127 protein-coding genes, 3 tRNA genes and 2 pseudogenes (1 of these 132 running past the window's edge) are annotated in these 115,343 nt (G+C 33.7%); 24 read left to right on the forward strand and 108 right to left on the reverse strand.

What is annotated here, in order from left to right; all coding sequences use genetic code 11:
• The 24 genes from CCY98_RS04770 to CCY98_RS04885 form a co-directional block, all read right to left on the reverse strand.
• Positions 1-1,131, reverse strand: a complete 1,131-nt coding sequence (locus CCY98_RS04770; protein WP_112057450.1) for a glycosyltransferase — start codon at positions 1,129-1,131, stop codon at positions 1-3.
• Positions 1,132-2,247: an N-acetyl sugar amidotransferase gene (locus tag CCY98_RS04775; RefSeq protein WP_112057451.1), complete on the reverse strand. Its 1,116-nt coding sequence runs from the start codon at positions 2,245-2,247 to the stop codon at positions 1,132-1,134.
• Positions 2,248-2,265: 18 nt separating this feature from the next.
• Positions 2,266-3,315: a radical SAM protein gene (locus tag CCY98_RS04780; RefSeq protein ID WP_112057452.1), complete on the reverse strand. Its 1,050-nt coding sequence runs from the start codon at positions 3,313-3,315 to the stop codon at positions 2,266-2,268.
• 41 nt (positions 3,316-3,356) lie between these two features.
• A complete protein-coding gene (locus tag CCY98_RS04785; RefSeq protein ID WP_112057453.1) occupies positions 3,357-4,487 on the reverse strand; it encodes a capsular biosynthesis protein in 1,131 nt (376 codons plus the stop codon).
• Positions 4,484-6,262: an asparagine synthase (glutamine-hydrolyzing) gene (asnB, locus tag CCY98_RS04790; protein WP_112057454.1), complete on the reverse strand. Its 1,779-nt coding sequence runs from the start codon at positions 6,260-6,262 to the stop codon at positions 4,484-4,486. The genes CCY98_RS04785 and asnB overlap by 4 nt, the downstream gene beginning before the upstream one ends.
• A gap of 24 nt (positions 6,263-6,286) precedes the next feature.
• On the reverse strand, positions 6,287-7,699 hold the full coding sequence (locus CCY98_RS04795; RefSeq protein ID WP_112057455.1) for a hypothetical protein: 1,413 nt from the start codon (positions 7,697-7,699) through the stop codon (positions 6,287-6,289).
• Positions 7,696-8,946, reverse strand: coding sequence for a glycosyltransferase family 2 protein (locus CCY98_RS04800; RefSeq protein ID WP_112057456.1), 1,251 nt, complete (start codon positions 8,944-8,946; stop codon positions 7,696-7,698). The genes CCY98_RS04795 and CCY98_RS04800 overlap by 4 nt, the downstream gene beginning before the upstream one ends.
• A 139-nt stretch (positions 8,947-9,085) precedes the next feature.
• On the reverse strand, positions 9,086-10,036 hold the full coding sequence (locus tag CCY98_RS04805; protein ID WP_112057457.1) for a glycosyltransferase family 9 protein: 951 nt from the start codon (positions 10,034-10,036) through the stop codon (positions 9,086-9,088).
• Positions 10,037-11,494 (reverse strand): hypothetical protein, encoded by a 1,458-nt coding sequence (locus CCY98_RS04810; RefSeq protein WP_112057458.1) that lies wholly within the window; start codon positions 11,492-11,494, stop codon positions 10,037-10,039.
• Complete coding sequence (locus CCY98_RS04815) at positions 11,495-12,580, reverse strand: DegT/DnrJ/EryC1/StrS family aminotransferase (protein WP_112057459.1); 1,086 nt, start codon at positions 12,578-12,580, stop codon at positions 11,495-11,497. It abuts the gene before it with no gap.
• Positions 12,567-14,168, reverse strand: coding sequence for a class I SAM-dependent methyltransferase (locus tag CCY98_RS04820; protein WP_112057460.1), 1,602 nt, complete (start codon positions 14,166-14,168; stop codon positions 12,567-12,569). The genes CCY98_RS04815 and CCY98_RS04820 overlap by 14 nt, the downstream gene beginning before the upstream one ends.
• Positions 14,165-14,581 carry a hypothetical protein gene (locus CCY98_RS04825; protein WP_112057461.1) on the reverse strand — a complete coding sequence of 139 codons (417 nt, stop codon included), beginning with the start codon at positions 14,579-14,581 and terminating at the stop codon, positions 14,165-14,167. Before CCY98_RS04825 ends, CCY98_RS04820 begins: the two co-directional genes overlap by 4 nt.
• A gap of 3 nt (positions 14,582-14,584) precedes the next feature.
• On the reverse strand, positions 14,585-15,724 hold the full coding sequence (locus CCY98_RS04830) for a class I SAM-dependent methyltransferase (protein ID WP_112057462.1): 1,140 nt from the start codon (positions 15,722-15,724) through the stop codon (positions 14,585-14,587).
• The gene (locus tag CCY98_RS04835) at positions 15,717-16,847 is read right to left on the reverse strand and encodes a methyltransferase domain-containing protein (RefSeq protein ID WP_112057463.1); all 1,131 of its coding nucleotides are present in this window, start codon (positions 16,845-16,847) and stop codon (positions 15,717-15,719) included. Before CCY98_RS04835 ends, CCY98_RS04830 begins: the two co-directional genes overlap by 8 nt.
• An 11-nt stretch (positions 16,848-16,858) precedes the next feature.
• Positions 16,859-17,923: a radical SAM protein gene (locus CCY98_RS04840; RefSeq protein ID WP_112057464.1), complete on the reverse strand. Its 1,065-nt coding sequence runs from the start codon at positions 17,921-17,923 to the stop codon at positions 16,859-16,861.
• An 8-nt stretch (positions 17,924-17,931) separates the two neighbouring features.
• The gene (locus CCY98_RS04845; protein WP_112057465.1) at positions 17,932-18,594 is read right to left on the reverse strand and encodes a class I SAM-dependent methyltransferase; all 663 of its coding nucleotides are present in this window, start codon (positions 18,592-18,594) and stop codon (positions 17,932-17,934) included.
• Positions 18,594-19,469: a transketolase gene (locus CCY98_RS04850; RefSeq protein WP_112057466.1), complete on the reverse strand. Its 876-nt coding sequence runs from the start codon at positions 19,467-19,469 to the stop codon at positions 18,594-18,596. Before CCY98_RS04850 ends, CCY98_RS04845 begins: the two co-directional genes overlap by 1 nt.
• A complete protein-coding gene (locus CCY98_RS04855; protein ID WP_112057467.1) occupies positions 19,466-20,245 on the reverse strand; it encodes a transketolase in 780 nt (259 codons plus the stop codon). Before CCY98_RS04855 ends, CCY98_RS04850 begins: the two co-directional genes overlap by 4 nt.
• A gap of 12 nt (positions 20,246-20,257) precedes the next feature.
• Positions 20,258-20,941, reverse strand: coding sequence for a class I SAM-dependent methyltransferase (locus CCY98_RS04860; RefSeq protein ID WP_112057468.1), 684 nt, complete (start codon positions 20,939-20,941; stop codon positions 20,258-20,260).
• 15 nt (positions 20,942-20,956) lie between these two features.
• Complete coding sequence (locus CCY98_RS04865) at positions 20,957-21,571, reverse strand: SPASM domain-containing protein (RefSeq protein ID WP_112057469.1); 615 nt, start codon at positions 21,569-21,571, stop codon at positions 20,957-20,959.
• Positions 21,564-22,070, reverse strand: a complete 507-nt coding sequence (locus CCY98_RS04870) for a radical SAM protein (protein ID WP_112057470.1) — start codon at positions 22,068-22,070, stop codon at positions 21,564-21,566. The genes CCY98_RS04865 and CCY98_RS04870 overlap by 8 nt, the downstream gene beginning before the upstream one ends.
• Before the next feature lie 10 nt (positions 22,071-22,080).
• Positions 22,081-23,175 (reverse strand): radical SAM protein, encoded by a 1,095-nt coding sequence (locus CCY98_RS04875; protein WP_112057471.1) that lies wholly within the window; start codon positions 23,173-23,175, stop codon positions 22,081-22,083.
• A complete protein-coding gene (locus CCY98_RS04880; protein WP_258438921.1) occupies positions 23,172-24,116 on the reverse strand; it encodes a radical SAM protein in 945 nt (314 codons plus the stop codon). The genes CCY98_RS04875 and CCY98_RS04880 overlap by 4 nt, the downstream gene beginning before the upstream one ends.
• 1 nt (position 24,117) lies before the next feature.
• A complete protein-coding gene (locus CCY98_RS04885; RefSeq protein WP_258438923.1) occupies positions 24,118-26,463 on the reverse strand; it encodes a hypothetical protein in 2,346 nt (781 codons plus the stop codon).
• 147 nt (positions 26,464-26,610) lie between these two features.
• On the opposite strand from CCY98_RS04885, the gene CCY98_RS04890 reads away from it, so the two are divergent.
• The 3 genes from CCY98_RS04890 to CCY98_RS04905 all read left to right on the forward strand — a co-directional run bounded on the left by CCY98_RS04890 (position 26,611) and on the right by CCY98_RS04905 (position 30,803).
• The gene (locus CCY98_RS04890; protein ID WP_112057472.1) at positions 26,611-28,194 is read left to right on the forward strand and encodes a flagellin B; all 1,584 of its coding nucleotides are present in this window, start codon (positions 26,611-26,613) and stop codon (positions 28,192-28,194) included.
• A gap of 54 nt (positions 28,195-28,248) precedes the next feature.
• On the forward strand, positions 28,249-30,177 hold the full coding sequence (locus CCY98_RS04895; RefSeq protein ID WP_112057473.1) for a motility associated factor glycosyltransferase family protein: 1,929 nt from the start codon (positions 28,249-28,251) through the stop codon (positions 30,175-30,177).
• Between the two features lie 368 nt (positions 30,178-30,545).
• Positions 30,546-30,803, forward strand: a complete 258-nt coding sequence (locus CCY98_RS04905) for a helix-turn-helix transcriptional regulator (RefSeq protein ID WP_112057474.1) — start codon at positions 30,546-30,548, stop codon at positions 30,801-30,803.
• Positions 30,804-31,018: 215 nt separating this feature from the next.
• Here CCY98_RS04905 and CCY98_RS04910 read toward each other — a convergent pair whose 3' ends face one another.
• The 9 genes from CCY98_RS04910 to pheS form a co-directional block, all read right to left on the reverse strand.
• A complete protein-coding gene (locus tag CCY98_RS04910) occupies positions 31,019-33,133 on the reverse strand; it encodes a carbon starvation CstA family protein (protein WP_112057475.1) in 2,115 nt (704 codons plus the stop codon).
• Between the two features lie 301 nt (positions 33,134-33,434).
• Positions 33,435-33,521, reverse strand: a tRNA-Leu gene (locus tag CCY98_RS04915).
• A 71-nt stretch (positions 33,522-33,592) separates the two neighbouring features.
• Positions 33,593-35,176: a phosphoglycerate dehydrogenase gene (serA, locus tag CCY98_RS04920; RefSeq protein WP_112057476.1), complete on the reverse strand. Its 1,584-nt coding sequence runs from the start codon at positions 35,174-35,176 to the stop codon at positions 33,593-33,595.
• A gap of 12 nt (positions 35,177-35,188) precedes the next feature.
• Positions 35,189-35,677: a hypothetical protein gene (locus tag CCY98_RS04925; RefSeq protein ID WP_112057477.1), complete on the reverse strand. Its 489-nt coding sequence runs from the start codon at positions 35,675-35,677 to the stop codon at positions 35,189-35,191.
• A gap of 11 nt (positions 35,678-35,688) precedes the next feature.
• Positions 35,689-37,365, reverse strand: coding sequence for a 30S ribosomal protein S1 (locus CCY98_RS04930; protein ID WP_112057478.1), 1,677 nt, complete (start codon positions 37,363-37,365; stop codon positions 35,689-35,691).
• Between the two features lie 69 nt (positions 37,366-37,434).
• Positions 37,435-38,259: a 4-hydroxy-3-methylbut-2-enyl diphosphate reductase gene (locus CCY98_RS04935; protein ID WP_112057479.1), complete on the reverse strand. Its 825-nt coding sequence runs from the start codon at positions 38,257-38,259 to the stop codon at positions 37,435-37,437.
• Positions 38,250-39,560 carry a 3-phosphoshikimate 1-carboxyvinyltransferase gene (gene aroA, locus CCY98_RS04940; protein ID WP_112057480.1) on the reverse strand — a complete coding sequence of 437 codons (1,311 nt, stop codon included), beginning with the start codon at positions 39,558-39,560 and terminating at the stop codon, positions 38,250-38,252. Before aroA ends, CCY98_RS04935 begins: the two co-directional genes overlap by 10 nt.
• Positions 39,557-41,932: a phenylalanine--tRNA ligase subunit beta gene (gene pheT / locus CCY98_RS04945; RefSeq protein ID WP_112057481.1), complete on the reverse strand. Its 2,376-nt coding sequence runs from the start codon at positions 41,930-41,932 to the stop codon at positions 39,557-39,559. Before pheT ends, aroA begins: the two co-directional genes overlap by 4 nt.
• Positions 41,929-42,924 carry a phenylalanine--tRNA ligase subunit alpha gene (pheS, locus tag CCY98_RS04950; RefSeq protein WP_112057482.1) on the reverse strand — a complete coding sequence of 332 codons (996 nt, stop codon included), beginning with the start codon at positions 42,922-42,924 and terminating at the stop codon, positions 41,929-41,931. The genes pheT and pheS overlap by 4 nt, the downstream gene beginning before the upstream one ends.
• Before the next feature lie 137 nt (positions 42,925-43,061).
• Between pheS and CCY98_RS04955 the strand changes: the two genes are divergently transcribed.
• Entirely contained in the window at positions 43,062-43,442 is a 381-nt protein-coding gene (locus tag CCY98_RS04955; protein WP_112057483.1) for a histidine triad nucleotide-binding protein, read from the forward strand.
• Positions 43,443-43,472: 30 nt separating this feature from the next.
• Here the strand turns inward: CCY98_RS04955 and CCY98_RS04960 are convergent, their stop codons facing one another.
• The 8 genes from CCY98_RS04960 to tatB are packed head-to-tail and all read right to left on the reverse strand — an operon-like array spanning position 43,473 to position 48,848.
• The gene (locus CCY98_RS04960) at positions 43,473-44,831 is read right to left on the reverse strand and encodes a type IV pili methyl-accepting chemotaxis transducer N-terminal domain-containing protein (RefSeq protein WP_112057484.1); all 1,359 of its coding nucleotides are present in this window, start codon (positions 44,829-44,831) and stop codon (positions 43,473-43,475) included.
• A complete protein-coding gene (locus CCY98_RS04965) occupies positions 44,828-45,478 on the reverse strand; it encodes a Crp/Fnr family transcriptional regulator (protein ID WP_112057485.1) in 651 nt (216 codons plus the stop codon). The genes CCY98_RS04960 and CCY98_RS04965 overlap by 4 nt, the downstream gene beginning before the upstream one ends.
• Complete coding sequence (locus CCY98_RS04970; RefSeq protein WP_112057486.1) at positions 45,466-45,834, reverse strand: hypothetical protein; 369 nt, start codon at positions 45,832-45,834, stop codon at positions 45,466-45,468. The genes CCY98_RS04965 and CCY98_RS04970 overlap by 13 nt, the downstream gene beginning before the upstream one ends.
• Complete coding sequence (locus CCY98_RS04975) at positions 45,835-46,053, reverse strand: PP0621 family protein (protein ID WP_112057487.1); 219 nt, start codon at positions 46,051-46,053, stop codon at positions 45,835-45,837.
• The gene (rsmG, locus tag CCY98_RS04980; protein WP_112057488.1) at positions 46,050-46,619 is read right to left on the reverse strand and encodes a 16S rRNA (guanine(527)-N(7))-methyltransferase RsmG; all 570 of its coding nucleotides are present in this window, start codon (positions 46,617-46,619) and stop codon (positions 46,050-46,052) included. The genes CCY98_RS04975 and rsmG overlap by 4 nt, the downstream gene beginning before the upstream one ends.
• The gene (gene queA / locus CCY98_RS04985) at positions 46,616-47,656 is read right to left on the reverse strand and encodes a tRNA preQ1(34) S-adenosylmethionine ribosyltransferase-isomerase QueA (RefSeq protein WP_181566550.1); all 1,041 of its coding nucleotides are present in this window, start codon (positions 47,654-47,656) and stop codon (positions 46,616-46,618) included. The genes rsmG and queA overlap by 4 nt, the downstream gene beginning before the upstream one ends.
• Positions 47,649-48,383, reverse strand: a complete 735-nt coding sequence (gene tatC, locus CCY98_RS04990) for a twin-arginine translocase subunit TatC (protein WP_112057490.1) — start codon at positions 48,381-48,383, stop codon at positions 47,649-47,651. The genes queA and tatC overlap by 8 nt, the downstream gene beginning before the upstream one ends.
• A gap of 18 nt (positions 48,384-48,401) precedes the next feature.
• Positions 48,402-48,848, reverse strand: a complete 447-nt coding sequence (tatB, locus tag CCY98_RS04995; protein ID WP_112057491.1) for a Sec-independent protein translocase protein TatB — start codon at positions 48,846-48,848, stop codon at positions 48,402-48,404.
• 119 nt (positions 48,849-48,967) lie between these two features.
• On the opposite strand from tatB, the gene CCY98_RS05000 reads away from it, so the two are divergent.
• On the forward strand, positions 48,968-49,261 hold the full coding sequence (locus CCY98_RS05000) for a hypothetical protein (RefSeq protein ID WP_112057492.1): 294 nt from the start codon (positions 48,968-48,970) through the stop codon (positions 49,259-49,261).
• On the opposite strand, the gene CCY98_RS05005 is transcribed toward CCY98_RS05000, so the two are convergent.
• Positions 49,258-49,554 carry a YciI family protein gene (locus CCY98_RS05005; RefSeq protein WP_112057493.1) on the reverse strand — a complete coding sequence of 99 codons (297 nt, stop codon included), beginning with the start codon at positions 49,552-49,554 and terminating at the stop codon, positions 49,258-49,260. The two genes, CCY98_RS05000 and CCY98_RS05005, sit on opposite strands and share 4 nt — an antisense overlap.
• Positions 49,555-49,592: 38 nt before the next feature.
• Positions 49,593-50,210, reverse strand: a complete 618-nt coding sequence (locus CCY98_RS05010; RefSeq protein WP_112057494.1) for a thiamine phosphate synthase — start codon at positions 50,208-50,210, stop codon at positions 49,593-49,595.
• Positions 50,211-50,295: 85 nt separating this feature from the next.
• Here CCY98_RS05010 and hypF point away from each other — a divergent pair, with 85 nt between their 5' ends.
• Complete coding sequence (hypF, locus tag CCY98_RS05015) at positions 50,296-52,611, forward strand: carbamoyltransferase HypF (RefSeq protein ID WP_258438948.1); 2,316 nt, start codon at positions 50,296-50,298, stop codon at positions 52,609-52,611.
• A 23-nt stretch (positions 52,612-52,634) separates the two neighbouring features.
• Here hypF and CCY98_RS05020 read toward each other — a convergent pair whose 3' ends face one another.
• From CCY98_RS05020 to rpsJ, 32 genes are all read right to left on the reverse strand, one after another.
• Complete coding sequence (locus CCY98_RS05020) at positions 52,635-53,477, reverse strand: c-type cytochrome (protein ID WP_112057496.1); 843 nt, start codon at positions 53,475-53,477, stop codon at positions 52,635-52,637.
• 9 nt (positions 53,478-53,486) lie between these two features.
• Positions 53,487-54,716: a cytochrome bc complex cytochrome b subunit gene (locus CCY98_RS05025; protein ID WP_112057497.1), complete on the reverse strand. Its 1,230-nt coding sequence runs from the start codon at positions 54,714-54,716 to the stop codon at positions 53,487-53,489.
• Between the two features lie 9 nt (positions 54,717-54,725).
• On the reverse strand, positions 54,726-55,229 hold the full coding sequence (locus tag CCY98_RS05030; protein ID WP_112057498.1) for a Rieske 2Fe-2S domain-containing protein: 504 nt from the start codon (positions 55,227-55,229) through the stop codon (positions 54,726-54,728).
• Between the two features lie 186 nt (positions 55,230-55,415).
• Entirely contained in the window at positions 55,416-55,766 is a 351-nt protein-coding gene (gene rplQ / locus CCY98_RS05035) for a 50S ribosomal protein L17 (protein WP_112057499.1), read from the reverse strand.
• Positions 55,767-55,783: 17 nt separating this feature from the next.
• Positions 55,784-56,773 carry a DNA-directed RNA polymerase subunit alpha gene (locus tag CCY98_RS05040; RefSeq protein WP_112057500.1) on the reverse strand — a complete coding sequence of 330 codons (990 nt, stop codon included), beginning with the start codon at positions 56,771-56,773 and terminating at the stop codon, positions 55,784-55,786.
• 17 nt (positions 56,774-56,790) lie between these two features.
• Entirely contained in the window at positions 56,791-57,417 is a 627-nt protein-coding gene (gene rpsD / locus CCY98_RS05045; RefSeq protein WP_112057501.1) for a 30S ribosomal protein S4, read from the reverse strand.
• 9 nt (positions 57,418-57,426) lie between these two features.
• Positions 57,427-57,819 carry a 30S ribosomal protein S11 gene (gene rpsK, locus CCY98_RS05050; RefSeq protein ID WP_005022301.1) on the reverse strand — a complete coding sequence of 131 codons (393 nt, stop codon included), beginning with the start codon at positions 57,817-57,819 and terminating at the stop codon, positions 57,427-57,429.
• Between the two features lie 10 nt (positions 57,820-57,829).
• Positions 57,830-58,198, reverse strand: coding sequence for a 30S ribosomal protein S13 (gene rpsM, locus CCY98_RS05055; protein ID WP_005022300.1), 369 nt, complete (start codon positions 58,196-58,198; stop codon positions 57,830-57,832).
• A 12-nt stretch (positions 58,199-58,210) separates the two neighbouring features.
• A complete protein-coding gene (gene rpmJ, locus CCY98_RS05060; RefSeq protein WP_005022299.1) occupies positions 58,211-58,324 on the reverse strand; it encodes a 50S ribosomal protein L36 in 114 nt (37 codons plus the stop codon).
• Positions 58,325-58,564: 240 nt separating this feature from the next.
• Positions 58,565-58,783: a translation initiation factor IF-1 gene (infA, locus tag CCY98_RS05065; protein WP_006655290.1), complete on the reverse strand. Its 219-nt coding sequence runs from the start codon at positions 58,781-58,783 to the stop codon at positions 58,565-58,567.
• Positions 58,784-58,792: 9 nt separating this feature from the next.
• Entirely contained in the window at positions 58,793-59,551 is a 759-nt protein-coding gene (gene map / locus CCY98_RS05070; protein ID WP_112057502.1) for a type I methionyl aminopeptidase, read from the reverse strand.
• Positions 59,552-60,811 (reverse strand): preprotein translocase subunit SecY, encoded by a 1,260-nt coding sequence (gene secY / locus CCY98_RS05075; RefSeq protein ID WP_112057503.1) that lies wholly within the window; start codon positions 60,809-60,811, stop codon positions 59,552-59,554. It abuts the gene before it with no gap.
• The gene (gene rplO / locus CCY98_RS05080) at positions 60,811-61,212 is read right to left on the reverse strand and encodes a 50S ribosomal protein L15 (protein ID WP_112057504.1); all 402 of its coding nucleotides are present in this window, start codon (positions 61,210-61,212) and stop codon (positions 60,811-60,813) included. The genes secY and rplO overlap by 1 nt, the downstream gene beginning before the upstream one ends.
• Before the next feature lie 9 nt (positions 61,213-61,221).
• Positions 61,222-61,662 (reverse strand): 30S ribosomal protein S5, encoded by a 441-nt coding sequence (gene rpsE / locus CCY98_RS05085; protein ID WP_006655286.1) that lies wholly within the window; start codon positions 61,660-61,662, stop codon positions 61,222-61,224.
• Between the two features lie 8 nt (positions 61,663-61,670).
• Positions 61,671-62,027, reverse strand: a complete 357-nt coding sequence (rplR, locus tag CCY98_RS05090; RefSeq protein WP_112057505.1) for a 50S ribosomal protein L18 — start codon at positions 62,025-62,027, stop codon at positions 61,671-61,673.
• Positions 62,028-62,037: 10 nt separating this feature from the next.
• Positions 62,038-62,574: a 50S ribosomal protein L6 gene (gene rplF / locus CCY98_RS05095; RefSeq protein ID WP_112057506.1), complete on the reverse strand. Its 537-nt coding sequence runs from the start codon at positions 62,572-62,574 to the stop codon at positions 62,038-62,040.
• Between the two features lie 9 nt (positions 62,575-62,583).
• Positions 62,584-62,979: a 30S ribosomal protein S8 gene (gene rpsH, locus CCY98_RS05100; RefSeq protein WP_112057507.1), complete on the reverse strand. Its 396-nt coding sequence runs from the start codon at positions 62,977-62,979 to the stop codon at positions 62,584-62,586.
• Between the two features lie 9 nt (positions 62,980-62,988).
• Positions 62,989-63,174 (reverse strand): type Z 30S ribosomal protein S14, encoded by a 186-nt coding sequence (locus CCY98_RS05105; protein WP_006655282.1) that lies wholly within the window; start codon positions 63,172-63,174, stop codon positions 62,989-62,991.
• Positions 63,167-63,721 carry a 50S ribosomal protein L5 gene (gene rplE / locus CCY98_RS05110; RefSeq protein ID WP_112057508.1) on the reverse strand — a complete coding sequence of 185 codons (555 nt, stop codon included), beginning with the start codon at positions 63,719-63,721 and terminating at the stop codon, positions 63,167-63,169. The genes CCY98_RS05105 and rplE overlap by 8 nt, the downstream gene beginning before the upstream one ends.
• Positions 63,722-63,724: 3 nt before the next feature.
• The gene (rplX, locus tag CCY98_RS05115) at positions 63,725-63,955 is read right to left on the reverse strand and encodes a 50S ribosomal protein L24 (protein WP_006655280.1); all 231 of its coding nucleotides are present in this window, start codon (positions 63,953-63,955) and stop codon (positions 63,725-63,727) included.
• Positions 63,955-64,323 (reverse strand): 50S ribosomal protein L14, encoded by a 369-nt coding sequence (gene rplN / locus CCY98_RS05120; RefSeq protein ID WP_006655279.1) that lies wholly within the window; start codon positions 64,321-64,323, stop codon positions 63,955-63,957. Before rplN ends, rplX begins: the two co-directional genes overlap by 1 nt.
• Positions 64,320-64,586: a 30S ribosomal protein S17 gene (rpsQ, locus tag CCY98_RS05125; protein WP_006655278.1), complete on the reverse strand. Its 267-nt coding sequence runs from the start codon at positions 64,584-64,586 to the stop codon at positions 64,320-64,322. Before rpsQ ends, rplN begins: the two co-directional genes overlap by 4 nt.
• Positions 64,586-64,780 (reverse strand): 50S ribosomal protein L29, encoded by a 195-nt coding sequence (gene rpmC / locus CCY98_RS05130; RefSeq protein ID WP_006655277.1) that lies wholly within the window; start codon positions 64,778-64,780, stop codon positions 64,586-64,588. The genes rpsQ and rpmC overlap by 1 nt, the downstream gene beginning before the upstream one ends.
• Positions 64,767-65,192, reverse strand: coding sequence for a 50S ribosomal protein L16 (gene rplP / locus CCY98_RS05135; RefSeq protein WP_006655276.1), 426 nt, complete (start codon positions 65,190-65,192; stop codon positions 64,767-64,769). The genes rpmC and rplP overlap by 14 nt, the downstream gene beginning before the upstream one ends.
• A 2-nt stretch (positions 65,193-65,194) precedes the next feature.
• A complete protein-coding gene (rpsC, locus tag CCY98_RS05140) occupies positions 65,195-65,902 on the reverse strand; it encodes a 30S ribosomal protein S3 (protein ID WP_006655275.1) in 708 nt (235 codons plus the stop codon).
• Positions 65,902-66,231 (reverse strand): 50S ribosomal protein L22, encoded by a 330-nt coding sequence (gene rplV / locus CCY98_RS05145; protein ID WP_112057509.1) that lies wholly within the window; start codon positions 66,229-66,231, stop codon positions 65,902-65,904. Before rplV ends, rpsC begins: the two co-directional genes overlap by 1 nt.
• A gap of 11 nt (positions 66,232-66,242) precedes the next feature.
• The gene (gene rpsS, locus CCY98_RS05150; RefSeq protein WP_006655274.1) at positions 66,243-66,524 is read right to left on the reverse strand and encodes a 30S ribosomal protein S19; all 282 of its coding nucleotides are present in this window, start codon (positions 66,522-66,524) and stop codon (positions 66,243-66,245) included.
• 9 nt (positions 66,525-66,533) lie between these two features.
• Entirely contained in the window at positions 66,534-67,361 is an 828-nt protein-coding gene (gene rplB, locus CCY98_RS05155) for a 50S ribosomal protein L2 (protein ID WP_112057510.1), read from the reverse strand.
• 10 nt (positions 67,362-67,371) lie between these two features.
• Positions 67,372-67,653, reverse strand: a complete 282-nt coding sequence (locus CCY98_RS05160; RefSeq protein ID WP_112057511.1) for a 50S ribosomal protein L23 — start codon at positions 67,651-67,653, stop codon at positions 67,372-67,374.
• A gap of 2 nt (positions 67,654-67,655) precedes the next feature.
• A complete protein-coding gene (gene rplD, locus CCY98_RS05165; RefSeq protein ID WP_112057512.1) occupies positions 67,656-68,270 on the reverse strand; it encodes a 50S ribosomal protein L4 in 615 nt (204 codons plus the stop codon).
• Positions 68,267-68,845 (reverse strand): 50S ribosomal protein L3, encoded by a 579-nt coding sequence (rplC, locus tag CCY98_RS05170; RefSeq protein WP_112057513.1) that lies wholly within the window; start codon positions 68,843-68,845, stop codon positions 68,267-68,269. The genes rplD and rplC overlap by 4 nt, the downstream gene beginning before the upstream one ends.
• Before the next feature lie 9 nt (positions 68,846-68,854).
• Positions 68,855-69,166 (reverse strand): 30S ribosomal protein S10, encoded by a 312-nt coding sequence (gene rpsJ / locus CCY98_RS05175; protein ID WP_006656785.1) that lies wholly within the window; start codon positions 69,164-69,166, stop codon positions 68,855-68,857.
• 173 nt (positions 69,167-69,339) lie between these two features.
• Between rpsJ and CCY98_RS05180 the strand changes: the two genes are divergently transcribed.
• On the forward strand, positions 69,340-70,398 hold the full coding sequence (locus tag CCY98_RS05180; protein ID WP_112057514.1) for an ATP-binding protein: 1,059 nt from the start codon (positions 69,340-69,342) through the stop codon (positions 70,396-70,398).
• A 39-nt stretch (positions 70,399-70,437) separates the two neighbouring features.
• Here the strand turns inward: CCY98_RS05180 and leuC are convergent, their stop codons facing one another.
• Genes leuC through CCY98_RS05235 form a run of 11 tightly spaced genes read right to left on the reverse strand, consistent with a single transcriptional unit; the run spans position 70,438 to position 79,132 of the window.
• Positions 70,438-71,703, reverse strand: a complete 1,266-nt coding sequence (leuC, locus tag CCY98_RS05185) for a 3-isopropylmalate dehydratase large subunit (protein WP_112057515.1) — start codon at positions 71,701-71,703, stop codon at positions 70,438-70,440.
• A gap of 2 nt (positions 71,704-71,705) precedes the next feature.
• Entirely contained in the window at positions 71,706-72,323 is a 618-nt protein-coding gene (gene hisG / locus CCY98_RS05190) for an ATP phosphoribosyltransferase (protein ID WP_112057516.1), read from the reverse strand.
• Positions 72,320-72,958, reverse strand: coding sequence for a type III pantothenate kinase (locus CCY98_RS05195; RefSeq protein ID WP_112057517.1), 639 nt, complete (start codon positions 72,956-72,958; stop codon positions 72,320-72,322). The genes hisG and CCY98_RS05195 overlap by 4 nt, the downstream gene beginning before the upstream one ends.
• Position 72,959: 1 nt before the next feature.
• Positions 72,960-73,973 carry a hypothetical protein gene (locus tag CCY98_RS05200; protein ID WP_112057518.1) on the reverse strand — a complete coding sequence of 338 codons (1,014 nt, stop codon included), beginning with the start codon at positions 73,971-73,973 and terminating at the stop codon, positions 72,960-72,962.
• Positions 73,963-74,553, reverse strand: coding sequence for a hypothetical protein (locus CCY98_RS05205; protein ID WP_250603669.1), 591 nt, complete (start codon positions 74,551-74,553; stop codon positions 73,963-73,965). Before CCY98_RS05205 ends, CCY98_RS05200 begins: the two co-directional genes overlap by 11 nt.
• Before the next feature lie 15 nt (positions 74,554-74,568).
• Positions 74,569-75,003, reverse strand: coding sequence for a dUTP diphosphatase (dut, locus tag CCY98_RS05210; RefSeq protein WP_112057519.1), 435 nt, complete (start codon positions 75,001-75,003; stop codon positions 74,569-74,571).
• Between the two features lie 8 nt (positions 75,004-75,011).
• Entirely contained in the window at positions 75,012-75,497 is a 486-nt protein-coding gene (gene greA / locus CCY98_RS05215; protein WP_112057560.1) for a transcription elongation factor GreA, read from the reverse strand.
• A gap of 56 nt (positions 75,498-75,553) precedes the next feature.
• Entirely contained in the window at positions 75,554-76,681 is a 1,128-nt protein-coding gene (lpxB, locus tag CCY98_RS05220; RefSeq protein ID WP_112057520.1) for a lipid-A-disaccharide synthase, read from the reverse strand.
• A 22-nt stretch (positions 76,682-76,703) separates the two neighbouring features.
• Positions 76,704-77,321 carry a hypothetical protein gene (locus CCY98_RS05225; protein ID WP_112057521.1) on the reverse strand — a complete coding sequence of 206 codons (618 nt, stop codon included), beginning with the start codon at positions 77,319-77,321 and terminating at the stop codon, positions 76,704-76,706.
• Positions 77,311-77,925, reverse strand: coding sequence for an NUDIX hydrolase (locus CCY98_RS05230; RefSeq protein WP_112057522.1), 615 nt, complete (start codon positions 77,923-77,925; stop codon positions 77,311-77,313). The genes CCY98_RS05225 and CCY98_RS05230 overlap by 11 nt, the downstream gene beginning before the upstream one ends.
• On the reverse strand, positions 77,900-79,132 hold the full coding sequence (locus tag CCY98_RS05235) for a peptidoglycan DD-metalloendopeptidase family protein (protein ID WP_112057523.1): 1,233 nt from the start codon (positions 79,130-79,132) through the stop codon (positions 77,900-77,902). Before CCY98_RS05235 ends, CCY98_RS05230 begins: the two co-directional genes overlap by 26 nt.
• Positions 79,133-79,277: 145 nt before the next feature.
• On the opposite strand from CCY98_RS05235, the gene CCY98_RS05240 reads away from it, so the two are divergent.
• The 4 genes from CCY98_RS05240 to flgK all read left to right on the forward strand — a co-directional run bounded on the left by CCY98_RS05240 (position 79,278) and on the right by flgK (position 82,096).
• Positions 79,278-79,472 carry a hypothetical protein gene (locus tag CCY98_RS05240; RefSeq protein ID WP_112057524.1) on the forward strand — a complete coding sequence of 65 codons (195 nt, stop codon included), beginning with the start codon at positions 79,278-79,280 and terminating at the stop codon, positions 79,470-79,472.
• Between the two features lie 61 nt (positions 79,473-79,533).
• Positions 79,534-79,773 (forward strand): flagellar biosynthesis anti-sigma factor FlgM, encoded by a 240-nt coding sequence (locus tag CCY98_RS05245; protein WP_112057525.1) that lies wholly within the window; start codon positions 79,534-79,536, stop codon positions 79,771-79,773.
• A gap of 27 nt (positions 79,774-79,800) precedes the next feature.
• Complete coding sequence (locus tag CCY98_RS05250) at positions 79,801-80,256, forward strand: hypothetical protein (RefSeq protein ID WP_181566549.1); 456 nt, start codon at positions 79,801-79,803, stop codon at positions 80,254-80,256.
• A 10-nt stretch (positions 80,257-80,266) separates the two neighbouring features.
• Positions 80,267-82,096, forward strand: a complete 1,830-nt coding sequence (gene flgK / locus CCY98_RS05255; protein WP_112057526.1) for a flagellar hook-associated protein FlgK — start codon at positions 80,267-80,269, stop codon at positions 82,094-82,096.
• On the opposite strand, the gene CCY98_RS05260 is transcribed toward flgK, so the two are convergent.
• From CCY98_RS05260 to recR, 4 genes are read right to left on the reverse strand one after another with little or no spacing between them, the layout of a single operon-like run.
• Positions 82,093-82,860, reverse strand: coding sequence for a TIGR02757 family protein (locus tag CCY98_RS05260; protein ID WP_112057527.1), 768 nt, complete (start codon positions 82,858-82,860; stop codon positions 82,093-82,095). The two genes, flgK and CCY98_RS05260, sit on opposite strands and share 4 nt — an antisense overlap.
• 9 nt (positions 82,861-82,869) lie before the next feature.
• The gene (locus CCY98_RS05265) at positions 82,870-83,538 is read right to left on the reverse strand and encodes a hypothetical protein (RefSeq protein ID WP_112057528.1); all 669 of its coding nucleotides are present in this window, start codon (positions 83,536-83,538) and stop codon (positions 82,870-82,872) included.
• Positions 83,539-83,593: 55 nt separating this feature from the next.
• The gene (locus CCY98_RS05270) at positions 83,594-84,793 is read right to left on the reverse strand and encodes a potassium/proton antiporter (protein ID WP_112057529.1); all 1,200 of its coding nucleotides are present in this window, start codon (positions 84,791-84,793) and stop codon (positions 83,594-83,596) included.
• Between the two features lie 19 nt (positions 84,794-84,812).
• Positions 84,813-85,385: a recombination mediator RecR gene (gene recR / locus CCY98_RS05275; protein ID WP_112057530.1), complete on the reverse strand. Its 573-nt coding sequence runs from the start codon at positions 85,383-85,385 to the stop codon at positions 84,813-84,815.
• Between the two features lie 183 nt (positions 85,386-85,568).
• Here recR and dnaJ point away from each other — a divergent pair, with 183 nt between their 5' ends.
• Both dnaJ and CCY98_RS05285 read left to right on the forward strand, forming a co-directional pair.
• A complete protein-coding gene (gene dnaJ / locus CCY98_RS05280) occupies positions 85,569-86,687 on the forward strand; it encodes a molecular chaperone DnaJ (RefSeq protein ID WP_112057531.1) in 1,119 nt (372 codons plus the stop codon).
• A gap of 23 nt (positions 86,688-86,710) precedes the next feature.
• A complete protein-coding gene (locus CCY98_RS05285) occupies positions 86,711-88,054 on the forward strand; it encodes a DASS family sodium-coupled anion symporter (protein ID WP_112057532.1) in 1,344 nt (447 codons plus the stop codon).
• A 77-nt stretch (positions 88,055-88,131) separates the two neighbouring features.
• On the opposite strand, the gene CCY98_RS05290 is transcribed toward CCY98_RS05285, so the two are convergent.
• Positions 88,132-88,680 carry a hypothetical protein gene (locus CCY98_RS05290; protein ID WP_112057533.1) on the reverse strand — a complete coding sequence of 183 codons (549 nt, stop codon included), beginning with the start codon at positions 88,678-88,680 and terminating at the stop codon, positions 88,132-88,134.
• Positions 88,681-88,807: 127 nt separating this feature from the next.
• Here CCY98_RS05290 and CCY98_RS05295 point away from each other — a divergent pair, with 127 nt between their 5' ends.
• Genes CCY98_RS05295 through CCY98_RS05315 form a run of 5 tightly spaced genes read left to right on the forward strand, consistent with a single transcriptional unit; the run spans position 88,808 to position 94,767 of the window.
• Complete coding sequence (locus tag CCY98_RS05295; RefSeq protein ID WP_112057534.1) at positions 88,808-90,619, forward strand: extracellular solute-binding protein; 1,812 nt, start codon at positions 88,808-88,810, stop codon at positions 90,617-90,619.
• A gap of 10 nt (positions 90,620-90,629) precedes the next feature.
• The gene (locus CCY98_RS05300; RefSeq protein ID WP_112057535.1) at positions 90,630-91,667 is read left to right on the forward strand and encodes an ABC transporter permease subunit; all 1,038 of its coding nucleotides are present in this window, start codon (positions 90,630-90,632) and stop codon (positions 91,665-91,667) included.
• Between the two features lies 1 nt (position 91,668).
• Positions 91,669-92,694: an ABC transporter permease gene (locus CCY98_RS05305; protein ID WP_112057536.1), complete on the forward strand. Its 1,026-nt coding sequence runs from the start codon at positions 91,669-91,671 to the stop codon at positions 92,692-92,694.
• Complete coding sequence (locus CCY98_RS05310) at positions 92,675-94,228, forward strand: dipeptide ABC transporter ATP-binding protein (protein WP_112057537.1); 1,554 nt, start codon at positions 92,675-92,677, stop codon at positions 94,226-94,228. The genes CCY98_RS05305 and CCY98_RS05310 overlap by 20 nt, the downstream gene beginning before the upstream one ends.
• Positions 94,225-94,767, forward strand: a complete 543-nt coding sequence (locus CCY98_RS05315) for a thermonuclease family protein (RefSeq protein ID WP_112057538.1) — start codon at positions 94,225-94,227, stop codon at positions 94,765-94,767. Before CCY98_RS05310 ends, CCY98_RS05315 begins: the two co-directional genes overlap by 4 nt.
• A gap of 8 nt (positions 94,768-94,775) precedes the next feature.
• On the opposite strand, the gene polA is transcribed toward CCY98_RS05315, so the two are convergent.
• The 11 genes from polA to rpsT all read right to left on the reverse strand — a co-directional run bounded on the left by polA (position 94,776) and on the right by rpsT (position 106,335).
• Positions 94,776-97,466, reverse strand: coding sequence for a DNA polymerase I (gene polA, locus CCY98_RS05320; RefSeq protein WP_112057539.1), 2,691 nt, complete (start codon positions 97,464-97,466; stop codon positions 94,776-94,778).
• A gap of 3 nt (positions 97,467-97,469) precedes the next feature.
• Positions 97,470-98,210 (reverse strand): TerC family protein, encoded by a 741-nt coding sequence (locus CCY98_RS05325; protein WP_112057540.1) that lies wholly within the window; start codon positions 98,208-98,210, stop codon positions 97,470-97,472.
• Positions 98,211-98,251: 41 nt separating this feature from the next.
• The gene (locus CCY98_RS05330) at positions 98,252-100,231 is read right to left on the reverse strand and encodes a ribonuclease J (protein ID WP_112057541.1); all 1,980 of its coding nucleotides are present in this window, start codon (positions 100,229-100,231) and stop codon (positions 98,252-98,254) included.
• A gap of 13 nt (positions 100,232-100,244) precedes the next feature.
• Positions 100,245-101,042 carry a 16S rRNA (adenine(1518)-N(6)/adenine(1519)-N(6))-dimethyltransferase RsmA gene (gene rsmA, locus CCY98_RS05335; protein ID WP_343217648.1) on the reverse strand — a complete coding sequence of 266 codons (798 nt, stop codon included), beginning with the start codon at positions 101,040-101,042 and terminating at the stop codon, positions 100,245-100,247.
• A gap of 51 nt (positions 101,043-101,093) precedes the next feature.
• On the reverse strand, positions 101,094-101,768 hold the full coding sequence (locus CCY98_RS05340) for a prepilin-type N-terminal cleavage/methylation domain-containing protein (RefSeq protein ID WP_258439091.1): 675 nt from the start codon (positions 101,766-101,768) through the stop codon (positions 101,094-101,096).
• Positions 101,758-102,936 carry a hypothetical protein gene (locus CCY98_RS05345; protein WP_112057544.1) on the reverse strand — a complete coding sequence of 393 codons (1,179 nt, stop codon included), beginning with the start codon at positions 102,934-102,936 and terminating at the stop codon, positions 101,758-101,760. The genes CCY98_RS05340 and CCY98_RS05345 overlap by 11 nt, the downstream gene beginning before the upstream one ends.
• 7 nt (positions 102,937-102,943) lie before the next feature.
• Entirely contained in the window at positions 102,944-104,152 is a 1,209-nt protein-coding gene (gene ilvA, locus CCY98_RS05350; protein ID WP_112057545.1) for a threonine ammonia-lyase, read from the reverse strand.
• Positions 104,149-104,580 carry a CoA-binding protein gene (locus CCY98_RS05355; RefSeq protein WP_112057546.1) on the reverse strand — a complete coding sequence of 144 codons (432 nt, stop codon included), beginning with the start codon at positions 104,578-104,580 and terminating at the stop codon, positions 104,149-104,151. Before CCY98_RS05355 ends, ilvA begins: the two co-directional genes overlap by 4 nt.
• A 233-nt stretch (positions 104,581-104,813) precedes the next feature.
• A tRNA-Ser gene (locus CCY98_RS05360) sits at positions 104,814-104,904 on the reverse strand.
• A gap of 59 nt (positions 104,905-104,963) precedes the next feature.
• Positions 104,964-106,034 (reverse strand): peptide chain release factor 1, encoded by a 1,071-nt coding sequence (gene prfA / locus CCY98_RS05365; protein ID WP_112057547.1) that lies wholly within the window; start codon positions 106,032-106,034, stop codon positions 104,964-104,966.
• A gap of 25 nt (positions 106,035-106,059) precedes the next feature.
• Positions 106,060-106,335 (reverse strand): 30S ribosomal protein S20, encoded by a 276-nt coding sequence (rpsT, locus tag CCY98_RS05370; protein ID WP_006655229.1) that lies wholly within the window; start codon positions 106,333-106,335, stop codon positions 106,060-106,062.
• 107 nt (positions 106,336-106,442) lie between these two features.
• On the opposite strand from rpsT, the gene glmM reads away from it, so the two are divergent.
• The 3 genes from glmM to CCY98_RS05385 all read left to right on the forward strand — a co-directional run bounded on the left by glmM (position 106,443) and on the right by CCY98_RS05385 (position 108,356).
• Complete coding sequence (glmM, locus tag CCY98_RS05375; RefSeq protein WP_112057548.1) at positions 106,443-107,780, forward strand: phosphoglucosamine mutase; 1,338 nt, start codon at positions 106,443-106,445, stop codon at positions 107,778-107,780.
• Positions 107,780-108,226, forward strand: a complete 447-nt coding sequence (gene lspA / locus CCY98_RS05380; RefSeq protein ID WP_112057549.1) for a signal peptidase II — start codon at positions 107,780-107,782, stop codon at positions 108,224-108,226. Before glmM ends, lspA begins: the two co-directional genes overlap by 1 nt.
• A gap of 54 nt (positions 108,227-108,280) precedes the next feature.
• Positions 108,281-108,356 (forward strand) — tRNA-Val (locus tag CCY98_RS05385).
• Between the two features lie 268 nt (positions 108,357-108,624).
• Here CCY98_RS05385 and CCY98_RS08740 read toward each other — a convergent pair.
• The 3 genes and pseudogenes from CCY98_RS08740 to CCY98_RS08435 form a co-directional block, all read right to left on the reverse strand.
• Positions 108,625-109,188, reverse strand: a pseudogene (locus tag CCY98_RS08740) (hypothetical protein); the annotation flags it as partial.
• Positions 109,185-109,742, reverse strand: coding sequence for a Rha family transcriptional regulator (locus CCY98_RS05395; protein WP_112057562.1), 558 nt, complete (start codon positions 109,740-109,742; stop codon positions 109,185-109,187). The pseudogene CCY98_RS08740 and the gene CCY98_RS05395, both read right to left, overlap by 4 nt.
• 259 nt (positions 109,743-110,001) lie before the next feature.
• A pseudogene (locus CCY98_RS08435) lies at positions 110,002-110,493 on the reverse strand (hypothetical protein); the annotation flags it as partial.
• 652 nt (positions 110,494-111,145) lie between these two features.
• Here CCY98_RS08435 and CCY98_RS05410 point away from each other — a divergent pair.
• On the forward strand, positions 111,146-111,469 hold the full coding sequence (locus CCY98_RS05410) for a hypothetical protein (protein WP_112057552.1): 324 nt from the start codon (positions 111,146-111,148) through the stop codon (positions 111,467-111,469).
• Between the two features lie 201 nt (positions 111,470-111,670).
• Here the strand turns inward: CCY98_RS05410 and der are convergent, their stop codons facing one another.
• Positions 111,671-113,068: a ribosome biogenesis GTPase Der gene (gene der / locus CCY98_RS05415; protein ID WP_112057563.1), complete on the reverse strand. Its 1,398-nt coding sequence runs from the start codon at positions 113,066-113,068 to the stop codon at positions 111,671-111,673.
• Positions 113,069-113,178: 110 nt separating this feature from the next.
• Between der and CCY98_RS05420 the strand changes: the two genes are divergently transcribed.
• Positions 113,179-114,075, forward strand: coding sequence for a DMT family transporter (locus CCY98_RS05420; RefSeq protein WP_242099156.1), 897 nt, complete (start codon positions 113,179-113,181; stop codon positions 114,073-114,075).
• Here CCY98_RS05420 and CCY98_RS05425 read toward each other — a convergent pair.
• Entirely contained in the window at positions 114,065-114,475 is a 411-nt protein-coding gene (locus CCY98_RS05425; protein WP_112057553.1) for a thiamine-phosphate pyrophosphorylase, read from the reverse strand. The two genes, CCY98_RS05420 and CCY98_RS05425, sit on opposite strands and share 11 nt — an antisense overlap.
• A 5-nt stretch (positions 114,476-114,480) precedes the next feature.
• On the reverse strand, positions 114,481-115,188 hold the full coding sequence (locus tag CCY98_RS05430; RefSeq protein WP_112057554.1) for a Bax inhibitor-1/YccA family protein: 708 nt from the start codon (positions 115,186-115,188) through the stop codon (positions 114,481-114,483).
• Positions 115,189-115,316: 128 nt separating this feature from the next.
• Here CCY98_RS05430 and gap point away from each other — a divergent pair, with 128 nt between their 5' ends.
• Positions 115,317-115,343 carry the start of a type I glyceraldehyde-3-phosphate dehydrogenase gene (gene gap / locus CCY98_RS05435; protein WP_112057565.1) on the forward strand. Its footprint extends 981 nt past the window's final position, so the window shows 27 of its 1,008 coding nt (coding positions 1-27); the start codon lies at positions 115,317-115,319; the stop codon falls past the right edge of the window.

Here is a 115,343-nt window from a genome sequence, read left to right on the forward strand (position 1 = left end):
TCACCCTAAAACTTCCTCTAAAATCTTTAATATCTTTTCTCCTTCTTTTTCTGCATTGAGTATCTTTGCAGTTTTATTAGAGTTTTCTTTATATTTTAAAATATCTTGTTTAGTAAGTTTATTTAGCTCTTCTGCCATAGATTTTGGTGTGAAGTCTTTTGCAATGATTCCTAGATTATATTGTTGGACTAATTTTGACATTTCAGGACTTGGTCCTATAGCTATTGCTAATCTTGCTTGAATGAATTCAAAGAATTTATTAGGAAGCGCCTTATATCCGTTGAAATTTGTAGGTTGCAAAATATAAAGTCCTATATCATACAAAGAAGTAAAGGGAATAATTTCTTCAAAAGGAACAATGGGGATGATTCTTACATTTTTTCTTTTGTTTGCCATATCTTGAAGTGTTTGATAATATTCTTGATAATAAGTAGGCACTAGCATCAAATCCAAAGTAAATCTTTCATCAACATAATCCATCATTTCTATCATTCCATGGATACATCTATCAGGACTTGCCATTCCATGATGAATGAGTTTAATGGGTTCATGGCAAACAAGTGAATGTGGGGGAGTATGATATTTTGCAGCTGAAGTGATTACATCACATTTTACACCATAATTCTTTTCATATTCTTTAGCAATTCCTTCACACACACTATACATATAATCGACTTCTTTAAGGTAGGTTTGGCAGAGGTAATGTTTATAAGGAGAAAAATAAATTTTCCACCAAAAGAAATTTTCAAATTCTCTAGGGGCATATTCATGCATATTTAAAACAATCTTTGCATTTTTTTTATATTTTAATACAAGCGGGATCGTCTCCTCATTGTGAGCTAGAATAATGTCAAATTTATATTTTTTTAATTTTTCTTCTGCTTCTTTTATTTGGGGAAGATTCCAATACACTTTTTCATATTGCCTAAAAAATAGCCAAAATCTCTGAATAATTTTCATTTTCCAATTCCATTTTGGCTTTTTTATAGAAATAAATTCAACCCCCTCTCTTTGACAATCCACATAACCCATTCCAAAAAGTTTATATTTCCCTTCTAGTAAATCATACTCTCGCCTTACCCTAGGCTCAGTAGCATGATTATAAAAATGGATAATAAGAAGTTTTTTCATTTACTTAAAAAATATATCTAAATGCTGCTTTTTAAATTCATAAAGCTTTTCATTATTTTCATAATCTTTATAACTTTTTAAAGGAGCATTCATAATATCATCCCACTCTTGTCTTGTAAGCTGTAATTTATCTAGAATAATTTCCAAATCTTTTTCTAAATTATCAAGATTATAAGCTGGTTTCTTTAATAATTCCATTGCCTCTTTTCTAGTCATATCTCCAGCTAAAATCATGGAAGAATAATGCGGTCTTCTCTTATCATAACCAAACCTTGTAGGCAAAAAATACTCTTGAAAAAACTTTGTCCAAACCGATTCACAATGCTTACTCCCATAATCTTCCCAATTATATTCTTTTTGTAATAAATCTAGTGCGATTTGTTTGCTATAAGATATATTATTTAATGGAATCAAAACTTCCATTTTATTAACATGTGGATATTTTATACAGCGATCAAAAAAGCTCATTATAGGAAATGTTACCAAAGGTTTTTTGCCAAATTTTTTATGAATATCCCTAAGCTGCAATGAATCCATAGCATTGTGCTCCCAAGAACTAGGTAAAATTGATTCAGTTGCCAAATTACTCCCTGTTAAAACATGTCTTACATTATGCTTTATGGCATATTCATATAATGAGGCAAAAAATGCCATATCTTGCGGAACATCACAATTAGCAACTCCAGATTTCAAAAATGCCACTGATAAATCCCTCATTTCCCCCCAATCTATTTTAATGGTATGTAACTCAATGCCTAATTTTTTTACAAGTTTTTCAATATTATTTTCAGCTACTTTTGTATTCCAACCCGCATCGACATGCACCGCTAAAATGCGCAAACTATATTCTGTTGCCATATAATGCAAAAGATATGAACTATCAATCCCACCACTAATTCCAATGATTGCATCATAGGCATCATTAGAACGTTCTTGCTTAATGGCTTGAATTTTTTTATCCAACCATTCCTTACTAAAAGAATTCCAACGCGGCAAAATCTCATTATCAAATCTCTGACAATGACTACAAACACCATTTTCATCAAAAGTGATTTCAGGATCACTAGTATCCATCACACATCGCGCACACACCTGATATTCTTTTTTTATTTCCATAAACACTCCTTAAATAAATTAGCTTTTTCTATCTTTAACAAACTTTTTAATCTCACCAACCATTCCCTTTTTATACATAAATAATAAAATATCTTCAGGGATACTTCTTAAATATTCAGGGATTACATAGTATCTTGTTTGAGTTGCATATTGCATGGCAAAATAACCCGATTCGATAAACTTTTTCTCTAAAACTTCAGAATTATTTACTGCATACACAGAGCAATTTTTACAATAATTGATAAAATCTGCATCATTCCTATAAAGATAATCCGATTGTTTTTGGCACTCTTCTAGACTTTGTTTAAAGATATTAGGAATTTTATCCTTGATTTTTGGATAAACAAAAACTTCTTCACAACATCCGACAAAATCGCCATTGGGAGCAATAATATAACTTCCATAATTTTCACAAGATCCAATCTTAAATTCCGGCTTTTCTACTCCATTAATAACACTCCCTCCTTGATAATATTGACTCATTTTAATTACACTGATCTGATCAAGCTTATAAGGTTGATAAAAATCTAGCATATCTTTTACTTCATGTTTATTTTCTGGTTGTTCTGTAAATTGAACTTGGACATAAATACCCCCATCCTTTATACTGTTAGAGTATTGTTTGAATAGAATAGGAGCATTAATAGCATTTTCAAAAGCCTTTTTGGTAGCCGGTTTCCGCACAATCTTATAAGTATCATAATGAACTGAATCAACACTAATGGCAACCTGAGATAGTCCTAAATCCACAGCATCTTTGATATCCTGCTCACTTAATAATCCACCATTGGTTGTCAAAGTGGATTGCATCCCATATTTTTGAACTAATGCTAAAACTTCTCTCCATTTTTTATAAACAAAAAACTCACCATTAGGGGTAAAGTCTATTTTTGTGATTCCTGATTCTTTTGCCTTAATAAGAATAGCTTCTATTTCTTCTAAAGACATCTCTCTTTTCCATTCTATCCTTTCTCGGAAATAATCCACACTATAGTCTTCCCCATGATATGGACACATTCTACAAGTATAATTGCATTTAGAAGTTATTCTGATAGTAAGAGGTCTCATATTAACCCTTTAACCTTTTAATTACCCAAATTATACCCTACTCACCCTAAAACTTCCTCTAAAATCTTTAATATCTTTTCTCCTTCTTTTTCTGCATTGAGTATCTTTGCAGTTTTATTAGAGTTTTCTTTATATTTTAAAATATCTTGTTTAGTAAGTTTATTTAGCTCTTCTGCCATAGATTTTGGTGTGAAGTCTTTTGCAATGATTCCTAGATTATATTGTTGGACTAATTTTGACATTTCAGGACTTGGTCCTATAGCTATTGCTAATCTTGCTTGAATGAATTCAAAGAATTTATTAGGAAGCGCCTTATATCCGTTGAAATTTGTAGGTTGCAAAATATAAAGTCCTATATCATACAAAGAAGTAAAGGGAATAATTTCTTCAAAAGGAACAATGGGGATGATTCTTACATTTTTTCTTTTTTTTGCCATATCTTTAAGGGTTTGATAATATTCTTTATAATAAGTAGGCACTAGCATCAAATCCAAAGTAAATCTTTCATCAACATAATCCATCATTTCTATCATTCCATGGATACATCTATCAGGACTTGCCATTCCATGATGAATGAGTTTAATGGGTTCATGGCAAACAAGTGAATGTGGGGGAGTATGATATTTTGCAGCTGAAGTGATTACATCACATTTTACACCATAATTCTTTTCATATTCTTTAGCAATTCCTTCACACACACTATACATATAATCGACTTCTTTAAGGTAGGTTTGGCAGAGGTAATCATTAAACCCAGCAAAAAGCCTTCTCCACCTTTCATTATTTTCCACTTGCCTAGGATAATACTCCCTAGCATCAAAAATAACTTTTGCCCGCTTTTTATTCTCTACCACAAAGGGAAGAAGTAACAAATCATGGCAAAAAATAACATCAAATTCTCGATCTTGTAAATATTTCTCAATAATAAGGCGATTTGAAATCTTAACAAGCTTCATATAGTCCTTTTTTGCCACATTAGCTTCTAGCTCTTGCTCTTCTTTGGCATTTCTCTTTTTGGCATGAGGATAGGACAAGACCTCCACACCACTAATCTCACTAGCCTCTAATCCAATCGCTGTTAGTTGATATTTATACATTAATATTTCAATTAATCGCCTAGGTCTAGGATTTTTAGCTGGATTTGCTTCACAAACTATGCAAATTTTCTTCATATTTCCACCTTATACATTGCTTCCCATTTTGCAATATTATACAATCTCCACATAAAACCATCTTCCCTAATCTCTATTTTCTTAAAAATTTCATTGAGTATTTTAGAATGATTAATCGCTTCTATCATTTCATTTTTTAACTTTGTTAGCCATAATTTTTGTGGAGATTCAAAGCCCATTTTATTATAACGCCATATAATAGATTGAGGCAGTAAATCCTCGCAAGATTTACGCAATAAATACTTCAAATAGCCTTGTTGAAATTTAACTTCTATGGGCAGAGATAATACAAAATCCACCAAACGATAGTCCAAATAAGGTAATCTTGATTCTATACCAAAAGCCATAGAATCTCGATCTTCATAGCGCAACAAAGCCTGCATTCCATTATTTTTAATTTCCTTAGTATTGAATTCTATAAATGTTTTATAGCAAAAAATCTCTCTCAAAAATTCCTCACCAAGATATTCAACTTTTATATTTCCTTTTTGTATCCTAGAATATAATGTTTCAAAATTTTCCATTCTGCAAAATTCATATATAACGCTATCTTTAGAATACCGAAACATCTTCAAATTTTCAAAAAAGTTTTTCTCCTTGCCTTTTTCAAGAAAATATTTATAAAGATTTTTCAAATAACCCTCATATCCCAAGAAAACCTCATCAGCACCCTGCCCATCAAACATTACTTTGATACCTAATTCTCTTGCTTTTTGCATTACAAAATATTGCATATAAATAGAAGTGCTACCAAAAGGCTCATCTTGGACATACATAACCTTTTCTAAAGATTCTAAAAATTCATTCTCTGTCGGCTCTATCACACATAGCTCAATTCCAAGATATTTGGAAACTTCTCTTGCATACCTGCTCTCATCACTCTCTTCCAAAGAAGATTTAGCATGAATTGCAATATAATCTTTTTTGTTAGGATGAAATCTAGCAATCAAAGCATTTAAACATGAGCTATCAAGCCCACCACTTAAGCAACCCCCTACTCTAACATCACTTCTTAATCTAAGTTGCACAGAATTCTCTAATATTCTGCGAACGCTTTTATATGGATTTTCTATATTCTCCACTCTTTTTGTATTAGAACTAAGATGATAATATTCTGTCTTTTTAATTTGCAAACTTTCAAGATTAATCACCATATTTTCTGCTGGATTCAAACGAAAAATATCTTTAAAAAAAGTTTGGTTTTTATAGCAATCCATATTGCCTCTTGCAATAAAAGGAATCATTGCTAAAATATTTGCTTTTATATTTTTGACAAATGGCAAAATAGCTTTAATTTCAGAAGCAAAAATAAATTGCTCTTCATCTTGAAAATAAAAAAAGGGCTTTTCACCAAATCTATCACGACTACAAAACAAGCGGTTTTTCGTTTTATCTAATAGTGCAAATGCCCACATCCCATTAAAATACTCTACACACTTCTCACCCCAAAAATCATATGCACAGAGTAAAACTTCAGCATCACCCTCTGTATGAAATCTATATCCTTGTAAATGCAACTCCTCTTTTAATTCTTTATAATTATAAATCTCACCATTAAAAACTAGAGTATATTTATCCCTAAAGTCTATAGGCTGATTTGATCTTGAATCTAAATCTAAAATCGCTAAGCGCGTATGTCCCAAAAGCACATTGTTGTATTGTATAGACTTGCAGAAATCAGGACCACGATGAGACAATAACTTCAAGGCACTATCAAATTCCCCTTTTACTTCATGAATCTCATTTTTAGTGATACAACCTAAAATGCCACACATTTTACTCTACTTTCTTTTTGAGATTTACAAATTCTCCATATGACTAAAATTTTGGATATAGGCATCAATAACTTCAACAACCTTTTCACTAGAACCCCCCCCCCAAGCAAAAGTTTCATTAGAAATATAATCCTCAATCATTTCTTTTCTTAACTTTAAGAATTCTTTATTATTTTGCAAAGCTAACACATTTGCTTCAATTTCTTCATTATTATTTGCCCAAATATGCAACCGCTCATCATAAAAATTATCTTCATCAAAAAAAATGCCTTCCTCTTTCTTAAACCATTCTTTGTTGGGAGCAAGCATGATAGCTGGTTTTTTTGTAATTAGAGGATAAGTATATAACATAGAAGCAGAAAAATCAATAATCGTAATACTGCGCACTAGCTCATCTAAACTCAAATCTGCTTTATTGTAAAAAATAAAATTATCAAATTTCTGCCATCTCATTGCAATCCTCTGTTGAGAGAGATAATCATAATGTGGATTTACCTTATAACAAATTCGATATCCTCTTCCCAATAAATAATCTATAACCTCTATCATTCTCTCTAATAAAAAAATTCTAAAACCTTTTGTATTAAAGCGAGATAAACAAATAATTGTATCAGGCTTTACGGATGAATTTAGCTCTTCATATTCTTCATAGGTTTTTACTAGATTATCCAAACTAGGATAGCCTACTTTCAATAAACACTCTTTTCTAACTCCGGGTAACAATAAAAATTGATCTAGACTTTTTTTATTGTGTACCGCCATATAAAAATCCAAATGAGCACCAGCACTATATTCACATAAATGTCTAGTAATTTGCTCTATAGTATGATAACGCGAGTGATAAAAAGGAATATCATAGCTCGCTAATAATCTAAAATATTTAACGCGACTAGCAAAACGATAATACATAGAAGTTCCTACCATTAAATAGCAAAAATCAAAATACTCTAAAAAATCTTCTGTTACCATAAAGCTATTCTCCCTAAAATGTAAAAAATTATTTTGCAATTCTGTTTTATGTTCAAAAAAGAAATAAAAGATGTTGTAACCTCTACTATGTAATAAATTATCAATATTCCCAAAATGCTTCAACCCTACATCATCCAACAAAAAAGCAACATTTCTATAAACCGGAAAACATTCTTTAAAATATCGATTTAACCCATTACCCATAAAAGCTATACCATTCACAAAATTATGCAAGCCCAAATCTTTTAATTTCTTTATCATTACTTCTTGATATGTCTTAGAAGCTATTAAAATTAACGATTCTTGTTCTTTTTTTATTGCACAACAAAAGGTTTTTAGACTTCTTTCTTTGCAAGAGTCATCAATAATCTCATAACAATCCTGCAAATTCTTATGAGCATTTAAAAATTCAATAATCCATGCAATAACCCTTCCATTTCCTCCTCCTCCATAGATATAATATTTCATGGCATTCTCCAAGTATCATCTCTTAATATTAAAGTTAAAATATTCACCTCATTACAAATAGGTGATAGTTTAAGAAGCATGTCCCGTATATAAATGATATTACTTGTTGCTATAAAAACAACATCTATTTCTTGTTTTTTCTTAATAATTTCTTGAAAACCTAAAAAACCTTCCTTGTAATCATCAGCAACAAATAAAATTTTCTTATTTTTTCGAATGAGATATTCTTGAACATAATGGCTCATAAAGCCATCACTATACACAACAAAATTATTAGAATTATCTATAATTTCTAATGTCTCTTTTTCATTAAGCAATAGCCTATTAAAATTATCATACTCCCTATTTAGCTCATCTTGAAAACATTCACTATAAATTTTAGCAATATCTCTCAAATACTTACTATATTTTTTCTTGCCTACTAAAGAATACAAGATATCTGCCACTTCTTTTCCATGCCAATTAACAAGCACATTCTGACATACAGCAGGTGACATAAAAATATCATATAACTTCTGCCGAACCAACTCTTCTTGTTTGGCACCATCAAAATACATCCCCATAGTAACAATCCACTGATACAAGTCTATATATTTAGCCCTAGCATTAGGAGAAATGCCTCCAATATACGTGATATGGGGGACATAACCTAATCTAGCATATTTAAAGATTAACTCATTGGAATACTCAAAATACACATCTTTACATTCTTGTGTCTCTTCATTAAAAAAATCATATTGCTCTATCCATTCTTTTTTTAAAATATTCATCATTTTATTTGTGACGATACTTTTTTGAGCTTCATTTAAATCATTGTAATGAAATAATTTAGGCAAAGTATCAATATTACATTTCATTACAATATCATCAAAATAGCACCAACCCACATCAAACAAGACAACATCCACCTCTTCATCTTTAATAGCTGTATAAACATTTTCTAAAAAATATTCTTCATTCAAAAAATCATCATCAGCACATTCAAAAATATATTTTCCATTAAAACAACCCTTCTTTTGTGCTTCATAGAAAGTTTTATTTGCAAATCCTAAATTTTTTTCAAATCTGATATAACGAAATCTCTTATCATTTGTATATTCTTGCACTACAATAGGGGTATCATCACTGGAGCAATCATCTAGAATAATCACTTCATAATCATTAAATGTTTGCTTTTTAATGGAATTTAAACAGCGTTTTAACAAATTAGATCGATTATAGGTTGCCACTGTGATTGTAAAAAACATTAAATCTCCTTTAATTTCGCCAATTATTAATATTCAAATAGCTTAATATTATCATAAATAACTCTCTAGCCTTTATAAAAATACTTTCCTTTTAACTTTTATATTTAGTTATTTTTGCAGAATAAGCAGGATAATTCATTTAAGTATTCATGAGTTTCACAATATCATCCAAAACTTCCTCCAACCCAATAAAATCCATGCAATGAATGTCTTTATTACAAGTTGGATTATAACAAGGGATGCATTCATACCCGCTTAAATCCAGACTTTTTGGATACACTGAAACTCCACGCCCATAATAATAGATCTCTTCACCACTTGTAGCTCCAAATAACACAATCACACTTTTTTTCATTGCTAATGCTAGATGCACCCCCAAACTATCGTGTGTTACTAACACATCACACCCTGCAATCCAATCCATATAATCATATAAATTATTCATTCCTTGCTGCCAAGAAAAACTAATCTGATCTTTTTCAAGTAAGACTGCTAACTCCTCCCATTTTTCTTTCTTCATCGCTTTTGTGGGCCATTTGCTACCCACTTGATAATTTAATCCAACCTGAAATTTTTCTTTTGGCTTTGGTTTATATCCGAGAGAATATTCCTGCTCTCTCCATTCACAACCCACCATTTCAACAATCACCTTTTGCCAAATTTCGTGACTCTTTTTCCCACTAACCTTATCTTGTATATAATTTGTAGCACCTAGACTACGCTCATAAGCGCTATAATTACCACTCACCACATCAAATCGAAATCCAACCTTCTCCCAAGCTTGAATCATATCTGCTAATCCGCAAACTCCGTGAATCTTTTCTAAATTCACCACCATATCAAACTGCTCTCGCATCAAGGCAAAAGGGATAAATTCATCCCACACAAGCACTCTCTCTAAATAAGGATTATCCACTATCAAAGGAAACGCTTCAGGGGCAACCAACCAAGTAATACAAGAATTGGGATATTTTTGTTTTAAAGCCTCTAATACAACCGTGCATCGCACGACATCTCCAAGACTAACTACTTTACCCATTTCAGGATCTAATGTTTCAGAATAACCAAGTTTAATAATTAAAATTTTCATTTAATTCTGCCTCTTTAATATTTCTCTTTTTCTATACCATTGATTAATCCATTCTACCAAATATTCACTAGCATTACCATAATGATACATATCCTCTTTGCAATAATGCTCTATTTTATCTCTCCAATACTTTTGATAATTTTCATCTGCTTTAAGTTGTCTTGCAATACCATCTAATAACCTCAACTCATCATTACATAATCTAATATGCAAGGATGGATGGTAAAAAGTATCCTCTACAGAAAAAAGGTCACAAGAATTAATTCCCAAATAAAGCAAAATGCAAGGCTTCTTTGCAAGAATAGGATAAGAATATGCCATAGAAGATATCCCAGATTCAATAGCCATAAAACTCCTATCTAACTCCCCTTGCTCCAAATATTGCTTATCATACCATACAAATCCGTTCTCCTTTTCAAAAGTTTTTTTCAAATTCAACAGACTAATTTCATGATATCTATTGGTAGGCTTATATAAAACCCTAATGCCACATGATAGAAAATTTTGAATAATTCTCAATAAAATATCATAAAATTTGACACATAAAGTATCGCCAATAACTATAATGCTATCCATTTTTTGAATGCTATGTGTTATTGCTTGTGTCTCTAAAGATTTAATTTGTTTATCCAAAGATGGATATCCCCCTTTAACCAATCGATGGCTAATATCCCCAAAAGCCCCTCCAAATCTCTGCTTTTCGCTAGTAAGATCATACAATGTTTTAGAATGTATATTAATATAAGATGAATAATGCAAAAACAGATCATAACTTTTTTGAACATCTGCATGAGTAACCGAACTAGGATACATATCCATACTAGGTATCATCTTCAAACTAGCAACATTCTGATGAAATTTCATACCTGGACTTTGATCAATAACAAATGGAAAAAAAGATAATTGCTCCAAGATTTCAAAATTAGCATAAATATAATCTTGCTGTTTTTCCCTTAAAAAAGTTTCAATTTCTTTATGTATAAAATTTTGATAAGTTATTATATAAACAATCTTAAATCCTTTTTGTTGCAATAAATCAATCATAAATCCCAATGATTTTTGCTCAATGTTATGATTCTTCAGAACAATAGCAATGATTTTTTGATTTTTAAATCTTTCACTGCAATATTGGTTTAAAAGAGCACTCAACACCATCACTCCATCAAAGCATTTATCTATACCATTTCTAATAATATTTTCTAACAAGTCATCTTCTAACTTCTTAGAAGTTAGATATAAACATGCCTTACCCTCACTAATTTCTTGCCGTATCTTAATGCTATTAAATTCCAATGATTTTTCTTGTTTGCAATCATCCAAAAAAGAATAAGAATCCCCCTCCCTTCCCATTCTATCTATTGCGATAACATCTTCACAATACACAGCTTTTTTAACAAACTCTAAAATCCAAGCACAATACTGAGAATTTCCTCCTTTTGGATATAAATAATAATGCATTTATTTTTTCTCCTCCAACCATTGATGCAAAACATTACCAACTCTTTCTATATTATTTAGATTTTGATTAGGACCGCTTGGCAAAATAAGCATTTGCTGATCAAAAATATCACTTTTAGGATATTTCCCAACAATTCCCAAATGACTACAACAATTTAATGAAGGAGACTCAAAAGAACTTTCTATACCCATTGCTTCCAAATATTTCTTTAAATCTTTATTATTTTTAGTTATCACAATAAATCTTATAGGCACTTCACCATTTTCTATATCCACATTTAAAAAATTAATTTTATCTTGCAACATATCGCGATAACCACAATACAACTCTCTAGAATGAGTAATTTTCTGGTTAATCTTCTTTAATTGCACCAAACCAATTGCAGCTTGAATATCATTAAATTTGAAATTATATGCTCTTATTCCATAATTTCTTTCTTGCCTTACATCAAAAACTCCTTGATTTCTAAGCCTTCTTAAAAGATTATAATCTTCTTGATTGTGTGCAGTTACAATTCCCCCTTGGCCTGTAGTTAAAAGTTTTGCTACCCCAAGAGAAAAACAGCCAAACCTGCCAATTGTCCCCAAATACCTCCCCTTAGAATCTTTAGATCCAAAAGCCTGACAAGCATCTTCAATCACCTGCAAATTATATTTCCTTGCTATTTCTAAAATTCTATCCATATTTGAGGCAACCCCATTCATATGAACAGGCACAACAAGTTTAGTCTTGTTTGTAATTTTATCTTCTATTAATTCTTCATCAATAGTTTGATTCTCTTTAACATCAACTACTCTTACCTTTGCACCCAATATCATAGCAGCATGTGCGGTAGCAACAAATGTCCGATTAGAGATAATTACTTCATCACCTTTCTTTAGACCTAATGCCATATAGGCTAAACTTAGTGCTTGCGTGCCATTTGGCACAGCTACGGCATAAGGGACATTTAAAAAATTTGCAATCGCTTTCTCAAATTTCTCCGTAATTTCTCCTTGACCTATATTTCTATTTGCAATCGCATTTGAAACTGCCTCTTGCTCCTCTGCACCAAGCTCGATATTCCACCATTTAATTCGTTCCATTTAAATACTCCTTAATTTCAAGCTGCGGCAATTCCAAATTATAGAATATTCCTCCCCTCTTTAGAAATTCCTTATGCTTTTGTGTAATAGGATCTATAAACCTCCAAGCTACATTGATAACCTCTTTTATATTAGTATCCTCTTCTAAAATTTTAGAATCATTTACCAAAACACCTAAATTTGATGCATATTTACCAATTTTAGCAATATTATCATCTAAAAAATAATCAATCACATCAGATAGCCCCAAATGATACACCATCATCACTCCACCCACTGAAGCACCATACACACCGACACTTCCTTGACGCTCCTTAATCTCCAATGCAAGCTTTCTAACCTTCTCTCTAAAATCTTCCAAACCTTTAGTAAAATTTATAAAAATATCACTCTGTTTGAAAAAATCTTTTTCAGCTTCTATCAAAGAAAGCAATTCTTTAGTCTTTGACTTACTCATATCTTGAGTAATTTTAATTTGTATGCTTCCACCTTTACTCTCAATAATCTTAGCATCATACAGATTCAAATTTTTCTTTTTTAAAAACTCACATAATGGCAAAAGATATAGGTAATTGATATGTTCTAAAAATACCATATCCACCAAATTTTTCTCCAAAACTGCTTTAGCATAGAAACTTTCAAAAATAAACTCTCCACCCTCTTTAAGTGTTTCTTTTATTTCATCAAACAATCTTTCTAAATTCACACTATTTGCAACAATATGACTAGCAAAAACAAAGGCATCTTCATTTTGAATTATCTCCATTAGCCTCTGCGTTTTATTAAAACGCAGAGGCTTAGAGACATATCCCCTCAAACTCCCACCTTTAGTCCAGATTTCTTCTGCATCAAACAATTCCAATCCACAATGATTGAAAAATTTTGCCAAAGGTTTTGCGCTAAAATAACTAATATGCTCATGGTAAATCGTGTCAATCAAATGCTTCTTTAAAACACTTTGCGCATAACTTGTCTCAAATACAAATACACCATTATCATCAAGCAATAACTCAATACCTTTCACCACATCTGCCAATAAAGGAATGTTGGCAATCACATTGTTGGCAATCATAATGTTGGCTTTACCTTTTTGAAGCCTAATTTCTTTAGCTAGATCTCTCGTAAAAAAACCACAAATCGTCTCAACTCCACGCTTTTTTGCAATTTCTACTGCAATAGAAGCAGGATCAATCCCTAAAACTCGCATACCTTCATTTTTAAAAACTTCTAGCATTGCCCCTTCATTGCTTCCAATCTCGATCACCAAAGAATCTTTTGGCACCTTAAACCTTTTAATTAAATCCTTAGCTCCCTGTTTGAAATGTTCCACCAAACCAACTGAAGTGCCAGAAGTATATAAATAATCCTGCTCATAAATTTCTTTTGGCTCCACAACTTCGCTTAATTGCATTTGACCGCATACATTGCACATCATCACTACAACATCGTGCAATTCGCAAGATAACGCCAACTCTTTATTCTTAAAAAACCTATCCCCAATTGGATTTTTAGATAATGTAATAACTTTTTTTAAATTCTCTCTTCCGCATAATCTACATTGATTAATCTTATATATTTTATCTTTCATAATTTCTCTTTTGTATTTCTTTCTCTTATCTCTATAAACAGAACATTTTCGCTTATTATTTCCATTTGATAAGGGATATTACTTCCAACTTTCCCTAAAAAATTTTTTTTATCCAAAATAATCCTTTCCTTTGTTTCTAGATTCGTGAGGCTAATTTTGCCTTCTAGTATCAAATAATAAGAATCTGTATTTTTAAAAATTTGTTCTGGAATTAACTTTTTATAAGGATGATAAATTAACATGACATGCAAAGAATCATTTGGACTTTTATGAAAACAAAAACGAACAGTTTCACCATTTGCATCACCCTCATTTTTTAAAAATTCTTTATGCTTCTGAGTGATTTCAAAAAAATCTTTTAATGCAAAATAGCTAGGTGTCTTCGCATTAGGAAAAGACTTAAAATTCTCCAATACTCACTCCTTATTTTTTACAAAACTAATATATTGTAAGCCCCTTCCCCAAGCTTTGCTTATTTTTTTTGCACTAGCCACATTCTGCCATTTTATACTTTGAAAATTCCGCAATAATACAATACTTTCTTGCACACAGCCCATAAATACTTCCCCTAAATCTTTATTCTTATCTAAAATCCTCTGAAGTATCTCTATAATTCTTATAATAAAAAGCTCATTAGGCTCTCTTCTAAATTTACCAATATATTCCCTAAAACAAATCAATTCTTTATATAATTCTTGATTTTTTACATGTTTTCTTTCGAAATCTTTAAAATTTCTATCAATAAGCAAATGTTTTTTAAATGAAAATTCTCTCAATATTTCCTTAGAATAAGAATATTGCATGTCCTTATACCAACTTTGATTAGGAATTAAATTGGGAGACATTCCCACCACTTCATATCCCTCTCCAAAATACTTTACACACTCTTCAATGCTAAATAGCTTCACATCTCCACCTGGATTCAAAATAGTATCCACTACCCAATCTTCAACTGGACGCACAGCATATTTCAGATTATTTAAATGACTCCCAAATGCACGAGAAAGTATTTCTATTTTCTGTTTTCTATCCTCTATCTTGGAAATCAAAATTAAACCCAAAATTCTTCGCAAATCTTCATAAAAATAAGAAAACTCGCACATTGTCGTAACAACAATATAAGTCCCAATATTTGCATATTTCTTAATACATTCAATAACCTCTTGACGATTTTCTGCATACAAACTATGCAAAAACCCTTCAGCTATAATTACCTTATAAGTGTTTTCGCCTTTAAAACTTTCTAAAATTTCATTATATATAGTATATTGTGACTTGGGTATTTGGTATTTTTCAAACAATTTCAAAGCACTATGTACAGCTACCTCATTTGGTTCCACTAAATCTACTTTTGCCCCCAAAAGCAAAAAAGCTAAAGTATTATAGCCACTCCCTCCACCTATATCTAACAAATCAATTCCATGAAATGCAAAGCTTGGGATTCCCAACATTTCATAAAGTCTCTTACGCCTATACATATGTTCTCTAATATCTCCAATATCTTTTGGATCTAACACACCCCCATACTCTTTATAAAATTTCACAAACTCATTCATCTCTCATTTTCCTTAAACAAGCATAATACAAGCCTCTACCCCAAGCCTTTCTAAAATCTTTCATAGTGCTAACACTCCGCGGATTAATGATATTTTTTTGCAATATATTAATCACTTCAGACAATGCATTCACAAAATCATTCCCCAAATCTTTATGATCATTTAAAATCTCTTTTAACACTCTATAATGCCCCCCCCCACTGACTTCTTTAACTCTACAATCTTGCTTCATCAAATCTTGAAACTCTAACAACTGCTTTGCTAATTTTTGATTCTTGCTTTTACTGCGAATACTATATTTAAATCTATTATCCAATAATAAGTGTCTAGTCAAGTAAAATTCTTCTTTTATAGCATTCGTATGACAATAATCTATATCTTTATACCAGCTTAAATTTGGTACTAACTGAGGAGAAATATGCCTCATTTCGTACCCATCAAATCTTTTGATTATATCTAAAATATCCAAACGCTCTAGATTATTTGCGGGATTCAAAATATTATCAGTTACCCAATCCTCAATCGGACGTACAGCATACCTTAATTCTTTCAAATGCGCCCCAAAAGCATCTGACAATATAATCACCTGCTGGTTAAAATCATCTTCATTGGCAATTAAAATTTTTCCCAGATATCTCCGAATATCTTCATAAAAATAGGAAAACTCGCACATTGTTCCAATCACCACCAATGTGTCTTTTTTAGATAAAGCTTTAATTTTATCCATAATTAAATTTCTCAATGGAATCTCTAGAACATGCAATACAGCCTCTGCACAAATCAAATCATATTTGTTCTCATTTTTTATGTCTTCAACATCCGAATAAATAGCAAATTGATCTTGTTGGATATTAAAACTAGCAAACAATTCTACGGCTTTCTTTTGTGCTTGCTGATTTGGCTCTACCATATGGACTTTTGCTCCAAATAACAAAAATGCCAATGCATTATAACCACTACCACTGCCAATATCTAGCACATTAGCCCCATTAAAAAATCTACTTGGTATCCCAAGCATATCATATAATCTAGCCCTACGAAATAGATGCGAATCAACATCATTTTTCATTTTAGGATCCAAAACACCACCAATTTTATTATAAAATTCTAAAAGCAGATTCATTATTTACCTCCCTACACAAACCCCAAATGCTTCTCATCGGCATTCAAGTATTCTAAAATCATTTTATTTTTTTCGTGTGCTACACAATGATGATTACAAACGCAAGATGGATTAACCTTGAAAAAAGACTCTTTATTTTGATACCACCACTCTCTAAAAGATATATCTTTAATACTTCCAAGCAATGCTTCATCAAGATTATAAGCCTTATCTTGACAAGGATACACATTTAAATCTGCACCAATAACCATAAGCATTTGAGAGTAAGGGCACCAAGAGTAATCTTTTTCAAAACTATTAAGCTGATAATGATAAGAATCATAAATCTCTAATATTTTTCCAAAATCATTTTGTGCTTTTTTTATCTCTTCTTTTGCCTGTTTATAAAAAGCTTGATGATAGATATTAGTTTTTTCCCCTTCATTACTAACAATTGCTGGAGATATTTTAAGGCTATCTACCCCTATCTCACTAAGTATCTTTGAAATTTCATAAATCTTGTGCCAATTATCCTGCCCCACAATATAACTCACTCCAAGATAACATTGTCCGCCAATTTTTTTAAATTTCTCCATATTAGAAATAATTTTATCAAATTCCTTTTTCCCTACACCACGAAATTTTTGATAACTTTCATTATCATAGCCATCCATACTCACGCGCACCCAAGTGCCATATTTCGCAAAAAGTTCTGCCACCTCTCCATCTAATTTAGCTCCATTTGTCAATGTTGCAAAAGCAATATTTGTTTCAATTAAATGCCTCAAAGTTTGTGGCATATATTTATAAATCAATGGTTCTCCACCCCCACTAAATGTAATAGCTTTAACACCCATCAACTCGCAATCATCAATAATTTCAAGCATTTTTTGTTCTGGTATAAAATCCCGCTCTACCATATCTTTTCCAAGTTGCAAATGCGAAACTTTATAGGCACAATACCAACAATCATGATTACACACATTTGTAGGTTTAATCCTTATATGTATTGGCGGCATTATCGCTTTATCTCTAGGCAAAGAATCAAGCTTGTCTTTATAATGAAACATTTTATATTTCGTATATAACAATCCCATAACCATTCCTATTCAAAATAAATAAATTCATAATCACCTTTATATCCAAACTCCCTTGCTATCCATATCCACTCACTAGGGTTTAGAAAACTCTCACAAGTAAGTGCCCAGCATTGAAGATTGAAAAGTTCTTGATTATTTCTATAAGATTCCACCATAATATATTTTTGCTTTCCTACACGCTCAATCTCACTAAAAGCTGTTTTCAAATCAAACAATGCTAAATTATGCAATGTTCCAAGTGAGATTACTAAGTCAAATTCTTCATCCCCAAATGGAAAAGGACTTCGTGCATCATAAACAAATAAATTTTCTGCAACTTCCTCCTTAGCGTTTTTTATTGCATACTCTGAAATATCAAAGCCAACTACCTGTATATTGGGTAAAATCTTTTTAATCTCATACAATAAAAATGCTTTTCCGCAACCTACATCTAAAATTTTGCTTTTATTATTTAATTGATAAATTTCTATCAAATCTCTAGCAACCGCTTCCCATCTTCCATCATATTTATATCCACCATACCCATATCGCCTATCTCCATCCCAAAAATCCTTTTCATATTTCTTAGCAATATCCATACACTCTACTTTAGAATCTGCCATCCTTGTAAAATAATCCCTTTTGGTCTTTTGATGCAATTTTGTAAAAATATTTCGTAAAACACCCATTATAACTCCATTTTCTTTCGCACAGATTCAACGATTCCCTTACAATCAATTCCAAAAAAAGTGCGTCCATAATCACAATTCCCTATTAAATGCACATATTGATTTGGCACACCTAAAATTTCTATATTTGCATTTGTATGAGATCTTAAAAATGTCCCTAAGCCACCATAACTAAAATGCTCTTCAATAACAAAAATAGTTTTATAAGATTCCAAATTAAAGTCCATTGAATTAATAAAAGGCTTACTTGCAACATCACATCCAAGAATTTCACCTGCTTTAAGCACTTCTTGAACGATTGAACTATGAGATAAAAGCAAAATCTCACTCTTGTTTTTCAATAAAAATTGCAATTGTGAAACATCTTGAATCTCCCTTTTATGCAAATTAGGTTCGCCTGCTTTAGGGATTCTAATGTAACTTGGCTTCTTGGAGTGATAAGCATACTGAAAACAAGCCTTTACCTCTAAAGGATCACAAGGTGAAAAAATATTTAAATTTGGCAAACTCAAGGCTAAACCTATATCTTCTAATGCATAATGAGTCATACCACTTGGCATATAGGTAAAGCCACTTCCAGTTCCCACCAAAATAACAGGCAACTCTTGATAGCAGATGTCATTTCTTACTTGCTCATAAGGACGCATCATTACAAATGGAGCAATATTATAATACACAACCTTTCTTCCGCACAAAGCCAAACCAGCTGCCATACTAACACATAATGCTTCATTAATTCCAGGATTGATATATTGCTCTTTATACTCCTCTTTAAATGTATCCCAAACACCAAGCCCAGCATCTCCGCTAATCAAAAATACATTCGAATCTTTTTTGGCTACTTCAATGATACAATTTGCTACTGCATTTCTCATTTTAAAACCTCTAATGCTTTAGAATAAATCTCATCTGTTACCAAATAATAATGCCATTCTAACTTATCCTCCATAAATTCCACTCCCTTACCCTTTATGGTATCACAAATCACACAAAGCGGTCGATTTCTTTTATTTGTAACTACCTCAACAATCTTTTCCTCACAATGTCCATCCACCCGTATGCAATCCCAACCAAATGCTTTCCATTTATCCTCTAATGGTTCAAACTCTACAAGCTCACTAGCCCTGCCATAGCCTTGCAGATCATTTCTATCTATAAATACCACAATATTATCTAACTTCAACTTTGCTCCAAGCATTGCTGCTTCCCAAATACTTCCTTCTTGAATCTCACCATCACCCATTAAAATATAAACATTACGCTTCCTGTCTTCCTTACTCTTTTTAAAAGCCATTGCCATGCCAATGCCAATGGGTAACCCATGCCCTAAACTTCCTGCAGAAATCTCAATATAAGCATGAGAATTCCTATCTGTGTGTGCTGGCAATGTTCCTCCATTTTGGTAATATCCCAAAAGCATTTGTTTATTCATTAAGCCTCTATGGTATAAAGTCGCATACAATGCCATTGCGGCATGTGCCTTTGAAAGTATAAAAATATCTCTAGTTTCATAATTTTGCAAGTTCAAAACTTTAAAATATAAGGCACTTAAAATATCTACACATCCTAAAGCCGAACCAATGTGTGGGCTTTTTGCACGATTAGCAATTTGCAAAATTGTTTTACGAATCTCTTTTGCTGTTTGTGTCATCTATTCAACCTTTCAATATTTTTGTCCAACACATACGGCAAACAAATAATGAGCCATAGGATAAAATCCAGTATGCACAACCTCATCATTCATACTAAAAACAAACACTTGATGAAAATATTTTTTACAAAATTGCTTAAAATCCTCCCCACTTTTGCAATTTACATGTTCCGCCTTGCTCCCCTCACTTGCATACACTTGACTCTCCAAACTAGGTATTCCCAAAATTAACACACCCCCACCCTCAGAAGGATCTTTCAATGCGCGAATAATATTGCGCATAAAAACATCTTCATCTTTTGGATCAATATGTTCAAATACATCAAGCGCATAGATACCATCAAATTCATTTTTACAAGGTTCTTTAGCCAAATCCAAAACTTTTAATTCTATGTTTTCTGGTCTTCCAAGCTCTTTAGCCTGATCAATAAAAACAGGGTCATAATCTGTTGCCACCAATGTCTTGACGTTTTCTGCTACAATAGCTGAATAAAATGCATCAGCACAACCCAATTCTAAAACCTTACCCATTCCAGCAAACATCTTTGAAACAAATTTATAACGAGCTGATGTTAAAGCTAAGCGTATAGGTTGATGAAAGTAAGCATAAGAGCTCATATAACCCATTTTTGCGACTCTACCTTCATCATATTCCTTAACACAATTATTAAAAAATTTCCCTTTAGTTTCCTTCATATTTTCTCCTTTTAATTAAATAAAATTTACATGGCTTACTTGTCTATGCAAAATATCATTTAAAAATTCATTAATTGCATTTGGACGGCAATTTGTTGGACACTTTTGACAATTCAAGTCTCGCTCTAAAAAAGATTTAATTTTTTTTCGTTTCTCTCCATTCCAAATTTCATAAAAGGAATCTTGGTAAATATTACCATACACAAATTCTTCTTTATTCCAATACGGAAGGCAAGTAGCTAAATCTCCAGCAGAATTTAAAGTTGTTATAAAATTACATCCATAGCAATGAGAATAGCTTCTCCCATTTTGTTTATTTAAAAAAGCATTTTCTCTAAAAATAACCTTAAAATTATCATCTTCATAGCTTTTAGCTTCTTTAGCCAAATCTTTAATTTCATCAAAAGAAATAAAACCCTGCCTCTCACTATATTTTTGTTGCTCATTTTGAAAAACAAAAGGTTTAACGGAAATAAAATCTACTCCAGCATTTTTTAAATGGGAAATAGCCGATAATAATGTATCTTTATTTTCGGGCAAAAGCACAAATTGCGAACCCAAATCCACATTTAATTGGTTTTTATTTTTAAAATTAACAGCATATTCTATATTGTGCAATACCTTACTCATTAATTGATATGCCCCCCCCCCCCGAACCTATATTAGATCCTACATTCCTAGAGGGTTTATGAACTTTAGCATAAGTTTGTGCATCCCCACCATTAAAACTAAATCGCAAAAATGTAAGGTAGGGCAATAATTGTTCAGCTAATCTTTCACTCAAAAGTTCTCCATTGCTAAACATACCACAATCAATTCCCACTTCTTTTGTCTTTTTAACAAAATCTGCAATATTTTTATGAATTAATGGCTCTCCTTCCCCAGCATACAAAATACTTTTCAGACCAAGCGAAGCAACTTCATCCAAAAAACTCAAAAATCTGTCTTTATCCAAATGTCTATTAGGATAATCAATATAATCATAGGCACAAAAAATACATCGATGATTGCATAATCCAACAGGAGAAACTTCCATATATATAGGATAACAATCTCCATTTTTCTGAAATTCTGCCACCCTCTCAAAATGGTAATGTAACTTATGGGAATCTAAAAGAAATTTTTTCATTAGATAAATCCTAGATAAAATTTACATGGGAATTTGAATGTTTTAATTCCCATAAATATCGATTAATGGAATCCATTCTGCAATTTACTCTACACTTTTTGATATCTAAATCATTTTGTATAAATCGAATATTTTCCTGCCTCTTTATGCTTTGCCAAATTTGCTTAAAACTCTTCTGATTAATATTTCCATATGAAAAACGATCATCGCCCAAATAACAACTGCAACCATAAACCTCTCCATTAGCACTTATATATCCCCAAAAATATGGAGTAGAATAACATTTTTCATAAAAATTTCTATTTCCAGTTAACTTTTTCATTGTGTCTGACCTAAAAATAATAGAAAACTCTTCACTGCTTAATTCATTTAGGCTTTTTTCTAAAAACAAATATTGACTATAATCTAAACCTTCATATTCTCTAGTTCGACTAAAAAGATGCTGAGAATACGGCTTAATTACTAAATAATCAACTCCAATATCCCTTAATGTAATTGCAAACTCTATAGCGGTTTGGTAATTTTGAGGCAAAAGCAACATTTGCACTCCAATAGTACAAGAGCTTTCTATCTTTTGCCGTATTTTTATTGATTCTTCTAAATTTTTAAGAACCCTGTAAAAATCATTTTCCCTTGTTCTATGAATTTGAGAATAAACTTTTGCATTTCCTGCATTAATGCTAGCTTTAATCCAAGTTGTATTCTTTAGAATCTTAGGCATTTTATCTAGTTTAATAGGAACAAAATTAGTAGTAATAGCTACATCAATTCCAGCTTTTTTTGTTGCCTCTATCATTAAATCAAGATCTCTATGTAACATTGGCTCCCCTTCTCCTGCAAACATTACACTTTTAACCCCAAGCTCAGCCATCTCACGAATTATTTGCTTATAAATTTCCAAATCAATTTTAATATTTTTATATCCCATATAATCAACTCCACAAAATGTGCAACGATGATTGCATGCACCATAAGGAGAAATTTCAACATAAATAGGATAAATCTCTTTTTCTTTTTCCCAATTACCATAAGATTCAAGCCATTGCGATACCCTTGTAGGATGAAAAATTAACTTATGAGAATCGATTCTAAAAATATCACTCATATTCCAAAATAACCTCCATTTAATGCCGCTCTCTCATCGGATGTCAAATCTCTAATATTCTTCATATCCACAGATGTATGACCAAACTCTTGAAATCGATTGGTTTTAACCTTTATATCACAGGGATTACAATGTCCATAAACATAGCAAGGTCGATAAATATCCTTGATTTTAAAATCTGAATCTAAAATATTTCCAATAGGAGTTCTATTTTCGTATAGATCCGAATGACATCGATATATTTTTCCATTTGGTCCTACTATTAATTCTGTTGTCTTACATTCACAATATTTTTCTATTTTTTGCGAAATAGCATCTTGATATTTATAAGTTCCATGCCATCTTTTACCATCAAATCCCAAATACTCTTTAACTCTAAAATCAATGCCTTCTTTTTTGCATTTTTCCTTTATTTCATTGATATGTTCCATGTTTTGCGGTGTTACAACCGAATAAATTCCTACATAAAATCCCGCATCCCGCATCTTATGATGCTTGATTATCAAATCATCAATCTTATTTTGACCGGGATGATAACTCACACGAATCGCAGCATACTTAGCATCCCTAGTAAATTTTTCAACAGGAACTCTTTGAATAAATTCATCAACATCAAACATAAAATTAGTCAGCAAATCTAATTTAAATCTCGAATCAACTCCATTAACAACCTCATAAAAACCTTTATACATGGTGGGTTCTCCACCTTGCAAAGTCAATGGGATATCCTCTCTAGGATTTCCCCTTTCATCTAAAAGACAAATCCGATTAATAAAATCTACCCATTCACTTGGTTTAATTTGCTTTTTACTCACAGAATTCCGAGAAGATCCTCTTTCATTGAGATTAATGCAATAAGAACATGATAGATTACAACTAAGTGTTAAAAATAGTGCTATATAATTATAATGGGGCGGAATATTAATAAAATCCAACTGCATTTTATAAATCCTTTAGTATTTTTATAAAAGAATTAAAACTACGCTTATCCTCTATTTTCTTAATAATCTTGCCAGAAACTATCAATAATTCCATCATTTCAAATCGTAGTTTAGAATCCGCAATAATTCTCTCTAAATGTTCACCATATTCTTTAATGCCATATCCTGCCATATATTGACCAGGAAATTCCCCACTACTGCTTATAAATCTCTTCATTTTAGGCACATACTCCTCTTGATATTCCCTTAAATTATCAGCATTATATATAAACCAATATCCTATTTTTGTCCTAACCCAATTAACATTTGTCCGCAAAATAACTCTGTCATTTTCATTTTCGATAACCTTACAAGAATAATCTGCAATTCTTCTCATCTCATCATCTTGCAAGTCAAAATATTTTGACTTTTTCAATATATCCCTATCAATTTTAGCAGAGTATTTATTGATAATAAAAAGCATATTATCCGCTTCAATAAAATCCTTATATCCCAAAACATCTTCATGAAACTCTTCAATATTCTCAAAATAAACCAAAAACAACTCACTATATTTCAATTCTTTTAATTCAATATTATCAATCTTTATTTTATCATTACGATAGCTTACGGCAACTTTCCCTTTTGCCATAAATTCACTTAAACTCTCCCCTTGTCCCATAGGAAAAGTATCACAAAAAATATCAATAATATGCCCATAAATATGTGGATCCACAAATCCAGGCATAAAAAATCGATCCGAAATTCCAAGCTTTTCAACTTTATCTCTAATTACCGGCATATTTCCACTTCCAGCAGCGATAAAAATCGTATTGGAGTGTTTTTTCATAACCTCTGCAATGCACTCTAAATACTCATCGCTATCCACTTTGACAAGTCTGCCTATCACACCCAAAACCACCGTGTCTTTTGTGATAGGATATTTTGCCTTCTCTGCTTCTATGAGCTTTGGATCTCTTGGTGGATTATAAAATCTTTCAATATCCATCGGCACTAAAAAACTTTTAAAATCATAAGGCGTTGTTGGCGGTATAGCATGACTTATTCTCTCATCAATCCCCACAATATCATACCGACCATTCCCATGACTCCAATAAATCTGCTTAGGAGCACTTCTTGTCGCAAACAAAAAATCTGCACAATCAATGGTGCCTGTAATGATAATAATATCTACCCCTTCACTTAGAAGAGATTGTCTTATTGATAATGCCTTTTGCAAATGTGAGTAATAATAACTATATTGCCTTATTAGCTGATAAGCTGGACATACCACAGGCACTCCAGCCTGCACAAAGCTCTGCATAGCCTCGATTCCATCCTCACTTTTTTGGATATAGTTCATACTATATACAACCAATTCATACTGCTTAGCAAACTCTTCATTTTGCATTAAAGCCTTGCAAAGCGAATATTCTACCTTATAAGGTGAATTTTCAACAATCCTATCTTTAATAAGAGCAATCTTAATCTTTTCTCCCGATTTGCCACCTATACTTGCCTTGCACTTAGAGAGATTCTTGCCATATTCCACATAATAAGGCTCTACAAGTTTTACTACCTTATCATTATATTCTTGCCAATCCTCTTGAGTTTGCGCAGAATTTCCAAACTTATGATAAATATAAAAACTCACATACATTGCCATATCAAGATTGCCTTGTTCTAACAATCCTTTTAAGCAATCAAGCCAAACAGGAAAATTCTCCCTCCATTTTAGATGATTAAAATAATGCCTCACATTCCAAAAACAATGCATATTCCACAAAAATATTGTCTTTTTAGTAAAATCATCAAGCTTAGAGAAATTATCCCATTTCAAAGCCTCTCTTTGAATCTCCAAAATCCATTCCACTGGAATCTCATAATAACACAAAAACTCCCTTGTAAAAGGGTCTAACTCTACCATATAGTTTTCTCTCAAACTCAAATAAATCACTTTGGAGAAAAAAAACTTCACCGCTCCTTCTTTGTCCCCACTAAGCAGCAAAGCGGCACTTGCAAACTCAATAAACAATAGTCTTTCATAATAAGAAGCATTGCTATCTTCCACATAAGGGGAGCAAAAATCAAAATACTTCATAAATCTCTCATCTTTTTTAGATGATTTTCTACCTTCAAAAAGCCCATAAGCCCATAAAATAGACTTATCTAAAATATCCCCCTTAGAAACAATAATTTCTAGAATCTTTTCTTTTAATAAAGCAATAATCTCTTCTCTATAAGAATCTTCTAATTGCTTCTGCCACTCCTGCCCAAAAGCACGGATTAGCAACATACATTCATTAATATTTTCTTTTGTTTTTGCTTCTTTAAGCCTATTTAGAATCTCTTGTGTTTGAATTTCCATAAATTTCTTTCATTGCAAAATTAATTTCCCTTATAATCGGCAAGATTGTATCAAAACTTTACTTAGCTGATTATTTTTTGCCATATTAAAAAGTGGAACATATATTGCTTTAGATTTTGCGAATTTATTTTTCGCAAAGGATGCATAATGAGTTATAGGATATACACAAATGTTAATGCGCTAAACGCACACACTTCTGGTCTTGTAAATAACAGAAACATGTCAGAATCACTAGAAAAATTAAGCTCTGGTTTAAGAATCAATAAAGCCGCCGATGATGCTTCAGGAATGGCGATTGCCGATAGTCTCCGCTCTCAAGCTGCCGCATTGGGTCAAGCTACAAGAAACGCTAATGATGCTATTGGTATTATTCAAACAGCCGATAAAGCAATGGATGAACAAATCAAAATCTTAGACACAATCAAAACAAAAGCTACTCAAGCCGCACAAGATGGTCAAACTACCACAACAAGAAACGCGTTACAAAGTGATATTTTAAGACTTATGGAAGAGCTTGATAATATCGCTAATACAACAAGCTTTAATGGTCAGCAAATGCTTTCAGGGTCCTTTACTAATAAAGAATTCCAAATTGGTGCTTATTCCAATACCACCGTTAAGGCTTCTATCCAACCAACTAACTCTCATAAAATAGGACATGTTCGCTACGAAACAGGGGCTGAGATGTCCGTAAGTGCAGGATCAAGCAATCTTAATGAAGTAACTTTAAAATTTTTAAATACAGATGGAACCAATAACTACGCTATTGAATCAGTAAAAATCTCCACTTCAGCAGGAACAGGAATTGGTGCGTTAGCAGAAGCCATCAACAAAAACTCCGATACTTTAGGAGTGAGGGCAACTTATAATGTAATGGGGCAAGGGGCTGGAGCGATTGCTTCAGGAACCATTAGGGGATTAGTCATTAATGGTATTGCCATTGGAGATGTGAATGATGTCCAAAAAAATGATTATGATGGAAGACTTATTAATGCTATTAATGCCCAAAAAGAAAGAACAGGAGTGCAAGCTTCTTTAAGTATTTCAGGAGCATTACAACTTACAAGCACAGATGGACGAGCGATTTCTGTCCAAGTAACAAGCGGTGCTGCTGTTCTTAATGGAGCTGGAACTGATGGGACAACGCCACTCCAAGGTGGTTCTTTTGCTGGAGTTTCAGGCGCAACACACGCTATTGTAGGACGCTTGACTCTTATTCGCCTTAATGCAAGAGATATTTTGGTATCTGGAACAAATTTCTCTCAAGTTGGCTTACACTCTGGTGCGACCAACATACAAAATGGATCAGGAATCGCACAATACACCGTGAATCTAAGAAGTGTTAATGGTGAATTTGATGCCAATGTTGCTTCTGCTATCGGGGCTAATGCCAATGCAGCTGTTGCTGTTGTTAATGCTAATGGAATTGGGGCTGGAGTAACAAGTTTAGAAGGTGCTATGGCGGTTATGGATATGGCACAATCCGCACAAGAACATTTGGACAAAATCCGTGCTGACCTTGGTTCTGTGCAACAACAACTTGTCTCAACTATCAATAACATTACTGTAACGCAAGTGAATGTAAAATCCGCTGAATCACAAATCCGCGATACAGACTTTGCTGAAGAATCTGCAAACTTCTCTAAAACCAACATTCTTGCACAATCAGGAAGTTTTGCAATGGCACAAGCCAACCAAGTTCAGCAAAATATTCTTAAACTTTTACAATAAGTTCTTTAGCCTTTTTGGCTTTAGACTTTTTAAATCCACACTTCAAGGAATCCTATGTCAGATGCTCTTAACCCAAGACTTGAGAAAAATCTCAAGGCGCTCTATCAAAAAAATCCACTTTTAGCTGCACAACTTAAAATTCTAGAACCAAATAAAAAATATGAAGTGTATATCGGAAACGATCCGCTAAATATTAATATTTACGACAAAGAAAACAAAGTGGCACTTTTCTCCAAAGAACCCTTAGCAGAAATCACTCAAAAAATTAAAGAATTTGAACCTTATAGGCTTTATCCTTTTTTTTATTTTTTTGGAATGGGAAATGGAATTTTTTATAAATACCTTTCTAGCAATCCCGATCTAAAAAAACTCTTTATTTTTGAACCTGAATTAGAACTCATTTATATTGCGCTAAATTTTGTAGATTTCGAACAAGAAATTCTAGAAGAAAAAATTTTAATTTTTTGGACTAAAACAATTAGTTTTGGACAACTTGATCAATACCTTGTTAAAGAAGGTCAATGGATTTATTCTAGAATCTACAATCTTCATATTTATAACAATTATTATGGTAAATACACAGAGGAATGCCTTGATTTAAATGCAATTCTAACAAGAAGTTTGGAGCATCATGTTATTGCAGTTGGCAATGATTCAACAGATGCTTTAATCGGTCTAGAACATCATCTTTTAAACCTTCCAGAGCTTATCACCACTCCAAGTTTTAAAGAATTAATTTCTAATGCAAAAACAACAGACACAGCCGTGATTGTCTCCACGGGACCTTCTTTACACAAGCAAATTCCACTATTAAAAGAATATGCACCCTATATTACAATTATCTCTGTTGATGCATCTTTCCCAATTCTTACCAAACATGGAATAAAACCCGATATTGTTGCAACACTAGAGCGCGTAGAACCCACTGCAGATTTTTTCATCAAAACACCAAAAGAAGCGCAAAAAGGCGTTATTTTTGCCCTTACAAGCATTGTGCATAAAGCCACAACTAACGCGATTACACAAGGCATCAAGTCTTTTAGTATGCGCCCATTTGGTTATACTCGTTTCTTTGATTTACAAGATTATGGTTATGCTGGGATTGGAATGAGTGCTGCTAATATGGCATATGAAATTATTGCGCATTCACGCTTTAAGCGATGTATTTTTATTGGTCAAGATCTTGCATTTTCTAAAGATGGAAAAACCCACTCCAAAGATGCGATTTTTGGAGAAACAGAATCTCAATACAAGCAAAAAGAAAATATAACAGAGAAGCTTATGGTGCCTGCTTATGGTGGAGATGGAGTTGTAGAAACCACTTCAGTGTGGAAAATGTTTTTAAATTTCTTTGAAAAAGACATTGCTGAAACGCCCTATGAAATGGAAGTAATCAATTCAACAGAAGGGGGTGCAAGAATTGCTGGGACAAAAGAGATTCCATTCCTAGAAGCCCTACAATCACTTTCTAAAACAAAAAAGAAGGCAATCAAACTCACCCCTCCTAGCAAAGAGCAAATTAAAGCAAACCAAAAACATATTCAATCTAAAGTAAAAGATTTTTTGGATTATGGTTATAAAAAGAAAAAGATGGTAGAAAAAACTTTTCTAAAAGTTGTCAAAATGACAGAAGAGCTAGAGCACTTAAACAAAGAAAACAAATTAGAAAAAATCAATTTCAAAAAAATGGATAAGATTCTTGAAGAAATTGACGATATTAAGCTTTTCTTTCAGGAAGATATTTTTATTAAAGTTTTTTCTGATGCTGTGCAATCTTATATCGTGCATCAAGAATTAGAATTTGCAAAAATAGCTGTGCGTCCTGTAAAAACACTCATTGAAAAACAAGTCAAACAGATTGATTGGCTTTATGCACATAAATTTTGGCTTTTTTCATTAGCAGGAGGAATGGATGCAACCTTAGAAGTCGCTAAACGAGCAACGAAACAATGGATGAAACTCCCTGCTAAATACAATCAATAACCACAAATAATCACTCCCAATCTAATGGGAGTGATTACTACTTTGTTGCCTCATCAAGCTTTTTATTAGCTGTTTCTTTGGTAGCTTTAATTGTTTTTTCTTTAGCCTCTTCTGCGATTTCATCTCCACTTTTTCCCGATAAAAACCCACTAATCGCTCCAAAACCTATATCTATTGCCTTCTTTGTAATATCATTAGTAAGTTCATCATCAGCCGCAAAGCAAAAATTAGCAAACAGAGCAAATAGTGCTACGATAAATATTTTTTCATTTTTTCAACCTTTTCATAATTTATCCTATAGGATATAGAATTTAGGATTATAACATTGTAAATTTTAAGTATAAATTAATCCTATGGGATAAATCACAATGAATAATCATTTTGGTAATACAACAGAAGAAGAAATTCTAAATTTTTATCAAAACATCTCTAAGATTGTGAGAAATGTGCGACAGAAAAAAGGAATTTCACAGCTAGATTTAGCACTTGAAATAGGCATTAAATCTATCGCTTTCTATTCAAATTGCGAAAGTTGTCGTTACGGAAAACATTTTAATTTAGAGCATCTATACAAAATATCAAAAGCATTAGATGTAGACATTTGCAGCTTTTTTAAATACACATAGTTTTATATGCTGCCAATTTAAATCAAGCTTTATTTTAGCTTCTATCATTCATTACTTCGAGTAAATGCAACCAAAATCTCGAAAAAATAAACCCAAATCCATAATATAATCAAGATTTTAATTAAACACGAAAAAATAATAATTTAAATTCTAAGAATTTATCTAAGAGTCCAAAAGTAGAAAATTTTAAAATAGGCTCAAAAAGCCTATTTTATTTAGTGTGCTACCACTTTACCTTCATAATCGCTAGCATTAAGGTAAGGTGATTCGGCAAGTGGAATATCATTTTCTCCCCTACTACATTTCCAACAAATGCGAATTGTTTGCAATAGCACCAAACAAGTTACTATCATAAAGAATGCACATAACCCTGCATTAATTAGATTATTAGTAGCAATGGTGGCAAATTTTTCTGCCAATTCTACATTAGTTTCAATTGCGGCTTTTGCACTATTGATTTGCCAAAGCGCAATGTGGCTAACTGAATCATGAATCTTCTCACCATTAGCAGGAAGCAACTTTAAGATACCTGCATAAAGAGTTGAAACCAAAACCCAAACCGCAGGAATAATAGCAACCCAAGCTTGTTTGCCTCGACCCATTTTGAATAAAACCGCAATTACAAGCAAAAGCGCCATACCTGCTAACATTTGATTGGAGACTCCAAAAAGCGTCCAAAGCGATTTGATTCCACCTTGCGGATCTGTTACGCCTTGATAAAGAATATAACCCCAAGCTACAACACAAATTAAAGTTGCAACAACCCCCCAAAATATCGAATGAATATTTCCTATTGGCTTATAAACATTTCCTAAAATATCTTGCACCATAAATCTTCCTGCTCTAGTCCCTGCATCAACAGCAGTAAGAATAAAAAGTGCTTCAAACAAAATAGCAAAATGATACCAAAATGCAATAGAACCCTGATTAAACAAAGGTATTTTAGAAACAATCATTGCTAATCCAATTGCAAAAGTAGGTGCCCCACCTGTGCGGCTCAACACACTATTTTCTCCAATACTCTCAGCCATTCCCAAGATTTCTTGAGGCGTGATAACAAATCCAAAATTACTAATTGTTTGTGCCGCTACACTTGCAGCTTGCGCCACATCTGAAATCCCAGTTGTTCCAAGTCCTGCAGGAGCAACATTGATGGCAAAATATAAACCTGGAGTTAAAATACAAGCTGCAATCAAAGCCATGATAGCAACTGCTGATTCCATAATCATAGAACCATATCCAACCATTCTAGCATGAGATTCTTTTTCAAGCATTTTTGGTGTAGTCCCACTTGAAATCAATGCATGGAATCCACTAATGGCTCCACAAGCGATGGTGATAAACAAGAAAGGGAAAAACTGACCACTAAAAACAGGACCACTTCCATCAATAAATTTTGTAATACTAGGAAATTGCACATCTGGTCTTACAATTAAGATTCCAAGTCCCATAAGCACAATAACACCAATTTTTAAAAATGTGCTCAAATAATCTCTAGGTGCAAGCAAAAACCAAACAGGCAAAATTGCAGCAACAAAACCATACGCAATCATTATATAAGTTAATGTAACAGGACTTAAAGTAAAAACAGAAGCTAAGAATTCATTTTCTGCCACTACACTTCCATAATACAATGCCAAAATCAATAAAATAAACCCTATAATACTTGCTTCACCAATCTTACCAGGACGCAAAAATCGCATATGTAGCCCCATATAAATGGCAATAGGAATTGTCATTGCAATTGTAAAAAGCCCCCAAGGAGATTCTGCTAACGCATTAACTACAACAAGAGCCAAAATTGCAATAATTAGCATCATAATACCTAAAATCCCTATCATCGCAATACTTCCTACGCCCTTACCAAGCTCTAGTTTAATCATCTCTCCTAAACTTTTACCATTTCTGCGTGTAGAGATAAATAGCACGGTAAAGTCATGCACAGCCCCTGCTAAAACAACTCCAACAACAATCCAAATCATACCAGGTAAATAACCCATTTGTGCAGCAAGAATTGGACCTACAAGTGGACCTGCCCCAGCAATTGCGGCAAAATGATGACCAAAAAGAACGATTTTATTTGTTGGAACAAAATCTCTACCATCATTCATACTTAAAGCAGGTGTTGCACGATTATCATCAAGTCCAAGCACCTTTGTGGCAATATACTTGGAATAAAACCGATATCCAATAGCATAAATACAAACAGCCGCTACAACAATCCATACAGCTGAGATTTGCTCACCTCTATGTAATGCCAAAACTCCAAAGCCCCATGCACCAATAAATGCAACGATAGCCCAAAGTAATAAACCTAAAAGCTTATTCATTAATCATCCTTTAAAAAAATAATGACGTGCATATTATTCTATATTTCTCTACAAAATTACACAAAGAAATAAAAAAGAATTATTATTTTAGGCTTTTTTTAAAAAAAATGTTTAATTTTTACTCATATACTCTAAGTTCATAAGTCTATCGCCAAACAATTATCTTAAATTCGTTGCCTTTTGCCAAAAATTAACTTTTAAAATACTCAATTAAAAAAATAAGCAACATAAAGAAGTGGGACTAGAAAGATTCTACAAATAGACCATAAAAAATAAAGAGATTAAAAAAAATGTAAGTATGTGGTGCCGAGGGTCGGAATCGAACCGACACGGGGTTGCCCCCACCAGATTTTGAGTCTGGCGCGTCTACCAATTTCACCACCCCGGCTCTTGTTGGAACTGGAATTATTACCAAAATTAGCTCAAATTTTACTTAATTCCTCCAAAAAAGGAGGAAAATTATAGAACAACATATCTAATAGATAAACAAGCTTCAATAGCAGAAAGTTCTTTTATAACTTCATTAGAAACTTCATCATCGACAAGAATCACAGCCAAAGCTTCTTTACCATATCGCCCAAGTCTAAAGTCTGCAATATTAATATTATATTTCGCCAAAGTTGTCCCAACAAAACCAATGACCCCTGGAGTATCATTGTTTCTAAAGAGAATCATACGCCCCCTTGGTGCAATATCAAGCTCAAAATGATTGATTTCTACAATTTTTGGCGTATTTTCATTAAACACAGTTCCAGAAACACTAAATTCTCCCTCTTGAGTTAGCAGGGTTAGCCTAATTTGATTTCTATAAACATTTTGCAGTGTTTTAACTTCAAGTGCAATCTCTACCCCTCGCTCTTTTGCCACATAAGGAGCATTAACATAATTAACTTTATCTCCAATGGTTGCATTTAAAATACCAACTAACGCGAAAGTAGAAAGCGAAGATAAATATTCACTAATCTCTCCTTGTGCTTCAAGTTTAATGGATCGAATCTCGTTTTTATTAACCTGAATTGCAAAAAATGCCATTTTTTGAACTAATTCCAAATAAGCCTTCATAAAATCTGGTAATTCAGTTTCCTTAATAGGCAGATTCAAAGCATTAGGAAAACTAGAGCCTCTTGCTGATTCAAGTGCTGCTTCTGCAGCCTCAATAGCAATTTTTTCTTGGGATTCAAGCGTATTAGCTCCAATATGTGGAGTTACATAGATATTTGATAAATCTAGTAATTTATTAGAAGTGGCAGGTTCTTTTGTAAAAACATCAATTCCTGCCCATCTTACTTTACCACTCTCTAAAGCTTCAAAAAGAGCATCTTCATTATACAAGCCACCTCTAGCGCAATTAATCAAAATAACGCCATCTTTCATTTTAGCGATTTGTTCTTTATTGATAATATTGATGGTTTCTTTATTTTTTGGAGTATGAATCGTAATAATATCACAAGCTAAAATTTCATTAAAATCTTTTGTATAAGCGATTCCTAAATCTGTAGCCTTTGCTGGATTAATATAAGGATCGTATGCAATCACTTCCATTTCAAAAGCTTTCATGCGCTTTCCAACACGACTCCCAATATTACCAAAACCAATAATCCCAAGCTTTTTACCTTTTAACTCCGTGCCATACCAATCTTCACGCTTCCATACTCGATCAGCTTTAAGTTGCGCATTAGCTCCTGGAAAATTTCTAATAGCGCTCAAAATGTGCGCACAAGTTAATTCCACTGCAGCAATAGTATTTGCCGTTGGAACATTCATCACTACCACACCACGCTTACTAGAAGCTTCAATATCCACATTATCTACACCTACTCCAGCACGAACAACTGCTCTAAGTTTGGTAGCCATTGATAAAAATGATTCATCAACATCTGTAGAACTCCTTGTAATAGCCACATCCGCTTTATGAAGCTCTTTTTTTAATTCATCTTTTGGTAAGCTTGCAAGATTTAACACTTCAACATCCGTTGCCTTCTCTAGCAAATCCAAACCGCTTTGATGAATATGATCACAAACTATGATTGTAAATTTAGACATCTTAACTCCTTTTTAAGATTTAGACAAAGAATAATGAATTTCATAATGTTTTAACTCTTCTAAAACACTACGCAAATATTTCTCATCATCTGTAGCGACAACCAACCAAATACTTTCTCCTACCTTATAATAGGAATAATCGATATTATTAGCACTTAAAACTTGATTAATGCAAAAAAACTGATAATCATCAATGATTCCTACAGAAACTCTAAATGTTTCTGTGTCATCTTTTTTGAGATTCTTTCCAAATAATAATTTCACACGCAACTCAGAGGCAGGATAAAAGTAGCTAACCCCGCCCTTAGCTGAGAGCTGATTTAGCCAACTTAGCTCCTTAGGTATTTTTATTGTTGCATTATCTTCTACTTTTTCTAATTGATAAGGTTCTACATTCGGAATCGAATAAGAATGTATTGCCTGTGCATAATCCCGTATTAAAACATACAGAATCGCAAAAGTTAGAAAACTAAAAACACCTATCAAAACTCTTGTTTGCATTGCAAATTCTTTTAAGAGATTTGATTTTTAAGAATATCTCCCAATGTCATTTTATCATCGGCATTACTATTAAAATTTTTTAGATTAGCTTTTTCTTTTTGCTTCTCTAAGCGTCTAATAGAAACTCGAATTTTATTGTTTTGTTTATCAATTAAAGAAATAACGCCTTTAATGGAATCTCCGATTTTGATTTCTTCTTTTTTGATTGGGAATAAATCTTCATTGCGGATTAGAGCATCCATATCTTCATCTAGCTTAATAAATACTCCAAAGTCTTTAATGTCTCTAACTACACCTTGAACCTCTTCATCTTCAGAATGTTTTTTAGCAAATTCTTCTACCGGTGAAGCAATGATTCCTTTGCGTGTTAATGAGATTCTTTCCTTTTCTTTATCAATTTTAGCAATTTTCACTTCAATTTCATCACCAATTTTCATTAAATCTTTACATTTTTCATTCTTATTCCAATATGCATCTTCATTATGCAACAAACCATCAATTCCATCTAATTTAATAAAGGCACCGAAATCTGTGAGTGTTGCAACAGAGCCTTTTAAAATATCACCTTCTTTATGTTTTTTGACAAACTGCGCAAAAGGCTTATCGAGCAATTTCTTTAAAGACACCCTTAAGCGTCTCTCTTTTGTATCAATTTCAATGACTTCTACATCAATTTCTTGCCCTGTTTTCAAAAACTCTTCTGGGTTTTGAATATTTTTGTTCCAAGAAATTTCTGAGATATGCAAAAATCCTTCAATATCATTTCCTAAATCCACAAATACACCATAAGGCTCAATATTGCTCACAATAACCTTAATCGCATCCCCTACTTCTAGCTCATTCTCAACTTCTTTCCAAGGATCTTCAATGGTATTTTTAATAGAAAGTGCTAAGCGTCTTTTGTCTTTATCGTATGAAAGGATTTTAACTGATACTTTATCGCCCTCTTTATAGATTTTCGAAGGATTAACTGGTCCTTTGTGGCTAATCTCAGTGTAATGCACCAAGCCTTCTACACCTTCTACATCCACAAACATACCAAAACTTGTGATTTTCTTGATAGTTCCTTCTAATGCACCCTCTTGTTTAAGCAAATTCTCAATCACATCCTTTTTGACGCTATTTTCAATCTCAAACAAACGCTTTCTTGAAATCACAATGCTATCTTCTTCAGGTTTAACATTAATAATACATGCTTTGATGCGCTTACCTTCATTTTTACTTCCCTCTTTGAAAGCTGCCACAAATTTAGGCATAAAGAATTCTACACCCTCACCCTCTACGATATAACCACCTTTATTTTTCTTGACAACTATGCCCTCAACAATTTTATCTTTATAATCTTCACCAAGATTCTTAATGTATTTGCGAATCTTTTCTCTGCGAACTGCTTTTTTATAAGAAACCAAAGGTTGCTCATTTCTTTTTCCCATAATCACTATAGGCAACAAATCTCCAACTTTGAAAAGCAAATTCCCTTGAGAGTCTTGAATTTCACTCACAGCAATAACACCCTCTTTTTTTTCTCCTGAAACTGCAATAATAACCTGCCCATTTTCAATAGAGACTATCTCACCTTGTGAAATTTTTTCACTCTCTCTTTTCTCGTATTGCTCTAACATTAAAGCAAAATCTTCATCAACTATAATTTCATCCAATTCTTGTATATTAATTCCTACCACAGCCATCTGCGCCCTTTTTAAAAAATAAAATATTTCTATTGTAACTCAACTAGCCTTTTAAAAGTATTAAAAGCACTAATATTTTTGGATTGTTTTAACAACTTCATTAATAATCCAATTTGGAGTTGATGCTCCAGCACTCACTCCGCAGAGCTTTTTGCCATTAAACCATTCTTGATTTAACTCCCTAAAATCCTCTATTAAGTAACAATCTTCGCAATATTCCTTAGAAATATTATAAAGCTGTTTTGTGTTAGAAGAATTTTTTCCACCAACAATCACCATAATATCCACTTCTTTAGCAAGATTCCTAGCTGATTCTTGATTATCAAAAGTTGCATTGCAAATTGTATTAAACACGCGACACTCCGAACATTGTCGAATCAAAAAGTCTGCTATTTCTAAAAAAATTTCAATGTTTTTAGTTGTTTGAGAAATCAGCACAACTTTATCGGGAACTTTAGCTTGTTTGAGTGCTTCTAGGCTCTCTACCACCAAAGGAGTTGTTTTACAATAACTCATTACTCCCTTTACCTCAGGGTGTTTCTCATCGCCAAAAATAATAATCCCATAACCCTCATTGCTCATTTTTTCACAAATTTCTTGCGGTTTGGTTACAAAAGGACATGTTGCATCAGTAATATTCTTTGTCTTTTCCCTTAACTTTTGCAAATCCTCTTTTGTGATTCCGTGAGTGCGAATGATTACTTCAGCATCTTTGGGAATCTCTTGAATATTTTCATTCACAACCACATTAAATTTATCTTTTAGGCGATTGATTTCTTTAGCATTATGAATTAAAGGTCCTAGCGTGATTCCATTAGGCTTACTTTCAGCTAACTTTATGGCGCGTCTCACACCAAAACAAAACCCATAGCTTTTAGCTAATTTTACTTGCATTCTCTTTTCTCCACCTGCGTGATTTTGCTCAAAATTTCTAAAAAGTTAGGAAATGAAATGTTGATATATTCTGCTTGGGTAATCTCCATTCCATTTTTCAATCCCGCAATTGCAAAACTCATCGCTATTCTATGATCTCCATAACTAGGAACTTCCGCCCTTTTAATCTCTCCTCCTTTAATCTCAAAACCATCTTCTAGCTCTCTTGCTTCAATCCCACAAAGTTTCAAATTTTCAACTACTGCCTTGATTCTATCGGTTTCTTTAACCCTTAATTCCTTGGCATTTTTTACCTTACTTACTCCCTTAGCGCATGCCATTGCAATAGCTAATGCAGGAATCTCATCAATCAACCACGAAATTTTCTCACTCACTTCAACACTCTGCAAACTTTGCGGTGAAAGAATCTCAATATCACCGATACTTTCATAGGTATTTAAAACTTCTTTATAGATGATTTTTGCACCCATTTTTTCCAAGATTCTAAAAGCTTCGATTCGTGTTGGATTTAATAAAATATTTTTTAACACAAGATGAGAATTTGGCATAATAGCAGCTGCTAAAGCAAAGAAAAAGGCACTTGAAGGATCGGCTGGAATCTCCATCACAAGCGGTTTAAGCTTTTGTTTTAAAGGCAAAAGGTGTATCTCCACTTCACCTGCTTTATTGATTTTACTTTCAATCTCAGCACCCATTCCACTTAGCATTCGTTCAGTATGGTCGCGACTAAGCTCGGGCTCTTTGTAGCGCGAATCGCCCTTTGCAAAAAGCCCACTTAGCAACAAAGCTGATTTTACTTGTGCGCTTGGAATTTGACTGGTATAATCAAAAGCTTGTAAATTTCCATTTCCTACCACAACAAGTGGCGCTAGATTCCCATCTTCTCGACCCAAAATCGTAGCCCCAATACTTCTTAATGGCAACACAACGCGTTTCATAGGACGCCTATTTAAATAACAATCTCCACTTAAGACAAACAAGCCTTTTTGCGCACTAAGCAACCCCAAATAAAGCCTAATAGCTGTTCCTGCATTACCACATTCTAAAATGCTTCTTGGCTCTTGAATGTTTGGCGGTGGAGTTAGCACCATTTCACTGCCTTCTTCTCTCACTTCCAAACCAAGCCTTTTAGCAATATTCAAACTATCTAGCGTATCTTCGCCTTTAAGGTAATTGCGAATCAAAGAAGGCTTATCGCTCAAAAGCGAAAAAATAGCACAACGATGCGAAATAGATTTGTCTGCAGCAATCTCTTGTATCTCAAGATCAAAGCTTGATGCGCCCAAAACTCTCAAAATCATCGCAATACTACCTTATGATTCTGCGCTAATGCTTCTAAAACTTGATCCATCACACTCCCAATGTCTTTTTCTTCTAAAGTTTTTTGGTGTGATTGAAGTTCAAAGCGGATAGTTAAGCTAATTGATTCTTTGAGATTATCATCTTTATAAATATCTAGTGGATAAAAGCCAACAATAACAGGAATATTCAAACTAGAAATTGTCTCTTTTAGGCGATAATAAGGGATTGATTTATTTACAACCACACTTAAATCTCGAGTGATTTTTTGGAATTTCGAATACATTTCAACTTGTGGATTTTTGCTAGAGAGTTTTTCTAAATCCACTTCACACAAGTAAGTATCTTCTAGCCCAAACTCTTCTGCAATTTGCGGATGAAGTGCTGAGAGAATACCGAGTTCTTGATTGTTATAAATCATTTTTGCACATTGTCCTGGGTGAAAAATTCCTACCTTGCTTTGCGTTTCTTGCAATGAAAATTCTCCAATTACACGGGAGATTCTATTAGCAAAAGCAAAATAATCTCCTTTAATTCCTTTTGCATTAGGATAGCGCTCTTGTGCTACTAATCCACTTTGCAAGAATGCAATTTTTGTGCTTTGATTGCGATTAGAATCATAAACTTCTCCTACTTCCATTAGAGAAATCCCATTAAAACCATTGTTTTTATTCAATCGTGCTGCCTCTAACAAACCTAAAAGCAAGGTGCTTCGCAAAGTATTTAACTCATTAGTGATAGGATTAAGCAATTCTAGCTCATCCTTCAAGACTTCAAAGCCATATCGTTGAAGTTTTTGTTTATCTTGAAAAACAAAATGCACACTCTCATTAAAATTTACTCCAATTGCTTTTTTAGCTAGTTGCCGTTTAAAGCGATAAAAGTTTGATTCAGCATTGTTTTGATTACCTTGAATGAGTACCAAAGGCTGACTTGGAATCTCATCAATCCCAATAAATCTAATCACTTCTTCTGCTACATCTTGATAGCTTGAAATATCGTGTCTAAAAGGTGGTGGCGTTACCACAAGCAAATTTTCATCCACAGGAATCTCGATTTTAAATTCCAATGCCTGTAAAATCTGCACAACTTTTGTGCGATCCAACCCAGTCCCAATTGTCTTAGCTATTAAAGGAATGCTAATAGTGATAGGATTGCAATTTTGTGTTGCGATTAGCTCTTGAGAATCGCTATATAAAATAACATCTTCACAACACAAAAGCTTACCTAATACATCAAAACCCATTTGCAAATTAGGATTACTGCCTCTGGCTGTGCGCTGAAAAACTTTAGGATCCACTTTGGATTTACTTTTAGTTTCTAAAACCTTCTGTGCAATGACTTTGGGAGGAATATAACTTGCCTCTAAGATAATAAACTCTCTTCCTTCTCCTAGATCTCTTAAGCTTTCTTCATTTAAGCAAGATTTAATGCCAATCACAGAAAGTTTTTTACCATTATGATAAACGCTCTCAAAACCTAACTCATCAACTTGAATATTTAACACCACTTTATTTTCCCCAGAAGCTTTGCCTAATTGACAAAATGTCTGTGGATAAGCATTTAAAATCACCCCACTCACTAGCGTAGAAAAATTCAAAGTATTTAAAAGCCAATGCTTTGCCAAAGAATCATTGTAAGCTAAAAATAAACTCACGCAAAGTGGAATCACAATGGGTTCTGTCTCCATTGCACAATACAACAAAGAAGAATCATGCCCTTTTTCTGCTGTAATTTGCAACACACGACCAATACCTGGTGCATTTTCTGTGCTTTTTAGCGATTCTAGTGGTTTTCTCTCCAAATTAAGCGCCACACTTAAATCCCTAGCAATTCCAATTAAACTCATACAATCACCGCGATTTGGAGTAATTGAAACTTCATAAACCTCATCATTAAAATGTGGATATTCCAAGAGTTCTTTACCAATCTCTAATACACCAATACTTCCATCAAGCTCCACAATTCCATCATTAATAGCAGGAAATCCAAGCTCGGTCGTAGAACATAGCATACCACAACTCTCTACTCCTCTTAATACCGCCTTTTTGATTGTAACTTGCGGTAAAATAGCCCCCTCTAACGCAACAGCAACAAAGATTCCCACTCTAGCATTGGGAGCACCACAAACAATTTGTCGCATCTCATAATTGCCCTCACTTCCACTCACTGCAACTTGACAAACATTTAATTTAGTAGCATCGGGATGCTTTTGACACTCCAAAATTTTGCCCACCACAACCTTTTTTGGAGCACAAATTTTTTGGAACGATTCCACTTCCAAACCAATTTTATTTAATGTTTTATAAATTACCTCGCTACTGACATTCTCTAAAGGTAAAAAATGCTTTAAAATACTTCTTGTAAATTTCATTGAAACTGCTCCAAAATTCTCAAATCACTTTCAAAAAATGCGCGTAAATCTGGCACACTATAAGCCAACATTGCAAATCTCTCAACTCCCAATCCAAAGGCATAACCACTAACATCCTCATATCCAACTGCCCTAAAGACATTTTCACTCACACATCCACAACCAAGCACTTCCAACCAACCCGTGTGAGAACAAACGCGACAACCCTCTCCTTTGCAAAAAATACAACTCATATCTACTTCCGCGCTAGGCTCTGTAAAAGGGAAATAGCTTGATCTAAATCGAACCTTTACATCCCCAAACATATATTTTAAAAAATCTTCCAAAATAAACTTCAAATTCGCAAAACTCACAGAATCTTTACCATTCTCAACAACCAAACCCTCCACTTGATGAAACATTGGCGTATGTGTCAAATCATAATCGCAACGAAAAACATTCCCCGGACAAATCATACGAATAGGAGGCTTTTGAGATTCCATTGTTCGAATCTGCACAGGAGAAGTATGTGTCCTTAAGAGCTTTCCATCTTTAAAATAAAAAGTATCTTGCATATCTCTTGCTGGATGATATTTTGGAAGATTTAAGGCTTCAAAATTATGAAAATCATCTTCTACTAAAGGTCCTGTTTTAATCATAAAATTCATACTTAAAAAATACTCTACAATTCTATCTAACATTAGCATAATTGGATGATTTGAGCCTTTAAAACTACAAGGACTAAACAAAGAAACATCAATTTTTTGTGCTTGTAATTTCTCTTGCAATTCTTTAAAACTTAACTCTTCTTTTTTATTAGCCAAAGCTTTTTCAAATTCAATTTTTAATAAATTCAATTCTTTTGCCAAAGTCTTTTTCTGGGCTTCATCGCAATTTTTTAATGCTGCAAATTTTGCAGTCAAACTTCCTTTTTTTCCCATCACCGAAATACGAATCTCTTCTAATTCTGCAGTGTTTTTAGCTTGATTAATTCTAGAAAATACCTCTTCCAATAGTTCCTTCCTGTTTTCTAAGTCAATTATTTTTAGAAATTGTAATAAAAAAATGATTTACTTTTCTTAATTTTTTAAAAAATACTGCACAAAATTAAGGTAGAATTCCAAAAAAACTTCTTAATAAAGGATTGCAAATGACTATTTTTGAAAAAATTATCAAAGGTGAAGCACCTTGTAATAAAGTTTTAGAAAATGAAGATTTTCTTGCTTTCCACGATATTGCCCCAAAAGCCCCCATTCATGTCTTAATCATTCCCAAAAAATTCACTAAAGACTTCCAGCAATTAAGCCCCAAAGAAATGGCGGGAATGACAGAATTTATCCAAGAATGCGCCAAAACCCTAGGTTTAGACAAAAATGGTTACCGCATCATTAGCAATGTTGGAATTGATGGAGGACAAGAGATTCCTTACCTGCACTTTCATCTTCTAGGAGGTGCTAAATTGCGCTGGGATAATCTTGCACAAAACATTTCTGAACAGCAAAGACTTGAAGAAGCCAAAAAGGGAATGTAATCAATCTTTTTGCTTACTTAAATTTAGAATCTACTTTTTATTTTCCTTTTCTTCGCAGGATTTTTCAATATCCTGCAAAATTGCATGGAGCTTTTCTAGTAATCTTGCAACAACAATTAATTGCTCACTGGATTGAATCGCTATATCTTCACCCAAATTAATCGCGTTTTCTATGCTTTTTCTTTTATTTTGACTAATTTGTGTCATTTCAAGCTTTTCTCTAATTTCCTCACTTAATTCTAAAATCTCTCGACTAATATCATCACTCAATTCTTTAGCGCGATTTGAAGTTTCTTTTGCCATATGGAATTTATTTAAAAAACTAGAAAGATTCTTTGAAGCAAGAGACAATTCACTTTCCCCCTCTAGCTTGATAGCCTCTGCTAGATTCCCCTTAAAATCGCCTTGTGCTAACATTTGGGTTTTTTTAACAAACTTTTTAAGATGCGTGTGAATATTAAATAAATTTCTCATTGAATGCAATGCCAAAAGCACCATAATAAAAGCCGCTACATATTGAAATTTTTCCAAATAAGAGCGCGAATGAGTAGAAACATCTGAATAATAATTCACCATCCAGTTAATCTGATTTAACAAATCCGTATTCTGCACAGCAATATTTTTTAAGTTCCCTACTATTGCCTCTTGCATAACCATAGCACTTTGAAGATGCCGATAATAAACTCTCCAAAACTCATAATTTTCCTTAATAGCCTTATAAACATTAGGGTATTTTTGATAATTTTTATTGCGATAAAAACTTAAAATCATAGAATCATACAAATCACAAACTTCTTTTAATTCACGATAAGAAACACCATCCCATTGATTAGTATAATGGATTAGTAAATACGCCATTCTTTGAATAAGCATTCTTTGCTTACCCGCCTCATCAATCATGTGTTGTGGTATTTTTGCTTCCACCATCGTTTGAACAATACGATCTGAAAGCCTTAAAATTACCAAATTATTATCCTCTAAAAAATTTCTATCTATATAGATATTGTATGCCTTTTTTTGAAAATCTTGCACCTCTTTTTTAAAGACTAACCATTGCTTCTTAATTGAATTAAGCTGCTTAATAATTGTCAAATTAGTAGATGCATTAATGTTTTCATCCTGACTGCCATATTGCAAAATATCAAGATTGCTTTCAAAATCCTTAATAGACTGATTTAGTTCATCAAATCCTCGCTTATTTTGAGAGTTAATCATAAAAATTTCTTTAGCAATTTTTTGAGTAAGCATTCTTTGTTTGCCTGCAATATTAATCAAATACCCATCTTGCAAGCTTCTTTGATTAATCAAAATAACAGAAACCATCATAATCCCTACACAAATTGTTGTGATAATGCCAATAACGATAAGGCGTGTAACGATTTTTGTCATTTTGCATCCTGTTTAAAAATCATTTGAAGTTTATGCAAATCTAAAATCTCTATTTTTCCTGCTTGATTGGTTTTTATTATATTATCGCGATGCAGTTTTTTTAGAATCCTTGAAAGTGTTTCTGGTTGAATATTCAAAAAAGCTGCATTTTCTTGTTTTTTATGGGTATTAAACTCATCTAAATCAGAATACAAAGAATAAGCAACTTTAGCTGTGCTATCAAAAATCAATTCTCTCAAAACTACATTTTCAAAAACCTTAATCCTTTTAAACGCCTCTTTGAAAAACATTTTTAAAATCTGTGGATAAGAATCAAAAACAGCTTGCAATCCCTCTACTCCAAAACAAGCCACCAAAGAATCTTCTACACACTCCACATTCATAAAAGATACTAATTTTTTTGTATCATCACAATCATTTAATAAACCTTTTGTAGAGATGCCAAAAAATACTTCACTATCAAATCTATCCACTTTATAAATTTTCACGCCACCCTTAATTAAAAAATAAATTTCTCTAACTTCATCTTCTTCATAAAAAATAATTTCTTTCTTTTTATATTTTTTTAAAGTAGCAATCCTAGCCAAAGCTTTTTGCGATTCTAAATCTAATTCACAAAATGGCTCAAACTCCCCTAAATTTTCCAAAAAATTACCCCATCAATCCCTGCCTTAGCAGCGTGTTCAATTTCGTAGTCCAATGAAATACACAATAAAACTTTTGAATCAAATAAATAATTTTCAGCTAATTTTTGTATTTCCTTTGCTTTTTGCAAATCTTCACAAATTAAAAATTTTACTCCAAGATTCACAAGCAACAATGCCTCTGTAAGATTCCTGACCACACTGGCATATTCTACTGCATTTTCATAACAAAATTTTGCCAATTCCAAATCCCCATTAATCACTAAAAATTCATTAGGTAAAGTTTTTTCAATGGCTTTAGCTGAATCTACATAAACAATTTTTAAAGGATTAATAAGCTTATGATTTAAAATTAGCATTTAGGATCTCTCCAAGCATTCTTTAGAGCAGTAATACTCACCATTGCTAATAATTGCTTCTTTAGAAGAGATATAAATACCACATTTTTTACACTCTAGCATAATTTCTTCGCAATTAGGCTTTTTTGAGTGAGTTTCTTGTGTGTTTTTAGAGCCGATCTTTCGGACAAAAAAATAAATTCCAACCACCAATAAAATAATCAATAAAATCTTTATCATATCTTCTCTCCTTTGATTACTAAATAATTTCTAAAATCCCTCTGAAAGCACTCACACTCCAATCCTTGAGGAATCTCATTTTGCACCAAAGAACCCTTATAAAGCAAAATCAAGCTATTTTTATCAATAATTGACTGGGTTTTTTGCAAAAACCCCCCTAGGCTAAAAGTCGCTCTTGAAGTTATCAAATCTGGCTTTTTATCTAACTTAACTTCTTCCACCTTTTTGCGTAAAATCATAAATTTTTTTAATCCCAATTGTGATTTAAGATTCTGCAAAAAAGCAGCCTTTTTGGCATTAGGCTCACATAACACAACTTCAGTTCCAAGCGCAATCCCTAAAGCAACAGCCGGAAATCCATTCCCACTTCCTACATCAAAAAGCTTTGTCTTGCTTCTTAAAGTTTCACCTAAGAATTCCAAAGGATATAAAGAATCCTGAATATTTTTATAAATACTCTCCAAATCTCTAGCCCCGCTTAAACTATGAATCTCATTCCACTCTAAAAGCAATTTTGCATAAGATTCTAAAGCTTGATTAGCTTGTGTTGTTAAGTCAAAATTCATAGCACCAACATTCCATCGCCATAAGAATAAAAGCGATATTTCTTTTCAATGGCTTGTTGATAAATTCTCTTTGTCTCATCTAATCCCACAAATGACGCCACAAGCATTAATAAAGTTGTTTTAGGTAAATGAAAATTTGTTAACAAGGCATTTGTTATTATCGGCTTATTTTGGGGGTGCAAAAACAAATCACACTCTCCTTGCATTTCTTTGGTGCGAGCAAAATACTCCAAAACTCTTGCGGCAGTCGTTCCAATGGCAGTGATATGTGAAGCTTTTTTGATTTTTTCCACACTTTCTTTAGGTATTACAAAAGTTTCTTGGTGCATTTTGTGCTCCAAAATATTCTCTGTGCTTACTCCAATAAAAGTCCCTGCACCAACATGCAAGGTTACAAAAGCATTCTCAAAGTCCATTTGCAAAGCCCTAAAAGACTCTTGGCTAAAATGCAAAGAAGCTGTTGGAGCAGCAATCGCGCCCATATTTTTAGCAAAAACAGAATTATAATTTACTCTATCTTCTTGATTATCCTCACGCTTAATATAAGGTGGCAAAGGGATATGCCCAGACTGCTGCAAAAAATCAAAAAACTCTTGGTGACTTAGAGGATGCAAACATTTTTCATCTTTAAAAAATGAAACTTCCTTAAACCCCATTCCACAATCTTTAAGGATTTTTGCAAAAACTTCTCCAAACTCAACAATATTTCCTATTTTTAATCGTCCTTTTAACTGCATTAAATATAAATTTTCCACTATTTCTTTATGAAATAAAGCTTCTATTTTTCCACCACCCAAGGCTTCTTTTTGTGGTTTTTTACCATAGATTCTAGCAGGAATTACCTTAGTATCATTAAAAACTAACAAAGTCTTTTTGGGTAAAAAACTGGCAAAATCTCTAAAAGTCGTATGTGCAATAGAGCAATCTTTTCTGTCATAGACCAAAAGTTTAGCATTTTCTTGTGGCATTATTGGGCTAAGAGCGATTAGCTCTTTAGGGAGCTTATAGTCATAACTCTCTAGCAATAATTCATTCATTCTCATCTGTCTCATTTTTATAAGGATTAACTATTTTAGCAATAACAATAGACAAACCATAAAGAAACGCTAAAGGAATCGCCATTAAAAATTGAGAAAGAATATCAGGAGGGGTAAGAATAGCCGCCAAAATAAAAATAAGAACGATAGCGTATTTAAAATAATCTTTTAAAGTTTTATCTGTAACTAGTCCAATTTTTGCCAAAAAAAATGTAATTACAGGAAGCTCAAAAGAAATTCCAAATCCCACCATTAACTTTGCAAAGAATCCAACATAATCCCCAATACTTGGAAGCGCAGTAAAAAGCTGACTACCAAAATTAATCAAATAATGAAAACCCACCGGAAAAGCAATATAATACGCAAACGCACAACCACATAAAAAGAAAAAAGTTCCAAAAATCACAAAAGGGATAACAAGCTTTTTTTCATTATCATAAAGACCTGGAGCTACAAACGACCAAATCTGCCAAAATATAATAGGTAAGGCAAAAATAAATCCACTAAAAAAAGCTACTTTAATAGCCGTAAAAAATGCCTCTCCAACTTGCGTAAAAATAACACTTTCACGCCCTTTTGGTAAAGCTGCACTCAAAGGAGCCACCATCCAATCTAAAATTATTTCCCAAAAATAAAAAGAGATTAAAAAGGTTATTAAAAGCGTTATAGTAATTGCAACTAAACATTTGCGCAAGTCTTGAATATGAGGTTTCAAATCTTCAAACATTATTATCTCACTTTCTTTTTATTGATTCTTAATGGATTTTTCTTCACTCTTTGCATCTTCTTTAAAACTCAAAGTTTGCTTTGTTTGCAAAGGCTTAACCCCCTCTTTTACATTAGAAGTTTGGGGATTAGTGTTATTTGGAGTGAGTGGTGCTTCTTTTGTTTCTGAGATTTGCGGTTTTAAATCTTCCTCAAAATCCAAAGAAGAAAGCTCTTTTAAATCCATTTCTTTTGTGAAGTTCTCCACTCCTTGTGTGAGACTATTTTTGTATGCCAAAGCATCCTCTTTGATTTTATTAAGATTGACTTCCCTATCCAAGCTTTCTTTGGCATCATCCATTGTTCTTTTAACTGCTTTAATAAATTTTGCAACATCAACCAAAGCTTTAGGTAATTTCTCAGGACCCAAAAAAATAATTGCCACTGCTGCAATTACTAAAATTTCAAAAAATCCCATTCCAAACATTGATAATTTTCTGCCTTTTTTGCTTTTATCTTGTGTAAGATCGGATTTTATCTAATTTTGGAATAAAGTGTGCTTAGAGTTTTAAAATTATTAAAGTTAATTTACATAGAGGATTAACAATGAACAAATTTCTTATAATGCTTGGAATAGGATTTTTGCTAAATGGTTGCATTTCTCCCAAAACAGATGCTTTTTTAGTCGGTGCTGGACTTGGAGCGGGAGTAACTTACTATTTTTTAAATGGAGGGAAAATTGATGGGATTAGTAAAGATTCTCTCTCTAATTCACTCCAAAATTCACCAAAGCAAAATATCACTGATACTTCAATACCCTCCGAGCTAGAGTGGTATTATTTTGATAGAGATTTGTATGAACAAACCCTGCTTAATCAAAAACAATCCCTAGCAAACTAAGCCAAAAAGTCCTTTAAGAAATCTTGGTGCAAGACAGGTTCAAACTCCACCACTTCATATTTGGCGGCATTTTGCAGATAAAAAGGATCTTGTTTTGTAAAATTAACCGCTGCTTCCTTATTGTCAAATTGCCCAACAATGATTCCACCTTTGCGAGGATTTTGAGGACCACTTGCTAAAAGATTCCCACTTACATAACCTGTTTTTAAATATTCTCTATGAGAAGTAAGAATCTTTTCAATCTCTACTAACTCTTTTGTGTAAGTTACAAAAATAATAAATAAATTTTTCATTGTTTTCCTTTTTCTCTTTCTTTGATTATAACACTATTTCAAATCTTTTTCCAATTTCTTTTAAGATTTAAAATATTTTGAGTTATATCTCCCTTCCAAATACTACTAATACACGCTGCCATATCTGCATTTTGTAATTGATGAATATTTTGCTGATTGATTCCACCAATGGCACATTTTTTGATTCCTTGAATCTTTTGAAATAAATCTAGAGAAATCACCTTAGCCTGTGTTTTTGTAGAAGAAGTAAAGCAAGATCCAAAGGCAATATAATCTGCCCCAATCTCTTTAGCATTTTGCGCTAACTGCAAATCTCCATAGCAAGAAACACCCAAAATCCCCCCATAACTTTTGCGAATCATAAGCAATTCATCTAGACTATAAGGATTTACTTCCTGCTTTTTCCCTATATGTAAACCCTTTGTTTGAAGCTTCATTGCCAACTCAATTCTGTCATTTAATACAAACAAAACCCCCTCTTGTTTGCAATAATCCATTAATTCTGTTACCAAAGATTCGATTTGATTATCTTGATGAGTTTTATCGCGAAACTGAAAAATACTAACCCCACCTTTAATCGCCTTGCTTAACATTGTAAAAATCTCTTGATAAGGCGTAAGAATTTCATCACTAATTGCATAAATTCCCTGCAACATCACAAACCTCCAAACATTACTTAAAAACTCTAAGATAAAATTTTAACCTTGTTTTAATCCATTTTTGCTTATGCTTCAAAAGATAATGGAAAAAACCTATATTCTTAATTTAACCGGCATTGTTCAAGGTGTTGGATTCCGCCCTTTTGTGTATAAAATCGCAACACAAAATCACTTAAAAGGCTATGTGCTAAACAATAATCAAGGCGTAGAAATACTTGTTCAAGGCAAAAAAGAAAAACTGGAACAATTTTTTAAAGACTTAAAAAATCCCCCTAAAGCTGCCAAAATCATCTCAATCTCCAAAAAACCAATCCAAATAAAAAAAACCTTTTCCACTTTTTTAATCCAAGAAAGTCAAGCTAACTCCATAAAAACTGCCACTATTCCTGCTGATATTGCCTTATGCGAATCTTGCAAACAAGAATTTCTTGATCCTAAGAATCATCGCTTTCTTTATCCTTTTATTAGTTGCACAGATTGCGGAGGGAGATACAGCCTTATTTCTACGCTTCCCTATGATAGAAAAAATACCGCTATGCATTCCTTTGTTATGTGTGAAAACTGCCAAAAAGAATATAATAATAAGACTTCAAGACGATTCCACTCAGAAATTAACTGCTGTCCCGCTTGTGGTCCGCAACTTTTTTTTACTGATGAATTCAATTATCAAGGCGATTTTTTACCAGATTCTCAAATTCACTCTCACTTAACCAAAAAAGATTCTCCTATCAAAAATGCGCTTAAGGCTCTCAAAGAAGGTAAAATTTTAGCCATTAAGGGTATTGGTGGTTATGCCTTGGTCTGTGATGCGACCAACGCTAATTCACTAATAAACCTAAGAGAAAGAAAAAGACGCCCCAAAAAACCATTTGCACTAATGTGCAAAAATATCCAAATGGCTCAAAAATATGCTCATTTAAATTCTCAAGCAATCACTATGCTTAACTCAAGCATCTCTCCCATTGTGCTAAGTTATTCTAAAGCTAAAACCAATCTCCCTCTCTCCCTTATTGCACCAAATCTCGCAACTCTTGGAATCATACTTCCCTATTCTGCCTTGCACCATTTGCTGTTTTTTTATATTGATTTTCCTTTAGTTTTTACAAGTGCTAATATAAGCGGAGAACCGATCATTAAGGATTTTTATGGTATCACTCAAAAACTTCAAGGCGTTTGTGATGGTATTTTATTTTACAATCGCGATATTTTAAACCCCATTGATGATAGTCTTGTGAGAATTTTGGGGAAAAAGACACAAGTTTTAAGGCGTGCTAGGGGATATTTATCTGATATTCCACTGCCAACACCACCACACAGCACTAAAAACTTCATCACTCTTGGTGCCCAACAAAAATCTACTTTTTGTCTTAATCTCCACAGCAAACTTTTTTTAAGTCCGCATTTGGGGGATTTAGACAATCTTGAATCAATTAATAATTTCAAACAAAATCTAACACTCTTTAGCCAACAATATCAAGCTAAAATCCACACATTTTGCGGAGATTTACATCCAAATTATGCGCAAAGGGAATTTTTAGATGGTAGTGATTCTTGTTTTATCCAACACCATTTTGCACATCTTCTCTCCAATGTCGCAGAAAACAAAATTAGACAAGAAGTTTTAGGAGTTATTTTTGATGGCACAGGCTATGGAGCAGATGGCAATATTTGGGGTGGTGAATTTTTATTTTATGATCCTAAAAAACCACTTAGTTTTAAGCGAAAAGCTTTTTTTGCCCCTTTTAAGCTCTTAGGCGGAGAAGCAGCTATCAATGATACGCGAAGATTAGGAATAGAAGCACTATTTATTGCTTTTGGAGATGATTATAAAAACTTGAATTTACCACTTATTGATAGCCTAAAAAAAGATTATGGAGAAAATATTATTGATTTTTTCTACAAACAGCATCAAAATACGCAAAGTTATACCTGCAATTCAGCTGGTAGAATCTTTGATATGGTGGCTTCAATATGCAATCTTGTGGAAAAAACAAACTATGAGGGCGAAGGTGGAATGATTCTTGAAACACTTGCCTATAAGGCTTTAAAACACAAAAAACAAGCTAAAAGCTATCCCTTTAAAATTTCAAAAGACACAATTCTTTGGGAATCTATCATACAAGAAATCTATCATGACTTGAAAAATTACATTTCTTTAGAAAATATTGCTCTAAACTTCCATCAAACTTTTGCAAATATCATTAGCTTTATTGCTCAAAAATATCCAACAATTCTCTTAAGTGGTGGCTGTTTTCAAAATGCGATTCTTACCAAACTCACTCTTAAAGCACTCAAAGGAAAAAAAATATTTTTAAATGGAGAGATACCTTGCAATGATGGTGGAATTAGCTTTGGTCAAGCTTATTATATGAGACTAAAAACTAAGCAGAAACCCTAAGTTTCCACTAGCTTTTAAGATTTTTAATGGGCATCATGCCAAATTTTGCGTTTCCACAAATAAGCTACAACTCCCATAAGCACCATAAAGGCAACTAACTTCCAACCAAGCGATTCTCTTTCAGCTTTTTTGCTATCTCCTACACTTTCCATATAAGTAATCACTTGCTTTTCAGCTTGTTCTGTCAAACCAACTCTAGGCATTGCAGTTCCTGACAATCTTTTTTGTGGATCGTTGATGAAGGTGTGTAAATATTCCAAATTGCGACTTCGAATCATCATTGATAAATCAGGCACTTTTGTTCCCAAATAAGTCTTTAATCCACCATCTGCATACCATTTATCATATTTCATATCATGGCATCTTCCACATGCATCAACAAACACTTCTTTATCTGTCATTTCTTTTGGAGTAATACTTTGTAAATACGCTACAATATCTGCTATTTCTTGATCGCTCATCCAATCATATGCGGGCATAGGATGATTGCCGCTAAATTTATGAGTTTGCTTAGTTGCTACTGCGACATTTTTAATAGCATTAGCTAAGAAATTTTTATCATAAATTAATGCAGCACTAGAAAGATCTGGCGGAACTACCCCATAAGCAGCCAATGCGTCTGCTGGAGAAAATGGCATTTCCATACCTTCAGTTTTAATAGAATGGCATGCAACGCAATTAGCCAAAACAATTTCCTTCCCATTTGCAGCATTTCCCTCTTGAATCTCAAGAGGCTTTAAATCTGAAAAAGTATAGTCTGCAGGAGCTACTTTGGGATACATTTGCCCATGCGCAAAAGGCTCTACACCCCAATAAATAATACCTGTAACAACAACTACTACAATTAATGCTAAGAATTCTTTCATTCCAACTCCTTAACTATTCTTTTTATTTTCTAGTTTTGTAATGATAGGCAACACTACAAACAATAATGCAAAGAATGCAATAGTAACTGCAAAACCAATATAGGCATTAATCCCTGTTGGAGGCAATTTACCATAGATTGTCAAAATAATCATATCAATTACCAATAACCAAAACCACACCATAAATGCTGGGCGCTTGTGAGCAGGAGCAACAACATTGCTTCTATCCAACCAAGGCAAGAGCATAAAAATCACATTTGCAATACCAAATGCAATCAATCCTAAATCCGCACTAAAGAAGAATCCTCTTAAGATTTCATAACTCCATAAAAAATACCACTCTGGGTAAATATGTGGGGGAGTTTTTAGATGATCAGCTGGATCAAAATTAATAGGATCAAGCGCAAAACTATAATGATAGCAAGTTAAATAGAATAAAATAGCCAAAAAGAAACTTGCCACAAAGAAATCTTTAGATAAGAACATTGGCCAAAAAGGAATAACTTTTGATTCTTTTTTATTTCCAGCCTTAAACTTCTCTGCTTCTTTTTCAAAGTCAATTTCTTCACCATAAGCATTATTAACATGTGGGATTCTTAAAGAATAGAAATGGATAGCAATCACTATCATAATAACCACAGGCAATAGCACAACATGCAGCATAAAGAATCTTGTCAAAGTCGCATCTGCAACAATAAAATTACCCCTAATCCAAATAACTAAATCAGCACCAATCACTGGAATTCCACCAAAAAGGTTGGTAATAACCGCTGCTGCCCAATAGCTCATTTGTCCCCATGGCAACATATAACCACTAAATGCCTCAGCAGAAAATAATCCAAAAAGAATCATACCTGTAATCCAAATCATTTCTCTACCGCGTTTATAAGATCCATAATAAATCGCTACAAACATATGGATATAAATAATTAAGAAACAAACTGAAGCGCTCACTGCATGCAAATGTCTCCACAACCAACCATATTTCACTTCTTGCATAATTGTGTAATTTACACTATCAAAAGCTAATTTTGTATCTGGCTTGTAATACATTAACAAAAATAAACCCGAAATCACTAAAAGTGTAAATAAAACAACTAAAACAACACCCATTGCCCATAAAAAATTAATATTTTTAGGAATCCAATATTCTGTCATTAAAACTTTCATTAAAGGCTTTATAGCAAGTCTTTTATCCAACCAATCCACAATGCCATTTGCTTTTTCAATCTGTGCCATCAAAACTCCTTATGCCTTACCTACTAATTTTAAATACTCTGGTCCTTCTTCGCCTAATACAAGCTTCTGCCCATCAATTTTAAAAGGCGGAATCGCCATAGGAGTTGGAGGTGGTCCAAAGACATTTCTACCACAGGCATCAAATTTTCCACCATGACAAGCACAATGAAATTCTGTTGTATTAGTATCATAAGAAGGAATACAACCAAGGTGCGTACAAATTTGAATCCCCAAGCTATAATCCGCATTCCCAACAACAACATCTCTTTCTTCACATTTTTTCATTTCTGCAGTTTTTTTAATCACATACACTGGAGTTCCTCGGTATTCTACCTGTCGATACTCGCCCTCTTGCATTGTGCTCAAATCAATAGTTGTGAAGCCAGCTGAAACTACGCTTGGTAAAGGATCCCAAGAAGACTTCATTGCAACTAATGATGCACCAGCACCCACAGCCGCAATTGCCCCAAGAGTCATACCAAGGAAATCCCTACGATTGACATTTTCTGCCATCTATTTCCTCCTAATTATATAAAATCATTTTAAGCGTTTTACAAAACCTTGTATTTTATCATAGGAAAACTTTAATTTTTTGTAAGATTGGAAGATTTTTTAAAATAAAGTAAAAAATAATTATAATTTACACAATCATTTAAAAAAAAGGGGGGAGTTAGCAATAAGAAAACTTATTGCTAATGCTTACACTAATTCTATAAATGCCATAGGAGCAGCATCACCTGTTCGCACTCTTGTTTTGATGATTCTTGTATAACCACCATTTTTACCAACATACTTTGGAGCAATTTCTTTTACAAGTTTTTTAACAGATTCTTTATGTTGCAAATGAGAAAAGACTAAGCGATGCGCCATAGAATCATTTGTTCTGGCTTTTGTTAAAAGCTTTTCAAAATAACTTTGTAATTCTTTTGCTTTTGGAAGTGTTGTTTCAATTTTACCACTTGTAATCAAAGCAATTGAGAGATTTTTTAATAAAGCTTTACGATGAGAAGAAGTTCTACCAAGCTTTCTATATCCGTGTTTATGTCTCATTTCTTTTTCCTTTTTTCTTAATTAGAAAATTTTTTCTTAAGAATTTGCATTAAATCTTCTGAAATTTCTCGACCAACAGGGTATCCTAACTCATCAAGTTTTGCTGTAATTTCATCTAAAGATTTTTTACCCAGATTCTTAATGTTTTTAATTTGTTCTTCATTTAATAAAACCAATTCACCCAAATATTTAATGCCAGATCGATCCAAGCAATTAAAACATCTTGCACTGAAATTCAAACTATCAATAGTTTGTGATAATACTTTTAGCTCAGGATGCTCCTCTTCAGAAATAGCCACCTCTGGAATCTCTATATTTAACTCTGAATTAAAGATAGACATTTGCTTGTGCATTACACTCAAAGCATTTTTAAAAGCAGTCAAAGGATCTACTTGTCCATCAGTTTCAATCTCAAAAATAACTTTTTCATAGTTTGGATCATCTTCTAAAAGCATATTTTCTGTTGCATAAGTCGCACTCGTTACAGGAGTAAAATACGCATCAAGTGGCATGAAGCCTTCTGGAACATTAGAGCGAATCTCTTCACTTGGAACATAGCCAATGCCCTTATAAATTACAATAGAAAAAGATAAGGTTGCATCTTTATTGATAGTAGCCAGATGCACATCTGGAGTTACAACTTCTACAAGATCATTAGATAAATCTGCGCCTGTAATTACTTTTGGTCCATTAAAAGCGTAATCAACACTAATGCTATCACTGTCATCTTTAATTTTAAAGCGAATTGTTTTTAAATTAACAATAAATTGAGAAACATCTTCTGTTACACCGCGCACTGAATCAAACTCATGAGCAACCCCTGCGATACGCAAAGCAACCGGCGCAAACCCAACAGAACTGCCAAGCAATAAGCGTCTTAATGGATGTGCCAAAGTAATAGCATATCCATTTTCAAATGGATATGCAGTAATTTGAACTCTATTAACGCCAATTTCTTTAACTTCAATTTTTGTTGGAATATGAGGAGAAGTTTTAATGCTTTTCATACTAACACCTCTATCTACTATTTAGAATACAACTCAACAATGAGCCTTTCTTCAATAGGTATAATAACCTCTTCTCTTTCAGGCAATCTTGTGAAAATTCCAAATACTTTCTCTTGATCCACATCTACCCAAGGAACAATTCCAGTTTGTTTAGTAAGCTCAATAGCTCTCTGAATTTGTGGATTTTTCTTTGTTTTTTCGCAAATTTCAATTTTTTGCCCAGCACTAACAAATGCAGAAGGGATATTTAATCGCTTTCCATCTACAAGAACATGTCCATGCACTACCAATTGTCTTGCAAATCTTCTTGTTGTGGCAAATCCCATTCTATAAACTACATTGTCCAGTCTTCTCTCAATTAATTTAATAAGATTCTCCCCTGTGTTTCCTTCAAGCCTATTTGCTTCTACAAAAATAGAGCGAAATTGCTTTTCAGAAACTCCATACATCAATCTTGCTTTTTGTTTTTCACGAAGTTGGATTCCATATTCTGAGATTTTACCCCTTCTTTGTCCATGTTGTCCAGGACCATAAGGGCGCTTATCTAATGCGCTTTTTCCAGCTAATCTTCTTTCACCTTTTAATGCAAGGCTAACCCCAAATCTTCTTTCAATTTTTTCTACTGGACCTCTATATCTTGCCATTCTCTCTCCTTACACTCTTCTTCTTTTTGGTGGTCGGCAACCATTGTGTGGCAATGGAGTAACATCTTTAAACCACAATACTTTTATCCCTTCAATGCTTCCAAGACTCTTAACAGCAGTCTCTCTACCGCTTCCAGGACCTTGAATCTTAACACCAAGCTCTTTAATACCGTGTTCTTTTGCTTTTGAAACAGCATCTTCAACCGCTTGTTGTGCCGCATAAGGAGTTGATTTCTTACTTCCTTTAAAACCTAATGCACCCGCCGTACTCCAGCAAATTACATTACCCATTTCATCAGTGATAGTTACGCTTGTATTGTTAAAAGCAGCAGAAATATGAATAATACCTCTTGCGATATTCTTTTTGACAACTCTTTTTTTTGTTACATTTCTTTTAGCCATTATTTACCCCTTATTTTGATGCACTACCAACTGTTTTTCTTTTACCTTTTCGCGTTCTTGCATTATTTTTTGTTGTTTGACCGCGAACAGGCAAGCCTTTTCTATGTCGTAATCCACGATAGTTACCTAAATCCATAAGTGCTTTAATGTCCATTGTAACTTTCTTGCGCAAATCACCCTCTACGATATGATGAGCTTGAATCTCTTTTGCTATTGCAGAAACTTCATCCTCACCAAGGTCTTGAACCCTCTTGTCATAAGAGATATTCACTGCATTTAAAATATCTCTTGATGCTTTTAAACCAATACCATAAATATAAGTTAAAGCATATTCAATTCTCTTTTTTTTGGGTAAATCAACACCAGCAATTCTCGCCATTATCTTTCCTTTTTATCCTTGTCTTTGTTTATGTTTTGGATTCTCGCAAATCACTCGAATCACGCCTTTTCTTTTAATAACCTTGCATTTGTCACACATTTTCTTCACAGAAGGTCTGACTTTCATAGCTTACTCCTAACTTTACTTTGATGCTTCTATCAAGCACCAAATATTTTTAACACTTTTAAGATATAAAATCTCAAAAATTATCACTTTGAATTGTGAATAAGAAAAAATTCCACCACTTTCTAATAAAATAAATTATCAGACATTGAGTTTATAGTCCTCCAAAGGCTCATTCATCACCCAAACGACTATGAAGTTTTTACAATAAAGGGCGTATTATATTCTAATACTTATTAAAAACTACTTATACCTAAAAGTAATTCTTCCCTTATCCAAACTATAGGGAGTAAGTTCGATTTTTACTTTATCACCTTGCAAGATCTTAATATAATTCATACGCATTCTACCTGCAATATGACACAAAATTACATGTCCATTTTCTAATTCCACACGAAAAGTAGCATTAGGTAGTGCTTCTTTGACTATTCCATCAATCTCAATCACATCATCTTTTGCCATTCTGTTTCCTTATTCCTTTGATAAAATTTCTGCTTTGCCTTTAATAATTGCTATGGTGTGTTCATAATGACTTCCATTTAATCCATCAGTTGATACCACACTCCAATCATCTTTAAGTATTTTGGGTTCTCCGCTTTTTTGACAAATCATTGGCTCAATACAAAAAACCATTCCATCTTTGATTTTATAGCCTTGCTTGGAGTTACTTCCTTCCAAATAGTTTGGAATCTCAGGCTCTTCATGAGGCTTTTTACCAATCCCATGCCCACAAAAACCTCTCAAAGGCACATAACCATAATCCAAAATAAATTGTTCTATTAAGTGGCTTAATTCTTTAAAGTGCATACCCACCTTAATTTGATCAATAGCAAAATAAAGTGTATCTTTAGCACAAGCAATCAACCTTTGATTTTCTTGTGAAATATTACCTACCCCACAAGTGATTGCACTATCTCCATACCAACCATTAAGATTAACTCCCAAATCAAGCCCAACAATATCACCTTCCTTTAGGGCATAATCTGTTGGAATCCCATGGATAATCACTTCATTAACTGATATACACACTGAACCACTAAAACCATAAAGACCTTTAAAGGCTGGAATCCCACCACTTGAGCGAATAAAATCCTCACCCATTGCATCTAATTCCTTTAGTGTAATCCCTGGCTTAACATTTGCCTTTAGATAATTAAGCGTTTTAGCAACGATTTTATTAGCCTTTCGGAGAGATTCTATCTCCGATGGTTTTCGAATTGTAATTGACATTTATAAACCCACTGCACTTAGTGTTTTATATTTATTCATATAAATTTGTGCTTCAATTTTTCGCATTGTATCAACCGCAACTTGCACAACGATCAAAACTGCTGTCCCCCCAAAATAAAAAGGAACTCCTGAAGCCTTTACCAAAATCCAAGGCAATGTTGCAATTAATGCAAGATATAAAGCACCCCAAAGCGTTAGTCTATTTGCTACTTCTGTTAAGAAATTCGCCGTTCCTTCTCCAGGGCGAATACCAGGTATAAATCCACCTTGTCGTTTTAAGTTTTCAGAAATCTCTTTTGGATTAAACACGATTGAAGCATAAAAATAGGCAAAAAAGACAACAAACAAAAACATTAAAACATTATACAAATAACCATTGGGATTCAAATAATCCGCAATCTGCATTATAATTGCATTAGAAGATGACTGCAAAATCGTACTTGGGAACATTAAAATAGCCGAAGCAAAAATAGGTGGAATCACCCCGCTTAGATTCATTTTAATAGGAATGTAATTCATGATTCTCTTGTCTTGATTTTGCATGACCACTTTGCGAGAATATGAAATAGGGATTCTTCTCTCTCCAAGCTCTACAAAGATAATACAACCCACTGTAATAATAATAATTGCCATAATAAATAGCAAGACTAACCAACTAATTTGATTGGTATTAACCAAGTTAAATGTCCCAGCAATCGCACTTGGAATCCCAGACACAATCCCACTAAAGATAATCAAACTAATACCATTTCCAATACCTCTTTGCGTAATTTGCTCACCAATCCACATTAGCAGCATTGTTCCACAAAGCATAGAAAATGCAGAAATTGCAATAAAGACATTCATATCTATCATAATTGCACCATTAGCACCTGTGCCCAAACTTTTTAACCCAATAGAAACACCAATTGCTTGAATTAGAGTGATTACCACCGTGGTATAACGGATAATTTGCATATATTTTTGCATACCATCACGCTCTTTTTTCATCTTGCCTAGATTGGGGAAAGTAGCTGCTAAAAGTTCCATAATAATAGAAGCTGTAATGTAGGGCATAATACCTAGAGAAATAATACTAAGTCGTTCAACTGCATTTCCGCTAAACATATTAAACAAGCCCAAAGCATTGGAAGCGTTATTATCAAAAAAAGTCTTAATGACACCTGTATCTACCCCAGGAACTGGGATATAAGCCAATACACGATAGGCTAAAAGAAAGCCTAGTGTAATTAGAATCTTATTGACAATTGTTTTATTCATTATTTTTGTCCGCTTGTCGTAATTCTTTCATCTTTAATTTTTACTGCAAGATTTCTTGCACTTGCGCCAATTAACTTAATTTTAGTCGTATAAGCAGGGAATTTATGTATGCTTTTGATGCTTTCAAAAGTAATCTCTTCTAATGTAGCGATTGCTCTAATTAATTCCACATTGATTACATAAGGTTTAATCACCCTGCTTGTAAAACCTACTTTAGGCAATCTTCTTTGTAATGGTTGTTGCCCACCTTCAAAACCTCTTTTTTGTTTAGAGCCCGTTCTAGCAGTCTGTCCTTTACCGCCTCTTGTAGAGGTTTTACCCATACCACTACCTTGACCGCGTCCTACTCTTTTGATTTTTTTTACACTGCCTTTTGCAGGTGCTAAATTTTCTAATGCCATAAAATCTCCTTATGCCTTTACTTTAGAAAGCGCATCAATTGTAGCTCTTACTACATTGTAAGGATTATTAGAACCAAGTGATTTAGTTAATATATCCTTAATACCTGCCATCTCTAATACAGGGCGCACAGAACCACCGGCAATTACTCCAGTTCCCTCGCTAGCAGGTTTTAGTAAGATAATGCTTGAATTATATTTTTGTTGAACATCATGAGCAATTGTTGTGCCTTTAATATTAACTTTTACAATATTTTTAAATGCATCATCAATGGCTTTTTTAACAGCATCAGGGACTTCTTTTGCTTTCCCCAATCCAAATCCAACCAAACCTTCTTTGTTGCCAACAACAACCAAAGCATTAAAACGGAATCTACGCCCACCTTTAACAACTTTTGTTACACGACCAATATTTACAACAACCTCTTTAAAATCTTCTCTATTGATTTCCATATTATCCCCTATAAACTAATTCCATTCTCGCGTAGAGAATCAGCAAAACTTGCAACAACGCCATGATATAAATATCCATTTCTATCAAAGATTACTTGAGAGATATTAGCTTTTTTAAGAGATTCTGCCAAATTAGAAGCGATCTTTTTCACATCTTCCTTGTTGTTTTTTAGCCCCATTTTCTTACCATCAACGCTTGCTAATGTAACACCTTTTACATCATCAATCACTTGTGCATAGAAATATCTATTAGAGCGAAAAATGCTTAATCTTGGAGTTGCTGAATCTCCAAAGATTCTCGCACGAATTCTCAGCTTTCTTTTGATTCTTAAACTTCTCTTTTTTCTAATAATTTTGTCTGTCATTGCTTAATCCTTATTTTTTAGAAGTTTTACCAGCTTTGCGGATAATACGCTCATCAACATATTTCACACCTTTGCCCTTGTAAGGTTCTGGCGGTCTAAACTCTCTAATTTCTGCAGCAATTTGTCCTACTTGTTGTTTATCAGCACCTTTAATAACAACAAGATTTTTATCCACCGCTATTTCAATGCCTTCTGGAATGTCATAGTTAATAGGATGAGAAAATCCAAGTGCAAGCTCTAAAACTTTACCTTTAACTGCTGCCTTATAACCTACACCATTGATTTCTAATTGCTTTGTAAAACCATCTGTTAAGCCTACAACAATGTTATTTGCTAAGGCTCTATAGGTTCCCCAATAAGCTCTTGATTGTGCATCACTTCCAGCAAGAGAGAAACTTAACTCATTGTCTTTAAATTCAATTCCAACACGACCATAAGTTTCTAATTCTTTTGTGATCTTACCACCCTTAAAAACTATTTTGCTTCCTTCAATGCTAACTTGAACACTACTTGGAATGCTAATAGGTTTTTTACCAACTCTTGACATTACATACTCCTACCAAATACTGCAGAGGGCTTCTCCGCCCACATTTGATTTATAAGCATCCTCATTAGCAATCACGCCTTTACTTGTGCTTACAACAATGGTTCCATAGCCGTTTTTAAAGCGCTTTAATTCATTTCTTGCCTTATAAACGCGTCTCCCAGGTTTAGAGATTCGAGTGATTTCATTGATAACTGAATGTCCTTTTTCATCATACTTTAAAACAACATTAATAGATTGTTTTTTATCTTTCTCGATGACTTTATAACCTTCAATAAATCCTTTTGCTTGAAACACTTCCAAAATAGAAACAACAATTTTTGCATAATACAAAGTTGTTGTATCTAATCTTCTCATACTTGCATTTCTGATTCTTGTTAACGAATCTGCAATAATATCATTTACCATTTTATCCCCTTACCAACTTGCTTTTCTAAGTCCTGGAATCAAGCCTTCATTTCCCATCTTGCGAAGGCAAACACGGCAAATACCAAAATCTCTATAAACAGAATGTGGTCTTCCGCAAATTGAACATCTTGTATAAGCTCTTACTTTAAATTTAGGCTTTCTATTAGCCTTTGCAATCATAGATTTCTTAGCCATTTATTTTTCCTTTTGCAAAAGGTAAGCCAAAAAGCTCTAGAAGTTTCAAGGCATCTTTATCGTTTTTTGCCGAAGTAACAAAAGTGATATTCATACCATGGCTTACCATAATATCATCATATACAACCTCAGGGAAAATTAATTGCTCATTTACACCAAAGCTATAATTTCCTCTTCCATCAAACCCATTGCGCGGAATCCCTCTGAAGTCCTTTACTCTAGGAAGTGCGATTACGATAAGCTTTTCTAGGAAGTTATACATTTGATTCCCTCTTAAAGTTACCTTAACTCCCATTGGCATTCCCTCACGCATTTTAAATCCAGCAACAGATTTTTTAGCGCTTGTAATCACTGCTTTTTGTCCAGCAATCAAAGAAATTGTATCTGCAATATTTTGCATAATTTTAGTATCTTTTGCGTACATACCAGCACCCACGCTAATAACAATCTTCTCAAGCTTTGGCAAAAGCATAGGGTTTTTAATTCCTAATTCTTCTGCTAATTTTGACTTAATTTCATTTTTATAGGCGGTTTTTAATTGATACATAGATTAATCCTCCGCTTTTTTTACATTTGAAATATGAATCGGCATTTCTTTTTCAATAAAGCCACCTTTTGGATTCTTATCTGTTGGCTTTACGGCTTTTTTAGCCAATTTGCAACCTTCTACCACAACTTGTGAAGACTTAGGAATTACACGCAAAATTTTTGCTTTTTTGCCTTTGTCATCACCTGTGATGATTTCTACCATATCGCCTTTTTTGATCTTAAACTTAGCCATTATAATACCTCCGGCGCCAATGAAACAATTTTCATAAAATTAGCATAACGAATTTCTCTGCCAACAGGTCCAAAAATACGCGTTCCAATAGGCTCTCTTTTGCTGTCTAAAATAACAGCTGCATTGTCATCAAAACGAATTAGTGCACCATCTTCGCGGTGAATCTCTTTTTTAGTTCTTACCACTACTGCTTTGACAACTTGTCCTTTTTTTACTTTTCCACTAGGAAGAGCTTTTTTAACTGAAGCAACAATCACATCGCCAACTGTGGCATAACGTCTTTTGCTGCCACCTAATACCTTAATGCACATTATTTCTTTTGCACCACTATTATCAGCGACATTCAATCTTGTAAAACTTTGAATCATAATTCAACTCCCACAGATACTACTTTGTGGAGTGTAAAAGCTTTTCTTTTAGAAATTGGCTTACATTCAATCGCCTCGATTACATCTCCTACTTTTACGCTATTGTTTTCATCATGCACAATATAGCGTTTAAATCTCTTTACAATTTTTCTATATTTTGGGTGGATAACACGTCTTTCAACTAAAATTGTTGCACTTTTATCTCCAGCTTTTGTTACAACTTTTCCAGAGATAATTCTTTTATGCGGTTGAACACTGCTCATTATTCAGCCCTCCTTTTTGCATTCATTGCAGTTTTGATTCTTGCAATATCTTTTCTTGTTGCTTTAAGCTCACTTGTATTTGTTTGTTGCATAGTTCTAAGTTTCAAATTAAGCTCAAACAAAGAAGTTTCTTTTTCTTTTAGAAGCTCTTGCAATTCTTGAATACTTTTCTCATTAATCTCAGTATATTTCATTCTCGCCCTCTCTTGTTACAATTTTTGTTTTAAAAGGGAGTTTGCTTTGTGCTAATGCCAAGGCACTTCTTGCTAAAGTCTCATCAACACTGCCCATTTCATAAATAATTCTACCAGGCTTAATATTCATAACCCACTTATCAACAGCACCCTTACCTTTACCCATACGAGTTTCAAGAGGCTTTGCAGTTAATGGTTTATCAGGGAATACCCTAATCCATACCATACCTGTTCTCTTTGTTGCACGAGTCATTGCAATACGCGCTGCTTCAATTTGTCTTGAATCAATTCTACCATGTTCAATAGCCTTAATTCCAAATTCACCAAAAGCTAAAGAAGTGCCACGGAATGCTTTTCCTCTGTTGCGCCCTTTCATTTGCTTTCTGTATTTTGTTTTCTTTGGCATTAGCATAGTTATTGCCCCCTTCTCTTTCTAGTTGGACGAGTTGCTTTTGCTTCGCCCTCTTCTTGTGGCTTCTCAGCTTGAATTCCTTTTTGAAGAACTTCCCCTTTAAAAATCCAAACCTTAACGCCAATATTTCCATAAGTTGTTAAAGCCTCTGCAAAACCATAATCAATTTTGGCTCTTAGTGTATGAAGTGGGATTCTTCCTTCCATATACCACTCTGTTCTTGCCATTTCAGCACCTGCTAAACGACCAGAAACTTTAACTTTGATTCCTTTAGCTCCAGATTTCATCGCACCCTGCATCACTTTTTTCATCGCACGGCGGAATGCTACGCGTCTTTCAAGCTGTGTTGCAACACTTTCAGCAGCTAATTGTGCATTGCTTTGTGGTTTCTTCACTTCTTTAATGTTTAAGAAAATATCTTTATTAACAATTTTATTAAGTGATTCTTTTAATTTTTCAACATCAGCGCCTTTTTTACCAATGATAATTCCCGGTCTTGCTGCTACCACAGTTACACGCACTTTTCTTGCAGTTCTCTCAATCAAAATATCACTCACACCTGCATAATAAAGCTCTTTTTTAAGAAACTTTCTAATTTTATAATCCTCTGCAACATTTTGTGGTGCTGTCGCAAATGAAGGAAACCATCTTGATTCCCAATTTCTATTTATACCAAGTCTTAGACCAATCGGATTAACTTTTTGACCCATTACTTATCCTTACTTTTTTGTGCTACTTCTACGAAAATATGTGAAGTAGGTTTTCTTACTGGAGTTGCTCGACCTCTTGCTCTAGGTGTAAAACGTCTAAGCACAGGACCCGCATCAACTCTACAAGATGAAACAATAACATTCTCTGCTTCATAGCCCCCATTTGCAACCGCTGATGCAATCACTTTAGAAATAATTTTTGCCGCTTTGTTTGGCATAAACTCTAAAGAAGCGATTGCTAATTCAGCATTCATTCCTTGAACCTCTCGTGCAATTAATCTTGCTTTTGTAGGTGAAAGGCGGATATATCGTAATAATGCTTTACTCATCTCTCTCTCCCTTACTTACCGATTTTCTTTTGGACACTACCTTTGTGCCCTTTAAAGGTTCTTGTAGGTGCAAATTCACCCAACTTATAACCAACATGGTTTTCTGTTACATAAACAGGAACGAAAGCTCTACCATTATGAACATTAAAAGTAAATCCAATCATTTCTGGAATGATGGTGCTTCTGCGAGACCATGTTTTAATAGGTTTGTTGTCTTTTGCTTCTTTTGCTTTAAGCACTTTTTTCATCAAATGCTCATCAACAAAAGGACCTTTTTTTATCGATCTAGCCATTTATTTTCCTTATTTTTTTCTTCTTGAAATAATAAGCTTATCGCTTGCTTTTTTTCTTCTTGTTTTATAACCTTTTGCTGGCATACCCCATGGAGATACAGGATGTCCACTTGAGCCTGTCTTACCTTCACCACCACCATGTGGGTGATCTACTGGGTTCATCGCACTACCTCTTGTTTGTGGGCGAATACCTAGATGTCTGCTTCGACCTGCTTTACCAATATTAATATTTGCAAAATCTTCATTACCAACTACTCCAATAGTTGCCATACATTCACCTAAAATATATCGCATTTCACCGCTTGGCATTCTAATAATAGAATATTTACCTTCTCTTCCCATAAGTTGTGCACTAGCACCTGCACTTCTTGCAAGCTGACCACCACGACCCGGATACATTTCTATGTTATGCACAACTGTTCCAATAGGAATATTTTTAAGTTTCATTGCATAACCCAAACGAATATCCAAACCACCTTCTGCAGAAATAATAGTATCTCCTACTTTTAAACCACTTGGTTGAATGATATATCTCTTATCACCATCTTTATAAGTTACAAGTGCGATTCTACAATTTCTGTATGGATCGTATTCAATGGTGCTTACCTTACCTTCAATGTTAAATTTATTGCGTTTAAAATCAATGATACGATAAAGCTTTTTAGCACCACCCTCTTTGTGTCGGCTAGTGATTCTACCATTGTTATTGCGTCCCGCATGGACAGGAAGTTTAACTAATAATTTTCTTACACTAGCTTTTGCTGTGATATTCTCTGAGCTTAAATTGCTCATAAATCTTCTACTTGGAGTGTATGGTTTGTAAGTTTTAATTGCCATGTTTTACTCCTTAAACTGCCAATGATTCAATTTTTGCACCTTCTGGAAGTTTTACAAAAAACTTTTTGAAGTCGCTTCTTTTGCCAATAACACCACGGAATCTTTTTACTTTTCCTTCTTGTCTTAAAGAATTGATTGCAAGTGGAGTCACACCAAAATATTCTTTAAACACTTCTTTTAGTTGTGTCTTACTTAGTTTTGGAGAAGTCTGAACCACAAGGACATTTTGCTCTTGAAGCTTTAAAGATTTCTCTGTATACATAATTGCTTTAATATCTGTAATACTTGCCATTTTTAACCCTCTTTTGTGATAGCTTCAAAAAGCGCTTTTTCAATCACCACAGATCTAAATGTTGCTGCTAAATATGCATTAAGTTCAGCACCATCAATCAAGTAACAATTTTTAAGATTTCTAAAAGCTAAATATGTTTTCTCATCAAACATTTCAGAAACCAATAAAACATTTCTTTGATTCAAAGCTTTAAACATTGCATTAGCATCTTTTGTTTTACCGCTTGAAATTTGAATCTTATCTACAACAAACAAGCTGCTATTATCTGCTTTTTCTTGCAATGCGTATTGTAAAGCAAGCTTTTTTTGTTTTTTATTAACTTTTAGATTGTAGTTTCTGTTGTTGCTAGGACCATGAGAAACACCACCACCAACAAACACTGGCGAAGTGATACTCCCTGCTCTTGCTCTACCACCACCTTTTTGACTCCATGGTTTTTTACCACCACCGCTAACTTTGCCGCGTGTTTTCGCCATCGCATTATTAGCGCGCATTGAAGCTAAAAAAGATTTAATATAGAGATAAAGATTGTGAGAATTGATCGCCTTATAACTTTCTGGCAATTGCAATTCGCCACTTTTATTCAATCCATTATCTAAAATAATTGCCTTACTCATTTTACAACCTTTAACTTACCAAATGCGCCATTAAATCCAGGAACAGAACCCTTTAAAACAAGCACATTATTTTCTTTATCAAATGAAATGATTTCATTTTGAACGGTAACTTTTTCATTTCCATAATGTCCTGCCATTTTTTTACCCGGCTGAACACGACCTGGCCACTCACGATTTCCAATTGAACCTGGAGCTCTGTGGAATCGACTACCATGAGCACCTGGACCACCTTGGAAATTCCAGCGTTTCATAACACCGCTAAAGCCTCTACCTTTTGTATTAAAGGAAACTTTTGCTCTTTTTGCGCTTTCTAAAATCGCTAAATCCAAATCACCCACTTCTGCATTGCTTACTTCAATGGTTGCAAACTTATTAAATTCTTTATCCAAATTGTATTTTTTTTGTTGCCCTGCAATCGCTTTGTTAAGTGTTTTTCCTTGATGATAAGCAACAAGTGCCTTACCACCTTCTAAAACTTCGCAAACCTTTGCAGTTTTAACTTTTAACAATGTTACAGGAATACTTGGTTTAGCAACGGTTCTACTCATTCCAATTTTTTCTACTAAAAATTCCATTTATAACCCTTATTTATCCATTGAACGGACTTCTACATCCACTTCAGGAGCCATATCTAATTTCGTAAGACTATCCACCGTCTCCGGAGTTGCTGAAACAATATCAATCACTCTGCAATGAACACGAATTTCAAATTGTTCCCTTGAATCTTTATTGATATGAGGAGATTTTAAGACTGTGTATCGTCTTTTTTTAGTTGGGAGTGGAATAGGACCACGAATCTCTGCACCTGTTCTCTTGACGGCTTCCACGATTGAAACAACCGATCTATCAAGAACGCGATGATCATACGCTTTCAACTTAAGTCTAATTTTTTCCATTTTTTTTCCTTATAAAGAACTCATTGATTGAATCAATGCCATGTTTTGGAAGCCGAAATTATACTTAAAACTCGCACTTTTGTGAAGTTTTTTTAGAGAATTTTTGTAATTTATTTCCTTTTAAAAAGGAAATAAATAAAATATCACTCCACAAATATTCTAAGGATTGTTTTATGCTTTTAGAAATTCTTTTTGAAAGTTATCCCAAAAATTTTTCAAAAGTTCATCGCAAACACACTTTAAGTCTCAAACCTCACCACTTAATTTATGGTAGCAAAAATATTGGAAAAACTGATTTTATTTTGCAATACTACCAACAAGAATCTTTTAAAAATCTCAAAAAACTCTACATTAATCTCTCTGATTCTAAAATCAATTCCTATCAAGATCTCAATAATCTTGAATCCTTTTGCTACAAAAAAAACATTGAAGTTTTGATTCTTGATTCTTACACTCCAGAATTTCCACTCCCAAATCTCCCCTATATCACGCTAATTAGCCAATTTCCCTATGAGCTTCCACATTTTCAAACCCAAGAAATGCCACCCATAACTTTCAAAGAATATCTCCAAATCCACAAACAAACTCCCCATGATTCTTTTAATCACTATCTTAAATACGGCAATCTTTTTGAAGCAGAAACCCTTAATGAATATAGAAAAGGTGAATTACTAAAATCATTTGCCAACGATAAAACAAACTTTTGGATTCTAAGAAATTTCATTCAAAATCTTGGATTAAAAGTCTCTCTCCATCAAATCTACACCAAACTCAAAAAAGAAGGAAAAATCTCTAAAGATCGATTCTATGAATACGCCAATATTTTAAAAGAGAGCAAAACACTCTTTTGGGTAGAAAAATTTGAACACGATCTTGCTCCCAAGAAGCTTTATTTTTATGATTTCACACTCAAAAATGCTGTTAGTTATGAGCGAAATTTTTCTACACTTTTTGAAAATATGGTTTTTTTGGAGCTACTCTATAATTTCAAAGAAGCGGTATTTTTTACTGATAAGCTTGATTTTTATCTCCCTAATTCTATGCTTGGGATTCTTTGTCTGCCTTTTATTCAATTCCAAACTTTAGAACAAAAACTTAATAAGATAATTAAAGAAAGAGAATTTTGTGAGAAATTTATTATTATCACACTAAACCAAAAAGCACAAGGTGAGAATCTCGGCACCCCCTATACGATTTTACCTTTTAGTGAATTTAGCACTTCTTCTCTATAACGCAAAAAGCAATATTTATTCAATTAGCAATCTTTGTCTTTAATCTCTTGGATCGGCAATTTTACCCCTTATCGCACTTATAGCTGCCACTGCAGAATTTGCTAAATATACTTCTGAACTTCTTGCTCCCATTCTTCCAACAAAATTACGATTAGTTGTTGAGACACAGCGTTCATTATCGCCTAAAATCCCCATATATCCACCCAAACAAGCTCCACAAGTCGGATTAGAAATCAACGCACCTGATTCTAATAAAATATCAATATATCCAAGCTGGTGTGCTTCTTTGTAGATTTGTTGAGTTCCAGGAGTAATAATAAGGCGAACATCCTTATGCACTTTCTTACCTTTTAAAATCTCACTTGCAATTTTCAAATCTGCTAATCTACCATTTGTGCAACTTCCAATAAAAACCTGATCAATTTTTAATTCATCTTTGACCGCTTGAGAGATACTCTTACCATTACTAGGCAAAAAGGGATAGGCGATTACTGGTTCTAATGTGCTAATATCAATTTTCAAAACCCTTGTGTAATTAGCATCTTCATCAGAATAAAACTCTTTAGGCTTTGCGCGCAATTCCTTGCGTGAAGCCAAAAACTCACGCGTAATTTCATCTGAAGCAATAATTCCATTTTTCGCACCTGCTTCAATCGCCATATTACAGAGCGAAAATCGATCATCCATACTTAGATATTGTATGCCATCTCCGCAAAATTCCAAAGTTTGATACAAAGCGCCATCCACGCCAATTTGTCTTATCACTTCTAAAATCAAATCCTTACCATAAATGTGCTTTGCGGGCTTACCTATAAATTCTACCTTAATGGTATTTGGAATCTTAAACCAATTTTTACCTGTAATCATCGCATAAGCCAAATCCGTGCTTCCCATACCTGTGCTAAATGCGCCCAAAGCTCCGTGAGTGCAGGTGTGTGAATCAGCCCCAATAATCACATCTCCACTCACAACCAAGCCTTTTTCGGGTAAGAGAGCGTGTTCTATTCCCATATCCTTTTCATCAAAGAAATGCTTTAAATTATGCTTTTTAGCAAAATCGCGACTGATTTTTGCTTGATTAGCACTAGCAATATCTTTAGCAGGAATAAAATGATCCATCACTATACAGAATCCATCTGGATTGGCAAGACTTTCTGCGCCACTTTGCTCAAACGCTTTGATTGATAAAGGAGTGGTAATGTCATTTCCAATCACCATATCAATAGGACAATCCACTATTTCACCTGCATAAACCTCTTTGCCTACATGTTCTGAAAAAATTTTCTCTGTAATTGTCTGACCCATTTTCAATCCTTTTTGATATAGTTTTTAAAATACTTTTGAATTTCCAAAATTTCTCTCTTTTGCATATAAAAGCTATTTGGATTTGCCACTAAATACGCACTAACTTCCATAATCACCGCATCTATTTTAAGATTATTTTGCTCTAGTGTATTTCCAGTTTCAACCAAATCCACAATAGCATCTGCCATTCCTACAAGTGGTGCTAACTCAATAGAGCCATAGAGCTTGATAATATCTACACTAATGGCTTTTTTAGAAAAATAAGCCTTTGTGATATTTTCCATTTTAGTTGCAATTTTTAAGTTTGGCTTTGAAAAATCCAAGACTACATCTTTGGGCGAACCAATAGCAACCCTGCACTTCCCAAATTCTAAATCTAGCAATCTCACTAAATGGCTTTGCTTCTCTTCTAAAACATCTAATCCCACAATCCCAATATCAGCCGCGCCTCTCTCCACATAGACAGGCACATCTTGACTTCTTACAAGCATAAATTCAAAATTTTGTTTTTTGAGAATCAATTTTCTATCTTCAAAATCTAACGGACTTTGCAAATATCCTTCAAAAATCTTCAATGCTTCTTGTGCAATTCTTCCCTTTGGCAATGCGATTTTTATCATAAATAGATTCCTTTGGAAGTAATTTTTGTTGTAATAATATTTTGCATTCCTTTAAAAATAAGTAAATCATCATAAATTGCATTTTCAAAAAAACGCGAGAGAAATTTTCCATCGCCACCTGTAAAATAAATTTTTTTGTTTTTAGAAAAATTTTCTATTAAAAGCATTATAGGCTTTAAAACCCCATAACTAACAGCATCTTTAGTGTTTTGTGGAAAAGTATCCAAGGGGACAGAGAGATTAATCCCGCAATCTAGAATTGGAATAGATTTGAAACTTTTTTGCATCTGCGCAATCCCTGGCAAAATACAACCCCCCAAATGCAAACCACCATGCATAACATCTAATGTAATTGCACTCCCTGCATCAATAATAACGCCATCGCTAATGGCATTGCAAGCTGCAATCCTATCAATTCCCAAACCCTTATAATTGGTATCCAAACTCATATAAGGCGTAAGATCAAAACAATAAGGATGTGACAAAAGAAGCGATCTTGTTGATTCTTGATTAACACTAATGTAAATTACCACTTCATTTAAATCTTTTTGGCTAAGATTGTTTCTGTTTTCTTTCCAAACTCTACCGCGATAGTAGAAATGTAAAAAGGTATTTCCAATATCACAAAGAATCATTTCAATTCACTTCTAATATTTCATCACCCACAAAAATCTTACCTGTTGCTGAAAATGTCGGTTTTTTGATTTTATTTGGCAAAGCAAAAATCTGCCACTCTTGTAAATCTTCACTTAAACTTATCAGATAACCCTGTGTTTCTAAAACCACAATTTTATCTCCGTGATTTGCTGCGCTAAAATGTGCAAAGGGGAACTTTTGGCGCCTAATTTCATTTAAATCTTTATCTGTTAAAATCACCTCTCCATCAGTTGTAAAAAGCACAATTTGATCACCAAAAAATAAAATGTCCTGCAAATTAGCATCAAAGGTATTAATAATGCTTGGGCTAACAGAAATAACGCGCTTAGGGGTTGCTGCCACCATTCTATCATTAATGGCTTCTAGAAAAATAACATTATTAAAGTATTTTTCACCTCCATTAACAACAATGCTACGAATCATTTGATGAGTGTTTTTATCTACTATAACAAGCTTACCATCCAAGGTTGGAATAACAGCGATATCACTCAAAAAATAAGGTGAGGCAATCAAAGTGTTATTAGTGGGTGCTGATGCGTTTTCTTGCTTATATAATGTGCGTCCAAGGTCAAGATCAAAAAGCACAAAAGAGTTATTATCAAAAATAATAGCCGCCAAATTTTCCTCTATAGAAGCGCTAATTGGATTCCCTTCCAAAGCAATAACACTTTCACTAAGCGTTTCTTTATTGATTAATAACATTTCTTTATTATTAGTTGTTGCGATATAAAACTTCTCTGATTCATTAAGATAGCGTGCATTTTTGGGCAACTTCACTTCTGGAATCTGAGAATATTTAGTAATAAATTGCCCACTTGCTAAAGTTGCTCCATCGCGAGTGATTCCTATAATATCACTTGATAAAGAACCACCATAAGAAATATCATTAGCAATTTCTTCCTCTTTGGGCTCAAAGTAATATTTAGAGCCACATCCACTTAAAAAAGCTAATAAAACAATCCCTACTAGTATCTTTAATGTGTTATTTGGCATGATTAATTCCTTTAATGGTTAAATGTTCTAAAGAGTTTGCAATTTCTCTAATAGCCGAATCATTAGGAATCTTTGCCAAAATTGCCTTTGCTTCCTTGGTGTTTCCCTTTTTAATTTCCAAAAAGGCAGCTTCAAGATAGCCTAATTCATTAGAATCTTGAGAGTTAAGCTCTTTTAAATCTTCCTTTAAACTTATATTTTGCTGTTTTGAAAGCCTTGCAATCATAGGATCTTTTGAAGATTCAAGTTCTTTGAGCATTGCTGCATTCTCTTCTTTTAGAGCTTTTTGATAAAGATACAAATCATAAAGCAAACTTTTTGAATCTTTAAGACTAGCAATAGCTACCTCATCACCCAAAAGCGCTTTTTGATAAAGTGATGAATTTTTTTCTTTTTGTTGCTCCTGATAATATCTATTAACACTATAACCAACACCTAATATCACCAAAAATGCTGTAACTATCACCAAAGGAATCTTATATCGCTTAAACCACCCCTCAAATCGTATTAAACTCTCCAGCATTTTTTCATCATTATTGATTTCTTCTTTAATATAATCTACATTTTGCTTTAAGCTCAAAACTTCTCCTTTTGCCTATGATTTACCCGTGCTACCAAATCCGCCCTCACCGCGCTTAGTCTCATCAAGCACTTCCACTTCTTTGATTTTAGCTTGTTTGACTTTACACAAGACTGCTTGGGCGATTCTATCGCCTTTGTTAATCACAAAGTCTTCATTGCTAAGATTCATCATAATCACTTTAATTTCTCCGCGGTAATCGCTATCAATTGTTCCTGGGGTATTAAGCAGAGTAATCCCATACTGCAAGGCTAAACCACTTCTTGGGCGCACTTGTATCTCATAACCCTCTTTAAAGCTAAAAGCTAAGCCTGTTGGAATCAAAGCCCATTTGCCAGCAGGAATAGTAGCAGACTGCACTGCACACAAATCAAATCCTGCAGAACCTTGTGTTTGATATTTTGGCAAAATCGCCTCTGGGACTAATTTTCTTATTTTCAAAATTGCCATTTTTCTACCTAAAATTGAATTTCTTTATAGCAAATATCTAAAATTTCATAATCCACTTTGCCTTTGGGAAGTTGAATTGTTACCTCATCGCCAATAACCTTTCCTAAAAGCTGCTTTGCCAAAGGCGAATGATAGGAAATTAAACCTTTATCTGGATTACTCTCAGTTGCTCCAACAATTGTATAACAAAACTGCTCTTCACTATCCAAATCTTCTAGCGTAATAGTTGATCCAAAACTTACTTTATCGTGAGCAATAGTGCTTGGATCAATCACACGAGCCTCTGCGACAAGCTGTGTCAATTCATTAATCCGCGCATCTAAAAAGAGTTGCCTTTCTCTTGCGGCGTGGTATTCGGCATTTTCCTTTAAATCCCCATGTTCTCTTGCGGTGTCAATTTCTTTAATATTGTTTGGTCGCTCGACTTCCTTAAGATTTTTTAACTCATTAATTAGCTTATTATAGCCATATTCTGTCATTGGTTGCACAAAAATCTCCAAAATACTGAAAATAATTTATAATACTATGCTAAAGAGAGTTAAAAAGCCCTTTAGTTTTGTAAATTTTTCACAAAATTTTCAATTTTTCTTGCACAATTTTCTGCACTTCCATTTTTTAAATATTCCATTAATTTTTCTTTCTGTGCAAAAAATTTCTCATTATCAAATTCATAAAAGGCTTTTAAGAGAGCTTCTACTTTTACTTGATCTTGTAAAAATTCTGGATGAATAGGAAAATTTTGTGGATTATTATTGTTTTTGGGTAATCCATACGCAAGGAATTCTAAAAAAATATTAGCCAATCCAATATAATTAAGCTTTACCAATCTTTTTGCAATCCAATAATCAAGCCACCTTGCCTTATAAACTAAAATTGTAGGAATTCCAAGAAGTGTGGATTCTAGTGTTGCTGTTCCACTGCAAACAAAAGCAAACTCACAGCGCCCTAATCCTTCATAGGTCTCAAAAGAAATCTCAAAATCCTCCAAATCCCCATAAATTTCTAATAAATTACGATTTTTAAAATGCTTTGGAACAATCAATAATCCCTTTTTGTTAATCTTTTTTAAATGCTTAATAAGCTTTTTAAAAATAGGAAAAAGGGCTTTAATCTCAGAAATTCTTGACCCAGGCATAAAAGCTATAAGATTACTAGAATTAACCTTTGTATAAGAAAAAGGTATCTCATCTAATAAAGGATGCCCTACATACGAAAAATTTGAAGTTTTTGGATAATAATGACCCTCAAATGGTAAAATCCCCCACAATGAATCGCAAAAAACAGAAAGAATCTTTGCCCTATAAGGCTTCCACGCCCACACTTGTGGCAAGATATAATAGACCAAATGCGGTTTATTTTTAGCTTGATGAAGTGACTTAAGCAAGGGTATATTAAACGATGAAGAATCCATAAAAAGCGCGAAATCACATTCTTTTGCTAATGCGACTAGAGATTTTTTAATCCTAAAAAACTTAGGTATCAACCCCAAAACTCCAACAAATCCCATTACTCTAAATTCATTAGGACTAAAAGTGCTCTCTATCTTTAAAACTTTCGTATCAAAAATCCCACAAATTTCAAAATCTACTTCTCTTTTTTGTAAAGCGTTTAATAAATAATAAAGATGAATATTAGCTGAATATTCCAAGGCTGAGACAAAGATTTTGATTTTTTTCATTTTGAATTTTACTCTAAGTCTTCTAGAGGATTTCGTTATAAGAATCTTCGTATTTCTTCTGACATTGATTCTTCAAATCTCGCACTTCCAAAAGCATTTTTGCAATCTCCAAATCTAGTGATTTTAAGTGCTCCAAAAACACTTCTATGCGCTCATAAAGCCTCTGTGCTTCAGCTAAGGTTACATAGGAATTAGCAGGTTTGGCAACCAACTTTTTATGCTGTTGATAAGAGACTTCTAGCTTTTGTAAGGCATTTGGCTTTGTGGGCAATGTAGTGTCTATTTTTCCTAAATGCTCTTTCAAATCTTCACACAAACCTTCAAGATTTGAAAAATCATAGCAAATCCCCTCTAAAACGCTCTTAGAATCTAATTCATCTAGTTCTTTTTGTTTTTGCGTTAAAGCTTGTTCTAAAAGCTTATTTTTAGTTTCTAATTCTTGGTTTTGAGAAAGCAAAAGGGCGTTTTTTGCAGAAATTTCATTAAAACTATCAATAAGCGATTCTCTATCTTTTGATAGAGTTTCATATTCCTTATTAAATTCTTTTTTTGCTTTTTCAAAAATCTCATAAATTTGCCAAACTTCTTTAATTTCATCAAGTTTTCTTGTGATTTCTTGAAGTGCAAAATCACCTTTCATTATTTTTTTCCTTAAAATACCACAAAAAGGCAAACATAACTCCAGAAGTTTTAGGATAAGTCTCATCTAATACAAAGGAATAAGCCTCTGTGCGCGGAACAAAAATAACTTCAATATTCTCATCATCAATCCCCCCTCCCTTATGAACTCTAAATTCCTCATCTATTTGTGCAAAAAACAAGGTTTGTTTGCTACCTGCAAACCCAACAGAACTATAAAATTCTGTAATTTTCTCTATTTTTTCCAATGGAACACTATAACCACATTCTTCCAAAATTTCTTCTTGCACAATTTCTTTTAGAGTCTTATTTGGCTTATCTGTAATCCCTGCGCACAACTCATAGGTATAGCCAATCTCACACTTTAGATTCCTATTTTCTCTTACTTGTTCTTTCAAAAAAACTGCGGGGCGAAATTGCTTAACCACCACAAAAGAATCTTTTTGTTTATGATAAAGCAGAACTGCAACGCTATCGTGTGCTTCAATAATATCCCAACTTCTCTCTCTACCATTTTCACAAAAGAGCATTCTTTTGGGCTTAATATAAAGCGATGATTCACAAGCGCAAAAACGAATATTAGTTATTTCTTTTGGAGTCTTCATCATTTCCTATTTCCTCGCTAAGATACACTATATAGGAATTTTGCATTTTTTTAAAAGGCTCATTTTCAAGATTATTAGCCAAAATAGTTTCTAACTGATTCTGGAATGATTTTGCAAGAATAGAAAATTTCTCTTTCTCTTTATCCTTAAGCTTAATAGTTGCAATTCTTAAATGTTTTTGCGGGTTAATAGCGCTGCCATTTTTATAAAGTCCAAAATGCAAATGAGGACCTGTGCTAAGCCCTGTGCTCCCAACGGTTCCTATTTGTTTGCCTTGAGAAACATAAACCCCCGCCCTAATCCCTTTGTTTATTTTATGCATATGTCCATAAAGAGTGCGATAGCCATTTTCATGTTGAATAATCACAGTTTTACCATACCCGCCTTTAGTTCCTGCAAAAATCACTTTGCCTTGAGAGGCTGCTTTGATTGGAGTGTGTCTTGGTGCGGCATAATCTGTGCCTAAATGCGGTCGTTTATAGCCAAGAATTGGGTGCTTTCTCCCCATTGAAAAATGAGAGGAGATTCTCTTGTATTTCAATGGAATCATAAAAAGATATTTATTTAAATTATTTCCCTCCAAATCATAAAAATTTCCATCATCAAAGCGAACAACATACTTTTTCTCATTGCTTGTTTTTAAAATAGAAGCCTTGATATTAGGACTACCAAAAACCTTTCCTAATCTATATTTTCGCTCATAAATGATAGCTAATTTATCACCTTTTTTGATTTGTCTTTTAAAATTCACACTTCCTTTGTAAGCTTGAATAAAATCTGAAGCAAGAAAGGTATCGCCAGTGTATTTTACAATATCATTATAAAGCGAACTTTCCACAGAAAGGGCTATATTATGCTCTTTTTCAAAATAAACAATTGGGATGGCACGCATTCCATAAGTCGCATCTTCTTTGTAAATATGCAGTTGAGAGTTTTCATTAATAGGTATCAAGGCTTGCAGTAATTTTCCCTCTTCATCATAAAGGGTGTAAAAAGTATTTCCACTAACAATTTCATCGGCTAATTCTTTATCTTCGCGCGGCAAGTCATAATAAACCTTAAGAGGAATTGAATTTTTTTCAAAAAATGTTAGCAGAGTCTGCCCATTTTCCCATTGAGATTCTTGAATATTTGCCGCCACTAAACTTGACAAAAAACACCCAAAAACAAAAAAAACTCTAAACACAAAAATCCTAACTTGCTGCATATGACCTCTTTTATTGTGGAATCTTTAGAAAAATATTAAAGTCCTAGATTATACCACAATAAAAGAATCTTTTAAAGATATTAAGACCAAACTTAATCTAAAAAATAAGAAAATTTGCTATACTTTTAAAGCTAAAAGGAATAAAATGAAAGATTGGTTTATACCTTCCATTGGCTTTGGGTTGTTTATTTATTTTATGCTTTTTGTCATACTTTATACCATAAAAATTGGGGGAGCAAATATTCCGCTTTATGATATGAAAGACTATGTAGCACCGCCAAAGACCGAAACAGAGAAGTTTTTGCAAGACATTTCTAAAAATATCAGAAAAAAACTTTAGTTTTAAAAAAAATGGTCGATTTATTGAGATATAAAACTTACACCAAAAGAAGGAAAAAGTAATGATTAGTCACTTAATGAGTAATTCTGCTTTTTCAAGCACGATTAATCAAATAAACAATAAAAATACATCATCGGTTAATCAAGCTAAAAATGAGCAGATAGAAGATAGACAAAAAACCTCTTCACAAAAGGCTTCTTCTTCTAGAGTAGAAGAAATCAAAAATGCCATTAAAAATGGTAATTATCAAATCAATCTAAAGGAGAGTGCAGAGAAATTGGCACAAGAATTGCTTAGATAGTAGATAATTCACTTTTAGGAGTTATCTATGTCTTTGCAATTTTTAAAAGATGCATTAGAGGACATTAAAGCACTCATTGCAATTACAGAACAAGATATTTCAGATATCAAAGAAGCAAAAAACGAACCTATTTTTGCCAGAATCGCACAAAAAGAAGAGCTAACAAGTTCCTTTATCCGCAAAAAAGAAGCTTACGCCAAAAGCATTGAAACAAAACTAAAAAAAGACTATCCAAACGCTACACTTGCCGATCTAAGCTATGAGGAAAAACAAAAGCTTTTGGGAGAAGGCGCAAGCGAATTCACCGCACAACTTCACGATAAACTTGAAGAATTAAAAAAACTTAATTATCGCTTTGGAAAAATGTCATTAGCAGTTTCTGAATTCTACACTTCACTATTGCGCAACATTGTTCCTGTAGAGCAACAAGGCTATAGCAAAAGCACTCTAAGCAATTCTTCTTTCTTAAAAACTGAAGTTTAGGGGAGAAACTATGGGTGGATTACTTTCTTCTTTAAACACTCCTTATACTGGACTAACCGGACATCAAGTTATGGTAGATACGGTGAGTCACAATATTGCAAATGCTAATAATGAATTTTACTCCCGCCAAGTGGTTAGAAGTTCAGCACAAACACCACTTCAAACTTCATCAAATTATGTCATCGGACAAGGATTAAATATCCTAAGCGTTGAGCGTATCCATGATGAATACACTTTTTCTCGCTACAAAAAAGCAAGTGCGGAAAAAACCTTTTATGAAAAAAGCTTTGAAGGCTTAAAAGAAGCCTCATCTTACTATCCCGAAGTTGATGAAGTGGGCATCTATAATGACTTGCAAAACTATTTTAATGCTTGGAAAGATTTATCGACCAAATCCGGAGATTCTGCACAAAAAATTGCCCTTGCTGAACAAGCATCCACACTTGCTAACAATATCTCTAACACAAGAGATAGGCTTGTAAATCTTCAAAAAAGCTTAAACAATGAACTTAAGGTGGCAGTTGATGAAGTTAATCGCCTAGGGGAGCAAATTGCGCAGCTTAATAAGAAAATCGCTGAATATGAATATAAAGAGCTCAATCAAAAAGCCAATGATTTAAGGGATTTAAGAGATCAATATGAATTTGAAATCAATAATCTCATTGGGTGTGATGTTTTTAAACAAGGTGTTATGGGCAGTGCTTGTGTGAATGAAAATATTGCTGATTTTGATGATGGCTACACTCTCACTGTTGGCGGAAAAGCTATTGTTGATGGCACTTCATTTCATCCACTTACTCTTGATAATTCTCAAAATCCAAGCGGAATCTATACAATTAAATATCTAAGAAGCGATCATAAAGAATACAATCTTACCAATGCTATCAATGAAGGAAAAGTGGGTGCTATATTAGATTTAATCCGCACTGAAGATGTGTTAGATTGCAATGGAACTTTAGGCAAATTACAAGTTTATATCAATGATTTAGACACCTTTGCAAATGGGCTCATTGAAGCAACCAACAACATTTATGCACAAAGTTCGCAGCTAAGTGCAAAAAGTGACACCTTAAATATCAATTCCCAAGATGCGCTAGTTACTAGTGATTATAACATTAACTCTGGAAGTTTTAAAGTAGTAATGTATAACAAAAAAGGCGAAGAACTTGGCTCAAGAAGTGTTGAAATTGACAATCTTACAAGCATGCAAGATGTTTTAGATCAACTCAATGCAAACATTGATGACAATAAAAATGGAAATGCTAGTGATGACTTTGATGATCGCTTTGTAGCTACTTACAATAACGAGACAAAGACATTTACCATTACTTCAAAAAATCCTGCTGAGGAAATTTATATTTCTATTCAAGATGATGGGACAAATTTTGCAGGAGCGCTTGGAATCAACCGATTTTTTGCCGGAAATAGCGCAGATAATATTGAACTTGCCGAACCTTACAAAAGCGATGCAACACTAATTCGCGCCTATCGAGAACCTGTTGATGGAAACTTTGAAATTGCTAACCTCATGCAACAGCTCCAATATGACAAAATCACTTTTACAAGTCAAGATGGAACACAACAAAGTGAGACTATTAGTGGATATTTTCGCTATATTGCTGGAAGAGTTTCTTCTCAAACTGAAAGCACACAAATCACACTAGAAACCAAAGAAGCTGTTTATATTTCTGTCAAACAAGAATACAAAGCGATTTCTGAAGTTTCTGTAGATGATGAACTCATTAATCTAATCAAATACCAAAGCGGTTATAGCGCCAATGCCAAAATGGTTTCAACCATCGATGAAATGCTCAATACTCTACTTGGTCTAAAGAGCTAAATAAGTCCTAACTGACCAATTCTATAAAGAGCAAAGTCATATTTGATTGGATCTTTTGAATCTAGCTTTTTTAGAAACTCACTCACTTCTAAAGCTGCCTTTAAATCATAGCTTTTTCTTTTTAAAATACCAAGCTTTTGAGACACTCTAAAGGTATGCGTATCTAAAGGCAAAATCAAATCACTCCGCCTAATCCCCTCCCAAAATCCAAGATCAATGCAATCTTTACGCACCATCCAACGCAAAAACATATTCCAACGCTTCAAAGGAGAATTAGATTGAGGTTTGCCAATGAGAAATTCTAAGCCTTTTGTTGTGTTTTGAAGATTGTTATAGAGATGATTCTGCAAAGCTTCAATTCCCTTTAGCAAAGAATCCTTTTTATAAGCTCGATAAAAAATTTCATATAAATTCCCACTCATTAAAAGAGATTCAAAAAAATCTTGTATTTCATCTTGATTTTGAAAGCGATAAGGCTTATTTGTGCAATAGGGAATCTCGCTTAAACACGCATTGCTTTGAATACTTGTTTGCTCCAAAAAATATAAATTGCAAGATTCTAAAAATCGCACAATTGCCCTTGCATTTCCATAGGCAAACAAAGCACAAAAAAGCGCCACTTTATCACTTATAAATTGTCTTGCAACGCCTAATGGATCGGGTAAATCTGTTGTAATGGAATGATAATGATTAAACGCTTCATATTGCTCTTCTAAGAGATGATATACGAATTTCTTAGAAGGATTTTTGGGAATCTTTATCAAAGATTCTCTTTAAAATAAGAAATTGTAACCAAAATAGATTCCCGTGCTAGAAGTGTCGCTTAAATCCAAACTCGTCCCTGTTGGAGCATCATTAATAAGCACACTACTACTCTCCTCCCCAAAATCTAATCGTTTTGATTGAATGCCAAACTCTAACTCCCCAAATTGCATTTCATAAATTGCCCCAGCTCTAACACCATAAGTTAGCCCAGTATAATCAAGTTTCCCCATAGCACTATTATTAATCACAAAACTTCCAGAATCAAATTTTCCAAATGCCAATCCTGCTTCCACTCCAAGCAAAAGTCGCCAACTTTGTGTATTTGGAATCCGTGGAGTGAAGGAATAACCAAGAGTTAAAGTGCGATAAGAAAATCCATTTTTCTTTAAAGTATTTTCAAAACCAAGCAAGATTCTATGATTTGGGCTTAATAAATATCCCGCCTTTATTCCAAATCCAAAAGGTTTTTCATCTAAATCGTGATTTTGAGAATCAAAACCCACAATTCCAAGATTAGCATCTGATTCTACTTTATTATAAGTCCCATAAACACCAAGCAAACGATTCTTTCTTGTTTCATATAGCGAATGATAAGTGCTTTGAGGAGCTATTCCTTGATAAATTTCATAACTCACTAAAATTTCTACCATTAAAAACAAAAAAACAAAAAAACGCACAAAAACTCCTCACATTGAATCTCTTTAGCAAACAAAAAGCAAAAATAATTCCAAGCTACTCTTCAATGATTCCAAGTCGTTTTGCCATAAAACCAATCGTAACTCCCTGCAAAAGCACCGAAACAAGCACCATAAAAAACACCACATTAAAAATCATATGTGAATTTTCAAGCTTATAAGCATAAGGATAAGTGGCTAAAATAATAGGTACTGCTCCTCTCAATCCCACCCACGAAATATAAGCTTTTTCTTTAGTACTATATTTACTCTTCATTAGAGAAATAAACACACTCATTGGACGCGCAATAAAAATCAATACCAAAGAAAGAATTAAGGCTTGAATAGCTATTTCTGGGAGTTCTGATGGGAACACCAACAAACCTAAAACCAAAAACACTACAATTTGCATCATCCAAGCAATCACATCGTGAAAGGCAATAATATGTGCTTTATTAGGAAAAGCAAATTTATTTGTCATAATTCCTGCAATATAAATGCTTAAAAAACCATTTCCGCCTAAAAGTGAAGAAAGTCCAAAAATCATAAATAACCACGCTACACTAATAAGAGGATAAAGCCCTGCTTGAGAAATATTAATAAACTGGCAAATCTTAGGGAATAGATAGCCACACACTAGCCCAAGCACCCCTCCAATCGCAAATTGTATAACAAAATAAAAAAACCATTCACTCACCGCATTAGCTTGAGGCATCGTAAGAATTTGCAAAACAATAATTGTTAAAAAAATTGCCATAGGATCATTGCTTCCTGATTCTAATTCCAAAAGCGGACGGATATTATTTTTAAGCCTAATCTTTTGAGAACGCAAAATCATAAAAACTGCTGCGGCATCTGTAGAAGAAACAATCGAACCCAAAAGCATTGATTCTAAAAATGTAAAGTCTAAAATCAAATAAATAAAACAAGCCATCACCAAAGCTGTAATTAAAACACCAAATGTTGCAAGCAAGATTCCATTAATCGCAACTGGCTTCACTTCTTCCCAAAAAGTGTCAAGCCCTCCACTATATAAAATAAAAATCAATGCAATTGTCCCTATAGCTTGAGTTAGCAGTGCATTATCAAATTCAATTCCACCAATCCCCTCACTTCCAAGCAACATTCCAATCCCTAAAAACATAAGCAACAATGGGATTCCAATTTTCTCTGAAATTTTACTTGCATAAACACTGATAAACAAAATCACACCAATAATAACAATATAAAGATTTAAATTCTCTATAATCTCTACCATTATTCCCCCCCCTTTTTTTTTAAATTTTCACGCGAGACTGCAAAGCTCGTATAATAGAGAGCTGATCAATATTTTCCAAGCTCACACCCGTTGGCACTCCCTGTGCAATTTTGGTAAATTGCAAGTCTAAATGACTAAGCTTGTCTTCTAAATACAGCATTAAACTATCGCTATTTAAAGATGGGCTAAGCGCAAAAATAATTTCCCTTACTTTGTTTCTTATAATTTTGTTTTCCAAAAACTTTATATTTAACGATTCTAAAGAAGTGATCACAAAATACTTCCCATGAAACTCGCCACTCTCTTCTAATAAAAAAATCTCTTTAGGATTTGTTAGAATACAAAGTTCGCCATTGTTTCGCATCGCATTTGAACAAATCTCGCAAACTGACTCTTTGCTAATCCCAAAACATTCTTCACAAATTCGTAACTCTTGCATACAATGCTCAATATTATGGGCAATCTGCAAGGCACTAAATTTATCTTCAAAAGCCAAAAAATAAGCAAGACGCATTGCTGATTTTTTACCTATGCTTGGAAGTTTTTCTAAAGATTCTACTAATTTTGCAAAACTTTCTGGAAGTGATTTCATAAAATATTACCCTAGCCTTTTTATATTAAAAAAATGCCTATTAAATCTAAAGTAAATTATAACTGCAACTAAATGAATAATCAATAAATCTACCCCAAATCCAAGAGTAAAGTTAATAATAAATCTAGTTAAAATTAGCTAGAATCTGCCATTAATTTTTTAAAATAATTAGGAGTTATTAATTTGGAAGAATTTGATTATTATGAAATATTAGAAGTGCAGCGCAATGCAAGTGGAGATGAAATCAAAAAAGCTTATCGCAAAATGGCTTTAAAATACCACCCAGATAGAAACCCCGATAATAAAGAAGCCGAAGAAATGTTTAAAAAAGTCAATGAAGCCTATCAAATCTTAAGCGACAGCGAAAAAAGACAAATTTATGATACTTATGGTAAAAAGGGATTGGAGAGTAGCGGATTTGGCTTTAGCGATATGGGAGAGAGTATTTTTGATATTTTTAATTCGGTATTTGGTGGCAATTTTGGAGGTTTTGGCGGATTTAGCCAAAGAAGTAAGAAAAATGAAAAATATCCGCGTGATTTGGGAATAGCCCTTGAATTAACCTTTCAAGAAGCGGTTTTTGGCTGCAAAAAAGAAATAGAAATCCTTTATAAAAAATCTTGCGATTCTTGCCAAGGAAGCGGTGCAAAAGATGGAAAGGTAGAAACTTGCAAAGTTTGTAAAGGTAGCGGTAGAGAAACTTTTTCACAAGGTTTTATGACTTTTGCTCAAACCTGCTCTAAATGCCATGGAAGCGGACAAATGATTAGTGAAAAATGCGAAAAATGTCATGGCAGAGGCTACAAAGAAGAAAAAGAGAAATTTGAAGTCAATATCCCAGAAGGTGTTGATAGTCACAATCAAATCCGAGTAACCCAACGCGGAAATCTTATGCCAGATGGCACAAGGGGAGATTTATACATTGAAATCCAAGCTCTAGAAGATGAACATTTTATCCGCCATCATAATGATATTTATTTAGAAGTCCCTGTGTTTTTTACTCTTGTAATGCTTGGAGGAACCATTAAGATTCCTGCACTAACCAAAGAATTAGAGCTTAAAATCCCCATTGGCGTCAAAGATAAACAACAATTTGTTTTTCATGGTGAAGGTGTGAAAAGTGTCAATGGTAATAAAAAAGGAAATTTTATTGCTGTTGTTAATATTACTTATCCTACTAAGCTTGAAGAAAAACAAAAATCACTACTCAATGAATTACATCAATCTTTTGGCTATGAAGAAGCAAAGCCTATCAACTGCCTAGAAGGGCTTGTGGATAAAATCAAAAATTGGTTCAAATAATCCAAAAATAGGGGAAAATTGATTTGGAATCAATAAAAAAATCTCTAATTATTATTGCAATTGATATTCTTATCTTTGCACTTTTATATACTTTTTTACCCTTTGAGAGAAATGCAAACATCGGGATTTGCATTTTGATTTTTGTGGGGATTTTGTGGATTACAGAGGCTACCCATACTGCCATTACTGCATTGTGCGTGCCCTTTTTGGCAGTAATCTTTGGCTTAGAAAATACCTCTAGCGCATTAAAAACTTTTGCTGATCCGGTAATATTCCTGTTTTTTGGAGGTTTTGCGATTGCTAGTGCATTGCATATTCAAGCACTAGATCGTTTCATTGCAAATTATCTCATTTACTTAGCAAAAGGCAAAATGAGCTTAGCTATTATCCTGCTTTTTTGTGTTGCTGCCCTTCTTTCAATGTGGATTAGCAACACTGCCACTGCTGCTATTATGCTACCTTTGGCACTTGGTATTCTATCTAATCTCAAAATAGACAAAGACCGCAATACTTTTGTGTTTGTGCTTTTGGGTGTGGCATATAGTGCAAGTATCGGAGGCTTTGGAACTTTGGTTGGAAGCCCACCAAATGCAATTGCAGCTGCATATTTGCAAATGAACTTTTTTGATTGGATGAAGCTTGGAATACCATTTATGCTAATTATGTTACCTAGCTGCATTATTATTTTGTATTTACTTTTGAAGCCTAATTTAAACACTCAATTTAGCATAGAATTAGAAAACACACAATGGAATCACAAAAAAACCATTACCCTAATCATTTTTGCCCTCACTGCACTTGCATGGATATTTAGTGCAAAAATCAGTTCTCTTTTGGGGGGTATTGATGATTTAGACACCATTATTGCCCTTGCTTGTGCAATTGCTATTGGGGTTACCAAAGTAGCCACTTGGAAAGATATTCAAAACAATACAGATTGGGGTGTTTTGTGGCTTTTTGGTGGGGGATTAGCTTTGAGTGCGATTTTAAAAGATTCTGGAGCTAGTGCAGTTTTGGCAAATGGTGTAGCACAAATCTTTGGCAATAGCCATTGGCTAATTATTATTATCGTAGTGGCCTTTTTCATCATTGCCCTAACCGAATTTACAAGCAACACAGCAAGTGCTGCTCTACTTGTGCCGATTTTTGGAGTAGTTGGCGAAGCTATTGGAATGCCAGAACATATCTTGCCGCTTGTAATTGGATTTGGTGCAAGTTGTGCCTTTATGCTACCTGTGGCAACTCCACCTAATGCAATTGTATATGGAACAGGCTATGTCAAACAAATAGAAATGATGAAATATGGCGTATGGGTTAATTTATTTTCGATTGTTTTAATTACGATATTTGCTTCTTTGGTTTGGTGAGCTTTAAGAAACTTTTTACGCATTATTTGAGAGAATAAAAGCAATGCAGATTCGAGAATGGAAAAATCCATTCTTGACTACATTACACTTAAAATGCCCAAAACAATGCTTACAAGACAGCCTGCCAAAATTGTCCCATATTGAATATTTCTATTTTTCTTAGAGTTAAAAAGAGTAATCATCAATCCAGAGAGGTAAAGCAAAACCATCGTAATACCAAAACCAATAGCTAAAACATCAAAATACCATTTGGCTTTTGCTTTATGAAGCATAATAAGATCGCCAATAAAAGAGCGCTCTAGCGTTGTGATAGTCCATTGATTTTCACCGCTTTTAGCAATACTTGCTGAATAATGCGCTCCACCCACGCTCAAAGCACCGCGTTTATTAAGTGTAGGCTCTGTTTTAGAGGGTAAAGGAATATTATTACTTTGCAAATAATTCAACATCGCCTCTACTTCTCCCCCCTTAGCAATCTCGGCATTAAGAATGTAAGTGTTCTTAGTTGCTCCGCTATCTTGGTTAAACCCACTAATATACAAAACCCCTGTTAGCGCATACATTAATGCAACCGGCAGAAAAAACAAGCTAAGATAAATGTGAATATTACGAAATTGTTTTGTCATTGTTAATCCTTTTGAAGTAAAACTAAACGCGAAAGTATAGTGAAGAAATGTTAATAAAATGTTAAGCAAAAATAATCTTTTATTTGCTAGAATCAAAAAAGTTTTTTGAAAAAATCCAAGGAATGCAATGCGTTATTTATTTTTTCTTTTTTTCTTTATTTTGAATCTTTTTAGCGCAGACACTTACAGCGACAATGCCTTTGCTATTAATGGTGAAGTGAAATACAAAAACTTCAAACATTTTGACTATGTCAATCCCAATGCCCCTAAGATGGGACATATCAAAGAATATGCCATTGGGACTTTTGATAGTTTTTATGATTTTTTGCTTAAAGGCACAAGTGCTCAAGGACTACACCTTATTTATGATACACTAATGGTGCGTTCTTTAGATGAACCAAGCAGTCAATATGGGCTTATTGCCAAACAAATCCAAAGAGCAAAAGACAATACCTTTGTGATTTTTCATCTTGATCCCAATGCAAGATTCAATGATGGCAAAGAAATTACCGCATTTGATGTTGAATTTAGCTTTAATCTCATTGCGCATGGAGAAAATCCTTCAATGAATCGCTACTATGCTGACATTAAAGAAGCTATCGTGGTAGATAAACACACTATTCGCTTTAATTTTAAAGATTCTAAAAATCGAGAATTAGCTTTAATTTTAGGGGATTTACCCATTCTCCCTAAACACTATTATGAAACCACAACCCCCAAAGCAAACCCACTTAGAATCCCACTTGGAAGTGGTCCTTATAAAATTGAATCTTTTGAAGCTGGGCGTAGCATCACTTACAAAAGAGTAGAAAACTATTGGGCAAAAGATCACCCAACGCGCATTGGATATTTTAATTTTAATAGAATCACTTTTGATTATTACAAAGATGATTCTGTAGCACTTGAAGCTTTTAAAGCAGGGAGGTATGACTACAGACAAGAAATGAGTGCTAAAAATTGGGCTTTAGGTTATAATGGCAAGGCGCTTAATAATGGCGAGATTATCAAACAAGAAACCTTGCACTCCCTCTCTAGTGGAATGCAAGGTTTTGTTTTTAATTTACGCAAAAGCATTTTTCAAGACATTAGAGTAAGAGAAGCTTTAGGGTTAGCATTTGACTTTGAATGGAGCAATAAAAATCTCTTTTTTAATCAATACGCAAGGACAACAAGCTTTTTTGATAATTCAGAATTTGCAAGTGTTGGGATTCCACTTGGAGAGGAATTAAAACTCTTAGAATCTTTTAGAGATAAACTCCCACAAGAGCTTTTTACCCAAAGTTTCAAGCTCCCTATAACACAAGGCAATGGAAACAATAGAGACAATCTTAAAAAAGCACAAAAACTACTTAAAGAAGCCGGTTTTGCAACAAAAAATGGTAAGCTTTATGATAAAAATAATCAACCCTTTGTTTTTGAGCTCTTACTTGTTTCTCCTGCGATGGAGCGCGTTGCCATACCCTTTGCTAGAAACTTGCAAATTTTAGGCATTGAAATGAAAATTAGATTAGTTGATGTTAGCCAATACATTAATCAGCTTCGCGCCTTTGATTATGATATGATTGTAGGAGTTTTCCCCCAAAGCCTCTCTCCAGGCAATGAGCAAAGTTTTTTTTGGGGATCTAGTGCTGCTGATGCAAAGGGTAGCTATAATTATGCGGGGATTAAAAATCCTGTAATTGATTCTCTAATACAAAAAATCATTAATGCCAAAGACTATCAAGACTTGCTTACTGCAACAAGAGCACTTGATAGAGTGCTCTTGTGGAATTATTATGTAATTCCACATTTTCATACAAAAACTTTCCGAATTGCCTTTTGGAATTTTTTAGAACATCCCCAAATTACACCCATTTATGATGTCGGATTTGATACTTGGTGGGTCAATGAAAATAAACTTTTAAAAATACAAGAAAAATATCCATCTTTTAGGCGTTAAGGGAATTTGTATGGGAACTTATATCCTAAAAAGACTTTTGCTTATCATTCCTACTCTTTTTGGGATTATCACGCTTAATTTCTTTATCATTCAAGCCACCCCAGGTGGTCCTGTTGAGCAAATGATTGCTAAATTAGAATCACAGAATCTACAAGGTGAAGTCTCTAGTGGTGGAATCTATAAAAATCAAGGGCTAGATTCAGAAACAATCCAAAAAATTAATGCCCTTTATGGATTTGACAAACCACTACTGGAAAGATATTTTTTAATGCTAAAAAACTATATTTTCTTGGACTTTGGAGAGAGTTTTTATAAAAACGCTTCCGTGTTAGATCTCCTTGTAGAAAAACTTCCTGTTTCTATTTCTCTTGGGCTTTGGAGCACTTTGCTTATTTATCTTATCTCCATTCCCTTAGGCATTAAAAAAGCTATCCATAATGGCACTCCTTTTGATCACTTCACAAGCACACTCATTATTATTGGCAATGCAATTCCCACTTTTCTTTTTGCCTTGATACTAATTATTTTCTTTGCAGGAGGGACTTATTTTAGTTGGTTTCCTTTGCGTGGAATCATAGGCGACAACTTCGAATCGCTTTCTTTATTAGAAAAAATAAAAGATTATTTTTGGCATATTACACTACCAGTCATCTCCCTTAGCGTTGGCGGATTTGCGACCTTGACCTTGCTTTCAAAAAATTCTTTTTTAGAGGAGATTCACAAACAATATGTCAAGCTTGCCTTTGCCAAAGGATTAAACCAAAATCAAGTGCTCTATGGACATATTTTTCGCAATGCAATGCTTTTAATTCTCTCATCAATTCCCCAAGCTCTACTTGGAATCTTGCTCACCGGATCGCTTTTGGTAGAAATTATCTTTTCTTTAGATGGTCTGGGATTACTTGGTTATGAATCCATTATTACGCGCGATTATCCTGTGATTTTTGGGACATTGTATCTCTTTACGCTTTTTGGATTAATCATCACGCTAATTAGCGATTTGCTCTATGTTTTAATTGATCCTAGAATCAACTTCCAGAAGGTATAAAATGGGATTTTTCACACAGCGACATTACCACACTTTTAAAGCCAACAAAAAAGCCTTTTATTCCCTATGGATTTTTTTGGGGATTTTCATTATTAGCCTTAATGCGGAATTTATCGCTAATGACAAGCCTCTTTATATCCGCTATGACAATCAAAGCTATTTTCCTATTTTTCAAAGCTATCCTGAAACTACCTTTGGGGGAGATTTTGAGAGTGAAGCCAACTACAATGATCCTTATTTGCAAGATCTAATCAAACAAAAGGGTTTTTTAATTATGCCACCTATCCCTTATTCTTATGATACAATTATCTATACACTACCCTCTCCCGCTCCTACTCCACCAAGTCTTTTAAATCCTCTAGGCACTGATGATTTGGGTAGAGATGTTGTGGCGCGTTTGCTTTATGGGCTTAAGACTTCCATACTCTTTGCTTTTATTCTCACCTTTTTTAGCTCCATTATTGGGCTTTTAACCGGTGCTATTTGTGGATATTTTGGAGGAAAAATTGATTTATTTGGACAAAGACTTATTGAGATTTGGAGTGGAATGCCTATTTTATTTATCTTAATTATTTTAGCTAGTTTATTGCAACCGACCTTTTGGACTATCCTTTTTGCTGTGCTTTTATTTTCTTGGATTGCGCTTGTTCCTTTTGTGAGAGCGGAATTTTTAAAAGTGCGGAATCTTGATTATATCAAAGCTGCAAAAATGCTTGGAGTAAGCCACTATCGGATTATTTTCTATCATATTTTACCCAATGCCCTTGTGGCTTTGCTAACTTATTTGCCTTTTATTTTATGCGGAAGTATCACCACTCTAGCTTCTTTGGATTTCTTAGGGCTTGGATTACCGCCACCCAATGCAAGTTTAGGGGAAATTTTAGCCCAAGGCAAAAACAATCTTAACGCCCCATGGCTAGGTTTAAGCGGATTTTTTACTCTTAGTATCTTACTTTGTCTTTTGGTTTTCATTGGAGAGGGATTGCGAGATTGCTTAAAGGGAAATAATGAAACTTTTAGAAATTAAAAATCTTTGTTTAAAGCTTGGCAATTTTAGTCTAAAAAACATTTCTTTTACACTTGAAGAAGGGAGTATTTTAGGGATTGTTGGAGAATCAGGCAGTGGAAAATCTATGCTAGGCAATGCCATTTTACAACTCCTTCCTAATCTCCAATACCAAAAAGGTGAAATTAACTTTTTGGGACAGAATCTACTTCAATACTCATCAGCTAAAATGCAAAAGATTCGTGGCAAAGAAATTAGCTATATTTTTCAAGAGCCACTTAGCGCCCTAAACCCACTTCATAAAATTAAAAAGCAACTTGCCGAAGCACTTTTAATCCACAATCCAAACCTCCCTAAAGCAGATCTTCAAAGTAAATTAATAGAGCTTTTAGAAAATGTCCATTTACCACAAAAAGTGCTAGAATCATATCCTTATGAATTAAGCGGAGGACAAAGGCAGAGAATCTGCATTGCCATCGCCCTTGCAAACTCACCCAAACTTCTCATCGCTGATGAACCCACAACCGCTTTAGATTCCACCACGCAAGAACAAATTCTTTTGCTTTTGCAATCTTTACAAAAAAAACTTCATCTTAGTGTTTTGTTTATTAGCCATGATCTCTTAGTGATCTCCAAACTCTGCAAAACCATTCTTGTATTAAAACAAGGTGAAATTATCGAGAGAGGTTTTACACAAAATATTTTTAAAAATCCACAAAATCCTTACACTAAACTTTTGGTGCAATCCCTTCATTTCTCTTACAATACTCACTTGGATTTTGGCAAACCACTCTTAGAAGTTGAAAACTTGCAAGTTTCATATCCTACTAAAAAAAGCTTTTGGGGGAAAACTTTGAATAGTTTTGAAGCTCTTAAACCTCTTAGTTTTGAGTTAAGAGAGGGGGAGAGTTTGGGTATTATTGGAGAATCAGGCAGTGGTAAAACATCTCTTGCAAACGCTATTTGTCGCTTAGTAGAATCCAAAGGAAAAGTGGATTTACTTAATCAAGATTTCTTTTTACTTCAAGGAGAAAAATTAAGGGATTTTAGAAAAAATATCCAAATGATTTTTCAAGATCCCTTTAGCTCACTTAATCCCAAAATGACCATCGCCCAAATCCTAGCAGAAGGGCTAATTGCCCACAATATCCAAGATCGCCAAGCTAGAATCAAACAAGTCCTTTTGGATACAAGTTTAGATGAAAGCTTTTTGGAGCGCTATCCTAATGAGCTAAGTGGCGGACAAAGGCAGAGAGTGAGTATTGCAAGAAGCTTGATTTTAAAACCAAAAGTCTTACTACTTGATGAGCCAACAAGTGCTTTAGATAAAAATACACAAAAACAGATTCTTAATTTACTTCTAAAACTATCCAAACAATACCGCTTAAGCTATCTCTGCATTAGCCACGATTTAAGCGTCATTGCCACTCTTTGTCAAAATGTCATTGTCTTAAAAAATGGCGAGGCACTTGAGCGTGGCAAAACCCAAGAAGTTTTTAAAAATCCAAAAAATCCTTATGTGCAAAGCCTTCTTAAAGCAAGTGGGATTCAATGAAATTTTTTAGGATTACCTTTTTAGTTTTAGCCTTATTTTGTATGCCACTCTTTTCGCTTGTTTTTACTCCCATTCCTTTACAAGGAATTCTAAAGTCCATTTACGCCCCTGCACTATTTGGAGTTTATTCTAAGGATTTTGGAAGGCTTTATTGTCAGCTTTATGGCGTGGCTACCCCTAGCAAAAACTTCCAATCAGATATTTGTGAAATTAACCCAAAAACTCTAAAAGCAATGCGCCATTTTGCAATGAATTACACACAAAACAAAATTTTTTCTGAACAAATATATTTTCTAAGCTATCAAAATGGCTGGTGTTTTTTGCAAAATGGTGGAAATTTATTTAATGAGCAAATTATCAAAGATGGTTATGGAGTGGTTCAATATTTTGATCTCACTCAAGAAGAAGTTATTACAAAATTAGAAACATTAGAGAGTGTTGCAAGAAACAAAAGAAAAGGGCTATGGAAAGAATGGGCAAAAGAGATGGAATGCATCAAAAGCACTCTAAGAGAAATTGCCAAAGAGAAACAGAAGTGATTTTTTACCTATTTTAATTTCCCCCAATTCTCTCCAATACTTATGCTGCATTTAAGCGGCACTCTTAGTGTGGCAATATTCTCCATAATTAAAGCAATCTTTTTGGCTTCTTCACTAGCTATTTCTTTTGGAGTTTCAAAAATCAATTCATCATGCACTTGCAATAATAACTTTGATTCTAAAGAGGAATGTATAATTTTATTCATTGCCATTTTGATAATATCAGCTGCACTACCTTGAAAAATTGCATTAATTCCCTCCCTTAAAAAAGCCGCCTTTTGATATTCTTGAATCCCATCAAAATCAAATTTTCTCATTCTACCCAAAAGCGTTTTAGAATAACCATTCTCCAAAATAAATTCCTCTTGTTTTTTTAAAAAATCCTTAATCATCGGAAAAGAAGTGAAATAATTTTGGATATAAGTTTTGGCTTCTTGAAAACTGATTTTGAGTGTTTCAGAAAGCTTTTTAGGACCCATTCCATAAATTAAACCAAAATTAATACTTTTGGCAACTGCTCGTTTTTCTTGCGCCATTTCCTCCCCAAAAATCTTTTTGGCTGTTTCTAGGTGAATATCTGCATCTTGTAAAAATGCATCAATCATTGCCTTATCTTGTGAAAAATGCGCTAAAAGGCGCAATTCAATTTGTGAATAATCCAAACTCACTAACAAACACTTTTCTTTTGCAATAAAGCCCTCGCGTATGCGTCTTCCCTCTAAAGTTTTTACAGGAATATTTTGCAAATTAGGATTTTTGGAACTAAGGCGTCCTGTGCTAGTGCCTGTTTGCATGAAAGAAGTGTGGATTCGATGCTCTAAGTTATTTTTTGCGTGTTCAATCAAAGGCTCAATATAAGTGCTATAAAGTTTAAAAGATTCTCGATATTCCAAAATTTTAGGAATAATGGGATGCGAATCATAAAGTGAATTTAACACCAATTCAGAAGTGCTATAACCTATTTTAGTCTTTTTGCCTGTTTGTAGCTTTAAATCATCAAATAAAACACTCGCTAATTGCTGGGGAGAATTAAGATTAAAGCGCTTATTGGCTAAAATAAAAATTTCTTCAGAGATTTGATGCAACTTCTCTCTTGATTGCGCATTTAATCTTAAAAAATATTCCAAATCAATTTTAATACCTAATAACTCCATACTCATCAAGCTTTGAATAAAGGGATATTCCACTTTTTGTGCGATCTCCAAAAGCGATTTATCCGCTAAGCTTTGAAGTTTAAAATAAAGCTGATAGCAAGCTGCTGCATCTTCACTAGCATACTCACATGCACGCTGAATTGAGATATTTGAAAAATTTTCATTTTTACCCACAATGTCTTTGTAATGAATCATTTCGTGATTAAAATATTTTTTCATCAAAAAATCTAAATTGCAAAGAGAATCACTCTGTAAAAGCCAAGCCAAAAGCATACTATCGCGTACTTTTGAAAAATCCTCTGCAACAAAATCAAAATTTGTTTTTAGAATTTCAAGATCGTATTTGAGATTATGACCAATCACGCATTGAGATTGAAAAATCTGCTTAATACACTCTCTAGCACATTCCAAACTCACTTGCGATTCAACACCCAAATAATTATGTGCAATAGGGACATAATAACAATCTATACCATTTATACTAAAAGAGAAGCCAACAATCTTTGCCTTTCTTACATCTAAAGAAGTTGTTTCAGTATCAAAAGAAAAAATACTCTCTTTGGGCAATGCCATAAAAAATTCCCTAAGCTCTAAATCACTCCCAATCAAATGTGGCTTATAAACAAACTGCTTTTTTTGCTTGTTTTCTTGTGATTTGATTGGTGTATCTTTTATTTGAGGTGTAGCATTTTTGTTTATTTTTTTTAAAATACTATTTAAATCATATTCTCTTAAAGAATCCAAGATTTTAAGCAAGGGCGAGTCTTGAGGCATTTTACATTCACTTAAATCAAACTCTTCTAACAAATCATCTCTAAGCCTTACAAGCTCTCTACTGCGATATGCATCGTCTTTAGCCACACTTAGAAGCTCCCTAGTTCGCTTTTGCGGAATCTCATCTAAATGCTCATAAATTGCGTCTAAGCTACCAAAATTATTTAGCAAATTAGCCGCACCCTTTGCCCCAATGCCTTTCACCCCAGGGACATTATCCACACCATCACCCACAATACTTTGATAATCTATAAATTGACTAGGATAAACGCCATATTTTTCTTTACATTCTTCTTCTCTAATTTCTTCTTTTTTACTAGGATTAAACAAAAAAGTATCTTTATCAATTAGCTGATAAAGATCCTTATCGTGGCTAATAATTCGCACATTAACATCAAGCTTATTGACTTGCTTATTAATAGAAGCAATCACATCATCTGCTTCAAAGCCTTCAATGCTAATATTTTTAAAGCCCATATCTTCTACCCATCTTATGGCAACCTCAAGTTGCAATTTCAAATCCTGTGGCACTTCTGGGCGATTTGCTTTATAAAGCGGATCGATTTGTTTGCGAAAATTTTCTCCTTTAGAATCAAGGGCAAACACTAGATAATCTTTAGGATAATCCTTATGTAACTGCATAATTAAATTTGCAAAGCCTGTCAAAAGTCCTGTTGGAAATCCATTGTGATTCTTAAGTGGCGGAAGTGCAAAGTAACTCCGAAATAAAAAACCAAAAGTATCAATAATAGTTAGGGTTTTGGTAGCCATTTTTTAAGATTTCCTTTGTGAAGCGTGTTTCTTTTTGATATAAATATTAATTGATTCCACCCCCAAAGAAAATGCCATAGCAAAATAAATATAACCTTTAGAAATATGAAATTCCAAACCTTCTGCTACCAAAGTTACGCCCACCAAAATCAAAAAAGCTAAGGCAAGAATCTTAATGGTTGGATTTTCATCAACAAACTCTGAAATACTCTTGCTTGCAAGCATCATTACCAAAACCGCTACAATAACAGCAATCATCATAATTTCTATATTATTAACCATTCCCACTGCTGTAATAACCGAATCAAGCGAAAACACTATATCTAAAATTGCAATTTGAATAAGCACACTAAAAAATCCTCGCTTAGCTCCTTCTTTTAATAGATTTTCATCACTCTTTTCACCGGCATTATCAATATCATGGTGGATTTCTAAGGTAGATTTTGCAATCAAAAACAAACCCCCAAGAATCAAAATAATATCTCTCCCAGAAATATCTTGCGAAAACACGCTAAAGAGCGGAGTTGTAAGCTTCATAATCCAAAAAAGTGAGAGTAATAGCATCAAACGCGTTAGCATTGCTAAACCAAGACCAAAGATTCTTGCCCTCTGTCTTTGCTCTTTTGGTAACCTACCTACCAAAATAGCAATAAAAATAATATTATCAATCCCCAAAACAATCTCTAAGCCAATGAGCGTCAGCAAAGCAACCCACATTTCTGCACTCAAAATCCACTCAAACATTTCAATCCTTCAATAAAATCTAGGCAAGAATCACAAGGATTCTAGTTAAAAATAATATTTGGAAAAATAATAGGATAACGCTTAGTTTTCTTAAACATTAGCTTTCTTAGGGCATTACGCACCTCATTCTCCATTGCTTTTTGGCTATTATAGAGTTCTTTTTTGCAATTTTTAACAAAAAGACTAAAAAACTCTTCAATCTCTTTATTAAAACTCATAATATCTTTATTCGCAATAATTCCCATAGTTTGCACTCTAGGCTTACCAATAAGGGCATTTTTAGCCTTATCAATTTGCACCATCACGCTAACAATCCCATTTTCAGCCAAATTTTGTCTATCCAAAACAATATCATTAGCAATAGTTGCATTAACTTGATTATCAATATATGTTTTGCCGGTTTTTACGCTTCGGACTTTACGCAAATAATTATGTGCTACTTCCACTTGATCGCCATCTTCCATAAGATAAATATTCTTTTCATCAATTCCGCAAGAAATAGCTGTTTCTTTGTGCTTTAAAATATGATTATATTCTCCATGCACTGGCAAGAAAAATTTGGGCTTTACAAGTCGCAACATAAGCTTCTGCTCTTCTTGTGCAGCGTGTCCGCTTGTATGAATCTCACTAAAGTCTTGATAATAAACCTTTGCTCCTGCTTTGTTAATAAAATTCAAAATATTAGACACCGATCCTTCATTTCCAGGAATCGCCTTAGCTGAAAGAATCACAATATCACTTGGCTTAATTTTAATATGCCTATGCTCATCTGTTGCCATACGATAAAGCGCACTCATTGTCTCACCTTGACTACCAGTTGTTACAATCAAAACTTCTTCATCTGCATATTTTGCGACTTCATGTGCTTCAATAAAAATATTTTGTGGCAAATCAATATATCCTAAAGCTCTTGCAATTTCTAGGTTTTTTTCCATGGAACGCCCTATCACTGAGACTTTACGCCCATATTTCAATCCATGTTGAATAGCCTGATAAACGCGATGAATATTAGAGCTAAAAGTGCTCATAATCACACGCCCCTTAGCACGAGAAAAAAGCGTATCAAAAGCAGGTCCAACACTTGCTTCACTTGGCGTATAACCCGATTTGTGCGAATTTGTTGAATCGCTTAACAAAAGCAAAACTCCCTGTTCGCCATAATGTGCAATTCGATTTAAATCTGTTGGGTATCCATCTATTGGGGTGTGATCTATTTTAAAATCTCCTGTATGAAAAATCACTCCTGCTTCTGTCTTAATAGCTAAAGCACTTGAATCTACAATGGAATGCGTGATATGAATCCATTCAATCTCAAATTCACCAATTCTTATGGGTTTTCTCTTTTCTACTGGGCGGAAAAGAGAGCGGAATTTTTTAAGCCCATGCTCATCAAACTTTGATCCAATCAAACCCAAAGGAAGTGGAGTCCCATAAATAGGAAATTGATATTTTTTAAATAAATAAGGCATAGCGCCAATATGATCTTCATGTGCGTGTGTAATTACAATCCCTGCAATTTTATCTTTAATTGCTTCTAAATAACTAAAATCTGGCACCAAAATATCAACACCATGCATATCACTATCAGGAAAACTCATCCCCGCATCAATAATAATGGCAGAATTTTGCGTTTCAATGATTGTCATATTTCCGCCAATCTCTCCAAGTCCTCCAATAGGAGTAATTCTAACTTTTGCATTAGGATTAAAGTGTGCTTGAGAATAGGTAGTGAGTGAATTTTGATGCACTCTTGCATTCACTTCCACCGCTTTTTTTAAATCAATATGGCTTGATTCTTTGCCTCCCATATTTTTATTACGAAATTTCTGATCGCCTTGTGTAGAATTTTGAGATTTTTTAGAAAAGCGTTGATTGTGTCGATGCTGTCCATTTTGAGCTTGTTTTTCCTCTCCTTGTTGATTGTTTCTTGGTCTAAAACGCCTTTTATTTGGCTCCCTTTGTGTTTCTATTGTTTCTTGTGAAGGAATATTTTGTGTATTTTGTGTTGCTTTTTCTTCCATGATAATCCGCCTTTTATAGTAATTTCAAAAGTCGGTGATAATCGGTCGTATCAATCTCGTGAGGTCTTTTATTAGAAGCAATCCCTAATTTTTCCAAAGTTTCCATAATTTTTTCTTTAGAATAAACCTTGGAGAGATTGTTAAAAAGCGTTTTTCTTGGAGCACTAAAGGCAATCTTTAGCAATTCTTCTAGCTTTACCAAAAAATCACTTGATGGAATCTGATTTTTTTCTATCAAAAATACGGCTGAAGTTACCTTGGGTTGAGGCACAAAAGCACTTGGTGGAACTTCAAAAAGCATCTTGGCTTCCCCCACGCTTTGGGCTAAAACACTTAAAGCACTAAAATCACTTTGATTTTGAATTGCACAAAATTTTAAGGCAACTTCCTTTTGCGTCATCACGACACAACCCTTACACAATGGATCTTTGATTGCTTTAACTACCAATAAAGTGGCAATATAATAAGGTAAATTAGAAATAAGAAAGTAAGGCTTATCCTCTAAACTCTCACCACTCCAAATTTCTATTATATCGCCAATTTTGAGCTCTAATTGTCCATTTTCAAGGGCTACTTTAAAACGCTCTTTTAAATAAGGGATTAATTCCTTATCAACCTCATAAGCAGTGATATTTCCTAAGCTTAATAGCTTATTTGTTAGATCACCTAAGCCAGCCCCAATTTCAATGAATTTTAAATTTCTAAATTCCTTGGGAATGGATTGGACAATCTGTGATAAAACTTTCTCATCTTGTAAAAAATTCTGTCCAAAATGCTTTTTAGCAATTTTATTTTTTTCTGTTGTTTTAATCTTTTAAGCCTTAAAAATATTTTTTTATTGTAGCACAATTTTGTATAATTTTTAACATTTTTTAACAAGTCCATTTTCAAAAATGCAAACCCTAAGTGAATTCCCAAAATGATCGCTTAATTCCAAAACCACCTCCTTAGTTGGAAAACTCCCCTTTTCCCCATTTTTTTTGCCCCTAAAAACCCCCCTATTATAAAAAATCCCCCTACCGCCACTTTGATTCCCACAGCCCCCATACATTTGCACTTTGCTCACCCCATATCTTTTGGAGATTGACAAATCACCCTCTCTTAGCGTATTAGCAAATTTTGTATTATTATAAGTATAAACGCTTAAATATTTTCCACTCATAGGATCCCTTGCCACTTCAAAAGAATCCATAGGTCTATCATCAAAATTTTTCGTCTTTGAACTCCTTGCACTATCACTAAAGATAGAATACGCCCACTCAATGTTTTTTAGATTAGAAAATTGTAATCTCCAGTAACTCTCTTCAAATCTACTTCTCTCATCTTGACAAAAATCACTTTGGCAAAATAAGCTTTGTGTAATATCCTTAGAGGTATTCAAAGCCAAGAATCGCGTGTAATTTAAATGATTGATAATCTGCTCTTGAGCTAAGTTTATCGCAGTTTTTGGATAAAATAAATAACCAACCCCACTTAAAATACCCAAAATTCCTAAAACTAGTAAAACTTCAAATAAACTAAAGGCTTTATTGAACATAAAATGTGGTAACTTCTTTGTCATAATAAATAATAGGAATTTTAATAGAATCTTTTTTATAAATTTGGCTTAATTTTCTCCCCCCTTTTTGAATCCCATAAAACAACAATCTCTCTTGCATTCTTGCTTCAGTTCTAACTGCCTTGATTTTTTGCTCTTTAAGCTCTTTTGCTAATTCTTGAGCAATATAATGCCGATAAGCAAAATGATTTTCCTCATTAGAAAGCACTACAAACAAAGGCTTCGAAAAGATTAACAACCCCGTCATACACAACAAAATAGCCAATGTAATTTTAAATGGAATTTTGTAACGCCCTTTAAACTTAGGCAACCTAACTCTAAGCCCCGAATAATATAAATTCACCATCAAAGGAATACCAACTATCAATAAAGCCGCAAAAGATTCAATATCCACCCTTTGACGCAATGAAAAAATAAAAATAAAACTCAAAGCCACCACAACAATATACCACATTAAAGGCTTAGCTTTAGAGTTTGCAAATCGATAAATCATGTATAAAAAATATAAAAAAACCAAAGGAGAAAAAATAAGGAGCAAATGTCCAATCATATCCACAAAATGACTTTCAGGATGTCCTCCAATCCCTAAATCAAACAAATACATATTAACCGCAAAACACACTAAAGAGGCAAAAACCAAAAAGGTATTTTTATGAGCAATTCCATAAAAAATCAAAGCCAAAAACACCAACGAAAAACTCTTATCTACAAAAGCCATCATCAACAAAAGCCAATAAGGAAATTTTTGCGTTTTTTGATGCCACAAACATAAAAGCAAGCTAAAAAAAATCACGATTCCGCTATTAGAAATTAGAATCGCCCCTGCATTTACACCAGGCAAAAGCAAAAATAGTAATGCGCAAAACACCGCATCACTAGGGCGCTTTAAGAATGTTTTTGCTAATAAAAACATTAAAACACCATTGCACAAATGTAAAAGCAAGAATCCGATTCTAAGCCCAATATCACTTCTACCAAATAAAGAAACACTTAATTTGGCATAATATCCAGCAAAATCGCGCGGATTAAAAAAAGATTGTGCTTCATAAAAACTAATGCTTAAATTTTTGCCCACCCACAAAAGTAAGAAAAAATCAATCAATAAAATAAAAAATAAAAAAAGATAAGCCTTTTTGTTCTCGTTCAAAAGAAACCTACATTTCTATAAATTCATAACCATTTTTATGCAATTCTTCGCGAATTTCTTCTTGGTGATCTTTGCCTTTTGTCTCCAACATTACAATCACATTTGCATCACCATAACCCAAAGAAGTAGAAGTCCTATCAAAATCAATTTTAACAATATTTGCTCCAAGCTTTGAGAGTAAATTACTTAAAGATTGCAGACTTCCGGGTTTATCAACCAACACCACGCTAAAGCGCATTTTACGATGAGAGCGCACCAAACCTTTTTCAATAATCACGCCAAGCATGGTAACATCAATATTGCCACCACTTAAGACTAAGCCAATTAACTCATTTGGGTTGATTTTAAATTTTTGATGCAAAAGCGCTGCTACAACACTTGCCCCAGCACCCTCCACAACTAATTTTTGTTTTTCTAGTAGATACAAAATTGCATTAGCAATTTCTTCATCATCCACCACTACAATCTCATCTACGCATTCTAAGATATAATTAAAATTCTTTTCATTCACATCGCGCACCGCAATTCCATCAGCGATTGTTCGCACGGATTTCGTGGTTTGGATAGACTTTTTGTAAAATGAGTGATACATTCCAGGAGCACCTTGAGCCACAACACCTATCACTCTAACGCTAGGCAACATTTGCTTATAAGCAGCTGCCACCCCTGAAATCAATCCACCACCACCAATAGGCACAACAATAGTTGTGAGATTATTTTGATCTTCTATCATTTCTAAAGCGATTGTCCCCTGCCCTGCGATAACCTCATCATCTGCAAAAGGGTGGATGAAATGCAAATTATTTTTTTGCGCATATTCCAAGGCGTATGCATAAGCTTCATCATAATTATTACCATATAAAATTGCCTCTGCACCAAGCTCTCTTACCCCCATTACCTTTAATAAAGGGGTTGATTCGGGCATCACAATAACTGCCTTGATTCCATAATGCTTTGCGCTATAGGCAACACCTTGAGCGTGATTCCCAGCACTTGAAGCAACCACGCCCTTTTCTCGCTCCTCTGTAGTCAATGAAGCAATTTTATTAAATGCTCCTCGCAATTTAAAAGAGCCCGTATTTTGTAAATTTTCCTGCTTGACATAAATTTTTGCACCACTTAATTGACTAAGTTTTGGCGCAAAAGCCAACTTTGTATGCTCCGCTATCCCTTTTAATCTGCGGCTTGCATCCATAATTTTTGCCAATGGAATCATGCAAACAACCTTTGATGTTCTAATTTAATGCATAAATTTTCAAAATATGAAATACCTTGATTTTCTAAAATCTCTTTGGATTTGGGACTAAAAAGACCAAGCTGCACCCACACGCACTTTGGTTTAGCTTCCAAACTTAGCACTTCTTTTGCTATTCCAAGAATCGCTTCACTTTTACGAAAGATATTTAAAATATCAATTCCACCTTTTTTAGCCTCACCACTAAATGCTTCTTGTAAAGTGCAATAAGCAGTGATCCCAAGAATCTCACCACCTTTAGGATAAATAGGAATCACCCTATAACCCTGTTCTAAAAGGTATTTTGCTACCTTATTACTAGGCTTACTCTCATCTGGTGAAAGTCCCAAAATAGCAATAGTCTTTGCTTCTTGTAAAATTTGTTTGATTTGTAAATCTTGTTCTAGCATACCACACCACTTTTTTACTATGAATTTTAACCAAGTTTTTTGAAAATTTTATAAAAGTTTATCCAAAAGATAAATAAACTCTTTTATAAATTCTCAAATAAGTATATTCTAATTAATTTTCTAGAATCTTTTTTATAACAATCAAGCATTTTTTATGACTTTTAAAAAATACTAAAATACAAAAAAATAATCAAAACTTTCAAAAATTGGATTTTGTTAAGGTAAGAAATAAGTGGCGGACAGAGAGAGATTCGAACTCTCGGTAATCTTGCGACTACGCATCCTTAGCAGGGATGTGGTTTCAGCCAACTCACCCATCTGTCCGTAAGAAAATTGTAATTATAATAAAAAAATGTAAAAAAATCCTTAAAAAATGCAATTTCCTAAGCAATTCCACTATTTTGCAATGCTTCTGCTTGGAAATAAGCAATAATAGGCTCAATCACCTGATCTAAATCACCATTTAGCATAATCTCCTCTAAACTATACAAGGTTAAGCTAATTCTATGATCACTTAGGCGATTTTGCGGATAGTTATAAGTGCGGATTCTCTCGCTTCTATCTCCACTTCCCACTTGGGATTTTCTTGCTTCTGCATTTTGCTCCATTTGAGCTTCAAGCTCAGCTTCATAGATTCTAGCCTTTAGAATCTTTAAAGCTTTATCTTTGTTTTTATGTTGGGATTTTTCATCTTGCATTGAAACACTAATGCCTGTTGGGATATGCGTGATACGCACAGCAGAATCAGTGGTATTAACACACTGCCCACCATGTCCGCCCGCACGAAAAACTTCAATCCTTAAATCATTAGGATTAATCACCACTTCCACATCATCAACTTCTGGCATAATAGCCACGGTGATTGCTGAAGTGTGGATTCTACCTTGCGATTCTGTCTCTGGCACTCGTTGCACCCGATGTGTCCCACCTTCAAACTTCAAACGAGAATATGCGCCCTTACCCTTAATAAGAGCAATGACTTCTTTATATCCGCCCACATTATTTTCGCTAGAACTAATAATCTCAACTTTCCAGCCCTTTGATTCAGCATAGCGAACATAAGCTTTAAACAAATCTCCAACAAAGATTCCTGCCTCATCTCCTCCCGTTCCTGCGCGCAATTCCAAATAAATATTTTTTTCATCGTTAGGGTCTTTGGGTAGCAATAGAATCTTAATTTCTGATTCTAGATTCTCATTTTCTAATTCCGCTTCTTTAATCTCTTCTTTGGCTAAATCCCCTAATTCCTTATCATCTAAAAGCCCTTTATTTTCTTCTATGCTTTCAAGATTTTTCAAATATTGTTTAGATTTTTGGACAAGCTTTTCTAAATCACTCTGCTCTTTGCTTAGTTCAGTCATTCTTTTTATATCACTTAGAATCTCCGGCTGTATAAGCAAATTGCTAATCTCATCATAGCGATCAATGAAAGGTTTTAATTTTGAAGCTAACATTTATGAATTAGGAATTTAGCTAACTTTAAGCGTTAGCTAAAGCAAGTTTTTTAACAGAAGAATTTAAACGACTAACTTTTCTTGCAGCAGTATTTTTTGTCAAGATTCCCTTGCTTACATAGCTGTGAAATGCTTGATTAATCTGCTTCATAACTTCTTGCGATTTGCTAAGATCTTTTGCCTCAATCGCCTCTTTTAAGCTTCTTGTCATATTTTTGATTCTTGTTTTATAGTAACGATTTCTCTCTGTGCGCTTTTTTGTTTGTCTGATACGTTTTTCTGCTGATTTATGATTTGCCATAGAGCGTTAATCCTTTTATAAAAAAATTTAAGCTAAAATTTTATTTTAATTTTTATTAAAAGCAAATAAAAGTGCTTAAGAAAAACTAAATTTCAAAGGTAGTCATTATGAAACTTTTTGGAACTGATGGAGTAAGAGGGGAAGCAGGAGTAAAGCTCAATGCATTTTGTGCCTTAAAATTAGGGATTGCAGCAGGAATCTACTACCAAGAACATTCTAAAACTAACCGAATTTTGGTAGGCAAAGACACAAGGCGTAGTGGCTATATGCTAGAAAATGCACTTGTAAGCGGACTAACTGCGGTGGGCTATGAAGTGATTCAAATTGGACCTATGCCAACTCCTGCCATTGCCTATCTTACAGAAGATATGCGATGTGATGGTGGAATTATGGTTAGCGCTAGTCACAATCCCTTTATGGACAATGGAATCAAATTTTTTGGCAAAAGTGGTTATAAAATTGATGAAAAAGATGAAGAAAACATTGAAAAAATCTATTATGATGAATCATTGCTAGAATCTGCACAAAAAAGTGGCAAAGAAATTGGTTCCAGTAAGCGAATTGATGATGTTGTAGGGCGCTATATTGTGCATATTAAAAACTCTTTTCCAAAAGATTTAAGCTTACATGGAATCCGCGTGGTGCTTGATTGTGCTAATGGAGCGGCTTACAAGGTTGCTCCTACGATTTTTAGCGAACTTGGAGCAGAAGTTTTTGTGATTAATGATTCTCCAAATGGCTTTAATATTAATGAAAATTGTGGTGCTACACAACCTTTAATGCTTCAAGAAGAAGTGCGCAAAGTAAGAGCTGACATTGGCTTTGCTCTTGATGGAGATGCTGATAGATTAGTAGTTGTTGATGAAAAGGGTGAAGTGGTGCATGGAGATAAACTCATTGGGGTTTTAGCACTTGCTGCCAAACAAAACAACACGCTAAAAAACAATACCGTAGTGGCAACTATTATGAGCAATTATGCCCTAGAAGAATTTCTAAGCGAACACGGAATTAAAACTATCCGTTCTAATGTTGGTGATAAATATGTATTAGAGAGTATGTTAGCTAATGGTCTTAATTTTGGTGGGGAGCAAAGTGGGCATATTATTTTTAGTGATTTTGCCAAAACAGGTGATGGATTAGTAAGCGCTTTGCAGACAATGGCTTATATTTTGCAATCCAAAAAAACAGCTTCAAAAGCGCTTGATTGCTTCAAGCTCTATCCACAAATCCTAAGAAATATCAATGTCCAAAGCAAACCCAACTTAGATACATTAGAAAACTACCAAACGCTTCTTAAAGAAATTGAAAGCAAAAAGATTCGCCATTTAATTCGCTACAGCGGAACAGAAAACAAACTACGCATCTTGCTTGAAGGCAAGGACACAAAAATGCTTGAAAAAGTTTTGTGCGAGTGCGAAACATTCTTTAAAGGAAAGCTTTATTGATGACAAAAAAATCCTTAGTTAGTTTTTCTCTAGCCTTATTTTTTGTTTTATTAATTGATCAAGCCATCAAGTGGTGGTTTGTGCAGAATAACTTTGAATATCAAGGAAATATTATTTCTTTGGTGCTTGCTTATAATCAAGGGGTTGCATTTTCTCTCTTTGATTTCTTAAAAGAATGGTTAAAATATCTTCAAATTCTTTTGCTTATTGGAATCTTTGCTTATCTTTGGAAACATAAAGAAATTTTTCAAGCCCATTCTTTCCCTATTGGCATTATCTTTGGTGGTGGCATTTCAAATATTCTTGATCGATTCTTGCATATTGGCGTTGTAGATTATATTTATTGGCATTATAAATTTGAATTTGCAATTTTCAATTTTGCAGATATGATGATTAATCTTGGAGTATTTCTCATCATTCTTCAAACCTTTTTTAAGAAAAAATAAAAGAGCGGTTTGATAGAATTTCACTCTCTTTTATCAATGCTTCTTGTTTTAAAAGGTCGCGTAGCTCAGTTGGTAGAGCACTACCTTGACATGGTAGTGGTCGCTGGTTCAAGTCCAGTCGTGGCCACCATATTGTATTTTATTGATTTTAACCCTTGCATCCGTAACATTTATATTTTAAATTCCATTTGTTTATTAAGATTTCTATCAGAATAAAATGTTATACTCATCTCATCAGAGGGGGATAGTGGCGGGATGAGACCCTCCCCTTTGATTTTATCTGTTGCTATTCTAAAAATGCCACTATTGCTTTCTTAGTCGCAAATTCTAGTATTATTACTATCTTTGATATAGCTCGTTAAATACTTTTGTACTCCCTTATAAAATCAACCACTTTGTTTAAAATCATTCACAGATTGGTTTTGTTGTGGTATAATATTTTCAACAGAGTTGTGAAAATCGAGGTCGTTAAACTCTTGGCGAAGCTGACCCCGTTCGTCCCTCTCTGTTTTGCTGTGAGCAGTTAATAATCTATGTCCTTTTCCAAAATCTCTTTCACCATAGTTTAAAATACTTCCATCATTTGCTTTGGTTTTCCAACTATACCCCTGATATCTTTCATCATACTCTGCTTCCACACCTTTAGCCACCTTAGGGAATGAAAGCATTTCTTGTGTAGTAACCATTCCTCTTAAATTTGGATTATCTAAATACTTTTTAATTTATTTTTCCATAAAGTCTTTATCTACTTTTATATCTCCTACATTGCTTTTAACTCTTGTATGCTCTTTAGTATCTTTTAATACTTTATACATTTGAGAGCTTTCTTTTTTGCTTTGTCTATCCCAAGCAATGTCTTTAAGATGAGTAATTCTTTTCTTGATTGCATTAATAGTTGCTTCTAGTTGCTTAACATCGTTTTCTAAGGCTAATATTTCTTTTTGTAATTCTTTATCACTCATTGCAACTTCTTTGGATCTTTTGGTGTGCGATTATCGACAAGATAATTTAAAGAAAATACATTTTTAGCTTCTTTGGAATAAGGGTTATCTGTGATAACCACACTAACTTTGTAATCACTTTGTGGTAAATTTGGATAAATGAGTTCCATTAAATCTGTTAAGTATTTATTGGGGCTTTTAATTTCTTTTTGTAAAAGTTTTTCCATTTCATTAAAAGCATTGATGAAAGCGATTTTGAATTGTAAAGCTTTTTTGCCTGTAAAGCCCATTGCTAAAAGAGAGAAACCATCGCGAGTTAGATTATAATATGGGTATTTTCTTTCTCTACCTTTAAAGCCTTGTATTTTATGGACTTTGAATGAAAGCTCAAAATTGAGTAGATCATTAGAAGTCCCTATTTCTCGCAAATCATTTAAAATGTTTTCGATATCTCTTAAAACATTTTTATGTTGTTTCCCAAAAACCTTAGCTACATCTAGGCTAGTGCAAAATATTTGATTATCTTTGAAGTTAAATTGCACTTGTTGATTATTAATAACTATGAGCTTACTCATCATTTTAACTCCTTTTCTTTGGTTTGAGTATGGTTCTTATTTTTGTTGCTAAATTCTTCTAATTTTGCTTTAAAATCCTTTGCGGATTTACGAAAATTGAAGTCATTAAATATGGGATGGTGGGGATGACTACGCCCACCCACTTCCGCTTGTCTTTCATTAATTTCTGCTTTGCCTGAGTAGTCATCAATTTATGTCTTTCTAAAATTTAAATTTGCTATATAATCTCGGTATTGAGATAGAAAAAATATTCACTCTATCCTGAAAATTTATTTAGAATCTCTTGTTCTTGTTTAGTGGCATAGCGATTTTCTTGTTCAATAATTTTTGAAAGCTTAATAGCTTGAAGATTTTTTTGAAATCTATCTTTTAAAGAGCCAAGATAGACTTCATCATCGCTTATAAAATCTAATTTTCGTCCAGATTTAAGATTTTTTCTCTCATATCCATTAATTCTTGTTTCAGTTTCCAATACTGATCGTTGATTGTTTCTTCTTGTGTCTGTTCCTTGTCTTTCATCATCATTTCTTGAAACAAAGGAGAATAAATTTGGGGTTCTATTGCTATGTATTGATTGAGATTGATTTGCTCTTCTGCTAGTATCTCCATATCTGTTAGCCCCTGTTCTCTCTTCTTGTCTGCCTCCACGCTTTCCAAGATTTCTAGCTCCATTTGTGCTTGTGGTAATGCTAGTGTCATTAGATCTGACATTCCTAGATTCTTGATTGTGTTTGGATAAAACTCTGCCCATCTCTCTAGTATTATCAAGCTGTATTGTGGAATTTTCTTGTCTATCCACGCTTGATGTATTTGATGAAATGCTAGTTCGTTTAATATTGTCTGTAACTTCTGTATATTTGGATAATTCTCTATTCTGTTGCTCATTTTCTTCTCCTTGTGAAATCTTAACTTTGCATTTATAATCTCAAAAAAATTTTACCTTTTATTTTGCGTGTCAAAAACTTTTATAAAATCAGAAACCTTTTTGAAATTATCAAATTTTTCACTAATTCTTCATCTTGTAAGAGTTTTGCTAACTCACCATAAAGTTCAAGAATCTTCATTCCCTTGTCCATTTTAAACCCTTTGTATTCCTAGGCTAAAATCAGATTTCAAAATAATACTTACCTTTTATTAACCGCATTATTTTCATAAGAATTAATACCGAATTTTTTACTAAATTCTCTAACTAATTCCGTAAGCAATATATAAAACTTAATTTCTTATCATCACAACAAAAATATTATACTATAAAATAATTTTAAAAAAGAAAGAAAAATATAAAAAGCTAAATACCAAATTTTTAATTTTTGCAAATTCAATCCTACCTATCACTTAAATTATATTAGAAAAATAGGTTTTGTTTTCTATAATTGAAATTAATATTGCATGAAAGGATAAAAATGGCATACCCACTTTTAGGCACAAGAATAGTTTTAGATGAAGAAAAGATTTTAAAAGAAGGCAAATATAATTTAGAAGATATGTATAAAAGGATAGATGAATATGCCAAAGAATCAGGAATGATAAAAATCGACAAAGAAACTTATCATTGCAAGGGAGATAAGTATGATTTGGGTTGTATGACTTTATTTATATATAAATATTTAATTGATTCTGAATGGTTTACAAAAAATGCAAAAGAATGGATTTGGATTAGCGAAAAAGAAGGAAATAGCGATTTGATTTCTGCAAGTAAAGCTGAAGGAGAAGGAATTTGGGAATAAATCGCAAAGCAATTAATTTTGATTTATACAAACAAATATAAAAAGAATTTTTTATAGCCTTGATTAGCATTGATGAAATTTTGTTTTTTATAAATAGGATTCTTTTAAGTTTCTTTAAAAAATCTATAAATACTTAAAATAAGTGTTTATAGATATTAATTAAAACTCAGTCGTTCCATTTTTAGATTCTAAACCTATAAATTATTCCTCAAAATTCTTTTGTTTTGTTTCCTCAAAAGCATTTTTTCCTCTCGCAATAAAAATAATGCGTGTTCCGCTAAAATCAAACCTTTCTTGCAAAAAATTAACCAAATAACGCTTGTAGCTAAAATGCAAACTATTAGGGCGATTCATAATCAAGGCAATTTGAGGTGGCTTTGTCTCAAATTGTGTCGCATAATAAACCTTGACAATCTTACCCCTATCACTTGGAATAGGATGTCGCATCGTGGCTTCCTTAATTATTTCATTAAGCTTAGCCGTCGGGATACGATAAGAAAAATGCTCATAAACTTTCAAAATCTCTTGCTCTAACTTTTGAATATGGCGTCCATTTTTTGCTGAAATGGTTAAAATAGGCGCATAATCCAAAAACTTAAAGCGCAATCTAAAATCTTCCATAATCCCCTTGTAGTCTTTGTGAGCAATGTCCCATTTATTTAATACCACAATAACACCAAGCTTAAATTCATCAATCAAACCAGCAATTTTTTCATCTAACTCCACAAAAGGACTTGAAGCATCTAAAACTAAAACTGCAATATCTGATCTTTTTAAAATTTCTCTAGTGCGATTAAGCGCAAATTTCTCCAATCCTTCAATTTTCCCTCGGCGTCTAATACCCGCTGTATCCACAAAATTTACTTTTCTGCCTTCAATCTCACCCATTTCATCAACAGGATCAATCGTTGTCCCTGCCTTACTAGAAACCACCGATCGCTCTTGCCCCAAAAGTGCATTCAAAAGTGAGCTTTTGCCCACATTTACTCTGCCTATAATCCCTATATTAATAACTTCTTCTGTTTCCTGTGCCACAGAAGCTTCCAAAAACTCTTCCAATGATTCTTCTTCATCTACATTAAAAAGCTGTGTGAGCGAATCTTTTTTCAGCAACCTAACAATACTATCTTCTAATTTTCCAATTCCACGATTGTGGGATACTGACACAAAAAATGTATGACAAGCACCAAATTCACTAAATTCCCAAGCGTTACTTTGCTCCTTGTCATTGTCGATTTTATTGACCACCAAAAAAATATTGGAATTTTTCTTTTGCAAGGCATAAAAGATTTTTTTATCCAAAGGATTTGGGGGCATTTTGCCATCAACAACATACAAAATCAAATCCGCACTCTCTCCAGCACTATGCGAATGTTTTGTAACCTGCAAAAACAAAGAATCACTCTCATCAAGCCCACCTGTATCTAGTAGCAAAAAGGGAGTGTCCTTTAAAGTAACATTAGCCTTTTTTACATCTCTTGTTGTTCCAGCAATCTCAGAGGTAATAGCAATTCTTGATTTGCAAAAACGATTAAAAAGTGAGCTTTTCCCCGCATTAGGTCGCCCCATAATCGCAATAGTTCCATAAATTTTATCCATAAAAGCCCTTTTAAAAAGCAAATTTTACCTATTAAGCGCCTCTTTTGTCAAATTAAACCATAAGACTAAAAAGAGTATGATTCAGCAAAACTTCAAAAAAAAGAATAAAAATGTATCAAAACAAACAAGCTATTATAGCTATGCTTATTGCTGCCTTGCTTTTTACTTTTATGGGAATGTTTGTTAAAGTCTTAACGCCAAATCTACCTGCCATTGAAGTTGCTTTTGCTAGAAATTTCTTTGGGCTTGTTTGGGTTCTCATTGCTCTAGCACTCAAACCCCCAAAAACACCACAAGGTGGCAGACCATTTATTTTGATTTTTCGTGGTTTTGCTGGTGGAAGTGCGATGATAGCATATTTTTATAATATGTCTGTGATGCCCCTTGGAATCGCCTTTGCCTTTTCTTACACCTCGCCTATCTTTTTGGCTCTTTTTAGTGTATTTTTTATCCGCCAAAAAGTCTCTTTTAAAGTCTGGATTGCTATTTTTCTTGGCTTTAGCGGAATCTTACTCATCTCCAATCCTCAAAATCTCCATTTAAGCTTTTGGGGATTAAGCATAGGAATCTATAGTGGAGTAGCCGCTGCTTTAGCCTATCTCTCAGTGGCAGAGTTAGCCAAAAATTATGATCCTAGAATCATTATTGGTTCATTAGGATTTTTTGGCTCACTTCTTCCCCTTTTAACACAGCTTGTTCCTTATGAAAACTACCCTATCTCTTTATTTATGCCTTTTGTTATGCCTACTTTTTATGAATGGATTTTAGTCCTTGGACTTGGAGTTGTCTCAACTTATGCGCAAATCTACCTTACAAAAGCCTATATGCTAGGAAATCCACCCATTATTGGAGCAATTAGCTATGTTACGATTTTTATGGCGACTTTAGCGGGGATCATTTTGGGCGATCAGATTCCTAATGCCCTTGTTATTTCAGGAATGGCATTAATTGCTTGTGGTGGAATCTTGGCTGCTTTAAGCAATAAAAGAAAGAAATCTAATTCATAAACAAAGCATTAAAGATTTCTTTTTCTAAGATATAAAGAGAATAGCGAATATTTTTAAACTGCTCACTCTCTTCAATTTTTTGAAGCTTAAGAATCTCTTCTAAAACTCGCGCTGATTCTTGAGTGCGCTTAAAATTAGCAATCACAATATCTTTCAAACCTTTTCGTATTTGTTCTTGTGGTATAGAAGTTTTTAAAACATCATTTTGAGAATCTCTTGAATTCAACAAAGAATGAAAATTTTTTAATCTGCAAGAATGGCGAAGATCTTTTAATTTGAGCGCCAAAGCTTTTTCATTAAAGCTATAGCGCAAAATGTCTTCAACTACTCTAATACCTTCTCTTAAACGATTAAGATTGGCATCAAGTATTCTTAACTCTGAATCAGAGAGTTGATTCAAAGCTCTTATTCCTCTCTAGATCCAAAGATTCCAAGCAATTGCAACAAGGACACAAAGAGATTCAAAAAATCTAAATAAAGGCTTACTGCTGCCGTAACGGGGCTATCATAAAGTCCTCTTACGATATTTTGTGTATCATAGGCAATGAAAATACTAAATAAAATTGCGCTTACCCCTGCAATTGCAACTTGCAAAATCGGACTTCCCAAAAAAAGATTGATAAGTGAGCCAATCACAACAACAATCAAAGCAATAAACAGAATCTTGCCCATACTCGCTAAATCTTTTTTAGTGCGAAGTGCAAAAATACTCATCACGCCAAAAATCGCTGTTGTCAATAAAAACGCCTGTGCTACAATAGAAGCTCCACCAGGCATTCCAAGCACTCTGCTAAGAATTGGAGTTAATGTCAAACCACTCACGAAAGTAAAAGCAAAAAGCATCAAAAGATTAATGCCCGGTTTTGCTTTGGTAAAAAACAATCCAACAAGCAATGCAAGCTCTAAAATTACAAATCCAATGTAATACTGCGCTACCACACCACCTAAAGTGCTAATACCAATATAAGCACCAATAGTTGCTGCTAAAAGCGAACCTGCAAAAAGCTGATAAGTCTGTTTTACAAAGCTAACCAATGCCATATCACTTTGCGCAAAGCTACTTTCTGTATACTGCCCATAGTTATTCATTGGCTTTCTATCATACAATGACATTTCATTTCCTTTATTTTTTTAAATATTTTAGAAATCACATTATACCCTAATTTAGCGAAAAATAAATCTTAATTCTTTATTTTTTTATGTTACAATTACGCTTTTAAAAGCGCTTGTTGGTGGAATTAATGGAAAAAGTTAAAGTTTTTTTAAAC

The sequence above is a fragment of the Helicobacter sp. 11-8110 genome (assembly GCF_003288905.1).
GTDB classification, from domain to species: domain Bacteria; phylum Campylobacterota; class Campylobacteria; order Campylobacterales; family Helicobacteraceae; genus Helicobacter_D; species Helicobacter_D colisuis.

Bases quoted from the DNA above. Each gene is read 5' to 3' on its own strand.
- CCY98_RS04770 (WP_112057450.1), bottom strand. From the start codon at position 1,131: ATGAAAAAACTTCTTATTATCCATTTTTATAATCATGCTACTGAGCCT.
- CCY98_RS04775 (WP_112057451.1), bottom strand. From the start codon at position 2,247: ATGGAAATAAAAAAAGAATATCAGGTGTGTGCGCGATGTGTGATGGAT.
- CCY98_RS04780 (WP_112057452.1), bottom strand. From the start codon at position 3,315: ATGAGACCTCTTACTATCAGAATAACTTCTAAATGCAATTATACTTGT.
- CCY98_RS04785 (WP_112057453.1), bottom strand. From the start codon at position 4,487: ATGAAGAAAATTTGCATAGTTTGTGAAGCAAATCCAGCTAAAAATCCT.
- asnB (WP_112057454.1), bottom strand. From the start codon at position 6,262: ATGTGTGGCATTTTAGGTTGTATCACTAAAAATGAGATTCATGAAGTA.
- CCY98_RS04795 (WP_112057455.1), bottom strand. From the start codon at position 7,699: ATGAAATATTATATCTATGGAGGAGGAGGAAATGGAAGGGTTATTGCA.
- CCY98_RS04800 (WP_112057456.1), bottom strand. From the start codon at position 8,946: ATGTTTTTTACAATCACAGTGGCAACCTATAATCGATCTAATTTGTTA.
- CCY98_RS04805 (WP_112057457.1), bottom strand. From the start codon at position 10,036: ATGAAAATTTTAATTATTAAACTTGGTTATTCTGAAACATTAGATCCT.
- CCY98_RS04810 (WP_112057458.1), bottom strand. From the start codon at position 11,494: ATGCATTATTATTTATATCCAAAAGGAGGAAATTCTCAGTATTGTGCT.
- CCY98_RS04815 (WP_112057459.1), bottom strand. From the start codon at position 12,580: ATGGAACGAATTAAATGGTGGAATATCGAGCTTGGTGCAGAGGAGCAA.
- CCY98_RS04820 (WP_112057460.1), bottom strand. From the start codon at position 14,168: ATGAAAGATAAAATATATAAGATTAATCAATGTAGATTATGCGGAAGA.
- CCY98_RS04830 (WP_112057462.1), bottom strand. From the start codon at position 15,724: ATGAATGAGTTTGTGAAATTTTATAAAGAGTATGGGGGTGTGTTAGAT.
- CCY98_RS04835 (WP_112057463.1), bottom strand. From the start codon at position 16,847: ATGAATCTGCTTTTAGAATTTTATAATAAAATTGGTGGTGTTTTGGAT.
- CCY98_RS04840 (WP_112057464.1), bottom strand. From the start codon at position 17,923: ATGGGATTGTTATATACGAAATATAAAATGTTTCATTATAAAGACAAG.
- CCY98_RS04845 (WP_112057465.1), bottom strand. From the start codon at position 18,594: ATGGGTGTTTTACGAAATATTTTTACAAAATTGCATCAAAAGACCAAA.
- CCY98_RS04850 (WP_112057466.1), bottom strand. From the start codon at position 19,469: ATGAGAAATGCAGTAGCAAATTGTATCATTGAAGTAGCCAAAAAAGAT.
- CCY98_RS04855 (WP_112057467.1), bottom strand. From the start codon at position 20,245: ATGACACAAACAGCAAAAGAGATTCGTAAAACAATTTTGCAAATTGCT.
- CCY98_RS04860 (WP_112057468.1), bottom strand. From the start codon at position 20,941: ATGAAGGAAACTAAAGGGAAATTTTTTAATAATTGTGTTAAGGAATAT.
- CCY98_RS04865 (WP_112057469.1), bottom strand. From the start codon at position 21,571: ATGAGTAAGGTATTGCACAATATAGAATATGCTGTTAATTTTAAAAAT.
- CCY98_RS04870 (WP_112057470.1), bottom strand. From the start codon at position 22,070: ATGAAAAAATTTCTTTTAGATTCCCATAAGTTACATTACCATTTTGAG.
- CCY98_RS04875 (WP_112057471.1), bottom strand. From the start codon at position 23,175: ATGAGTGATATTTTTAGAATCGATTCTCATAAGTTAATTTTTCATCCT.
- CCY98_RS04880 (WP_258438921.1), bottom strand. From the start codon at position 24,116: ATGCAGTTGGATTTTATTAATATTCCGCCCCATTATAATTATATAGCA.
- CCY98_RS04885 (WP_258438923.1), bottom strand. From the start codon at position 26,463: ATGGAAATTCAAACACAAGAGATTCTAAATAGGCTTAAAGAAGCAAAA.
- CCY98_RS04890 (WP_112057472.1), top strand. From the start codon at position 26,611: ATGAGTTATAGGATATACACAAATGTTAATGCGCTAAACGCACACACT.
- CCY98_RS04895 (WP_112057473.1), top strand. From the start codon at position 28,249: ATGTCAGATGCTCTTAACCCAAGACTTGAGAAAAATCTCAAGGCGCTC.
- CCY98_RS04905 (WP_112057474.1), top strand. From the start codon at position 30,546: ATGAATAATCATTTTGGTAATACAACAGAAGAAGAAATTCTAAATTTT.
- CCY98_RS04910 (WP_112057475.1), bottom strand. From the start codon at position 33,133: ATGAATAAGCTTTTAGGTTTATTACTTTGGGCTATCGTTGCATTTATT.
- serA (WP_112057476.1), bottom strand. From the start codon at position 35,176: ATGTCTAAATTTACAATCATAGTTTGTGATCATATTCATCAAAGCGGT.
- CCY98_RS04925 (WP_112057477.1), bottom strand. From the start codon at position 35,677: ATGCAAACAAGAGTTTTGATAGGTGTTTTTAGTTTTCTAACTTTTGCG.
- CCY98_RS04930 (WP_112057478.1), bottom strand. From the start codon at position 37,365: ATGGCTGTGGTAGGAATTAATATACAAGAATTGGATGAAATTATAGTT.
- CCY98_RS04935 (WP_112057479.1), bottom strand. From the start codon at position 38,259: ATGCAAGTAAAATTAGCTAAAAGCTATGGGTTTTGTTTTGGTGTGAGA.
- aroA (WP_112057480.1), bottom strand. From the start codon at position 39,560: ATGATTTTGAGAGTTTTGGGCGCATCAAGCTTTGATCTTGAGATACAA.
- pheT (WP_112057481.1), bottom strand. From the start codon at position 41,932: ATGAAATTTACAAGAAGTATTTTAAAGCATTTTTTACCTTTAGAGAAT.
- CCY98_RS04955 (WP_112057483.1), top strand. From the start codon at position 43,062: ATGACTATTTTTGAAAAAATTATCAAAGGTGAAGCACCTTGTAATAAA.
- CCY98_RS04960 (WP_112057484.1), bottom strand. From the start codon at position 44,831: ATGACAAAAATCGTTACACGCCTTATCGTTATTGGCATTATCACAACA.
- CCY98_RS04970 (WP_112057486.1), bottom strand. From the start codon at position 45,834: ATGCTAATTTTAAATCATAAGCTTATTAATCCTTTAAAAATTGTTTAT.
- CCY98_RS04975 (WP_112057487.1), bottom strand. From the start codon at position 46,053: ATGATAAAGATTTTATTGATTATTTTATTGGTGGTTGGAATTTATTTT.
- rsmG (WP_112057488.1), bottom strand. From the start codon at position 46,619: ATGAATTTTGACTTAACAACACAAGCTAATCAAGCTTTAGAATCTTAT.
- queA (WP_181566550.1), bottom strand. From the start codon at position 47,656: ATGAATGAATTATTGCTAGAGAGTTATGACTATAAGCTCCCTAAAGAG.
- tatC (WP_112057490.1), bottom strand. From the start codon at position 48,383: ATGTTTGAAGATTTGAAACCTCATATTCAAGACTTGCGCAAATGTTTA.
- tatB (WP_112057491.1), bottom strand. From the start codon at position 48,848: ATGTTTGGAATGGGATTTTTTGAAATTTTAGTAATTGCAGCAGTGGCA.
- CCY98_RS05000 (WP_112057492.1), top strand. From the start codon at position 48,968: ATGAACAAATTTCTTATAATGCTTGGAATAGGATTTTTGCTAAATGGT.
- CCY98_RS05005 (WP_112057493.1), bottom strand. From the start codon at position 49,554: ATGAAAAATTTATTTATTATTTTTGTAACTTACACAAAAGAGTTAGTA.
- CCY98_RS05010 (WP_112057494.1), bottom strand. From the start codon at position 50,210: ATGTTGCAGGGAATTTATGCAATTAGTGATGAAATTCTTACGCCTTAT.
- hypF (WP_258438948.1), top strand. From the start codon at position 50,296: ATGGAAAAAACCTATATTCTTAATTTAACCGGCATTGTTCAAGGTGTT.
- CCY98_RS05020 (WP_112057496.1), bottom strand. From the start codon at position 53,477: ATGAAAGAATTCTTAGCATTAATTGTAGTAGTTGTTGTTACAGGTATT.
- CCY98_RS05025 (WP_112057497.1), bottom strand. From the start codon at position 54,716: ATGGCACAGATTGAAAAAGCAAATGGCATTGTGGATTGGTTGGATAAA.
- CCY98_RS05030 (WP_112057498.1), bottom strand. From the start codon at position 55,229: ATGGCAGAAAATGTCAATCGTAGGGATTTCCTTGGTATGACTCTTGGG.
- rplQ (WP_112057499.1), bottom strand. From the start codon at position 55,766: ATGAGACATAAACACGGATATAGAAAGCTTGGTAGAACTTCTTCTCAT.
- CCY98_RS05040 (WP_112057500.1), bottom strand. From the start codon at position 56,773: ATGAAAAGCATTAAAACTTCTCCTCATATTCCAACAAAAATTGAAGTT.
- rpsD (WP_112057501.1), bottom strand. From the start codon at position 57,417: ATGGCAAGATATAGAGGTCCAGTAGAAAAAATTGAAAGAAGATTTGGG.
- rpsK (WP_005022301.1), bottom strand. From the start codon at position 57,819: ATGGCTAAAAGAAATGTAACAAAAAAAAGAGTTGTCAAAAAGAATATC.
- rpsM (WP_005022300.1), bottom strand. From the start codon at position 58,198: ATGGCGAGAATTGCTGGTGTTGATTTACCCAAAAAAAAGAGAATTGAA.
- rpmJ (WP_005022299.1), bottom strand. From the start codon at position 58,324: ATGAAAGTCAGACCTTCTGTGAAGAAAATGTGTGACAAATGCAAGGTT.
- infA (WP_006655290.1), bottom strand. From the start codon at position 58,783: ATGGCAAAAGATGATGTGATTGAGATTGATGGAATAGTCAAAGAAGCA.
- map (WP_112057502.1), bottom strand. From the start codon at position 59,551: ATGTCAATTACAATTCGAAAACCATCGGAGATAGAATCTCTCCGAAAG.
- secY (WP_112057503.1), bottom strand. From the start codon at position 60,811: ATGAATAAAACAATTGTCAATAAGATTCTAATTACACTAGGCTTTCTT.
- rplO (WP_112057504.1), bottom strand. From the start codon at position 61,212: ATGGCATTAGAAAATTTAGCACCTGCAAAAGGCAGTGTAAAAAAAATC.
- rpsE (WP_006655286.1), bottom strand. From the start codon at position 61,662: ATGGAAATCAATAGAGAAGATTTTAAAGAGGTTGTTGTAAATATTGGT.
- rplR (WP_112057505.1), bottom strand. From the start codon at position 62,027: ATGACAGACAAAATTATTAGAAAAAAGAGAAGTTTAAGAATCAAAAGA.
- rplF (WP_112057506.1), bottom strand. From the start codon at position 62,574: ATGTCAAGAGTTGGTAAAAAACCTATTAGCATTCCAAGTAGTGTTCAA.
- rpsH (WP_112057507.1), bottom strand. From the start codon at position 62,979: ATGGTAAATGATATTATTGCAGATTCGTTAACAAGAATCAGAAATGCA.
- CCY98_RS05105 (WP_006655282.1), bottom strand. From the start codon at position 63,174: ATGGCTAAGAAATCTATGATTGCAAAGGCTAATAGAAAGCCTAAATTT.
- rplE (WP_112057508.1), bottom strand. From the start codon at position 63,721: ATGTATCAATTAAAAACCGCCTATAAAAATGAAATTAAGTCAAAATTA.
- rplX (WP_006655280.1), bottom strand. From the start codon at position 63,955: ATGGCTAAGTTTAAGATCAAAAAAGGCGATATGGTAGAAATCATCACA.
- rplN (WP_006655279.1), bottom strand. From the start codon at position 64,323: ATGATTCAAAGTTTTACAAGATTGAATGTCGCTGATAATAGTGGTGCA.
- rpsQ (WP_006655278.1), bottom strand. From the start codon at position 64,586: ATGAGCAGTGTTCAACCGCATAAAAGAATTATCTCTGGAAAAGTTGTA.
- rpmC (WP_006655277.1), bottom strand. From the start codon at position 64,780: ATGAAATATACTGAGATTAATGAGAAAAGTATTCAAGAATTGCAAGAG.
- rplP (WP_006655276.1), bottom strand. From the start codon at position 65,192: ATGCTAATGCCAAAGAAAACAAAATACAGAAAGCAAATGAAAGGGCGC.
- rpsC (WP_006655275.1), bottom strand. From the start codon at position 65,902: ATGGGTCAAAAAGTTAATCCGATTGGTCTAAGACTTGGTATAAATAGA.
- rplV (WP_112057509.1), bottom strand. From the start codon at position 66,231: ATGAGTAAAGCATTATTACGATATATCCGCCTTTCACCTACAAAAGCA.
- rpsS (WP_006655274.1), bottom strand. From the start codon at position 66,524: ATGGCTAGATCGATAAAAAAAGGTCCTTTTGTTGATGAGCATTTGATG.
- rplB (WP_112057510.1), bottom strand. From the start codon at position 67,361: ATGGCAATTAAAACTTACAAACCATACACTCCAAGTAGAAGATTTATG.
- CCY98_RS05160 (WP_112057511.1), bottom strand. From the start codon at position 67,653: ATGGCAAGTATTACAGATATTAAAGCAATTATGTATACAGAGAAATCT.
- rplD (WP_112057512.1), bottom strand. From the start codon at position 68,270: ATGAGTAAGGCAATTATTTTAGATAATGGATTGAATAAAAGTGGCGAA.
- rplC (WP_112057513.1), bottom strand. From the start codon at position 68,845: ATGGAATTTTTAGTAGAAAAAATTGGAATGAGTAGAACCGTTGCTAAA.
- rpsJ (WP_006656785.1), bottom strand. From the start codon at position 69,166: ATGGAAAAAATTAGACTTAAGTTGAAAGCGTATGATCATCGCGTTCTT.
- CCY98_RS05180 (WP_112057514.1), top strand. From the start codon at position 69,340: ATGCTTTTAGAAATTCTTTTTGAAAGTTATCCCAAAAATTTTTCAAAA.
- leuC (WP_112057515.1), bottom strand. From the start codon at position 71,703: ATGGGTCAGACAATTACAGAGAAAATTTTTTCAGAACATGTAGGCAAA.
- hisG (WP_112057516.1), bottom strand. From the start codon at position 72,323: ATGATAAAAATCGCATTGCCAAAGGGAAGAATTGCACAAGAAGCATTG.
- CCY98_RS05195 (WP_112057517.1), bottom strand. From the start codon at position 72,958: ATGATTCTTTGTGATATTGGAAATACCTTTTTACATTTCTACTATCGC.
- CCY98_RS05200 (WP_112057518.1), bottom strand. From the start codon at position 73,973: ATGCCAAATAACACATTAAAGATACTAGTAGGGATTGTTTTATTAGCT.
- dut (WP_112057519.1), bottom strand. From the start codon at position 75,003: ATGGCAATTTTGAAAATAAGAAAATTAGTCCCAGAGGCGATTTTGCCA.
- lpxB (WP_112057520.1), bottom strand. From the start codon at position 76,681: ATGAAAAAAATCAAAATCTTTGTCTCAGCCTTGGAATATTCAGCTAAT.
- CCY98_RS05225 (WP_112057521.1), bottom strand. From the start codon at position 77,321: ATGAAAGGTGATTTTGCACTTCAAGAAATCACAAGAAAACTTGATGAA.
- CCY98_RS05230 (WP_112057522.1), bottom strand. From the start codon at position 77,925: ATGAAGACTCCAAAAGAAATAACTAATATTCGTTTTTGCGCTTGTGAA.
- CCY98_RS05235 (WP_112057523.1), bottom strand. From the start codon at position 79,132: ATGCAGCAAGTTAGGATTTTTGTGTTTAGAGTTTTTTTTGTTTTTGGG.
- CCY98_RS05240 (WP_112057524.1), top strand. From the start codon at position 79,278: ATGAAAGATTGGTTTATACCTTCCATTGGCTTTGGGTTGTTTATTTAT.
- CCY98_RS05245 (WP_112057525.1), top strand. From the start codon at position 79,534: ATGATTAGTCACTTAATGAGTAATTCTGCTTTTTCAAGCACGATTAAT.
- CCY98_RS05250 (WP_181566549.1), top strand. From the start codon at position 79,801: ATGTCTTTGCAATTTTTAAAAGATGCATTAGAGGACATTAAAGCACTC.
- flgK (WP_112057526.1), top strand. From the start codon at position 80,267: ATGGGTGGATTACTTTCTTCTTTAAACACTCCTTATACTGGACTAACC.
- CCY98_RS05270 (WP_112057529.1), bottom strand. From the start codon at position 84,793: ATGGTAGAGATTATAGAGAATTTAAATCTTTATATTGTTATTATTGGT.
- recR (WP_112057530.1), bottom strand. From the start codon at position 85,385: ATGAAATCACTTCCAGAAAGTTTTGCAAAATTAGTAGAATCTTTAGAA.
- CCY98_RS05290 (WP_112057533.1), bottom strand. From the start codon at position 88,680: ATGACAAAACAATTTCGTAATATTCACATTTATCTTAGCTTGTTTTTT.
- CCY98_RS05295 (WP_112057534.1), top strand. From the start codon at position 88,808: ATGCGTTATTTATTTTTTCTTTTTTTCTTTATTTTGAATCTTTTTAGC.
- CCY98_RS05300 (WP_112057535.1), top strand. From the start codon at position 90,630: ATGGGAACTTATATCCTAAAAAGACTTTTGCTTATCATTCCTACTCTT.
- CCY98_RS05305 (WP_112057536.1), top strand. From the start codon at position 91,669: ATGGGATTTTTCACACAGCGACATTACCACACTTTTAAAGCCAACAAA.
- CCY98_RS05310 (WP_112057537.1), top strand. From the start codon at position 92,675: ATGAAACTTTTAGAAATTAAAAATCTTTGTTTAAAGCTTGGCAATTTT.
- CCY98_RS05315 (WP_112057538.1), top strand. From the start codon at position 94,225: ATGAAATTTTTTAGGATTACCTTTTTAGTTTTAGCCTTATTTTGTATG.
- polA (WP_112057539.1), bottom strand. From the start codon at position 97,466: ATGGCTACCAAAACCCTAACTATTATTGATACTTTTGGTTTTTTATTT.
- CCY98_RS05325 (WP_112057540.1), bottom strand. From the start codon at position 98,210: ATGTTTGAGTGGATTTTGAGTGCAGAAATGTGGGTTGCTTTGCTGACG.
- CCY98_RS05330 (WP_112057541.1), bottom strand. From the start codon at position 100,231: ATGGAAGAAAAAGCAACACAAAATACACAAAATATTCCTTCACAAGAA.
- CCY98_RS05340 (WP_258439091.1), bottom strand. From the start codon at position 101,768: ATGTTCAATAAAGCCTTTAGTTTATTTGAAGTTTTACTAGTTTTAGGA.
- ilvA (WP_112057545.1), bottom strand. From the start codon at position 104,152: ATGATTCCATTGGCAAAAATTATGGATGCAAGCCGCAGATTAAAAGGG.
- CCY98_RS05355 (WP_112057546.1), bottom strand. From the start codon at position 104,580: ATGCTAGAACAAGATTTACAAATCAAACAAATTTTACAAGAAGCAAAG.
- prfA (WP_112057547.1), bottom strand. From the start codon at position 106,034: ATGTTAGCTTCAAAATTAAAACCTTTCATTGATCGCTATGATGAGATT.
- rpsT (WP_006655229.1), bottom strand. From the start codon at position 106,335: ATGGCAAATCATAAATCAGCAGAAAAACGTATCAGACAAACAAAAAAG.
- glmM (WP_112057548.1), top strand. From the start codon at position 106,443: ATGAAACTTTTTGGAACTGATGGAGTAAGAGGGGAAGCAGGAGTAAAG.
- lspA (WP_112057549.1), top strand. From the start codon at position 107,780: ATGACAAAAAAATCCTTAGTTAGTTTTTCTCTAGCCTTATTTTTTGTT.
- CCY98_RS05395 (WP_112057562.1), bottom strand. From the start codon at position 109,742: ATGAGTAAGCTCATAGTTATTAATAATCAACAAGTGCAATTTAACTTC.
- CCY98_RS05410 (WP_112057552.1), top strand. From the start codon at position 111,146: ATGGCATACCCACTTTTAGGCACAAGAATAGTTTTAGATGAAGAAAAG.
- der (WP_112057563.1), bottom strand. From the start codon at position 113,068: ATGGATAAAATTTATGGAACTATTGCGATTATGGGGCGACCTAATGCG.
- CCY98_RS05420 (WP_242099156.1), top strand. From the start codon at position 113,179: ATGTATCAAAACAAACAAGCTATTATAGCTATGCTTATTGCTGCCTTG.
- CCY98_RS05430 (WP_112057554.1), bottom strand. From the start codon at position 115,188: ATGTCATTGTATGATAGAAAGCCAATGAATAACTATGGGCAGTATACA.